Source organism: Streptomyces sp. NBC_00690, from assembly GCF_036226685.1.
In the GTDB taxonomy this organism is placed as follows: Bacteria; Actinomycetota; Actinomycetes; order Streptomycetales; family Streptomycetaceae; genus Streptomyces.
This window is the reverse complement of the sequence record NZ_CP109009.1, coordinates 6,018,518-6,133,860: the sequence shown is the minus strand read 5'-3', so window position 1 is coordinate 6,133,860 and position 115,343 is coordinate 6,018,518. Positions and strand designations below refer to the sequence as shown.

At 68.7% G+C, this 115,343-nt stretch carries 87 protein-coding genes and 1 riboswitch (2 of these 88 running past the window's edge); of the genes, 30 read left to right on the top strand and 57 right to left on the bottom strand.

Annotated elements, in window-relative coordinates:
• A protein-coding gene (locus OID54_RS26990; protein ID WP_329023608.1) for a PucR family transcriptional regulator crosses the window boundary here: on the top strand, positions 1 to 374 show its 3' portion. The gene continues 883 nt to the left of window position 1, outside the view; only the last 374 of its 1,257 coding nucleotides appear in the window; its start codon lies off the left edge, out of view; it ends in the stop codon at positions 372 to 374.
• Between the two features lie 68 nt (positions 375 to 442).
• On the opposite strand, the gene OID54_RS26985 is transcribed toward OID54_RS26990, so the two are convergent.
• The gene (locus OID54_RS26985) at positions 443 to 1,309 is read right to left on the bottom strand and encodes an alpha/beta fold hydrolase (protein ID WP_329023607.1); all 867 of its coding nucleotides are present in this window, start codon (positions 1,307 to 1,309) and stop codon (positions 443 to 445) included.
• An 83-nt stretch (positions 1,310 to 1,392) separates the two neighbouring features.
• Here OID54_RS26985 and OID54_RS26980 point away from each other — a divergent pair, with 83 nt between their 5' ends.
• Positions 1,393 to 2,013: a TetR/AcrR family transcriptional regulator gene (locus OID54_RS26980; RefSeq protein ID WP_329023605.1), complete on the top strand. Its 621-nt coding sequence runs from the start codon at positions 1,393 to 1,395 to the stop codon at positions 2,011 to 2,013.
• Positions 2,014 to 2,191: 178 nt separating this feature from the next.
• On the opposite strand, the gene serA is transcribed toward OID54_RS26980, so the two are convergent.
• The 6 genes from serA to OID54_RS26950 all read right to left on the bottom strand — a co-directional run bounded on the left by serA (position 2,192) and on the right by OID54_RS26950 (position 12,651).
• Positions 2,192 to 3,793, bottom strand: a complete 1,602-nt coding sequence (serA, locus tag OID54_RS26975) for a phosphoglycerate dehydrogenase (protein ID WP_329023603.1) — start codon at positions 3,791 to 3,793, stop codon at positions 2,192 to 2,194.
• 312 nt (positions 3,794 to 4,105) lie between these two features.
• Positions 4,106 to 5,107, bottom strand: a complete 1,002-nt coding sequence (ilvC, locus tag OID54_RS26970) for a ketol-acid reductoisomerase (RefSeq protein WP_329023601.1) — start codon at positions 5,105 to 5,107, stop codon at positions 4,106 to 4,108.
• A gap of 95 nt (positions 5,108 to 5,202) precedes the next feature.
• Complete coding sequence (ilvN, locus tag OID54_RS26965) at positions 5,203 to 5,727, bottom strand: acetolactate synthase small subunit (RefSeq protein WP_329023599.1); 525 nt, start codon at positions 5,725 to 5,727, stop codon at positions 5,203 to 5,205.
• A gap of 67 nt (positions 5,728 to 5,794) precedes the next feature.
• Positions 5,795 to 7,651 carry an acetolactate synthase large subunit gene (locus OID54_RS26960; RefSeq protein ID WP_329023597.1) on the bottom strand — a complete coding sequence of 619 codons (1,857 nt, stop codon included), beginning with the start codon at positions 7,649 to 7,651 and terminating at the stop codon, positions 5,795 to 5,797.
• Between the two features lie 459 nt (positions 7,652 to 8,110).
• Complete coding sequence (locus OID54_RS26955; RefSeq protein WP_443055681.1) at positions 8,111 to 10,915, bottom strand: putative bifunctional diguanylate cyclase/phosphodiesterase; 2,805 nt, start codon at positions 10,913 to 10,915, stop codon at positions 8,111 to 8,113.
• A gap of 788 nt (positions 10,916 to 11,703) precedes the next feature.
• Entirely contained in the window at positions 11,704 to 12,651 is a 948-nt protein-coding gene (locus tag OID54_RS26950) for a 2-hydroxyacid dehydrogenase (protein WP_329023595.1), read from the bottom strand.
• 89 nt (positions 12,652 to 12,740) lie between these two features.
• Here OID54_RS26950 and OID54_RS26945 point away from each other — a divergent pair, with 89 nt between their 5' ends.
• The 3 genes from OID54_RS26945 to OID54_RS26935 all read left to right on the top strand — a co-directional run bounded on the left by OID54_RS26945 (position 12,741) and on the right by OID54_RS26935 (position 15,708).
• Positions 12,741 to 14,000: an aldo/keto reductase gene (locus OID54_RS26945; protein ID WP_329023594.1), complete on the top strand. Its 1,260-nt coding sequence runs from the start codon at positions 12,741 to 12,743 to the stop codon at positions 13,998 to 14,000.
• Between the two features lie 188 nt (positions 14,001 to 14,188).
• A complete protein-coding gene (locus tag OID54_RS26940) occupies positions 14,189 to 15,364 on the top strand; it encodes a PQQ-dependent sugar dehydrogenase (RefSeq protein WP_443055680.1) in 1,176 nt (391 codons plus the stop codon).
• A gap of 17 nt (positions 15,365 to 15,381) precedes the next feature.
• Positions 15,382 to 15,708, top strand: coding sequence for a DUF6191 domain-containing protein (locus tag OID54_RS26935; RefSeq protein WP_329023593.1), 327 nt, complete (start codon positions 15,382 to 15,384; stop codon positions 15,706 to 15,708).
• 246 nt (positions 15,709 to 15,954) lie between these two features.
• Here OID54_RS26935 and OID54_RS26930 read toward each other — a convergent pair whose 3' ends face one another.
• The 6 genes from OID54_RS26930 to OID54_RS26905 form a co-directional block, all read right to left on the bottom strand.
• Entirely contained in the window at positions 15,955 to 19,050 is a 3,096-nt protein-coding gene (locus tag OID54_RS26930) for a helix-turn-helix transcriptional regulator (protein WP_329023591.1), read from the bottom strand.
• A gap of 83 nt (positions 19,051 to 19,133) precedes the next feature.
• Positions 19,134 to 19,304 (bottom strand): hypothetical protein, encoded by a 171-nt coding sequence (locus OID54_RS26925; RefSeq protein WP_329023590.1) that lies wholly within the window; start codon positions 19,302 to 19,304, stop codon positions 19,134 to 19,136.
• A gap of 155 nt (positions 19,305 to 19,459) precedes the next feature.
• Complete coding sequence (locus OID54_RS26920) at positions 19,460 to 20,239, bottom strand: GNAT family N-acetyltransferase (protein ID WP_329023588.1); 780 nt, start codon at positions 20,237 to 20,239, stop codon at positions 19,460 to 19,462.
• Between the two features lie 64 nt (positions 20,240 to 20,303).
• Positions 20,304 to 20,939, bottom strand: coding sequence for a hypothetical protein (locus tag OID54_RS26915; protein ID WP_329023586.1), 636 nt, complete (start codon positions 20,937 to 20,939; stop codon positions 20,304 to 20,306).
• Positions 20,940 to 21,018: 79 nt separating this feature from the next.
• Positions 21,019 to 21,603 (bottom strand): GNAT family N-acetyltransferase, encoded by a 585-nt coding sequence (locus OID54_RS26910; RefSeq protein WP_329023584.1) that lies wholly within the window; start codon positions 21,601 to 21,603, stop codon positions 21,019 to 21,021.
• Positions 21,604 to 21,656: 53 nt separating this feature from the next.
• Positions 21,657 to 23,885 carry an MMPL family transporter gene (locus OID54_RS26905; RefSeq protein WP_329023583.1) on the bottom strand — a complete coding sequence of 743 codons (2,229 nt, stop codon included), beginning with the start codon at positions 23,883 to 23,885 and terminating at the stop codon, positions 21,657 to 21,659.
• A 297-nt stretch (positions 23,886 to 24,182) separates the two neighbouring features.
• On the opposite strand from OID54_RS26905, the gene OID54_RS26900 reads away from it, so the two are divergent.
• The gene (locus OID54_RS26900; RefSeq protein WP_329023581.1) at positions 24,183 to 25,082 is read left to right on the top strand and encodes a hypothetical protein; all 900 of its coding nucleotides are present in this window, start codon (positions 24,183 to 24,185) and stop codon (positions 25,080 to 25,082) included.
• A 198-nt stretch (positions 25,083 to 25,280) separates the two neighbouring features.
• Positions 25,281 to 25,673, top strand: a complete 393-nt coding sequence (locus OID54_RS26895; protein WP_329023579.1) for a RidA family protein — start codon at positions 25,281 to 25,283, stop codon at positions 25,671 to 25,673.
• Positions 25,674 to 25,821: 148 nt separating this feature from the next.
• Here OID54_RS26895 and OID54_RS26890 read toward each other — a convergent pair whose 3' ends face one another.
• From OID54_RS26890 to OID54_RS26840, 11 genes are all read right to left on the bottom strand, one after another.
• Positions 25,822 to 26,073: a chaplin gene (locus tag OID54_RS26890; protein ID WP_329023577.1), complete on the bottom strand. Its 252-nt coding sequence runs from the start codon at positions 26,071 to 26,073 to the stop codon at positions 25,822 to 25,824.
• Positions 26,074 to 26,377: 304 nt separating this feature from the next.
• A complete protein-coding gene (gatB, locus tag OID54_RS26885) occupies positions 26,378 to 27,889 on the bottom strand; it encodes an Asp-tRNA(Asn)/Glu-tRNA(Gln) amidotransferase subunit GatB (RefSeq protein WP_329023575.1) in 1,512 nt (503 codons plus the stop codon).
• Positions 27,890 to 27,905: 16 nt separating this feature from the next.
• The gene (locus OID54_RS26880; RefSeq protein ID WP_329023573.1) at positions 27,906 to 28,145 is read right to left on the bottom strand and encodes a hypothetical protein; all 240 of its coding nucleotides are present in this window, start codon (positions 28,143 to 28,145) and stop codon (positions 27,906 to 27,908) included.
• Positions 28,142 to 29,635 carry an Asp-tRNA(Asn)/Glu-tRNA(Gln) amidotransferase subunit GatA gene (gatA, locus tag OID54_RS26875; protein ID WP_329023571.1) on the bottom strand — a complete coding sequence of 498 codons (1,494 nt, stop codon included), beginning with the start codon at positions 29,633 to 29,635 and terminating at the stop codon, positions 28,142 to 28,144. The genes OID54_RS26880 and gatA overlap by 4 nt, the downstream gene beginning before the upstream one ends.
• Positions 29,636 to 29,640: 5 nt before the next feature.
• The gene (gene gatC, locus OID54_RS26870) at positions 29,641 to 29,937 is read right to left on the bottom strand and encodes an Asp-tRNA(Asn)/Glu-tRNA(Gln) amidotransferase subunit GatC (protein ID WP_250918118.1); all 297 of its coding nucleotides are present in this window, start codon (positions 29,935 to 29,937) and stop codon (positions 29,641 to 29,643) included.
• 10 nt (positions 29,938 to 29,947) lie between these two features.
• Complete coding sequence (locus OID54_RS26865; RefSeq protein WP_329023570.1) at positions 29,948 to 30,112, bottom strand: hypothetical protein; 165 nt, start codon at positions 30,110 to 30,112, stop codon at positions 29,948 to 29,950.
• Positions 30,113 to 30,304: 192 nt separating this feature from the next.
• Complete coding sequence (locus OID54_RS26860; protein WP_329023568.1) at positions 30,305 to 32,500, bottom strand: putative bifunctional diguanylate cyclase/phosphodiesterase; 2,196 nt, start codon at positions 32,498 to 32,500, stop codon at positions 30,305 to 30,307.
• Positions 32,501 to 32,816: 316 nt separating this feature from the next.
• Entirely contained in the window at positions 32,817 to 35,030 is a 2,214-nt protein-coding gene (gene ligA / locus OID54_RS26855) for an NAD-dependent DNA ligase LigA (protein WP_329023566.1), read from the bottom strand.
• Between the two features lie 23 nt (positions 35,031 to 35,053).
• A complete protein-coding gene (locus OID54_RS26850; RefSeq protein WP_329023564.1) occupies positions 35,054 to 36,061 on the bottom strand; it encodes a methionine synthase in 1,008 nt (335 codons plus the stop codon).
• Between the two features lie 147 nt (positions 36,062 to 36,208).
• Positions 36,209 to 36,898 carry an SDR family oxidoreductase gene (locus OID54_RS26845; RefSeq protein ID WP_329023563.1) on the bottom strand — a complete coding sequence of 230 codons (690 nt, stop codon included), beginning with the start codon at positions 36,896 to 36,898 and terminating at the stop codon, positions 36,209 to 36,211.
• A 28-nt stretch (positions 36,899 to 36,926) separates the two neighbouring features.
• A complete protein-coding gene (locus OID54_RS26840) occupies positions 36,927 to 37,466 on the bottom strand; it encodes a TIGR00730 family Rossman fold protein (protein WP_329023562.1) in 540 nt (179 codons plus the stop codon).
• Between the two features lie 155 nt (positions 37,467 to 37,621).
• On the opposite strand from OID54_RS26840, the gene OID54_RS26835 reads away from it, so the two are divergent.
• Entirely contained in the window at positions 37,622 to 38,419 is a 798-nt protein-coding gene (locus tag OID54_RS26835) for an alpha/beta fold hydrolase (RefSeq protein ID WP_329023561.1), read from the top strand.
• A gap of 75 nt (positions 38,420 to 38,494) precedes the next feature.
• On the opposite strand, the gene mnmA is transcribed toward OID54_RS26835, so the two are convergent.
• Positions 38,495 to 39,619, bottom strand: a complete 1,125-nt coding sequence (gene mnmA / locus OID54_RS26830; protein WP_329023560.1) for a tRNA 2-thiouridine(34) synthase MnmA — start codon at positions 39,617 to 39,619, stop codon at positions 38,495 to 38,497.
• Positions 39,620 to 39,679: 60 nt separating this feature from the next.
• Between mnmA and OID54_RS26825 the strand changes: the two genes are divergently transcribed.
• Positions 39,680 to 40,375, top strand: a complete 696-nt coding sequence (locus OID54_RS26825; RefSeq protein WP_329023559.1) for an N-acetylmuramoyl-L-alanine amidase — start codon at positions 39,680 to 39,682, stop codon at positions 40,373 to 40,375.
• A 48-nt stretch (positions 40,376 to 40,423) separates the two neighbouring features.
• Here the strand turns inward: OID54_RS26825 and OID54_RS26820 are convergent, their stop codons facing one another.
• The 11 genes from OID54_RS26820 to OID54_RS26770 all read right to left on the bottom strand — a co-directional run bounded on the left by OID54_RS26820 (position 40,424) and on the right by OID54_RS26770 (position 53,517).
• Positions 40,424 to 41,587, bottom strand: coding sequence for a cysteine desulfurase family protein (locus OID54_RS26820; RefSeq protein ID WP_329023558.1), 1,164 nt, complete (start codon positions 41,585 to 41,587; stop codon positions 40,424 to 40,426).
• A 234-nt stretch (positions 41,588 to 41,821) separates the two neighbouring features.
• Entirely contained in the window at positions 41,822 to 42,667 is an 846-nt protein-coding gene (locus OID54_RS26815; protein WP_329023557.1) for a thioesterase family protein, read from the bottom strand.
• Positions 42,668 to 42,776: 109 nt separating this feature from the next.
• Positions 42,777 to 43,436, bottom strand: coding sequence for a trimeric intracellular cation channel family protein (locus tag OID54_RS26810; protein WP_329023556.1), 660 nt, complete (start codon positions 43,434 to 43,436; stop codon positions 42,777 to 42,779).
• 17 nt (positions 43,437 to 43,453) lie between these two features.
• Positions 43,454 to 44,668, bottom strand: a complete 1,215-nt coding sequence (locus OID54_RS26805) for an ABC transporter ATP-binding protein (RefSeq protein WP_329023555.1) — start codon at positions 44,666 to 44,668, stop codon at positions 43,454 to 43,456.
• Complete coding sequence (locus tag OID54_RS26800) at positions 44,665 to 45,780, bottom strand: ABC transporter ATP-binding protein (RefSeq protein WP_329023553.1); 1,116 nt, start codon at positions 45,778 to 45,780, stop codon at positions 44,665 to 44,667. Before OID54_RS26800 ends, OID54_RS26805 begins: the two co-directional genes overlap by 4 nt.
• Positions 45,777 to 46,775, bottom strand: a complete 999-nt coding sequence (locus OID54_RS26795; RefSeq protein ID WP_329023550.1) for an ABC transporter permease — start codon at positions 46,773 to 46,775, stop codon at positions 45,777 to 45,779. Before OID54_RS26795 ends, OID54_RS26800 begins: the two co-directional genes overlap by 4 nt.
• Positions 46,776 to 47,034: 259 nt before the next feature.
• Entirely contained in the window at positions 47,035 to 48,810 is a 1,776-nt protein-coding gene (locus tag OID54_RS26790) for an ABC transporter substrate-binding protein (protein ID WP_329023548.1), read from the bottom strand.
• 204 nt (positions 48,811 to 49,014) lie between these two features.
• Positions 49,015 to 50,016 carry an ABC transporter permease gene (locus OID54_RS26785; RefSeq protein ID WP_329023546.1) on the bottom strand — a complete coding sequence of 334 codons (1,002 nt, stop codon included), beginning with the start codon at positions 50,014 to 50,016 and terminating at the stop codon, positions 49,015 to 49,017.
• A gap of 799 nt (positions 50,017 to 50,815) precedes the next feature.
• A complete protein-coding gene (locus OID54_RS26780; RefSeq protein ID WP_329023544.1) occupies positions 50,816 to 51,601 on the bottom strand; it encodes an enhanced serine sensitivity protein SseB C-terminal domain-containing protein in 786 nt (261 codons plus the stop codon).
• A 116-nt stretch (positions 51,602 to 51,717) separates the two neighbouring features.
• A complete protein-coding gene (locus tag OID54_RS26775; RefSeq protein WP_329023542.1) occupies positions 51,718 to 52,497 on the bottom strand; it encodes an enhanced serine sensitivity protein SseB in 780 nt (259 codons plus the stop codon).
• 321 nt (positions 52,498 to 52,818) lie between these two features.
• A complete protein-coding gene (locus OID54_RS26770) occupies positions 52,819 to 53,517 on the bottom strand; it encodes an AAA family ATPase (RefSeq protein WP_329023540.1) in 699 nt (232 codons plus the stop codon).
• Positions 53,518 to 53,739: 222 nt separating this feature from the next.
• Positions 53,740 to 53,835, top strand: a riboswitch (glycine riboswitch).
• A gap of 147 nt (positions 53,836 to 53,982) precedes the next feature.
• On the opposite strand from OID54_RS26770, the gene gcvT reads away from it, so the two are divergent.
• From gcvT to OID54_RS26740, 6 genes are all read left to right on the top strand, one after another.
• Complete coding sequence (gene gcvT / locus OID54_RS26765; RefSeq protein ID WP_329023538.1) at positions 53,983 to 55,107, top strand: glycine cleavage system aminomethyltransferase GcvT; 1,125 nt, start codon at positions 53,983 to 53,985, stop codon at positions 55,105 to 55,107.
• A gap of 121 nt (positions 55,108 to 55,228) precedes the next feature.
• The gene (gene gcvH / locus OID54_RS26760) at positions 55,229 to 55,606 is read left to right on the top strand and encodes a glycine cleavage system protein GcvH (RefSeq protein WP_329023537.1); all 378 of its coding nucleotides are present in this window, start codon (positions 55,229 to 55,231) and stop codon (positions 55,604 to 55,606) included.
• Positions 55,607 to 55,680: 74 nt separating this feature from the next.
• On the top strand, positions 55,681 to 56,937 hold the full coding sequence (glyA, locus tag OID54_RS26755; protein WP_329023535.1) for a serine hydroxymethyltransferase: 1,257 nt from the start codon (positions 55,681 to 55,683) through the stop codon (positions 56,935 to 56,937).
• 131 nt (positions 56,938 to 57,068) lie between these two features.
• Positions 57,069 to 58,436 carry an L-serine ammonia-lyase gene (locus OID54_RS26750; RefSeq protein ID WP_329023533.1) on the top strand — a complete coding sequence of 456 codons (1,368 nt, stop codon included), beginning with the start codon at positions 57,069 to 57,071 and terminating at the stop codon, positions 58,434 to 58,436.
• Between the two features lie 144 nt (positions 58,437 to 58,580).
• Complete coding sequence (locus tag OID54_RS26745; RefSeq protein WP_329023532.1) at positions 58,581 to 58,853, top strand: hypothetical protein; 273 nt, start codon at positions 58,581 to 58,583, stop codon at positions 58,851 to 58,853.
• Positions 58,850 to 59,236, top strand: a complete 387-nt coding sequence (locus tag OID54_RS26740) for a type II toxin-antitoxin system VapC family toxin (RefSeq protein ID WP_329023530.1) — start codon at positions 58,850 to 58,852, stop codon at positions 59,234 to 59,236. The genes OID54_RS26745 and OID54_RS26740 overlap by 4 nt, the downstream gene beginning before the upstream one ends.
• A 60-nt stretch (positions 59,237 to 59,296) precedes the next feature.
• Here OID54_RS26740 and OID54_RS26735 read toward each other — a convergent pair whose 3' ends face one another.
• The 11 genes from OID54_RS26735 to OID54_RS26685 all read right to left on the bottom strand — a co-directional run bounded on the left by OID54_RS26735 (position 59,297) and on the right by OID54_RS26685 (position 73,351).
• Entirely contained in the window at positions 59,297 to 61,870 is a 2,574-nt protein-coding gene (locus OID54_RS26735; protein WP_329023528.1) for a DUF11 domain-containing protein, read from the bottom strand.
• Between the two features lie 288 nt (positions 61,871 to 62,158).
• Positions 62,159 to 63,376 carry a S8 family peptidase gene (locus OID54_RS26730; protein WP_329023526.1) on the bottom strand — a complete coding sequence of 406 codons (1,218 nt, stop codon included), beginning with the start codon at positions 63,374 to 63,376 and terminating at the stop codon, positions 62,159 to 62,161.
• Between the two features lie 182 nt (positions 63,377 to 63,558).
• Positions 63,559 to 64,506: a CopD family protein gene (locus OID54_RS26725; protein WP_329023525.1), complete on the bottom strand. Its 948-nt coding sequence runs from the start codon at positions 64,504 to 64,506 to the stop codon at positions 63,559 to 63,561.
• A gap of 117 nt (positions 64,507 to 64,623) precedes the next feature.
• Positions 64,624 to 64,863 carry an EF-hand domain-containing protein gene (locus tag OID54_RS26720; RefSeq protein WP_329023524.1) on the bottom strand — a complete coding sequence of 80 codons (240 nt, stop codon included), beginning with the start codon at positions 64,861 to 64,863 and terminating at the stop codon, positions 64,624 to 64,626.
• A 443-nt stretch (positions 64,864 to 65,306) separates the two neighbouring features.
• The gene (locus OID54_RS26715; RefSeq protein ID WP_329023522.1) at positions 65,307 to 65,960 is read right to left on the bottom strand and encodes an ADP-ribosyltransferase; all 654 of its coding nucleotides are present in this window, start codon (positions 65,958 to 65,960) and stop codon (positions 65,307 to 65,309) included.
• 230 nt (positions 65,961 to 66,190) lie between these two features.
• Positions 66,191 to 67,420: a YncE family protein gene (locus tag OID54_RS26710; RefSeq protein ID WP_329023520.1), complete on the bottom strand. Its 1,230-nt coding sequence runs from the start codon at positions 67,418 to 67,420 to the stop codon at positions 66,191 to 66,193.
• Entirely contained in the window at positions 67,420 to 68,226 is an 807-nt protein-coding gene (locus OID54_RS26705) for a polysaccharide deacetylase family protein (RefSeq protein WP_329023518.1), read from the bottom strand. Before OID54_RS26705 ends, OID54_RS26710 begins: the two co-directional genes overlap by 1 nt.
• A gap of 500 nt (positions 68,227 to 68,726) precedes the next feature.
• Complete coding sequence (locus OID54_RS26700) at positions 68,727 to 69,257, bottom strand: ATP-binding protein (RefSeq protein WP_329027804.1); 531 nt, start codon at positions 69,255 to 69,257, stop codon at positions 68,727 to 68,729.
• A 326-nt stretch (positions 69,258 to 69,583) separates the two neighbouring features.
• Positions 69,584 to 70,363 (bottom strand): enoyl-CoA hydratase/isomerase family protein, encoded by a 780-nt coding sequence (locus OID54_RS26695; RefSeq protein ID WP_329023517.1) that lies wholly within the window; start codon positions 70,361 to 70,363, stop codon positions 69,584 to 69,586.
• 91 nt (positions 70,364 to 70,454) lie between these two features.
• Entirely contained in the window at positions 70,455 to 71,696 is a 1,242-nt protein-coding gene (locus OID54_RS26690; RefSeq protein ID WP_329023515.1) for an Ig-like domain-containing protein, read from the bottom strand.
• Between the two features lie 443 nt (positions 71,697 to 72,139).
• A complete protein-coding gene (locus OID54_RS26685) occupies positions 72,140 to 73,351 on the bottom strand; it encodes a L,D-transpeptidase (protein ID WP_329023513.1) in 1,212 nt (403 codons plus the stop codon).
• Positions 73,352 to 73,610: 259 nt separating this feature from the next.
• Here OID54_RS26685 and OID54_RS26680 point away from each other — a divergent pair, with 259 nt between their 5' ends.
• The 4 genes from OID54_RS26680 (at position 73,611) to OID54_RS26665 (ending at position 78,136) form a co-directional block, all read left to right on the top strand.
• A complete protein-coding gene (locus tag OID54_RS26680; RefSeq protein ID WP_329023512.1) occupies positions 73,611 to 75,506 on the top strand; it encodes an ABC transporter ATP-binding protein in 1,896 nt (631 codons plus the stop codon).
• Between the two features lie 113 nt (positions 75,507 to 75,619).
• Positions 75,620 to 77,548: an ABC transporter ATP-binding protein gene (locus tag OID54_RS26675; RefSeq protein ID WP_443055796.1), complete on the top strand. Its 1,929-nt coding sequence runs from the start codon at positions 75,620 to 75,622 to the stop codon at positions 77,546 to 77,548.
• Complete coding sequence (locus OID54_RS26670; protein WP_329023508.1) at positions 77,545 to 77,994, top strand: hypothetical protein; 450 nt, start codon at positions 77,545 to 77,547, stop codon at positions 77,992 to 77,994. The genes OID54_RS26675 and OID54_RS26670 overlap by 4 nt, the downstream gene beginning before the upstream one ends.
• Positions 77,995 to 77,998: 4 nt before the next feature.
• Positions 77,999 to 78,136, top strand: a complete 138-nt coding sequence (locus OID54_RS26665) for a hypothetical protein (RefSeq protein ID WP_329023507.1) — start codon at positions 77,999 to 78,001, stop codon at positions 78,134 to 78,136.
• A gap of 48 nt (positions 78,137 to 78,184) precedes the next feature.
• On the opposite strand, the gene OID54_RS26660 is transcribed toward OID54_RS26665, so the two are convergent.
• On the bottom strand, positions 78,185 to 78,808 hold the full coding sequence (locus OID54_RS26660) for a TetR/AcrR family transcriptional regulator (RefSeq protein ID WP_329023506.1): 624 nt from the start codon (positions 78,806 to 78,808) through the stop codon (positions 78,185 to 78,187).
• Positions 78,805 to 79,908 carry a saccharopine dehydrogenase gene (locus OID54_RS26655; protein ID WP_329023504.1) on the bottom strand — a complete coding sequence of 368 codons (1,104 nt, stop codon included), beginning with the start codon at positions 79,906 to 79,908 and terminating at the stop codon, positions 78,805 to 78,807. The genes OID54_RS26660 and OID54_RS26655 overlap by 4 nt, the downstream gene beginning before the upstream one ends.
• Positions 79,909 to 80,431: 523 nt before the next feature.
• On the opposite strand from OID54_RS26655, the gene OID54_RS26650 reads away from it, so the two are divergent.
• Entirely contained in the window at positions 80,432 to 82,465 is a 2,034-nt protein-coding gene (locus OID54_RS26650; protein WP_329023503.1) for a M4 family metallopeptidase, read from the top strand.
• Positions 82,466 to 82,528: 63 nt separating this feature from the next.
• On the opposite strand, the gene OID54_RS26645 is transcribed toward OID54_RS26650, so the two are convergent.
• Positions 82,529 to 82,918: a hypothetical protein gene (locus OID54_RS26645; RefSeq protein ID WP_329023501.1), complete on the bottom strand. Its 390-nt coding sequence runs from the start codon at positions 82,916 to 82,918 to the stop codon at positions 82,529 to 82,531.
• 177 nt (positions 82,919 to 83,095) lie between these two features.
• Between OID54_RS26645 and OID54_RS26640 the strand changes: the two genes are divergently transcribed.
• Positions 83,096 to 84,355 (top strand): MFS transporter, encoded by a 1,260-nt coding sequence (locus tag OID54_RS26640; protein WP_329023500.1) that lies wholly within the window; start codon positions 83,096 to 83,098, stop codon positions 84,353 to 84,355.
• Positions 84,356 to 84,521: 166 nt separating this feature from the next.
• Here OID54_RS26640 and OID54_RS26635 read toward each other — a convergent pair whose 3' ends face one another.
• Entirely contained in the window at positions 84,522 to 85,865 is a 1,344-nt protein-coding gene (locus OID54_RS26635) for a hypothetical protein (RefSeq protein WP_329023499.1), read from the bottom strand.
• A gap of 281 nt (positions 85,866 to 86,146) precedes the next feature.
• On the opposite strand from OID54_RS26635, the gene OID54_RS26630 reads away from it, so the two are divergent.
• The 3 genes from OID54_RS26630 to OID54_RS26620 all read left to right on the top strand — a co-directional run bounded on the left by OID54_RS26630 (position 86,147) and on the right by OID54_RS26620 (position 93,361).
• Positions 86,147 to 86,887, top strand: coding sequence for an SMI1/KNR4 family protein (locus tag OID54_RS26630; RefSeq protein ID WP_329023498.1), 741 nt, complete (start codon positions 86,147 to 86,149; stop codon positions 86,885 to 86,887).
• A 228-nt stretch (positions 86,888 to 87,115) separates the two neighbouring features.
• Positions 87,116 to 91,822 (top strand): putative T7SS-secreted protein, encoded by a 4,707-nt coding sequence (locus tag OID54_RS26625; protein WP_329023496.1) that lies wholly within the window; start codon positions 87,116 to 87,118, stop codon positions 91,820 to 91,822.
• 777 nt (positions 91,823 to 92,599) lie between these two features.
• Entirely contained in the window at positions 92,600 to 93,361 is a 762-nt protein-coding gene (locus OID54_RS26620; RefSeq protein ID WP_329023494.1) for a hypothetical protein, read from the top strand.
• Between the two features lie 172 nt (positions 93,362 to 93,533).
• Here OID54_RS26620 and glgP read toward each other — a convergent pair whose 3' ends face one another.
• A complete protein-coding gene (glgP, locus tag OID54_RS26615) occupies positions 93,534 to 96,230 on the bottom strand; it encodes an alpha-glucan family phosphorylase (RefSeq protein WP_329023492.1) in 2,697 nt (898 codons plus the stop codon).
• Between the two features lie 561 nt (positions 96,231 to 96,791).
• Here glgP and OID54_RS26610 point away from each other — a divergent pair.
• From OID54_RS26610 to glgB, 4 genes are all read left to right on the top strand, one after another.
• Positions 96,792 to 98,780, top strand: coding sequence for an alpha-1,4-glucan--maltose-1-phosphate maltosyltransferase (locus OID54_RS26610; RefSeq protein WP_329023490.1), 1,989 nt, complete (start codon positions 96,792 to 96,794; stop codon positions 98,778 to 98,780).
• Entirely contained in the window at positions 98,777 to 100,516 is a 1,740-nt protein-coding gene (gene treS / locus OID54_RS26605) for a maltose alpha-D-glucosyltransferase (protein ID WP_329023488.1), read from the top strand. Before OID54_RS26610 ends, treS begins: the two co-directional genes overlap by 4 nt.
• Positions 100,517 to 101,002: 486 nt before the next feature.
• The gene (locus OID54_RS26600; protein ID WP_329023486.1) at positions 101,003 to 102,481 is read left to right on the top strand and encodes a maltokinase N-terminal cap-like domain-containing protein; all 1,479 of its coding nucleotides are present in this window, start codon (positions 101,003 to 101,005) and stop codon (positions 102,479 to 102,481) included.
• A 260-nt stretch (positions 102,482 to 102,741) separates the two neighbouring features.
• Positions 102,742 to 104,901, top strand: coding sequence for a 1,4-alpha-glucan branching enzyme (gene glgB, locus OID54_RS26595; RefSeq protein ID WP_329027802.1), 2,160 nt, complete (start codon positions 102,742 to 102,744; stop codon positions 104,899 to 104,901).
• Positions 104,902 to 104,965: 64 nt separating this feature from the next.
• On the opposite strand, the gene OID54_RS26590 is transcribed toward glgB, so the two are convergent.
• From OID54_RS26590 to OID54_RS26575, 4 genes are all read right to left on the bottom strand, one after another.
• A complete protein-coding gene (locus tag OID54_RS26590) occupies positions 104,966 to 107,215 on the bottom strand; it encodes a HelD family protein (protein ID WP_329023485.1) in 2,250 nt (749 codons plus the stop codon).
• 212 nt (positions 107,216 to 107,427) lie between these two features.
• On the bottom strand, positions 107,428 to 107,775 hold the full coding sequence (gene trxA / locus OID54_RS26585; protein WP_329027801.1) for a thioredoxin: 348 nt from the start codon (positions 107,773 to 107,775) through the stop codon (positions 107,428 to 107,430).
• Between the two features lie 2 nt (positions 107,776 to 107,777).
• Complete coding sequence (locus OID54_RS26580) at positions 107,778 to 108,170, bottom strand: MerR family transcriptional regulator (RefSeq protein ID WP_329023484.1); 393 nt, start codon at positions 108,168 to 108,170, stop codon at positions 107,778 to 107,780.
• A gap of 71 nt (positions 108,171 to 108,241) precedes the next feature.
• On the bottom strand, positions 108,242 to 109,141 hold the full coding sequence (locus OID54_RS26575) for an NAD(P)-dependent oxidoreductase (protein WP_329023483.1): 900 nt from the start codon (positions 109,139 to 109,141) through the stop codon (positions 108,242 to 108,244).
• Positions 109,142 to 109,548: 407 nt separating this feature from the next.
• On the opposite strand from OID54_RS26575, the gene OID54_RS26570 reads away from it, so the two are divergent.
• Positions 109,549 to 112,356, top strand: coding sequence for an ABC transporter substrate-binding protein (locus tag OID54_RS26570; RefSeq protein WP_329023481.1), 2,808 nt, complete (start codon positions 109,549 to 109,551; stop codon positions 112,354 to 112,356).
• A gap of 320 nt (positions 112,357 to 112,676) precedes the next feature.
• Here the strand turns inward: OID54_RS26570 and OID54_RS26565 are convergent, their stop codons facing one another.
• Entirely contained in the window at positions 112,677 to 114,101 is a 1,425-nt protein-coding gene (locus OID54_RS26565; protein WP_329023479.1) for a cation:dicarboxylate symporter family transporter, read from the bottom strand.
• A gap of 289 nt (positions 114,102 to 114,390) precedes the next feature.
• Between OID54_RS26565 and OID54_RS26560 the strand changes: the two genes are divergently transcribed.
• Positions 114,391 to 115,343: the 5' portion of a sensor histidine kinase gene (locus tag OID54_RS26560; RefSeq protein WP_329023478.1), read on the top strand. Its footprint extends 895 nt past the window's final position; only the first 953 of its 1,848 coding nucleotides appear in the window; its start codon is at positions 114,391 to 114,393; its stop codon lies beyond the right edge, outside the window.

The following is a 115,343-nucleotide window of genomic DNA, read 5'->3' as shown; positions in this document are numbered from 1 at the left end:
TTGCCGACCTGGGCGCAGCCTGGCGCCAGGCGTCCTCCGCGGCCCGCGCAGCCCGAGCAGCACCCCGGTTCGGGCCCGTCGCCCAGTGGGCCGACATCGGGCCGTACCGCATCCTCACCGCTCTCCCGGGCGACCTCCCCCAGGATCCCGCGGTGCTGCCGCTGTTCGACGGCTCCCATCCCGATCTCATCCATACCGCCGAGACCTATCTGGACTGCGGCGGCCAGGCCAGTCGTACCGCGTCTGCGCTGGGCATCCATCGGCAGACGCTCTACTACCGGCTCTCCCGGGTCGAACAGCTCACCGGGCTCGACCTCGCGGACGGCGAGGACCGGCTACTGCTCCACATGGCGCTGAAGACGGCCCGGCTCTGACGCATTGCCCGATGGATCGAGGTCTGATCGAGGTTCCCGTCCGATTGCGCGAAGCTCGGGGGCTGGGATCAGGCGGGGGTGACGTCCGCCGATGCAGCGCCCGCGGAGGTGCTGCGGATGAAGTCCCCGAAGAGCAGGGCCGTCAGATCGGGCTGGTCGCGCATCACCCAGGTCCGGCTGTCATCGATGGTCTCCAGCCGGGCACCGGGCACGATCGCGGCCAGTCGCTCGCCGTGCGCATACGGGAAGAGCCGGTCCTCACGGGCGAAGGCGAGCAGGGTGGGCCGGTCGAAGGAGGCGAGCTGTCGTGCCGGTTCGAGCAGGGCTGTGGGGACGATCCCGCGGGTGACCTTGACGCAGTCGCGACGGATGTCGGGGTCGGCGAAGAAGGCGCCCAGCCAGCCGTCGATCAGATCGTGGGGCAGTGCGCCCTTGGTCAGCAGGCCGAACCCGAAGGGCATCCGACGGATGGCGCGCAGCCGCAGGGCCTGGAAGACCAGGGTGAGCAGGCCGGGCACCCGGGAGGAGGGGCCGAGTGATCTGAACCAGGGTGACGGGCAGTTCTCGAAGCACTCGCCGTTGGTGAGGACGAGACGGCCGATCCGCTCGGGATGGTGAGCGGCGACGATCTGGGCGATGGCGGTGCCGAGGTCGTTGCCGACCAGGGTCACGCGCGGCAGATCGAGCGCGACGATCAGATCGGCGACCAGCCGGGCGATCCCCGCGAGGCTGAGGTCCGCGCCGGGGTTCATCGGGGTGCGGTGGGCGCCGAGGGGCAGGTCGGGGGTGATGCACCGGAAGTCCGGGGCGAGCCGGTCGACGATCGGCTCCCAGAGCTTGCTGTCCATGAGGTAGCCGTGCAGAAACAGCACGGGCTCGCCTTCTCCGGTGTCCCGGTAGTGGACGGTTCCCTGGTCGAGCGTGATCTGTGGCATGGCGGTCACCTCTCGCTGCAATTACATACAGACTGTATGCATGTAGAGTTGCATACAGACTGTACGGAACTCAAGGGGGCAGGATGGAATCGACCGACACCAAGCACACCCAGCGATCCCGGGCGACCCGGGCAGCTCTCATCGCCGCCGCTCGTTCGCTGTTCGCCGAGCGCGGCTACGCGGGGGTGGGGACCGAGGAGATCGTCCGGGCGGCGGGGGTGACCAGAGGCGCGCTCTACCACCAGTTCCGGGACAAGACCGATCTGTTCGACGCCACGGTGCAGACGGTCGAGGCAGAACTGACCGGGCGGATCGCCGAGCAGGTCATGACGACCGCAACGGATCCGGTGGAGGCGCTGAAGGCAGGCGCACGCGCGTTTCTCGACGCCTTCGCCGAGCCGGACGTGGAACGCATCCTGCTGCTGGACGCGCCAGGAGTGTTGGGCTGGCGGCGATGGCGGGAGATCGGGCAGGAGCACGGCCTCGGAGTGATCACAGGGGCCCTGGAGGCGGCGATGGCAGCCGGGGCGATCACCACCCGACCCGTACCGCCGCTGGCCCACATCCTTCTCGGCGCTCTGGACGAGGCGGCGCTGATGGTCGCGCACTCGGACGATCCCGGGGCAACCCGCACGGAGATGACGGAGGCGCTGGAGCACCTGGTGGAAGGGCTGCTGGTACGAAGCACCGACCGAGCGGACTGAGCCGGTGCCGTCCACCGGTCCGGTTCCACGGGTGCCCGATCCAGTGAGTAGCTGGCGTCTCTGGCGGCTCAACCGCTCGTTGCCGAAGGTTCAAGGGACCGGGTGGCGTCCGTAGACACGGTAGGGGCCCGACTCCGCACCAGGCGAGTCGGGCCCCTACCGGGATGAACGTATGAGATCAGTCCGTCAGATTCACCGAACGGGCGGACGCGGCGCCGATCTCCTCGGCGATCTCCGTGAGCACCGTCTGCGGCACATTGTCGTCGACGGTGAGGACGACCAGGGCCTCGCCACCCTCTTCGGCGCGCGAGACCTGCATGCCCGCGATGTTCAGTCCGGCCTCACCCAGGATGCGACCGACCGTACCGACGACACCGGGACGGTCCTCGTAGCGCAGCACCAGCATGTGGTCGGCGAGCGCCAGGTCGATGTCGTGCTCGCCGATCGCCACGATCTTCTGGAGGTGCTTGGGGCCGGCGAGGGTGCCGGAGACGGCGACCTCTTCGCCACCCGAGAGGGTGCCGCGCACGGTGACGACGTTCCGGTAGTCCGGGGACTCCGAACTGGTCGTCAGCCGGACCTCGACACCGCGCTCCTGGGCGAAGAGCGGAGCGTTGACATAGGAGACCGTCTCGTCGACGACATCCTCGAACACGCCCTTGAGTGCCGAAAGTTCCAGCACCTTGACGTCGTGCTGGGTGATCTCGCCGTACACCTCGACGTCGAGACGGACCGCGACCTCGCCCGCGAGTGCGGTGAAGATGCGACCGAGGCGCTCGGCGAGCGGCAGACCCGGCTTGACGTCCTCGGCGATCACGCCGCCCTGGACGTTCACCGCGTCCGGTACGAGCTCACCGGCGAGCGCGAGACGCACCGAACGCGCCACGGCGACACCGGCCTTCTCCTGCGCCTCGTCGGTCGACGCACCGAGGTGCGGCGTACAGACGACCTGGTCGAACTGGAACAGCGGCGAGTCGGTGCAGGGCTCCTTGGCGTACACATCGAGGCCGGCGCCGGCGACGCGCCCTTCCTTGAGCGCGGAGGCGAGCGCCTCCTCGTCCACGATCCCACCACGGGCGGCGTTGACGATGCGCACGGACGGCTTGACCTTGTGCAGCGCCTCGTCGCCGATGAGCCCGAGGGTCTCGGGCGTCTTGGGCAGGTGCACGGTGATGAAGTCGGACGTTTCGAGGAGCTCGTCGAGCGTCAGCAGCTTGACACCCATCTGCGCGGCCCGGGCGGGCTGCACATAGGGGTCGTACGCCACGATCTTCATGCCGAAGGCCGACATGCGCTGGGCGACGAGCACGCCGATGCGGCCGAGACCGACGACACCGAGCGTCTTCTCGCTCAACTCGACGCCGGTGTACTTGGAACGCTTCCACTCGCCATTCTTCAGGGCGGTGTTGGCCTGGGGGATGTTGCGCGCGGTGGCGACCAACAGACCGCAGGCCAGCTCGGCTGCGGTGACGATGTTGGAGGTGGGGGCGTTGACGACCATCACGCCGGCCTTGGTGGCGGCGGAGACGTCGACGTTGTCCAGACCGACACCGGCACGCGCGACGACGCGCAGCTTCTTGGCGGCTGCGATGGCTTCGGCATCGACCTTGGTGGCGGAACGCACAAGGATGGCGTCCACATCGGCGATGGCGGGGATCAACTCCGCGCGGTCCGCACCATTGCAGTGGCGGATCTCAAAGTCAGGGCCGAGCGCATCCACAGTGGCGGGCGACAGCTCTTCAGCGATGAGTACGACTGGTTTCCGAGACGCAGTGCTCACGTGAGTCCTCACTAGTCCAGTGCAGACGGCCGTCCCGACGGCCGCAGGCGGTGGAGGGGGCTAGCCGCGTGGAAGACGCACGACACTGTGGGCCTGACGCGAAGTGTTGTTGAGAAGTGTAGTGGTGGTTCAGGGTGTGTCTTGTGCCTTCTCGGCAGGATCACCCGTCCGTGGCTGGCCGAAGTGGAGAACCGCCCGGCAAGTACCGGGGTGTCCACGAGTGTCCGGGGCGCACGCCAAGTGCTCGCGCGCCGGGCAGGCGCACAACGGCGAAGGGCCGGGACACGGTCGTCCCGACCCTCGCCGTACGGCTTACGCGTCGTCGTTGTCGACCCAGCTCATGAGCTTGCGGAGCTCCTTGCCCGTGGTCTCCAGCAGGTGGTTCTCGTCCTGCGTCTTGTACTCGTTGTACTTCTTCAGACCGCCGTGGTACTCGTCCATCCAGTTGCGCGCGAACGTGCCGTCCTGGATCTCGGCGAGGATCTTCTTCATCTCGACCTTGGTCTGGTCGGTGATGATGCGGGGACCGGTGATGTAGTCGCCCCACTCGGCCGTCTCGGAGACCGACCAGCGCATCTTCTCCAGGCCGCCCTCGTACATCAGGTCCACGATCAGCTTCAGCTCGTGGAGGCACTCGAAGTACGCGATCTCCGGCTGGTAGCCGGCCTCGACCAGCGTCTCGAAGCCGGCCTTGACCAGCGCGGACGCACCGCCGCACAGGACGGCCTGCTCGCCGAAGAGGTCGGTCTCGGTCTCCTCGGTGAAGGTGGTCTTGATGACGCCGGCGCGGGTGCCGCCGATGCCCTTGGCGTAGGACAGGGCGAGCTCGAAGCCCTTGCCGGTGGCGTCCTGCTCCACGGCCGCGATACAAGGAACTCCGCGACCCTCCTCGTACTGGCGGCGCACGAGGTGGCCCGGGCCCTTGGGGGCGACCATGGCGACGTCGACGCCGGCCGGGGGCTTGATGAAGCCGAAGCGGATGTTGAGTCCGTGACCGAAGAACAGCGCGTCGCCGTCCTTCAGGTTCGGGGCGATGGACTCCTCGTAGACCTGTGCCTGAATCGGGTCCGGCACGAGGACCATGATGACGTCGGCCTCGGCGGACGCCTCGGCAGGGGTCACCACGCGCAGGCCCTGCTCCTCGGCCTTCGCCTTGGACTTGGAACCCTCGTGCAGACCGACGCGGACATCGACGCCGGAGTCACGGAGCGACAGGGCGTGCGCGTGACCCTGGCTGCCGTAGCCGATGACCGCGACCTTGCGGTTCTGAATGATGGACAGGTCGGCATCGTCGTCGTAGAACAGCTCGGCCACTGGAATGTCTCCTTGGTGTGCAGGTGTGCGTCCCACCGTACGGCGGGAGTGGGCGGGGAGGTTTTGGGGTCTCGCCATGCGAGCCGGTGCGCGGGTCAGGCGCTGCGGTCGAGCGCGCGCAGGGACCGGTCGGTGATGGACCGGGCGCCACGCCCTATGGCGATCGTGCCGGACTGGACCAGCTCCTTGATGCCGAACTGCTCCAGCATCTTGAGCATGGCCTCCAGCTTGTCACTCGAACCGGTGGCCTCGATGGTGACGGCCTCCGGGGAGACGTCCACTGTCTTGGCGCGGAACAGCTGGACGATCTCGACGATCTGGGAGCGGGTCTCGTTGTCGGCGCGGACCTTCACCAGCACCAACTCGCGCTGGATGGCGTTGGCCGGCTCCAGTTCGACGATCTTCAGGACGTTGACGAGCTTGTTGAGCTGCTTGGTCACCTGCTCCAACGGCAGTTCCGCGACATTGACCACGATCGTGATGCGGGAGATGTCGGGGTGCTCGGTGATACCGACGGCGAGGGAGTCGATGTTGAAGCCACGGCGGGAGAAGAGGGCGGCGATCCGCGCGAGGATGCCGGGGGTGTTCTCCACGAGGACGGAGAGCGTGTGCTTCGACATGTGGGAGGTGTGCGCCGGGTGGTGGTAGGAGGTCATCGGAGTCGATCTCTCTCTTCTGCTCGCTCGCTCAGTCGTCTTCGTTGTCGCCGAAGTCGGGGCGGACCCCGCGGGCGGCCATGACCTCGTCGTTGGAGGTGCCGGCGGCGACCATCGGCCAGACCATGGCGTCCTCGTGGACGATGAAGTCGACCACGACGGGACGGTCGTTGATGGAGTTGGCCTCGGCGATGACCTTGTCGAGGTCGTCGGGGGATTCACAACGGATCGCGTAACAACCCATCGCCTCGGACAGCTTGACGAAGTCGGGGACGCGGGTGCCACCGCTGGGCTCGCCGCCATCTCCACTGCCCGAGTGCAGCACGGTGTTGGAGTAGCGCTGGTTGTAGAAGAGGGTCTGCCACTGGCGGACCATCCCGAGCGCGCCGTTGTTGATGATGGCGACCTTGATCGGGATGTTGTTGAGCGCGCAGGTGGTGAGTTCCTGATTGGTCATCTGGAAGCAGCCGTCACCGTCGATCGCCCAGACCGTGCGGTCGGGTGCACCGGCCTTGGCGCCCATGGCGGCCGGGACCGCGTACCCCATCGTTCCGGCACCACCGGAGTTCAGCCAGGTGGCGGGCTTCTCGTACTCGATGAAGTGGGCGGCCCACATCTGGTGCTGTCCCACGCCTGCGGCGTAGATGGTGTTCTCGGGGGCGAGTTGGCCGATGCGCTGGATGACCTGCTGGGGGGAGAGGCTGCCGTCCCCGGGCTGGTCGTAGCCGAGGGGGTACGTCTCGCGCCAGCGGTTCAGGTCCTTCCACCACCCGGCGTAGTCGCCGGTGTGGCCCTCGCTGTGCTCGGCCTGGACCGCCTGGACCAGATCGGCGATCACCTCGCGGGCGTCCCCGACGATCGGCACGTCGGCGATGCGGTTCTTGCCGATCTCGGCGGGGTCGATGTCCGCGTGGACGATCTTGGCGTACGGCGCGAAGCTGTCCAGCTTGCCGGTCACGCGGTCGTCGAAGCGGGCACCGAGGGCGACGATCAGATCGGCCTTCTGGAGCGCGGTGACGGCGGTGACCGCGCCATGCATACCGGGCATTCCGACGTGCAGCGGGTGGCTGTCGGGGAAGGACCCCAGCGCCATCAGCGTGGTGGTGACGGGGGCGCCGGTCAGCTCCGCGAGGACCTTCAGCTCCGCGGTGGCGCGGGCCTTCATCACACCGCCGCCGACGTAGAGGACCGGCCGCTTGGCCTGGACGATCAGCTTGGCGGCCTCGCGGATCTGCTTGGCGTGCGGCTTGGTCACCGGGCGGTAGCCGGGCAGGTCCTGGGTGGGGGGCCAGCTGAAGGTGGTCTTGGCCTGGAGGGCGTCCTTGGCGATGTCGACGAGGACCGGTCCGGGGCGGCCGGTGGAGGCGATGTGGAACGCCTCGGCGATCGTCCGCGGGATGTCGTCGGCATTGGTGACCAGGAAGTTGTGCTTGGTGATCGGCATGGTGATGCCGACGATGTCCGCTTCCTGGAAGGCGTCGGTACCGATCGCCTTGGAGGAGACCTGACCGGTGATCGCGACCAGCGGGACGGAGTCCATGTGGGCGTCGGCGATCGGGGTGACCAGATTGGTGGCACCGGGTCCCGAGGTCGCCATGCAGACGCCGACCTTGCCGGTGGCCTGGGCGTATCCGGTGGCGGCGTGCCCCGCACCCTGCTCGTGGCGGACCAGGACGTGACGGACCTTGGTGGAATCCATCATCGGGTCGTAGGCGGGGAGGATGGCGCCGCCGGGGATGCCGAAGACGGTGTCCGCCCCCACTTCCTCAAGAGAGCGGATGAGGGACTTGGCACCCGTGACGTGCTCGACTGCGGGGGTGGAGCTTCCGACAGTACGGGCCCGCGGCTGCGGATGGTGGGCCCCGGTGGCCTGCTCGGTCATCGGCATTCTCTTCTCAAAGCTGAGGGCTGACGCTGAGGTTGGTGCTGAGGATCTGGCGGGTGCTGCGCTGGGTGGTGCGGGCGGGTGAGCGGATTCGTCGGTCCCGACGGGTGTGGCTCTGCCGCCCTGTTCGGGCGACGGTTGCGCCAGGAGTGCGGAACCGCTCGAACTCTTGGCCGTTGTGCTGCTGAATGCTTGTTTTCTGCTGTTTTGTTGTCTTGCTTCAGGATTTCATGAGTGGTGCGAAGGGTTCAGTCGGGGCCCGGTGAGGGGCTGTGCGGGGAGTTCTCACACCTGGAAACTGCATCGGTACAACAAAAAACCCCTCGTGCCGTGAGGCAAGCGAGGGGAGCGCGTCGGGGGGATTCAGCAGGGCCTTCAAGGCTCCGCTCAGCCGACGCGCTTTCCAAGTACGAGAATTCGGGTGCGCATGGCACAGACCCTCCACCTCAGCCCGTGGGGCTGTCAAGCGGGTGGGACGCGCGTCTCACTATTTGAGCCGGTGCGCGTCGTCAATGAGCCACCGGCAAGCAGCGGGAGTACCGCTCCGCCCGGCAGCGGGAAGTCGTCGCGGACCAGGGCCCTGCGCAGCCGGTACTCATCGAGGGGGCCCGCGAACGCCATGCCCTGACCATGCGTGCACCCCATGCTGCGCAGTGCGAGCACCTGCTCGGGGAGGTCCACCCCATCGGCGACGGACTGGAGGCCGAGGTCTCCGGAGATCCGCAGCAGTCCGCTAGTGATCTTGTGCAGTCGGGAGGACTCCACAATGCCCTCGATCAGCCCTCGATCCAGCTTCAGCAGGTCCACGGGGAGCCTGCGCAGGGCGTTGATCGCGGCATGACCGCTACCGAACCCGTCGAGCGCGATCCGGACACCGAGTCGGCGCAGCGCGACGAGCCGTTGTTCGAGGTCGTCGAAGGAGATCCGCGGATCGCTGTCGGCGAGTTCGATGATGAGCGCCCCGGGCGGGAGGCCGTGGCGGGTCAGCAGGGCCTCGACGGTGCCGCAGGGCAGTGACCGGTCCAGGAGTCTGCGGGCGGACAGTCGCACCGATACGGGCACCCGGTGGCCGAGCCGGTCCCGCTCCGCCGCCTGTTCCACGGCCTCCTCCACCAGCCAGCGTCCCAGCTCTGCGGTGCGGTCGCCATCGTCGGACGAGCGGAGGAACTCGGCGGGTGTGAACAGCATCCCCTGTGCGGAGCGCCAGCGGGCCTGCGCGGCCACGGCTTCGATGCGACCGGTGGCGAGGTTGACCACGGGCTGGTGGAGCAGTGCGAACTCTCCGTCGTGCAGGGCGCTGCGCAATCGGGCCGCCAACTCGGTACGTCGGACGACTTCGGCCTGCATCTGGGGCGCGTAGAGCTCGACGCGGTCCTTGCCACCGGCCTTGGCCCGGTACATGGCAAGGTCGGCGTTGCGCATGAGGTCGGTGGGGGTGATGCCCTCCTCGGCGAAGGCGACACCGATCGAGGCGGCGACCCGGACGTCGTGGCCGTCGATCCGGTAGGGCTGGGAGAGGGTGAGTCTGAGCCGGTCGGCGATCTCGGCGACCTGTGTCTCGCGGGCCGTCTCGTCCACCGTGCCGTCGCCGAGGATGAGTGCCGCGAACTCATCGCCCCCGAGTCGGGCTGCGGTGTCCCCCGCCCGTACGGAGTCGGCGAGCCGACCGGCGGCCTGGATCAGCAGGTCGTCACCCGCTTGATGGCCGAGGCGGTCATTGACGCCCTTGAAGCCGTCGAGGTCGATGAAGAGCACGGCCGTGCCCCGGTCCGAGGCCCGTCTACCGCTCAGCGCGCGGCGGACGCGATCGGTGAAGAGCGCCCGGTTGGGCAGGTCGGTGAGCGGATCGTGTTCGGCGCTGTGCTGGAGCTGGGCTTGCAGGCGCACGCGTTCGGTGACGTCGCGGCTGTTGAAGATGAGCCCGCCCTGATGACGGTTGACGGTGGACTCCACATTGAGCCAGTCACCACTGCCCGAGCGGAAGCGGCACTCGATGCGGGTGGTCGGCTCCTCGGCCGGTGAGGCCGCCAGGAAGCGGCGCACCTCCCGGATGACCCTGCCGAGGTCCTCCGGATGGATAAGGGTGGCCAGCTCGGAGCCGATCAGCTCGTCCGCCTCACGTCCGTAGACCCCGGACGCGGCGGGGCTGACGTACCGCAGCACTCCGGTGGGCGCAGCGATCATGATGACGTCGCTGGAGCCCTGCACGAGCGAGCGGAAGTGGTTCTCCTTCTGGGCCAGCTCATGGGTGAGGGCGATGTTGTCGACGAGCATGATGCCCTGTCGCACCACGAGCGCCAGGACGACCGTGCAGCCGGTGAGGACGACGACCCGGTCGACCGTTCGGCCCTCGACAACGTTGTAGAGAATGCCCAGGGTGCAGACCGCGGCGGCCAGATAGGGGGTCAGGGCGGCCAGCGACCCGGCAACGGGCCTGCTCGGGCGGGGCGGGCGCGGTGGCCGTACGGTCTCGGCCGAGCGTCTGGCGCCCCAGGGTGCGTACGCCAGCAGGAGCGAGCCGGCGAACCAGCCGGCGTCGAGGAGTTGGCCGGAGCGGTAGCTCTCCCGCAGCAGGGGGGAGGTGAACAGGGTGTCGCACAACACGGTCAGGGCGAGCGCGGCGATGGCGGTGTTGACGGCCGAGCGGTTGGTGGCCGAGCGCCGGAAGTGCAACGCCAGAACCATGCTGACCAGGACGATGTCGAGGAGCGGGTACGCGAGCGCGAGTGCGGCGGGGGCGACGCTCTCTCCCTGTACGCGGGTGGTGTGGGCGAGCGCGAGGCTCCAGGAGAGGGTCAACAGTGAACCGCCGATCAGCCAGGCGTCCAAGCCGAGGCAGACCCAGCCGGCCCTGCTCACCGGGCGCTTGGCGAGCACCAGCAGCCCGACGATGGCGGGCGGGGCGAAGCAGAGGAAGAAGAGGTCGGCGATGGAGGGGCTGGGCACCTCGCGGTGCAGGACCACCTCGTACCAGCCCCAGATGGCGTTGCCCGCGGAGGCCATCAGCGAGGAGAGCGCGAAGAGCAGCCAGGCGGGACGCAGTCGGGGTGGGCTCGTGCGTGCGTAGAGGAAGCAGGAGACGGCTGCGACGAGAGCGCCCGCGCTGAGGCCGAAATCCCCCATGATCAAAGCCAGTTCGGGTGAGCCCCAACCGAGCGCCGCGCCCACTCCGTAGCCGGCACAGATCAGGGCGAGGATGAGTTGGGCGACCAGGCCCTTGCCGCTGGGGGCGGGCTCACGGGCCGCCATCGCCCCCGGCGCGCTCACCGGGCCGCTCCTTGCGGTGTGCCCGGCACGGACGACCGGTGTGCGGCGGTGGGGGATCCAGCGGGTGCGTAGGGCGGGAAGGGCTGGACGGGCGGTCCGACCAGCGTGGTCGGCAGTGCCCGGGGAACAAGGCGCGGGGAAGTCCACGAGGTGCGTAATGGCGGAGTGGGCGCCGAGGGCTGGAAGGGCGCCACGAACGGCCTCGACACCACGGACACCAAAGAGGTGTCGGACACCTGTCGGGTTCCGGACGTCGGTCGACTGGGGGCTGTCCTTCGGGTGGGGGACGGCCGTCGGGTTGGAGACGACCGTCGGGTTGGGGCGCTCGGCCCGCGGGAAGCGATCACCGTTGTGATGGCCGGGCTCACCCGCGGCGGGCGAAGCGCCCGGCCGAGGACGTCAACCGCGCTGGTGCCCCTGCCGGGAAGGGGTGCGTGCACTGCCGTGGTGATGGCGCCGGGCTCTGGATCGTGCGAGGGTCGTCGTCGACGTCCCTGCCTCATGGGATCTTGGGTCCACTGGCCGTGCATCGCCCGTCGCCCCCCTCAAAAGTCTGATTGGCAGTCAGGTCGCGTCAGCGCACCGCCCCTTGCCGGTGCAGCCCCCAGGTCCGGACGATACACCAGAATCGTCACTCAGGGACATAGTTCCTCTACTCTGAGTGACCATCAATCGCCACCGCGGCGCGCAGAGCGATTGGTTGACTTCTTGTGGTTTAACCGGGGTGTCATGTGTTCCGGATGGCCGCGACGGGCGGGCGGCCGGACCTCCGCTGGGCTCACCAGCCATTACTCCGTGGTCAGTACGACATTGTGCACGGGCTCACCGGCGACGAAGGCGCCGACCTGAGCTGCGAGCAGCTTCTTGGCGCGCGGCAGGAAGGCCGAGGTGGAGCCGCCGACATGAGGGCTGATGAGCACTCCGGGGGCATGCCACAGGGGGTGGCCAGGCGGTAGCGGCTCCGGGTCGGTGACATCGAGTGCGGCGGTGATACGGCCGGTCCCCACCTCTGCCAGCAGGGCTTTCGTATCGACGACCGGGCCCCTGGCCACGTTGACCAGGAGTGCTCCGTCCTTCATCCGGGCCAGGAACTCGGCGTCCACCAGCCCCCTGGTGTCCTCCGTGAGCGGAGTCGACAGGATCACCACATCGGCGTCCGGGAGCAGAGAGTGCACTTCGGTGAATGGGCGCACTTCACCGCGCGCCGTAGTGCGGGCAGAGCGCGCGATGCGCGCCACCCGCGCGCACTCAAAGGGCGCAAGCCGGTCTTCGATCGCCGCGCCGATCGATCCGTAGCCGACGATCAGCACCGAGGAGTCGGCGAGCGCCGGATAGAAGCCCGACCGCCACTCCTCTGCATCCTGTCCGCGGACGAAGCCGGGGATGCCGCGCAGCGACGCCAGCAGCAGGGTCAGTGCAAGCTCGGCCGTCGACGCGTCGTGGACCCCCTTGGCGTTGCACAGCCGCACCCCGGGGTGTAGCGCGCTCAGACCCGGCTCGACATGGTCGATGCCCGCCGAGAGGGTCTGGATGACCTGTACGGACGTCATCGCCGGCAGGGGACGGAGCGCTACCCCCGGCTGGAGGTAGGGAACGGTGTAGAAGACGCAGTCCGCCGGATCGGCGGGGAACTCCGGACCTCCGTTCCAGAACCGGTAGCGAAACCCGGCGTCGTCCGTCGAGGGCAGACCCTCGATCTCGTCGGCCGGAAGGGAGAGCCATATGTCTGCGGTCATGGTCACGAGGCTAGTCGTCGGGAGCCTGGGCGGAGAGGGGTGATCCGCATTGGTTAGTTTGGGGGCGGTCGAGGGAGGGATACGGGCAGTTGGAGCGCAGGACGATCGGCGCAGCGGCGCTGGCGGTGGGCGCGGTCGGACTCGGGTGCATGCCGATGCACTGGGCCTACACCGCCTCCAGGCGGCACGGGGAACAGTCACTGCGCACGGTCCACGCCGCGCTCGACGCCGGCGCCACCCTGCTGGACACGGCCGACATGTACGGGCCGTTCACCAATGAACTCCTGTTGGGACGGGTGCTGCGGGAACGACGGCGGGACGCCTTCGTCTCCACCAAGGTCGGCCTCTTGGTGGGAGACCGGCACGTGGTCGCCCACGGGCGGCCCGGGTACGTCAGACGGGCGTGTGATGCATCGCTGCGACGCCTCCAGACGGACGTGATCGATCTGTACCAGTTGCACTGTGCGGACCCCGAGGTGCCGGTGGAGGAGACCTGGGGGGCGATGGCGGAGCTGGTGGGCGCGGGGAAGGTGCGTGCGCTCGGTGTCTGTGCGCTCGGCGCGCACGGGGCGGGGGCCGGATCGGCCTCGACGGACACAACGGCACGTGGCGGCCGGTGGCGCGGTACCGCCCGGTCGACGGGCCTGGGAGACGTGCCGTACCCGGGCCCGGGCTCCGGTGGCCAGGTCAGAGCACAAGCGGGGTCCGGGTCGGGCGGGGCGGGCCCGGGGTTCTCAATGGGCGCACAGGGGGATGGGACCGCGTTCCCGACGGGTGCCACCTTCTCGACGAGCGGCGCGTTCCCGGCGGGTTCGGCGGCGAGCGGCCCGACTGGCGGATCGTTCCCGCATGCGCATGCGGGAACGATCCGCCAGTTGGAGCGGATACAGCAGGTGTTCCCGGTGAGCACCGTCCAGGCCGAGCTGTCGGTGTGGGCTCCGGAGGCGCTGGAACGGTTGCTGCCGTGGTGCGAGGCGCGCGGTGTGGGCTTCCTCGCCGCGATGCCGCTGGGGAACGGGTTCCTGAGCGGAACGCTGACACCGGGGCAGGGGTTCGAACCGGATGACATCAGGGCCCGGCATCCACGGTTCACGGCGGAGATGATGGCGGCGAACCAGCCCGTGGTGGCCGGACTGCGACGGATAGCGGCGCGCCACGGCACGGGCACCACACCCGCTCAGGTGGCGCTGGCGTGGGTGTTGGCGCAGGGGCGGCACGTGGTGGCGGTGCCGGGAACCAAGCGGGTGGAGTGGGCGGTGGAGAACGCCGGAGCAGCGGGGCTCACCCTGTCGGCGCGGGATCTGGACGAGATCCACGAACTGCCGCCTGCCAAGGGGTCGTGGGACTGACCGGCTCGGAGCCGGGCGACGGCTAGAAGAGTGACGAGGGTGGAAGGGCGACAGCGGCAGCGGCGGAGCAGCGGCGTGCGGCTCGGGTGGCCCGGGCATTTCATGGGGCGGGATCGGGAACCTCGGGCGGGCGGGCGGTGTAAGAAGGGTAGTGAGGCAGCTCATCAGCCGTCGAAGGGATCGAAACTGTGCAACGTCGGCAACGACCTGGTGTCGCGACCGTGCTGGGAGCCCTGGTGGCGCTCGCGATCACGGGGTGCTCATCGGACGGCGATGGCCAGCTGTTCGAGCCCAAGCGGGAGGATTCCCCCTCTGCCTCTTCCGCGTCCCGTAGCCCGGGCGGAAGCCCCTCGACACCCGCGCCGCCCGCGAAGGGCTCGGTCAAGGTGGTCTCCACTCTCACCGAGAACCTGAAGTCCCCGTGGGGGGCCGCCGTCCTCCCCGGTGGTGACCTTCTGGTCGGCTCCCGGGACGAGGGGACGATCACCCGTGTCGACCTGGAGACAGGGAAGCAGAGCGCAGTCGGCTCGGTGACGGGAGTGGCGGCAGGTGGTGAGGGCGGGCTATTGGGTCTGGCGGTCTCACCGTCCTTCGCTTCGGACAGATCGGTGTACGCCTACTTCACCACCATGGGGGACAACCGCGTCGCCCGCATGCTCCTCGATGAACGCAAGCCCGCGGGGCAGCAGTTGGGCGCGCCGGACACCGTGCTGCGGGGCATCCCCAAGGGGGTCGTGCACAACGGCGGGCGCATCGCCTTCGGTCCGGACAAGATGCTCTACGCGGGCACGGGCGAGACCGGCGAGACCGGTATGTCGCAGGACAAGGAGTCGCTCGGCGGCAAGATTCTGCGGATGACCCCGGACGGCCAACCGGCCCCGGGGAATCCGGAAGAGGGCTCCCTGGTCTACTCCCTGGGGCATCGCAATGTGCAGGGTCTGGCCTGGGACGCGGACAAGCGGCTCTGGGCGGCCGAGTTCGGCCAGAACACCTGGGACGAGTTGAATCTGATCGAGCCGGGAAAGAACTACGGCTGGCCCCGAGCTGAGGGCAAGGCGGGTAAGCCGGGCCTGGTGGACCCGGTCGCCCAGTGGCCCACTGACCAAGCCTCCCCGAGCGGCATCGCCTATGCGGAGGGGTCGATCTGGATGGCTGGGCTCAGAGGCGAGCGGCTCTGGCGGATTCCCCTCGCGGGCAAGGAACCTTCGGCCGATCCCCAGGCGTTCTTGGAAGGGAAGTACGGGCGTTTGCGCACGGTGGTGGCGACCGGCAGTTCACAGCTCCTCCTGATCACCAGCGAGACGGACACCCGGGGCACGCCCGAGCCGGGTGACGACAAGGTCCTCCGGCTGGATGTGACATAGGAGGTGGCTCGTCCACGATGACTGGATTCTCTGGGCTCTCCGCGTGGGATGAGGTCTTCGCTCCGGGCAACAAGCACTTGGCCGAGGAGCGCAACCGGCTGGCACTGACCAGAACGCAGGTCGGTGACAGCGACCCGGCCCGCGGGCCGATCGATCTGGCTTCGGGCAAGGTGACCGTGCGTGGCACCGCAGGGCCGGTTGGCGCTGGAGCGGATGCCACGCCTGAGGAGGCCACCCCCGTCGACTGTCCGGTCCTGTCCTCCGCCTCACCGATGGCGGCAGTCCTTCCACCGGTCCCCCGGGTGCACCGCGGCCCGCTGGATCTGGAGGAGCAAGACCGCTAGGGAGTGTCTGCCCTGTTGTGGGGCGGGCCTGTCTGACCAGTAGCCCCGGGGGTGTCGGTGCGGCCATGGCTCGGGGGCCGAGCCGGGATCCAGCCGGAGCGCTGGACGGGGCTGCTGGACCGCTGGGCCAGGTTGCTGGGTCGGCGTGCTGGGCGGGGATCCAGCAGGAGTGGCGAGTCGACACTGCCCCGGGGATCGAGGCGAGGCCAGGAGTCGAGGATTCGAGGAGTCGGCGATGCCCTGGAGTCAGGCCGAGGATTGCCCCTCTTCAAGAGTCGGGAAGAGTCGCAGTCGGTGAGCGAGTGCCGCCGCCTCGACCCGACCGGAGACACCGAGCTTCGCCAGGATGTTGGAGACATGGACGCTCGCCGTCTTCGGCGAGATGTACAGCGCCTCCGCTATCTGCCGATTGCTGCGCCCCGCAGCGACCAGCGCAAGGACGTCCACCTCTCGGGGCGTGAGCCCCAACTCGGGGCCCGCCGGAGCCATCGGGGGCTCCGGAGCCGACAGAGCCGCAGATGGGGAAGGGGCCTCCAGCGAGATCCTCGCCCGTTGTGCCAGGAGCGCGATCTCCTGGCACAACGGCTCCGCAACGAGCGCCCTGGCCGTCTCGGCGGCGCGGTGCAAGAGCTCCGTGGCACAAGCGCGCTCAGCCGGCAGCAGAGCCTCCGCCGAGCGCAGCCTCACCCTGGCCAATTCATAGGGATAGTCCAGCAGCTCAAAGGCCGCCTGCGTCTGCGCCCAGTCCCGTGCGGTGTCGCGCCCCTCGGCACGCAGGAGTTCGACCCGGACCCAGCCGTCGTACGCCAGCCAGATGGGTGCTCCGGTGGTGGCGGTCCGGGCGGCCTTCCGAACCAGCGCAAGAGCAGCGGCACGGCCCGATTCGGCGATGGGCAGCCCGCGCGTATCGGCCTCCAGAGCGGCCATCGTGCGCAGCAGCGGCCAGGCATAGCGCTGGACGCCCGGGGGGAAGCCGCCCTCCTCGACCTGGCGGAAGCGCTCCCTCGCCTCCAGCACCCCTCCCCTGGCGACCTCGATGCCCAACTCGATCGCGTCCAGCCGCAGGGAGCTGTGCAGCAGGGGATCGTGTGTGCCGAAGTGCTCCCGGGCAGTTCGGAGGTACTCCGCCGCCTTGTCCGTCTCGCCCTGGCCGAGGGCGAGTTCGCTGAGCCGGGTCGCGGCATACCCGCGGGGCTTGGGGCTGAGCGCGATCCGCAGGGCCCGCTGCGCCGCGTCCCGCATCTCGTCCCACCGACCTAGCGAGTAGTAGGACTCGGCGAGGTTCCCAAGGACCCAGGACTCGTTGTCGCGCAGACGGTACTGACGGCAGAGCTCAAGCCCCTTGAGGAGCACGTCCACCGATTCCTGGGAGCGGCCCACTCCCTCCAGTGCGGACGGCAGATTGATGTGCGAGGCGGCGATCAGCGAAGGAAGCCCCAGTTCAACGGATCGTTCCGCCACCCGGTACATCTCGGCGAAGCCTCGCTGGAGGTCGCCCGCGTCGACGAGAAGTCCGCCGAGGGCGAGTCGGGCCAGGAGTTCGTTCTCCTCGCCCCCCACCATCTGGGCGTAGGCGACGGCCCGCTCGGCGTCTGCGAGGTCGTCCGGGCCCGACGGCCGCAGCCGACTCCAATTGACCGTGGCGGCCAGCACCTCGGCGTGCGCGGCGGACGGGGGCAACCCCCGTACCAGCTCCTTTGCTTCGTGGAGTTCGGCCAGGCCGTCACCCCTGCCAAGCGCCGAGATCAGTCGGGAGCGCTGGACGGCGAACCACGAGGCCCGCAAGGGGTCCTCCTCCGTCTGGGCGAGCCGTTGACCGCGCTTGGCGATCTTCAGTGCCCGTTCCCGCTCGCCGCAGAGCCGGCCGGCGACCGTCGCTTCCGCCATCAGGTCGAGAAAGGTCAGCGGGGTGCTCGCGAGGTCGCGGATGGTCGGCGCGCACTGTCCCACGCAGTCCAGGGGCGAGAGGGTCGCGCGCAGGGATTCGGCAACGCCGTCCCACAGCTCCATGGCACGCTCCAGGAGGCGCAACTGCTCGGCGTAGGCGTGGCGCCGCCATGCCTCGACCGATGCGTCCAGTACGGCGGGGAGAGCCTTGGCCGGATCGTGTGCTTGATACCAGTAGCTGCCGAGCCGCATGGCGCGCTCCTCGTCCCGGACGAGGAGCGGATCGGCCTCCAGCGCTTCGGCGTAGCGGCGGTTGAGGCGGGAACGCTCGCCGGGCAGGAGGTCGTCGCTGACCGCCTCACGGGCCAGTGAGTGACGAAAGCGGTAGCCGTCACCATCGGCGGTGGCCAGCAGGATGTTCGCACCGACAGCAGCCCTCAGCGCCTCGATCAGATCGTCCTCGGGAAGTCGGGCGACGGCGCACAGCAGCCCGTACTCCACGGTCGAGCCGCCTTCGGCGAGGATCCGCACGATGCGCTGTGAGTCCTCGGGAAGCGCCTCCACGCGGACGAGCAGGATGTCGCGCAGTGAACTGCTGAGACCCCCGGCGCAGTTGTCGGCGATGCTGCGGGCCAGTTCCTCGACGAAGAAGGCGTTTCCGTCGGAGCGCTCGTAGACCTGCTCGACCAGTTCGAGCTCCGGTTCGGAATCGAGGATTCCGGCGAGCTGGCAGTGGACCTCGTCACGGGTGAACCGGGTCAGCCCGATCCGTTGCACCGCCCGCAGCCGGTCCAGCTCGGCCAGCAGTGGGCGCAGCGGATGACGACGGTGCACATCGTCGGATCGGTAGGTGGCGATGATGACCAGCCGTCCGCGGCGCAGGGTGCGGAAGAGGTAGGCGAGCAGGTTGCGAGTGGAGGTGTCGGCCCAGTGCAGGTCTTCCAGGACGAGGACGACCGTACGGTCGGCGGCCAGCCGCTCCAGGAGCCGTGCGGTTAGCTCGAAGAGGCGGGCGAGGCCCTCGTCGTCCTGTCGGTCCCGGTCGCCCTCGGGTCGTTCGGCGAGCTCGGGCAGAAGTCGGGCGAGCTCCTGTTCCTGGCCTGCTGCCGCCGCGGCCAGCTCCTGTGGCAGCAGACGGTTGAGCGAGCGCAGGGCCGTGGAGAAGGGCGCGAACGGCAGTCCGTCCGCGCCGATCTCGACGCACCCGCCGATCGCGACGACGGCGTCCCGACGGCAGGCTTCGGTCGTCAGTTCCTCGATGAGGCGGGTCTTGCCGACCCCGGCCTCACCACCGACGAGCAGTGCTTGCGGCACGCCGGGGCCGGTGCCCGCCGCAGCCCCACCGGCACGCACCAGGGCGTCGGTCAGCTCGGACAGCTCCAGTGCGCGCCCGACGAACACGGGACTGATCGACCTGTTCTCCACGGGACCGAGCATCGCACAGGGTTCTGACATGGCGTTCTGGTGCATCCAGGGTTCTGACATGGCGTTCTGGTGCTCGTGTACTTCGATTGGATGGTGGCGGTCCATGCCAAGGGTCAGGCGACGCGTACGAATCGCTCTTCGGGGCCCGTCACCGGGCCCTTCCCTTCCGTTGTCGCTCGTCTTTCAGTGCGGCGGGCTCGGCGTGCGTCGCGGGCGAGCTGATGGGCCTCGGCCGCCTTGATCAGGTCGGCCCTGCGGATCTCCTGGAGTCGGTACTCGAACACGGTGTCCTCCGTGGGTTGGATCGGATGGTGTGTGCCACCAAATCTCTTCTCCCAGGGGGGTGCACCGCATCGGGCCGCTGCCTCATCTTGGGCGTGGAGGGGGCCTTAGAGGGTGCGATGAGGGGCCTTAGCCGGGGTGTCCCAACGGGCGGGTCCTACCGGGCTGTGGCGGGACGTACGTAAGGCGTGGTGCTGGTCAGCGCGGTGAATCCGAGGCGGAGCAGGATCGGACGGCTCTGCTCGGAGGCGTCCACCCGGAGGAAGCGGGCCCCGCGCCGCGCAGCGGCGGCAGCGCGATGGGCGACCAGTGCGCGGTAGATGCCTCGGCCCCGCCAGCCGGGCAGCGTGCCGCCGCCCCAGAGGCCGGCGAAGCCGGTGCCGGGTGAGACCTCAAGGCGGGCCGCGCTGACCGGCTGGCCGTCCACCACCGCGACGGTCATCAACACCGTGTCCAGGTCCAACTGTCGCAGCAACCGGGCGTGCAGGGCGCCGGGATCGGTGCCGAACGCCGCCCGGTGGACCTCGGTCAGCAGTGTCACGTCCCGGGCCGTGGTGATGTCGACCAGGGCGACCCCTTCGGGCATCTCGCTCCCGTAGGAGAGGTCGCTGACGTCCGCGACCATGACGGTCTCGGCGGGTTCCGGAACGAATCCGGCCGTACGCAGTCGCTCGCCGAGGTCGTCGGGCTCATCGTGCCCGTACAGCGTCCATTCGACGTCATGACCCAACGCGGTGAAATGGCGCACCTGCTCGGCGATGGCGGCATCGGCCGTCGCTCGGTCGAGGGAGGACCAGAGGACGCCGTTCCAATCGCTTGCCGCACCGGTCTGCCGTACGACCGCGCCGACGCGTTCGACCACCGCACCCGGGGCGTCCGGGCGCGCCTCCTCGCGCATCCGAAGGTCGAACAGGGCGAGGAGGTCGTCATGGTCCATCCGGGCAGTGAAGCAGCCGCCCCGGCGCCGCGCGACTGCATTCGGCGGGCGGCACGCGGGTCGGCTAGGAGCCGGCCGCCGGCAGGCTGAGGATGAGATCGAAGTACATGGCGATCGAGATCAGCAGGCCGAGTCCACCGAGCACCGCGCCGCCCAGACCGAAGGCCCGTACCCAGCCCGGCTTGCCCGGGCGGGTGAGCACGGTCAGGCCCACGATCAGGGCGACCAGGGCGAACATGCCGTTCACCAGGGCGGTGGCGTGCCAGGCGTCCCCGTAGAGAGCGGATATCCGTTCGGCGGTGCTGCCGCCCTCCGAGGTCTCGATCTGTCCGAGGAGCGTCTGCCGCTCGGCGGCGACCCGGCCGGTCCAACTGCCGGTGAGGCCGACGACGCCGAGGCCGGCTGCAACGATGCCGGCCGCGGCGGAGAGCAGCCCGGAGGAACGGGCACTGTTCGCCGCACCGGCCTCAGCATCTTCGATCTCGTCGTCAGCTGCGTCAGCCGCGTCAGTTTCGGCGGTGGGTGTGGCGGCTGCGGACACATCGTCGTCGGAGTGCGCCTCCCGCCCGTCCTGGGCGTCTGCACCGGTCTCGCGGTTCGACCCGTTGCTCTCCTCGGCGGAAGCAGCTGGAACGGCCTCTTCCACGGTCTGCCCGGTCGCCGTCGTACCGTCCGTCTTCTCGGTGTCCTTGGTGTTCATAGGGCGCACGCTAGGCGCCCTATCTGAGAGTCCCCTTAACGCGGCGGGACCGTCCCCGTCGCGGGAACGATTCGCCGGTTCAGACCGCCGCGTCCGATGCACCCGACCCGGCCCGTCGCCATTCGGGCGCCAGCACCGACCACACCTCCGTGTCATGGCGGACGCCGCGGTGCGGGTACGACTGTCGCAGCACGCCGTCCCGGGTCATGCCGAGGCGTCGTGCCACCTTGATGCTCGCGGCATTCCCCGCCGAGACCGCCCATTCGATCCGGTGCATCCCGCGCTCCTCGACCGCCCAGTCGACGATGGTGCGCACCGCCTGGGTGACCAGCCCGCGGCCCACGGCCGACGGTTCGAGCCAGCAACCGGCCTCACAGGTGCCCGTCGTCGCGTCGAAGATGCGGAACAGGACTCCGCCGACCAGCGTGCCGTTCCACCAGATCCCGTAGATCCGGCCGGTGTCGGCGGCCTGCTTGTCGGCATAGGAACGGAGAAAGGAACGGGCCGATTCCGCATCGGTGACGACGTCCGGGAGACCGATGTACGTGCCGATGTACTGTCTGCCGCGGTCCATGTGGGCGAGGAATTCCGACGCCTGCCAGGGTTCCAGGGGGCGCAGGTGAGCGCTCTCGTCTCCCGGGGTCTGAAGCGGCACGGCGAACATGATGGTCTTCCCCTTGCGTGTGGATGCGTACGGCGGTCGGTCTACGGCTACGGCTACGGGACGAGTTGTTCGTCATCGCTGGTACGCCGCTGGAGCACGGCCGGGGCCTCGCAGCTCCGCGGTTCGACGGTGATCTTCGGCAGCATGCGGTCCAGCCAGCCCGGCAGCCACCAGTTCGCCCGCCCGAGCATATGCATGAGGGCCGGCACCAGCAGCGTACGCAGGACGAAGGCGTCGAGGGCCACCGCTGCCGCGAGCGCGATCCCGAACATGGCGATGACCCGATCGCCGCTGAGGACGAAGGCGAGGAAGACCGAGATCATGATCACGGCCGCGGAGTTGATCACACGACTGGTCTCGGCCAGACCGACGCGTACCGCCCGACGGTTGTCGCCCGTCTCCAGCCACTCCTCGTACATCCGACTGACCAGGAAGACCTGGTAGTCCATAGAGAGACCGAAGAGGACGGAGACCATGATGACCGGGAGGAACGGTTCGATCGGGCCGCCAGGACCGAGTCCGAGCAGTTCGCTGCCCCAGCCCCACTGGAAGATCGCGACGACGACACCGAAGGAGGAGGCGACGGCCGCCACGTTCATCGCCGCCGCCTTCAGCGGGATGCCGACGGAGCGGAAGGCGACCAGCAGCAGCAGACAGCCGAGGCTGATGACCACACCGACGAACAGCGGCAGCTTGTCGACGATGATGGCCGCGAAGTCGTCGTAGCCCGCGGTCACCCCTCCGATGTGCACGGTGAGCGAGGTGCCGTCCACGGCCGCGGGCACCAGGTCGTCACGGAGTCGGTCGACGAGTTCGCTGGTGGCCTTCGACTGCGGTGACGAGGTGGGGACGACGGTGACCACGGCCGTGTCGCCGCCGGTGTTGTACGTGACCGGTCCAACCGAAGCGACGCCCTCCGCTCCACTGAGCGCCTCGGGCAGCCGTTGCACCGCGAGCCGCTCGGCACTGGTGTCGAGCCGGGAGACCAGAGTGAGGGGCCCGTTGACCCCGGGGCCGAATCCGCCGTCGCCGCCTTGGTCGGGACCGCCGTGCGCGAGGAGGTCATACGCCTTGCGGGTGGTGGACGTGGCCGGATTGTTGCCCTGGTCCGAGGTGCCGAGGTGCAGGGAGAGCGTCGGAAGTGCCAGGACCGCCATGACCGCCACCGCGACCACGGCCAACAGCTTGGGGTGACGTTCCACGTAGGCGGACCACCGGGCGGCGAACCCGGTCGGCAGTTCGGGGCGAGGGCCACGCTCGGCCAGCCGGCGGCGCTCCCGTCCGTTGAGGGCTCGCATGCCGATGAAGGACAGCAGGGCGGGCAGCAGGGTCACGGACGCAGCCACGGTCAGGACGACCGTCAGGCTGGCGGCGATGGCCACGCCGTTGAGGAAGTCGAGCCGCAGGATGAGCATGCCGAGAAGGGCGATGCAGACGGTGGCACCGGCGAAGACCACGGCACGACCGGTGGTGGCGACCGCCTCGCGGGCGGCGTCGGCGACCGAGAGCCCGGACTGGAGCCCCTTACGGTGTCGGGTGACGATGAACAGTGCGTAGTCGATGCCGACGCCGAGCCCGATCAGCAGTCCGAGCATGGGTGCGAAATCGGCCACGGTCATCACCTGGCTCAACAGGGCGATGCCCGCGTACGCGGTGCCCACGGAGACCAGGGCGGTGGCGATGGGCAGCAGGCTCGCCGCGAGCGAACCGAAGGCGAGGAAGAGCACGAGGGCGGCGACGGCGACCCCGACCGTCTCGGCGAGGTGCCCGGACGGCGCCTCCATCGGCCCGACCGCCGTACCGCCGAGTTCGACCTGGACGCCATCGCTGCGCGCGGCCTGGGCGGTGTCGATCACGCTCTGCACATGGGCGTCCGGGACGTCGCCGAGGCCCTGCTCGAAGGTGAGGGAGGCGTAGGCGGTGCGTCCGTCCGGACTGATCTGGGCGGCACCCGCGGGCTCATAGGGACCACTGACATCGGCGACGGAATGGAGTGCGGCCACCGAGTCGAGCATCCCCGACATCTTCTGCTGGACGTCCGCGTCCCGGACGCTGCCCTCGTTGGTGTGCCAGACGATGGTGCCGCCGTCGCCGCTCTGGTGGGGGAAGCCCTCGGCGAGGAGTTCGGCTGCCCGACCGGATTCCGTACCCGGGACCTCGTAGTTGTTCGAGTACGCCGTTCCCGTGGTACCCGCCGCAGCCGCGACACCCACACAAGCCAACGCCCAGAGCAATACGGTGACGAGTCGGTGCCTGATGCACCACCGGGCGATCGCTGCCAACGGAATGCTCCCTGGGTGGTTCCTGGATCTTTATCGGAAACGACCCGCAAAGAACACATGACCTACGCAGACACTCTGACAGTCAATGGTGATCCTTTGTCCGTTCGGCCACCATTCGTGGGCTTACTCACAGTGGCAGCTGAGCCAAGGTAGTTCAGAAGTGAACAATGGGGTCACCGAGGCGTGACTTACGCAGTGTTTACTTTGACCTCAACATGACAGGAATAGCCAACTACTGACCACAAAAGACCCTTTGTGCAACGGAGGTTGTCAGAGGCGGCTGGCACGATGGACGGCATGGAGACCACGGGGACCAATCAGCCGATCCTCCGTCCGAGCGAGGCAGCCGAGTTCGCCATGGCACTGCACGAAGCCCCCGGCGCATACCTCGGATACGGCCCCGTACCGGTGCTCGCCCACGCACCGCACACCACCCTGCGGATGCGCCGCGAATCATTTCGCGAGGTGTACGGGGCGATCGTCGCCCGGATCGGAGAGCCGACGCTCTACGGCGGTTCCGCTTCCGGCCCCCACATCCGCTGGCGCGACCCCGACCGCATCGTTCTGCTCGCCGGTCGCCCCCATGGTGCGGAGCTCTCGGTGCACCGCACCGACGCCCTGGAGGCCGAGGAGATGCGGATCTTCCAATGGGGCGGCGCCTGGTCAGCCGAGGAGCAGCACGATTTCGACCTCCTGCCCTACATCTGGCAGCTGGACCGCAGCGGCCCGGGGGAACCACCCGCCGAGCGCACCACCGGTCGTATGGCATCGAGCCTCAAGCACTTCGAGAGCGCGCTGACGCTACTGCTCACCGCCTGGGTGGAGCAGTTGGCGGTACAGGTCGGCGGGGACTGGGCGGGTTTCAGTCTGACCAGCGGCGCCGACCGAGGACGACAGATACACCTCTCCTACGCCCTGGCCGAAGGACTCCAGGTATCGGTGGACGACCGGGACGGAGCGGACGACGAGGAGCGTGCGCGCGTGATGCAGAACCGCGGCTGGCACTCGCGCGACCGGGGTTGGTGGCAGGCCGAATTCCCGGATCCGGAGCGGGCCGAGGCGGCGGAGGTCGCCCGACTCGCGATAGCGGAGCTGCACGCGCGGGGCACCCGGGAACCCAAGGAGCTGCGGGCCCGGGACGTCAGCTGCAAGGACCGTGGCGAACTGCTCCTGCCCGGGCTCGGAGTGCGGCACTGAAGGAGTTCGCCGAACAGGCCGTTCGTAGGACCGGCCGGGTTGTGGCTGCCCGGTCAGGAACGGAAGCACCAGCCGGACCGCTGGTTCGTGGCGGACGGGCAAGCAACCCGCATTCCTCTAGGAATCTGTATTCCTGTAGGGATCTGTATTCCTGTAGGGATCTGTTTCAACGCTGCTGTGTTCTGCCAGCATGGCCGGATGGACTCTGTTCGTCAGACGGCCGGCTCCGGCTCGCCGCTCGAAGCCGAGATCGGATTCTCCCGGGCGATCCGCAAAGGGGCACATGTCGCGGTCGCCGGCACCGCGCCCATCGGGGACGACGGTCGCACCGTGGGCAAGGGCGATGTCTACGCCCAGACCGTGAGGTGCCTGGACATTGCCGTGGTCGCGTTGAAAGCAGTCGGGGCAACACCGGGGGACGTCGTGCGGACCCGCATCATGCTCACGAACGTGACCCGTTGGAAGGACGCCGCACGGGCGCACGGAGAGCGGTTCGCGACGGTCCGGCCGGCCTGCACCTTCGTTGAGGTGTCCCGCTTCATCGATGCCGACTGGCTCGTCGAAATCGAACTCGACGCCGTGGTCGACTGAAGTGGTCGACTGAAGTGGTCGACTGAAGTGGTCGACTGGCGTCCTGAAGGGCTGGCCCTCGATGTCCGGGACGGGTGCTTCCGGCACCGGAGGCACCCACCCGTCGGTACGTCAGCAAGGCGCCGCCCCCGCGCAGCGAGCCTTCTCGTCAGTGCCCGTCGGACGAGTTGATGCACAGGCTGCCGCCAGAGGGGTTCAGCACCCCGAGGAGGACGTCGACAGTGTTCCCACAGATGTTGAGGGGAATCCGAACCGGAATCTGGATCGTGTTCCCGGACAGCACGCCCGGAGAGTCGACGGCAGCGCCGTCGGCGTCACTGTGTGCTGCGGCGGTTCCGGCCCCGCCCACGAGCGCGCTGATCACCAGCGCAAGGGCTGGGGCGGCGGTGCGGAGGTTCATCGGGGGCTCCCTTTGGTGGACGACAGAGGAGGCCATGCAACGGCGTGTTGCTGTCCGTTGTCGGCATTCATCCCTCGGTGGGCGGGTCACCCCCGCGGGCACACCCCATCCGACGGGCGGCGTCCAGGGCGCCCGGCCCCGGCGCCGGCCCCTGACCGAACCCCCACGCACCGAACCCCCACGCACAGCGCACTCCGATACACCGAACTCCGGCACACCGAACTCGGGCACACGGAAAGGGCCTTACCGCACTTTCGTGCGGCAAGGCCCTGGACCTGAGTGTGTTGGACGAGACCGCCGGGGCTCAGCCTTCGCTGACCCCGAGCCTCTCCAGGATCAGTTCCTTGACGCGTGCGGCGTCCGCCTGACCCCGCGTGGCCTTCATGACCGCACCCACCAGGGCGCCCACGGCAGCCACCTTCCCACCGCGGATCTTGTCCGCGACGGCTGCGTTCGAGGCGATCGCCTCGTCGACTGCGGTGCCCAGGGCGCCATCGTCGGAGACGACCTTCAGTCCGCGCTTCTCCACGACGGTGTCCGGACCGCCCTCACCTGCGAGGACGCCCTCGATGACCTGCCGGGCCAGCTTGTCGTTGAGATCGCCGGCGGCGACCAGCGCGGTCACCCGGGCGACCTGCTCCGGGGTGATCGGCAGTTCGTCCAGAGCCCGACCGGACTCATTGGCGTTCCGCGCGAGCTCGCCCATCCACCACTTGCGGGCCTGGTCGGACGGGGCACCGGCCTCGATGGTCGCGACGATCAGGTCCACCGCACCGGCGTTGAGGATCGACTGCATGTCGTGCTCGGAGACGCCCCAGTCCTCGCGCAGCCGCTTGCGGCGCAGACGCGGCAACTCGGGCAGACCCGCGCGCAACTCCTCCACCCACTCACGGGGCGGAGCAACGGGGACGAGGTCGGGCTCCGGGAAGTACCGGTAGTCCTCGGCGTTGTCCTTGATCCGTCCGGAGGTGGTGGAGCCGTCCTCCTCGTGGAAGTGACGGGTCTCCTGGACGATCGTCCCGCCGGCTCCCAGTACGGCGGCGTGCCGCTGGATCTCGAACCGGGCCGCGCGCTCCACGCTCCGGAGCGAGTTGACATTCTTCGTCTCGCTGCGGGTGCCGAACGTCTGGGTGCCGTTGGGGCGCAGGGAGAGGTTCACGTCGCAGCGCATCTGGCCCTTGTCCATCCGGGCCTCGGAAACTTCGAGCGCCCTGATGAGCTCGCGGAGCTCGGCGACGTACGCCTTGGCGACCTCGGGTGCCCGCTCGCCTGCGCCCTCGATGGGCTTGGTGACGATCTCGATGAGCGGGATGCCGGCCCGGTTGTAGTCGAGCAGCGAGTGGGACGCGCCGTGGATGCGGCCGGTGGCACCGCCGACGTGGGTCGACTTGCCGGTGTCCTCCTCCATATGGGCGCGCTCGATCTCCACCCGGAAGACCTCGCCGTCCTCCAGCTGGACGTCCAGATAGCCGTTGAAGGCGATCGGCTCGTCGTACTGGGAGGTCTGGAAGTTCTTCGGCATGTCAGGATAGAAGTAGTTCTTCCGGGCGAATCGGCACCATTCTGCGATCTCGCAGTGGAGCGCGAGGCCGATCTTGATGGCGGACTCGATGCCGATCGCATTGACGACCGGGAGCGAGCCAGGCAGGCCGAGGCAGGTGGGGCAGGTCTGCGAGTTGGGCTCGGCGCCCAACTCGGTGGAGCAGCCGCAGAACATCTTCGTCCGCGTACCCAGCTCGACATGGACCTCAAGGCCCATGACGGGGTCGTACTCGGCAAGAGCGGCCTCGTACGACACCAGTTCAGTGACGGTCACGGTGAAACTTTCCCTCTCAGCCGAACAGGACGTCGTCGTCGCCGATGCGCTTGAGCTCGCGCAGCAGCAGGGCGACGCCGGTGACGATGGCGGCGGCGGAGATCGCGGCGTCGAGCAGCCGGAGCGTGTCGTGCTCGCTGCGGGCCTTCTTCGCCTGCTTGAGCACGCTCACCGCACCGAATGCGGTGGTCCCGATCGACAGGTACGTCCCGGTCTTCGACTTCTTGAAGCCCTTGGCCTTGGTCAGTGCACTCACAGCGACGGTGCCTCCTCAAGCAGCGGATGCCCCCACCTTTCCACGAAGGCCGCTTCGACGGCGGCGCCGACCTTGTACAGCCGGTCGTCCTTCATGGCCGGGGCGATGATCTGTAGTCCGACCGGGAGGTTGTCCTCCGGCGCCAGCCCGCAGGGAAGCGACATTGCCGCGTTGCCGGCCAGGTTGGTCGGAATGGTGCACAGGTCGGCAAGGTACATCGCCATCGGGTCGTCCGCGCGCTCACCGATGGGGAACGCCGTGGTCGGAGTGGTCGGCGAGACGATCACGTCGACCTGCTCGAACGCCTGGTCGAACTCCTGCTTGATCAGCGTCCGGACCTTCTGGGCGCTGCCGTAGTACGCGTCGTAGTAGCCGGAGCTCAGCGCGTATGTACCGAGGATGATCCGGCGCTTGACCTCGTCGCCGAAACCGGCCTCGCGGGTCAGCGCGGTGACGTCCTCGGCCGACTTCGTACCGTCGTCACCCACGCGCAGGCCGTAGCGCATCGCGTCGAACCGGGCGAGGTTCGACGAACACTCGGACGGCGCGATGAGGTAGTAGGCGGAAAGCGCCAGGTCGAACGAGGGGCAGTCCAGCTCGACGATCTCCGCACCCAGCGACTTCAGCAGTTCGACCGACTCGTCGAACCGCTGCACCACGCCGGCCTGGTAGCCCTCGCCGCGGAACTGCTGGACCACGCCGACCCGCATCCCCGCCACGCTGCCGTTGCGCGCCGCTTCGACGACCGGCGGAACCGGAGCGTCGATGGAGGTGGAGTCCAGCGGGTCGTGCCCGGCGATGACCTCGTGCAGCAGAGCGGCGTCCAGCACCGTGCGGGCACAGGGACCACCCTGGTCGAGGGAGGAGGAGAAGGCCACCATGCCGTAGCGGGAGACTCCGCCGTAGGTGGGCTTGACGCCGACCGTGCCGGTGACGGCAGCGGGCTGGCGGATGGAGCCGCCAGTGTCCGTGCCGATGGCCAACGGTGCCTCGTAGGAGGCGAGGGCGGCGCTGGAGCCGCCCCCGGAGCCGCCGGGGATACGCGTCAGGTCCCAGGGGTTGCCGGTGGGGCCGTAGGCGCTGTTCTCGGTGGAGGACCCCATGGCGAACTCGTCCATGTTGGTCTTGCCGAGGATGACGACGTCGGCCTCCTTGAGCTTGCGCGTCAAGGTGGCGTCGTACGGAGGGATCCAGCCTTCGAGGATCTTGGATCCGACCGTCGTGGGGATGCCCTTGGTGGTGAAGATGTCCTTCAGTGCGAGCGGGACACCGGCGAGCGGGCCGAGTTCCTGACCGGCCGCCCGCTTGGCGTCGACGGCGCGCGCCTGGGCGAGGGCGCCCTCGCGATCCACATGGAGGAAGGCGTGCACCTTCTCGTCGATGGCGTCGATCCGAGCCAGATGGGCCTCGGTGACCTCGACGGCCGTGAGTTCGCCGGCGGCGATCTTCGCGGCGATCTCGGCCGCGGTGAGCTTGATGATGTCCGACATCGTGATTAGTCCTCCCCCAGGATCTGCGGCACCTTGAAACGCTGCTGCTCCTGGGCAGGAGCGCCGGAGAGCGCCTGCTCGGGGGTGAGCGAGGGACGGACCTCGTCCGCGCGCATGACGTTGGTCAGCGGCAATGGATGGGAGGTCGGGGGTACGTCTTGATCGGCGACCTCGGCGACGCGGGCGACCGCGCCGATGATGTCGCCGAGCTGACCGGCGAAGTGGTCGAGTTCCTCGCCGGAAAGCTCCAGACGCGCCAGCCGGGCGAGGTGGGCGACCTCCTCGCGCGTAATGCCAGGCATGCAGCGATCCTCAGGGGTGAGTGAGTGTGGTTTGGCCCAATCCTATGGGGCAGGGGCGGGTGACCACGAAACGGTTCTCCCGCTCGCCCCTCTCACCGCTGTCGTCAGTGTCGTCGTTGTCCTCGTTACGGCCCTCATAGCTGCTCTTGTCGCTGCTCTCGTTGCTGCTCGTCACCGGAAGCAGGCGGGGTCCGTACCCGCAGGGAGCTACCCATCAGCCCGCCGCCCCGCGCCTGCGGCCGGGACGGCGCCGTGGACGAGGGACCGGATCAAACGGCACGGGGGCTCGGCCACCGGTGGCGTACGCCCCGGACAGGGGGTACGGAAGGGGGCTTGCGCGAGCACGGCTACGGCTCGTGCCGCCGGTTCAGGGGACCACCTGGCCGGGGTTGTCGACGGGTGCCGGAAGGGGAGCCGTGGCGGCGGCGGGCGGCGCCGTGGGTGCCGAGGCAGCCGCGGTGGGAGCGGGCGGGATGGCCGGCAGTGCCGCGGCAGCGGATTCCACATGGCGCTGCCAACCCCGCTCGCCGCGGGCCCGCAACCAGGCGGTGGCCTCCTGCGGAGGCATGGCCGCGGCGACCAGCCAGCCCTGCACGGCGTCGCACCCCAGATCCCGCAGCCGCTCCCAGGTCTCGTCGTCCTCGACGCCTTCCGCGACGACCAGCAGTCCAAGGGAGTGCGCGAGGTCCACGGTGCAACGGACGATCTCTGCGTCCTCGTTGTCCACCGCCAGCCGGGCCACGAACGAGCGGTCGATCTTCAGCTCGCTGACGGGGAGGCGACGCAGGTGTACCAGGGACGAGTACCCGGTGCCGAAGTCGTCCAGGGACATCTTCACCCCGTGGTCGGTCAGCCCTGCGAGGGTGTCCGCGGCTCGCTGGGGGTCTTCCAGCAGGACGTGTTCGGTGATCTCCAGTTGGAGCGAGGCCGCGGGGACGCCGTGCCGGGCCAGTCGCGCGGCGACTGAGCCGGCGAACCCCGGAGTGTGCACGTCGCGCGGGGAGACATTGACCGCGACCGGCACGTCCAACCCCTGGGCACGCCATTCGGCGACCTGCGCCAAGGCGGTGTCAAGCACGTACTCGGTCAGGTGCGGCATCAGGCCGGAGGACTCGGCGATCGCGATGAATTCGTCGGGGGGCACCCTGCCGCGGTCCGGATGGACCCAGCGCACCAGGGCTTCCAAGCCGGCGACGTGTCCGTCGAACCGGACCTTGGGCTGGTAGTGCAGCTCCACCTCGCGCGCATCGAGGGCCCTGCGGAGATCACCCAGAAGGCCGAGCCGGTCGGGGGTGTTGCTGTCGCGCTTGGACTCGTACACCTCGACGCCCGTACGGTCACGCTTGGCCTGGTACATCGCCACGTCCGCACGGCGCAGCAGCCCCTCGGCGTCCAGGGCGTGCTCCGGGAAGACGGCGACGCCCGCGCTGGCCTCCAGGACGAGGGTGAGTCCGTCCAGGTCGAGCGGTGAGGACAGCTCGGTGGCCAGTTGGCGGGCGATGCGCTGGGCGCTGGTGATGGAGTCCGCGGTGGGCAGCAAAACGGCGAACTCGTCGCCGCCGAGCCGGGCCGCTTCCGCGCCGCGCGGCAGGGCGTGCCGCAGCCGCTGGGCTATTTGGAGCAGAAGACGATCGCCCGCCAGATGGCCGAGCGTGTCATTGACCGAGCGGAACCGATCGAGGTCGATCAGGACGAGCGCGGCGCGCGTCCCGCTGTTCTCCGCGTCCTCCAGGGCGTTCCAGGTCCGCTCCAGCAACCACTGCCGGTTGGGCAGTCCGGTGAGGGGGTCGCGCAGTTGCTCCTCGGCTCGGGCCCGGGCTATCCACAAGGTGGAGTCCAGCGCTATCAGCGGTACGGCGAACAGCGGCAGCAGCAGGGGCCGGGCGATGGCGACCACACAGATCAGTGGAGCGATCCCGAGCAGCGCCACCGCTATGAGCCCCTGCCTCAACAGGGCCGTTCGGGCGATGGTGGGCAGCCCACCGCGCTGGGGGGCGAGGACGAACCACAGCAGCAGTCGGGCGACCGCGAGGTAGACGGTGGCTGCGATGGCGACTTCATGAGCGGTGCCGATGCCCCAGTCGAGTGGTTCCCAGGGGTCCTTGACGCTCGGTGAGGCTCCGAACAGCTCCAGGACGAGCGCGGCTGCCCCCAGTCCCAGGATGTCGGCCGAGCCATGCACGATGCCGTGCCGCCAGCGGTTGCGGCGCGCGGCACCGACGAGGGTGACCACGGCCAGGCTGACCAGCCCGGCCGGCAGCCAGCCGTAGAGGAGGAGGACGGCGACGGTGAGCGCTGCTCCGGATCCGGTACCGCCCCACCAGCGGTCGCGACCGAGCGCCACCAGGTGCCCGACGATGATTCCGGTGAGGGCGGCGAAGGCCCAGCCCACCGTCGAGCCGGGGAACAGGGCGTGGCCGTGGCGCACGGCGTCGACTATCCCGGCGGTGAGCACCACCGCGGCGCAGGCGACCACCACGGCCGGCAGTTGAGGGGTCAGGCCAGCAAGGGCCGTGGATCCGCGCGGCCGTGAGACCGGGGCGGCGCTCTCGGTCGGTTCCATTCCCGTCCCTCTCACAGCCGGCGGTGCGGATGCTTCGCGATGGTTCCCGTTGTCATGCCACCACGACTGAAATCTCATCACGCGGCCGTGCACGACAGGCGCACGTCTCAACAGTAGGTGGCGGAACGCATTCACGGGCAGCGCTCTACAGCTCTTGCCCGAATGCGACCCGACCACCCTTATCCATCTGCTATGCGCTGAACGGGTGACCTGTACCCGTCGTTCCTCGGAAGGAAAAGACGGCTTGTTCCCGTCGGATAAGCCTCTTGCCATTTTTGGGGTGTGCCCATCGTTGACGCCGCGTACGCCCCCTGCGTCACTCCTCTTGCGGCACTGCGGCCTCACGCGCCTCTTCGGGCCCTTGTTCGAGCAGAATGACAAACCCGTCCTCGTCCAGAACCGGCACCTTCAGCTGCATGGCCTTGTCGTACTTAGAACCGGGGTTGTCACCCACCACAACGAACGCAGTTTTCTTAGAAACAGAACCAGTCACTTTTGCACCACGGCTCTGGAGGGCTTCTTTTGCGCCATCCCGCGTATACCGCTCCAACGTTCCGGTCACGACCACGGTGAGACCTTCGAGCGGGCGGGGGCCTTCGTCCTCTCCTGCGCCCTCCTCCTCCAGCCGTACTCCAGCGGCGGCCCACTTCCGCAGGATCTCCTCGTGCCACGGTTCGGCGAACCACTGCTTGAGGGAAGCCGCGATGATCGCCCCGACGCCATCGGTGGCGGCCAGTTGTTCTTCGGTCGCCTCCCTGATCCGGTCGATGGAACGGAACTCGCGGGCGAGTGCCTCGGCGGCCACCGGACCCACATGGCGGATGGACAGCCCCGTGAGCACCCGGGCGAGCGGACGCTCCTTGGCCGCCGCGATGTTCTCCAGCATCCCGACGGCGTTCTTCTTCAACTCGCCCTTCTGGTTGGCGAAGACCGTGACGACCTTCTCCTCACCCGTCTGCGGGTCCCGCTTGGGCAGGCCGCTGTCCTGGTCGAGGACGTACGCCTTGATGGGCAGCAGTTGATCGGCCTCCAAGGAGAAGAGGTCGCCCTCGTCCTGGAGCGGCGGGATACCCGGCTCCAGCGGCTTGGTCAGTGCGGCGGCGGCGACATAGCCGAAGTGTTCGATGTCGAGGCACTTGCGGCCGGCGAGGTAGAACAGCCGCTCGCGCAACTGGGCCGGGCAGGAGCGGGCGTTGGGACAGCGCAGATCGACATCGCCCTCCTTCATCGGCTTCAGGGCGGTGCCGCACTCGGGGCACTCTGCGGGCATGACGAACTCCCGCTCACTGCCGTCCCGCAGATCGACCACGGGGCCGAGGATCTCCGGAATGACATCGCCCGCCTTGCGCAGGACCACCGTGTCACCGATGAGGACGCCCTTGGCCTTGACCACTTCCTGGTTGTGCAAAGTGGCGAACTCCACCTCGGACCCGGCCACCTTGACCGGCTCCACCTGGGCGTACGGGGTGACCCGGCCCGTGCGACCGACGCCGACGCGGATGTTGACGAGCTTGGTGTTGACCTCTTCCGGCGCGTACTTCCAGGCGATGGCCCAACGCGGCGCCCGCGCGGTGGAGCCGAGCCGACCCTGAAGGGGGATCTCGTCGAGCTTGACGACCACGCCGTCGATCTCGTGCTCCATGGAGTGGCGGTTCTCGCCGAAGTGGGCGATGAACTCACGGACCCCGTCGAGGGAGTCCACGACCTTGTTGTGCCGGGCCGTGGGCAGACCCCACTCGCGCAGCAGGTCGTAGGCGTGGGAGAGGCAGTCGATGTCGAAGCCCTGTCGGGCACCGATGCCATGGACCACCATGTGCAGCGGAAGAGTCGCGGTGACCCTGGGGTCCTTCTGACGCAGCGATCCGGAGGCCGAGTTGCGCGGGTTGGCGTAGGGCTGTTCACCGGCTGCGACCCGGCGGGCGTTCAGCTCAAGGAACTCGTCCATCGGGAAGAAGACCTCGCCGCGGATCTCCACAAGATCGGGGATGCGCTCGCCCTGCAACCGCTCCGGAATGTCCGTGATGGTGCGGATGTTCGGTGTGATGTCCTCACCGGTGCGGCCGTCCCCACGGGTCGCCGCCCGGGTGAGTCTGCCCTTCTCGTACGTGAGGTTCACGGCGAGCCCGTCGATCTTGAGCTCGCAGAGGAAGTGGAAGTTCTTGCTCCCCACTTCCCGCTCCACCCGCTCGGCCCATGCGGCCAGCTCCGCCTCGTCGAAGGCGTTGTCCAGGGAGAGCATCCGCTCCCGGTGCTCGACCTTGGTCAGGTCCGTCTCGTAGTGCCCGGCGACCTTCTGGGTGGGCGAATCGGGCGTGCGCAGCGCCGGGTACTCCTCTTCGAGCGCCTCCAAGGAGCGCAACAAGGTGTCGAACTCGCCATCGCTGACGACGGGCTGGTCCTTCACGTAGTACCGGAAGCGGTGCTCCTCGATCTGCTCGGAGAGTTCGGCGTGCCGCTCGCGCGCCTGTACCGGCAGCTCCGCCGACGCCTCCGCCGGCAGTCCCGTCTGCTCTTCGCCAGCCACCGTCATGTCCTCCCGATTCCCAACACCCATTACTCAGGGTTATCTGCGAGTGATCTCGCGGCACGGACGCAGTGGGCGAGCGCCTCCCGTGCGTAAGCCGGGGATGCGCCGGCGAGACCGCATGCGGGAGTGACCACCAGGGACTGGGCTAGAGTCCCCGGGTTCAGCCCCAACCTGCGCCACAGTGTCCGAACACCCATGACGCTACCGCCCGGGTCTGACAATCCGGCGTCGGTGGGCGGTACGACTCCGACGAACAGCTTGGTGCCGCCTTCGACGGCCTCACCCAGTGGCTCCTCGTCACGCTCAGTCAAGAGCCCGAAGTCGAAGGAGAGGCCGGCGGCTCCAGCGCGCCGAAGCAGGGCGAAGGGGACGTCGGCGGCGCAGGAGTGCACGACCACCGTTTCGTCCGCGATCAGGTCGCGCAGGGTGGACTCGACGAGTTGGCGGTCGACGGCGCGATGGGTGCGGTAGCCGCTGGCGGACCGGACCTGCCCCCGCAGTACGGCGGTCAGCGACGGCTCGTCGAGTTGGAGCACCACATCGGCGCCCGGCACGCGGCGGCGCACCTCGGCGAGGTGGGTGCGCAGCCCCTCAGCGAGGGAGGCGGCGAGGTCCCGGCAGGCGCCGGGGTCGGAGAGCGTGGATTCGCCGTTGCGCAGCTCCAGTGCTGCGGCGAGCGTCCAGGGGCCCACCACCTGGACCTTCAGCGGTCCTTCGTACCCCTGGGTGTGCTCCTCCAGGGCATCGAGGTCCTCGCCGAGCCAGGAGCGGGCGCGCCGGGTTTCCCGTCCGGGCCGGTCGCTGATCCGCCAGCCGCTGGGCTCGACGTGCCCGTACAACTCGACGAGCAGTCCGATGGTGCGCCCGATCATGTCGGCGCCGGGCCCGCGGGCGGGCAGTTCGGGCAGGTGGGGGAAGGCTTCGAAGGAACCGGTGACGGTCTTCGCGGCCTCGCGGGCGTCCGTCCCGGGCATGGATCCGACACCCGTGGCAGGACCCCAGCTGAACTCGTGCTTCTCGCTCTTCTCGCTCACCCGGGAAGGGTACGTCCCAGGCGATGGGCACCGGTGCCCGCCCGGGTGGTCGAGCACCCCCTCCCATCGAGGGCCGCCCGCGGTGGAACGGACCTCGCTCGGGGTCTCAGCTCCCCGGGCGCACGCTCAAATCGGTGATCTCAGGTCTCAGCTCCCCGGGCGCACGCTCAGATCGGTGATCTCGGCGTCCCGCGGCAGGTCGATCGCCGTCACGACGGTCGTTGCGACCGACTCCGGGTCGATCCACTGGGACGGGTCGTACTCCTTGCCCTCCTGGGAGTGCACCTTGGCCTGCATGGGGCTGGCGGTGCGGCCCGGATAGACGGAGGTGACCCGTACTCCGTGTTCGTGCTCCTCCTGGCGCAGGGAGTCGGCGAGAGCCTTGAGCCCGTGCTTGGAGGCGGCGTACACGCCCCACTGGGCGTTCGCCCTCAGTCCGGCGCCGGAGTTGATGAAGACGACGTGCCCGCGGGACACGCGCAGCTGGGGCAGGAGGAGCCGGGTCAGCTCGGCGGGGGAGATCAGATTGGCGTTGAGCTGCTGGTGCCAGGTCTTCGGCCGCATCTCGGCGATCGGGCCGAGGTCGACGATGCCTGCGACGTGCACCAACGAGTCGAGCCGGTCCGGCATCGGCTGGTGGGAGAAGGCCCAGGAGATCCGGTCGGGGTCGGCCAGATCGGCGACGAGCGTGCGCGCTCCGGGGTGGGCGGCGGCGAGTTCCTTGGCGCGCCCGGCGTCGCGCGCCAGCAGGATGAGGTCGTCGCCGCGTGCGTGGAGCCTGCGGGTGACGGCCGCGCCGATGCCCGAGCCCGCGCCGGTGATCAGATGGGTAGCCATGCGGACATGCTCGCACCCTCCTCGCGGGCTACTGCACGCCGGCCGATTCCTCCAGGTAGGCGAGGGCGGACACCCCGTCCTCGGCGAAGAAGACGAGATCGGTGAGGGGCAGCGGGAGGAATCCCTCGGCGTCCATCCGCCGGAACTGGGCCTTAAGTCCGTCGTAGAAGCCGGCGGTGTTGAGCAGGACGACCGGTTTGGTGTGGTGGCCGTGCTTCTTCAGTTCCAGGATCTCGGTGGCCTCGTCGAGCGTCCCGGTGCCCCCCACCATGATCACGACGGCGTCGGCCTTGGCGAGGAGCAGCGCCTTGCGTTCGGCGAGGTCCTTGGCGATCACCATCTCGTCGACGTCGGCGCGGGCCAGGGTGTGCAGGAACTCGACCGAGATCCCGACCAGGCGTCCGCCCGTCTCCCGCACTCCGTCGGCGACGACCTTCATCAGCCCCGTCTCGGAGCCGCCCCAGACCAGGGTGTGGCCCCCTTTGCCGAGGAGTTCGGCGAACTCACGGGCCGGGCGCGTGTAGCGCTCGTCGAGGTCGGCGGCGGAGAGGAATACGCAGATGTCCATGGGCCCACCGTAGGGGGCGCGACGAAGGTGCCGGGAGTGCTTCAACTCCCCCTACTTAGGTGATGCGTAAACTTTTCATATTTCAATGGAATTTGCCGCAAGAAAATCTCGTACCCGAGCGATGAGTTGTCCCACGGCCGACGGTCAGACCTCTCATGAAGAAGACGAGCCCGACGCTGGGCAAGGTCCACTCCCGGGACGGCACCCCGATCGCCTACGAACAGCGCGGCGAGGGCCCGCCCCTGATCCTGGTCGGCGGCGCCCTGTGCACCGGAGCGACGGACGCCCCGCTCGCCGAACTCCTCGCTCCGCACTTCACCGTCGTCACCTACGACCGCCGCGGCAGGGGCGCGAGCGGCGCCGGTGGTCGGTACGCCGTGGAGCGCGAGGTCGAGGATCTCGCCGCGGTGATCGAGGAGTCGGGCACCGACGTCTGCGTCCACGGCACGTCGTCCGGCGGCGGACTGGCCTTGCGAGCCGCCGCGGCCGGGCTGCCCATCACCCAGCTCTCGGTGTACGAACCGCCGTACAGCCCGGCCGCCCGCGCGGACCAGAAACCGGCCCCCTATGTGGCGCTCCTGGACGAACTGCTGGCGAGGGACGAGCGGGGAGAGGCCCTCGCCGTCTTCCTCACCGAGGCGGGCATGCCGTCCGAGACCATCGCGAACATGCGTCGGGCCCCCCTGTGGTCCGGGTTGGAAGCGGTCGCCCACACCCTGCCCCACGACCATCAGGTGATGGGGAACGGCACGGTACCGACCGCCCTGCTGAAGGCCGTCGGCATCCGGGTGATGGTGGTGGACGGCGGCGCCAGCCCGCCCTGGATGCGGGAGGCAGCCGCCCTGGTCTCCCGGGCCCTGCCCCGGGGCAGACACCGCACGCTGACCGGCCAGACCCATGAGGTGGCCCCACATGTACTGGCCCCGGTGCTGGAGGACTTCTTCACGACCTGAGCGACCGGTGTTCCCCTCGCACGGCGGCGGGCCGTCCGCCGCCGCCCTGGGCCGTCGTGCCGCTGGGACCAGGGCTCAGGCCAGCGAGACCGACGCCTTCCGGGTCGAGGAGATCGTCGCCGAGCCGACCACGCGGGTGCCGTCGTACAGCACGATCGCCTGACCTGGCGCGACTCCGCGCACCGGCTCGGTGAAGTGGACCGTCAGCTCTTCGCCGTCGAGTGAGGCCGTCACCTCGGTCTCGCCGCCGTGGGCACGCAGCTGGGCGGTGTACGTACCCGGTCCGCTGGGAGCGGCTCCGCACCAGCGCGGCCTGATGGCCGTGAGCTCGGTGACGTCGAGGGCCTCGGCGGGCCCGACCGTCACGGTGTTGTTCACCGGGGAGATGTCCAGGACATAGCGCGGCTTGCCGTCGGGCGCGGGGTGCCCGATCCGCAGGCCCTTGCGCTGGCCGATCGTGAAGCCGAAGGCGCCGTCGTGGGTGCCGAGCTTGGCGCCGGACTCATCGAGGATGTCGCCCTCTGCCGTGCCGAGGCGTCCCGCGAGGAAGCCCTGCGTATCACCGTCGGCGATGAAGCAGATGTCATGGCTGTCCGGCTTCTTGGCGACCGCGAGACCGCGCCGCTCCGCCTCCGCCCGGATCTCGCCCTTGGTGGTGAGGGTGTCCCCCAGCGGGAACATCGCATGGGCGAGCTGGCGCTCGTCGAGCACACCGAGGACGTACGACTGGTCCTTGGCCATGTCGCTGGCCCGGTGCAGTTCGCGGCTGCCGTCCGCCGCCAGCACGACCGTCGCGTAGTGGCCGGTGCAGACCGCGTCGAAGCCGAGGGCGAGCGCCTTGTCCAGCAGCGCCGCGAACTTGATCTTCTCATTGCAGCGCAGACAGGGGTTCGGGGTGCGGCCGGCCTCGTACTCGGCGATGAAGTCCTCGACCACGTCCTCGCGGAAGCGTTCGGCGAGATCCCACACGTAGAAGGGGATGCCGATGATGTCCGCGGCGCGGCGGGCGTCGCGCGAGTCCTCGATGGTGCAACAGCCGCGCGCACCCGTACGGAAGGACTGCGGGTTCGCGGAGAGGGCCAGGTGCACTCCCGTCACATCGTGTCCGGCCTCGGCGGCGCGGGCGGCGGCAACGGCGGAGTCCACTCCGCCCGACATGGCGGCGAGGACACGAAGGGGGCGCTGGGATGTCTGAGTCATAGCCCTACCAGGGTACGGGCCCCGGGAACCGGGGAGTCGCGGATATACGTTGAACAGCTCATGGGGAGCGATGCACAACGTGGTAGACGCAAGGCGGCCCGGCCCAGGATCGGCAGACGGGGCATGCTCATCGGTGGTGTGGCCGCGGTGCTGGGCGGCGGCGGATGGCTGGCGCAGGACGAGCTGAGGCGGCTGTGGTGGCAGGTGCCGGGGATGACCAAGCCGCGCAAGGAGGGTGAGCTGGACCACCCCGGGGCGGAGTGGACGGCGGCGTCCCGGGCAAACTGGCGGCTGGCGGACCGCCCCGACGACTACCGCATCGACCGTGTGATCATCCATGTCGTCCAGGGGAGCTACCCCACCGCTCTACAGGTCTTCAAGAACCCGGGCCACGGCGCGGCCACGCACTACGTCGTGCGCAAGGACGGTCATGTCGCCCAGATGATCCGGGAGCTCGATGTGGCCTTCCACGCCGGCAACCGGGATTTCAACGAGCGGAGCATAGGCATCGAGCACGAAGGCTTCGTGGACCGCCCGCAGGACTTCACGGACGCGATGTACCGCAGTTCGGCGAAGCTGACGGCCGGCATCTGCGCGCGCTACGACCTGCCGGTGGACCGCGAGCACATCATCGGCCATGTGGAGGTGCCGGGCACGGACCACACGGACCCCGGGCCGCACTGGGACTGGGACCGGTACATCGACCTGGTCAAGCGCGCCCGGACGGCACCGAAGGCCGACGGCAAGGCCGTGTGACGGTCGCCGTCGAGGACGGCGGCGACCCTGGCCGCCCGAGCGTGAGGTTCAGCTGAGACCCGCCGTACGGGCCCGTTCCACCGCGGGCCCGATCGCCCGGGCGACCGCGTCCACATCGGCCCGGGTGGAGGTGTGCCCGAGGCTGAAGCGCAGGGTGCCCCGGGCGAGGTCCGGATCGGTGCCTGTGGCGAGCAGCACATGGCTCGGCTGTGCCACGCCCGCCGTACACGCCGACCCCGTCGAACACTCGATGCCCTGGGCGTCGAGCAGGAGCAGCAGGGAGTCGCCCTCGCAGCCGGGGAACGTGAAGTGGGCGTTGGCCGGGAGCCGGTCGTCCGGATCGCCGCCGAGGATCGCGTCCGGGACCGCCGTCCGTACGGCGTGCACCAGATCGTCGCGCAGGGCGCCGACCTCGCGGGCGAACTCCTTGTGGCGTTCGGCGGCGAGCCGGCCCGCGACGGCGAAGGAGGCGATCGCCGGGGCGTCCAGCGTCCCGGACCGCACATGCCGCTCCTGCCCGCCGCCGTGGAGCACGGGGACCGGGGTGTACTCCCGGCCGAGCAGCAGCGCACCGATGCCGTAGGGGCCGCCGATCTTGTGTGCGGAGACCGTCATCGCGGCGAGGCCCGAGTCGGCGAAGTCGACCTCGGTCTGCCCGAACGCCTGGACGGCGTCGGAGTGCAGGGGGACGCCGAACTCGGCGGCGACGGCCGCGAGCTCCTTGATCGGCATGATGGTGCCGATCTCGTTGTTCGCCCACATCACGGTGGCGAGGGCGACGGAGTCGGGGTCGCGGCCGATGGCTTCGCGCAGGGCATCGGGGTGCACCCGCCCGTAGGCGTCGACCGGGAGGTACTCGACGCTCGCCCCCTCGTGCTCGCCGAGCCACTCGACGGCGTCCAGCACCGCGTGGTGTTCGACCGGGCTGGCGAGGAGTCTGGTCCGGGCGGGGTCTGCGTCCCGGCGCTGCCAGTACAGGCCCTTGACCGCGAGATTGTCCGCTTCCGTACCGCCCGAGGTGAACACCACCTCACTGGGCCGGGCGCCGAGTGCCTCGGCGAGCGTCTCCCGGGCCTCTTCGACCGTACGGCGGGCACGGCGGCCCGCTCCGTGCAGGGCAGAGGCATTGCCGGTGACGGTGAGCTGCGCGGTCATCGCGTCGATGGCCTCCGGCAGCATCGGAGTCGTCGCAGCGTGATCGAGGTATGCCATGGTGGCCACGATTCTACGAGGCCGGGGTGGAGCCCTGGTGCGGCGCATACGTGTTCAAGCCGCACGGGACTCGCCGAACGCGGGCGATGACCCCGGTGACCGGCCCGCTAAGTGGTGCGCGGCCCTCGCGCCGGAGCGCCCTTCCCGGCGTGTGCCGACCGAATTCCGGCGTCCGGGCGAGGGGCGATCCGAGGGGCTGAGGGTCGGATGGGCTGAGGGTCGGATGGGCTGAGCTCAGCGGGAGGTCTTGGCCAGCTGCCGTGACTGGGCGACGAGGCGGTCCTCGCTGTCCCAGACCTCCGCGTCCTCCTCCAGGAAGCCGCCGGCGAGGTTGCGGGTGGTGATCGCCACCCGCAGCGGGCCGGGTGCCGGGCGGGCCCGGACGTGGGTGGTGAGTTCCACCGTGGGCGTCCATCCCTTGAGCCCGATTTCGAAGGCGGTGGGCGGCAGGGCGTCCACGGTCAGCAGCAGCGACAGCGGATCGGCGTCGCGGCCGTCCGCGAGCGAGAACCAGCCGCGCATCTCCCCCTTACCTGAGGGTGCGCCGACGGCCCAGCCCACGGTTGCCGGGTCGAGGCGGATGTTGAGGCGCTCCAGGATCTCCGAGCTGCCGGAGATGGCCGGCACCGGCCCGTCGGATGCGCCCAGACAGTGTTCGTAGGCGGGCATGGCCGGCGCGGTGGCGGACGTCCGCACCTCGTCGGAGAGTTCGTCCAGGTCGCCGTAGGTCGCCAGCACCCTGATGCGTTCGACCTCGGTGCCGTCCTCGTCCCGCTGGATCAGGGACGCCTGGCCGGTGGAGAGCGTCCGGCCGGTCCGCAGGGTCTCGGTGCGGATGGTGGCGGGCCCGGGTCGGGAAGCGCTCAGATAGTGGGCCGAGACGCTGAAGGGGTCGGGGTGGTCCAGCGCATCGCCCAGTGCCCGGCCGAGCAGGGCCAGTAGATAGCCGCCGTTGATGGCGCGGATGATCGTCCAGCCGGGCGAGAGGAAGGCGTCATAGACGCCGGGGGCGCGAAGGGTGACGGCGGTGTCCCGGTCGAACTCGCTGTCGCCGATGGATGCCTGTACTGCCTGTGCCATGACGGCACCGTACAACAATGAACTACTAAGCGGTAGCTTTTCTTTTGGTCCTGAGCGGCATCCAACGGCAAGCGACCGCGGGAGCCCGCCGCGGGTGCGATGTGCGGGTTCAGACCTCCTCCGCCGCGGACGAGCGCCGGTTCCAGGCCCGCGGGGCGCGCCAGTGGAAGCGCAGGGCCAGCAGCCGCAGCGAGAAGGCCGTCACCACGGCGAGCACGGTCGTGAGCGTGTTCAGCACCTCCCAGCGGATGCAGAGCACCACCATCGTGGCGCCGACGATGGCCGGAACGGCATAGAGATCGCGGTCCCAGCGCAGCAGGGACGGGACCTCGTTGGCCAGCACGTCCCGGAGCACTCCGCCGCCCACGGCCGTGGCGAGCCCGAGCACCGCGGACGAGGTCAGCCCCAGACCGTACTCGTACGCCTTGATCGTGCCGGTGACGCAGAACAGCCCCAGGCCCGCCGCGTCGAAGACGTTGACCCCCAGTTGGATGCTCTCGACCTCGGGGTGGAGGAAGAACACCAACGCCGTCGCGACCAGCGGCATCAGAAAGTAGCCGAGGTCGGTGAAGGCGGCCGGAGGCACCGCCCCGATCATCAGATCGCGAAACAGCCCTCCGCCCAGCGCGGTCACCTCGGCGAGCACGGCGATGCCGAAGACGTCGAAGTTCTTACGTACCGCGAGAAGCGCACCGGAGATCGCGAAGACGAAGATTCCGGCGAGGTCGAGCGCATGCTGGACGGAGGGGGAGAAGAGTTCATGGAGCACCGGACGATTGTGCCGGTCTACTCCGCGGCGGCGCCTCCCGACGGCTTCCGGGCCCTCCCCCGCGGCGCCCGCCCGGGATCCGATGGCTGCTCGCGCTCGGACGGAACGTCACTCTGCGTCTCGGCGGAATCGGAGCCGGCGGGTGCGAGCGAGACCACGTCGACCGCCTTCCGCGCCGACTCCAGCACCTCTTCGTCCGGCACCCGGTCCGGCGCGTTCTCCGGATGGTGGCACGCCACCGACTGCCCCGGTCGAAGCGCCACCAACGGCGGCTCGGTCCGGACGCACACATCGGTCGCCTTCCAGCACCGGGTGTGGAAGCGGCAACCCTGCGGTGGCGAGATCGGAGACGGTACGTCCCCCTTGAGCAGGATGCGTTCGCTCTTGGTCCCCCGGCGCCTGGGGTCGGGCACGGGAACCGCCGACAGCAGCGCCTTGGTGTACGGGTGCAGGGGCGTCTCGTAGAGCGAGGTGCGGTCCGCCAGCTCCACGATCTTGCCGAGGTACATGACGGCGATCCGGTCGGACACATGGCGGATCACCGAGAGGTCATGGGCGATGATCACATAGGTGAGACCCAGCTCGTCCTGGAGGTCATCGAGCAGATTGACCACCTGCGCCTGGATGGAGACGTCGAGCGCGGAGACCGGTTCGTCCGCCACCACCAGCTTGGGCTTGAGCGCCAGTGCCCGTGCGATGCCGATGCGCTGGCGCTGACCGCCGGAGAACTCGTGCGGATAGCGGTTGTAGTGCTCGGGGTTGAGACCCACCAGCTCCAGCAGCCGCTGCACCTCCTTCTTGATCCCGCCGTCCGGGGTGATGCCCTGGAGTTTGAAGGGCGCGGAGACGATCGTCCCGATCGTGTGGCGGGGATTGAGCGAGGAGTACGGATCCTGGAAGATCATCTGTACATCGCGCCGCAGGGGTCGCATCGCCCCCACTCCCAGGTGGGTGATGTCGTGCCCCTGGAAGGTGATCCTTCCCGCGGTCGGTTCCAACAGACGGGTGATCAGCCGGCCCATGGTCGACTTGCCGCAGCCGGACTCCCCCACCACTCCCAGGGTCTCTCCCGGCCGCACGTCGAAGGTCAGTCCGTCGACCGCCTGCACGGCCGCGGTCTGCCGCCTGAGCAGCCCCTCCCGAATGGGGAAGTGCTTGACCAGCCCCTCCACGCTCAACAGCGCATCGGAAGCGCTCTGCTGCTGCTGGGGAATCTTCACTTCGTCGCTCACAGCCGGGGCGCAATCTCTTCGGTCCAGATCCGGGTCCGCTGTTCCTGCGGCAGATGGCAGGCGGAGAAGTGCCCGTCGGACACCTGCTGGAGTTCGGGGCGTACGGTGCGCGTCACCTGGTCCTTCGGCAGGTCCGCGTAGGGGCACCGCGGGTGGAAGGCACAGCCTTGCGGAAGGTTGATCAGGCTGGGCGGAGATCCCTTCACGGGTACGAGCCGCTCGGCGTGGTCGCGGTCGATGCGTGGCATGGAACCCAACAGCCCCCAGGTATAGGGGTGTTGGGGCTCATAGAAGACCTGTTCCGCAGGTCCGCGCTCCACACAGCGCCCGCCGTACATGACCAGGATGTCGTCCGCGAGTTCGGCGACCACCCCCAGGTCGTGGGTGATGACGATGACCGCGGAGCCGAACTCCCGCTGGAGATCGCGGATCAGATCGAGGATCTGGGCCTGCACGGTCACGTCGAGCGCGGTGGTCGGCTCGTCGGCGATCAGCAGTTCGGGGTTGTTGACCAGCGCCATCGCGATCATCGCGCGCTGGCGCATCCCACCGGAGAACTCGTGCGGATAGCTGTCCACCCGCTGATCGGGCTGGGGGATGCCGACCCGGTCGAGGAGTTCGATCGCGCGCTTGCGGGCGGTCTTCTTGTCGGTGTCGTGGTGCACCCGGTACGCCTCCACGATCTGGCGACCGATCGTGAAGTAGGGGTGCAGCGCGGACAGCGGGTCCTGGAAGATCATCGCCATGTCCCGGCCGCGGAGCCTACGGACCTCGTCCGGGTCGGCCCCGAGCAGTTCCTTGCCGTCCAACCAGACCTCACCGGAGATCTGCGCCTTGCGGCGGCCGTACTGACCGGCGGTGTGCAGGCCCATGATGCCGAGCGAGGTCACGGACTTCCCGGAGCCGGACTCGCCGACGATGCCGAGCGTCTTGCCCTTCTCCAACCGGAAGCTGAGGCCGTCGACGGACTTCACCAGCCCATCGTCCGTGGGGAAGTGCACGCGCAGATCGCGCACTTCGAGGAAGGCCGTCGGTGCGGGCGAGCCCGCCGCCGCGACCTCGCCGGGGGCCTTGCCGAAAGAGGCGGGCCCTGTGGTGCGGGCGCTGTTCATCCGATCCTCACTCGTGGGTCGACGATGGCGTACAAGAGGTCCACCACGAGGTTCGCGACACAGATGAACAGGGCCGCGAAGAGGGTGACGCCGAGGATCAGCGGAAGGTCCTTGCCCTCGATGGAGTCGATGGCGAGCCGTCCGAGCCCGGGCAGGCTGTAGGTGGACTCGGTGAGCACCGCCCCGCCGAGCAGTGCCCCGAGGTCCAGGCCCAGGAGCGTGAGCACGGGAGTCCACGTGGAGCGCATCGCGTGCCGACCGATGACGACCCGCTCGGTCAGTCCCTTGGCCCGGGCGGTGCGGATGTAGTCCTCGCCCAGGATCTCCAGCATGGTGGCGCGGGTCAGCCTCGCGTACATGGCCGCGTACAGCAGGGCGAGGGTGATCCACGGCAGGATCAGGGTCTGGAACCACTGGGCCGGGTCCTCTTCGACCGGGGCGTACTCACCGCTGATCCAGTCGAGTTGGTAGCTGAAGATCGCGAGTGAGATCAGCCCGGTGAAGTAGATCGGCAGGGAGACACCGGCCAGGGCGACGGTCATGGCCGCCCGGTCCCACAGGGTGCCGCGGCGCAGCGCCGAGACGACGCCCGCCGCCACCCCTCCGACCACCCACAGGACACAGGCCCCGGCGGCGAGCGACAGGGTGACCGGGATGGCCTCGGTCAACTGCGGCCAGACCTCCTGCTCGGTGCGGAAGGAGTATCCGAAGCAGGGCGCCGGGCACTTGGTGACGTCCGAGCCGTTGGTGTACTCGCGCCCGGCGACCAGGCCCTGGAGGAAGTTCCAGAACTGTACGAGCACCGGATCGGACAGCCCGAGCTTCTGTCGGATGCCCTCGATGGCGGCGGGGTCCGTCTGCTTCCCGGCGAAGAGGTACGCCGGATCGGAACCCGCCCACTTCGGGAGTACGAAGAAGATGACGAAGGTCGTCAGGGTGACGACCATCAGCATCATGGCGACGGCGAACAAGCGCCGGATGACGTAAGCAAGCACTGTGCGCGGCCCGGCGACGACCCGGGGCGCCGGAGCAGGCTCCGGCCCTCCAGATCGCCGCCCGAGGCCATCACCTGCCCTTCGGGCTTGGCGGGTTGGGCGATGGTGGGGTGTGACGCTCTCGCGGGGTTGCCGGTGCGGACGGGAGGAGTTGGACGGCCCGTCCGCACCGATGGCGCCGGCGGCTGCCGGCGAGGACCCCTCGTACGGATCGCACGGGCTCACTGACGCCCCGGATCCGCACGAGGGATGCGGACTGCTACTTGACGACGCCCAGCGAGACGTAGTCGTAGCGACCGTTGTACGCGGCCGACGAGTAGGCGTTCGTCAGTCGCGAACTGCGCCAGGTGAAGTTCTTCTCGTAGATGAAGGGCATCTGGACGGCGAGGTCCGCCACCGCGTGGTTCATCTGCTGGTAGATGGTGGCCGCCTTGCCGGGGTCGGTCTCCTTCAGCGCGTCGTCGAAGAACTTGTTGATCTTCGGGTCATTGGTCTCGGAGACGTTGTAGTTGCCGTTCGGGGCGATGAACCGGCCGTCGACCAGCGGCTGGGAGAAGCCCTGCCCGGTCGGGAAGTCCGGGCCCCAGCCCGTCATGACCAGACCCAGTCCGCGCTGCTTCACCACGGCGGGCGAGCCGGTGATGCTGGAGGACTCGGCGCCGTCGATGGACTCCACCTCGGCCTTGATGCCGACGGCCTGGAGGGACTGCTGGAGCGCCTCGGCGGTCTGCACCTCGCCCGGGTTGTTGCTGCGGGCGCTGATGGCGGTGGAGAAGCCGTTCGGCTTGCCGCACGCCTTCAGCGCCGCCTTGGCCTTGGCCGTATCGGGCTTGCCCTTGCGGGCCAGAATGCCGTACGGGTCGTAGTCGTCCGAGCCCTTGATGGACTTCGGCAGCATGTTGGTGGCGATCTCGCCGCCCGCGTCGGGGCCACCGCGCACCGTCTGCATCGACTGGTAGTCGGCGGCGTAGATGACGGCCTTGCGGCACTCGATGTTGTCGAAGGGTGCGACCTTGGTGGCGATGTCGACGTAGCGGATGAAGCTGGTCTCGATGTTGTCGAGGTTGGCCTTGTGCTTGGTGAGCGCCTTGGTGCGGCCCGCCTGGCCCATGCCGGTGGCGTTCAGGTCGAGGTCGTACTCGCCCTTGATCAGCAGCTCGTCGATCGCCTCGATGTTGGAGTTGATCGTGACCGTGATCTTGTCGGGAAGTGCGGCCCTGATCTGGTCGGAGGCCCGCTGCCACTTGTCGTTGCGGACGAGCACCGCCCCCTTCTTGGGGGTGTACGACTCGAACTTGTACGGGCCCGAGGAGAACGGCTTCAACTGGTACTTGCCCGCCGTGTCCTTCTCCTTCTTCACCGGGGAGCCGGACGGCATGGCGAGCATCTGCTCGAAGTCACCGTTGGGGGCGGCCAGGTTGAAGACGATGGTCTTGTCGTCCGGCGTCTGGATCGCCTTCAGCCCCAGCTTGTCCGGGGTGGTGTCCTTGTAGGGGCCCTTGTACTCGCCCTTGGGGTCGAGCACCTGCCGCAGATAGCTGGGCCCGCCGGTGATGACGTCGGTCGCCCAGGTGCGCTGGATGCCGTACTTGATGTCCTTGGAGGTGATCGGCGTGCCGTCCTCCCAGGCGATCCCCTCGCGCAGTCGGTACGTGTACGTCTTGCCGTCGTTGGAGATCTCGCCCTTGGCCTGGGCCAGGTCCGGCACCAGTTCGGCGCTCGCCTGGCCGGGCTTGGGCGCGTAGGAGATCAACTGACGGGCGTAGAACCGGGAGAAGTCCCAGGCCATTCCGTAGTACTGGCGCTGTGGATCGGTGGAGTCGAAGTCCTGTTTGCCGATGAACTTCAGCGTGCCGCCCTGCTTGGTGGACGGATTGGCGATGCCCTTGGCACCGGTGTTGTAGCCGGCCGCCTTGCCGTCGCCCTCACCGTCCTTGGAGCCGCCTCCGCCGCAGGCCGCGGTGGCCGTGAGGGCGGCCACCACCAGCGCCGCTCCGGCAATGCGCTGGGTCCGCGACGAACGTAGGGGTGTCATAGTCCTGCAACCTCCGAGGTAGCGCGGCCCCCGCCGTCTGCCGGGGAACCGTGGGGAGCCGCCTGGCCGCTGTGGCAGGGGCAGTTCAGTTGTCCGCTCAGTTGTCCGCGGCCCGGGCCGGGCCGAAGGCCGCGGGGTGCGTCCTGCGACGCTCTCCCGCGCGGGGAGCCGGGACCGGGGGTGCCGGGCCCGTGGGGCGTGGGGTCAGCGGGACCCCTTGGGGTCGAGCGCGTCCCGTACGCCGTCCCCGAAGAGGTTGAAGGCGAGCACGGTGATGAAGATCGCCATCCCGGGGACGACCATGAACGTCGGATTGGACTCGTAGGTGTCCACCGCCTTGGAGAGCATCTGCCCCCAGGACGCGGTCGGCGGGCGCACACCCGCGCCGAGGTAGCTCAGCGCGGCCTCGGTGAGGATGTTGGTCGGGATCATCAGCGTCGTGTAGACGGTGATCGGAGCCACCAGATTCGGCAGCAACTCCTTGAAGAGCACGTACCGCCGGCCAGCGCCCAGGCTGCGGGCGGCCTCGACGTACTCCTTCTCCCGCAGCGAGAGCGTCTGGCCGCGGACGATGCGACCGATGTAGGGCCATCCGAAGAAGCCGATGACCGCGACCAGGATCGCGATGCGGACGGTGCTTCCGGTCATCCCGAGCAGGTCGTTGGGAAGCACCGAGACCAGACAGATGATGAACAGCAGCTGCGGAAAGGCGAGCAGCATGTCCATCACCCGGCTGATGAGCGAGTCCGCCCAGCCTCCGAAGTACCCCGCGACGATGCCCAGCACGGTACCGAGGAGCACGGCGACCACAGCGGAGAGGAACGCCACGAGCAGGGAGATCCGGGCGCCGTAGATGACGCGGCTGAAGACGTCGCGACCGTTGTTGGGTTCGACTCCCAGGAGATGTTCGGAGCTGATGCCGCCGAACGCGCCGTGCGGAGTGCCGAACAGCGGGTTGATCTTGTCCTGGTGGAACTCGTTTGGCGGGTGCCCGAACAGGCTCACGATCAGCGGCGCGAAGACCGCGGTGAGCACCAGGAGGATGACAACGATGCCGCCTGCCAGGGCGAGCCGATCGCGCTTCAGACGGGACCAGGCGATCTGCCCCAGGGACCGGCCCTGGACCCGGGGGGCGGCGACAGCCGTGACATCGGCGGGCGGGGTTTCCTCCGCTTGCGCACTGGTGCCGTGCAGTGGTGCCGTCATCGTGGTGGGGACCCCTCTCGACCGGCGCTGACCGGCCCGTACCCGCCGCGCTAGCGGCTTCGTTCACAACATCTGGTGCGTGGTGGAGCCGGGGCACGGAAGGCGCGGATGCGACGCTCCGTACGCGAGGGCGAATTTGCCCTTGGAGCGGGAGTCTTCAATGGTCGCGCGATCAGCCGCCAGCCCTCCCGGGGAATGTTTGCTCAAACGTGATGCGCTGGCGTAACCCGTTATCCGGACGTCGGCACCGACTGAGCGGTCCATCAAATCCCATGAATACGCGCATAGTTGGTAGAGATCCCGCCATGTGGACGGAGGGGAGCCATTGGGATGGAGCGGAAGGGAACACCCGAGAGAGCGCTTTCAGGGCAGGTTCGAGCAGCACACCAAGAAGAGGTGGATTGGCTTTGATTCCCCTTATGCCGAGAAAATCACGCCATCAAGGGAGGAAAGGTTTGCGGAAGCGACGATCTGTGAAGGTGTCGTGGACCTGCGGTTAAGCTCCCGCGAAGGTCAAAGCTGAACCGACCGGTCCCGGCCATCTGGTGCAACTCGTTGCGGTCGTGGCACATCGGGATTGGCTGGATCTACGAGGTGGCGAGACGCGCACCACGGGTTCCCCTGACACCGAAAACGTCAGACGTCGGACAGTCCCGGGGAGACCGCGAAAAGAGATCAGGCCAATGCGCTGCCGAGAGGCATGGACCGGCCAACACGCTTCATTCGGGGAAAAGTCCGGGAGCGGATCCGGGACAAAAGCGGCGCCGTGCGCACGCTCGTACGGGTTCCGGCAGACGGCTCAGCGGGCCTGCGGCGGATAGCCGTAGCCGGCGGGGGCGGACCCCGCGCCATGGGCGTCGCGGTCGTAGAAGGGCCGGGCATTGGCCCGCAGCCACATCGTCACCGGGTCGTACTCGTCGGACATGGCGACCGTCGACACCGGCAGGCCGTCGGGCACCGCCGCGATCGACTGCTGCATCATCGCCCGCACCGCGTCCACCGACTGCCTGCTGGTGTCGTACAGATCGAGACCGATGGCGAGGTAGGGAGCGCCCAGCGCGGGTTGCACCCACACCCGGCGCAACGAGCGGATGGGCGCCGTCCGGTGGGCGTTCTGGGAGAGCAGGGCGTAGAAGTGCGGGATCTCGACCGCGGGGTCGGAGAGCCGCAACGGGCCGGCGGGCATCCGGTCGAGACCGGTGGCGATCCGCCGAAGGTCCGGCCAGGGAATACCGACGCCCCCGCCGGGCGCATGGGGGTTGAGCCAGATTCCCGCGCGCCCCGGGTAGAGGGCACGGGCGATGTCGATCCCGCCGACGACCTCGTGGGAGCGGTTCCAGCCGGAGGCGGCCAATTCCTGGGCCGAGGTGACGCAGGGGGCGTAGCCGACGCCGTCGATCTCCATGGAGCCGTACTGCGCGTCGTGGGAGCCCGGGGTGCCCTGCCAGAGCAACATCCAGACCCGCCCCTGTGCAGGGTCGGCCAGTGCCTTCAGCAATCCCTCGTACGCATCGAAGCGTCCGGGGATCACCTGGCGCAGCATGTGCTCGACGTGTCCGGCCGCCGCGGTGCCTGACGCGCTCACCCTGGTCCCCGCCCCTCATCTTCGACTGACGATCCGGCACGGCCTCCGCATCGGCGGGAGGCGGGGCCAGACCTCCAGCTTAATCTGCCCCGCCGACACCGACTTGACCGCGGCGGCTAGTACTCGTCCCGTCGGTAGAACGGACGCACCTTGGTCAGCATCCAGTCGACGACGGGGTCCTGCGTCGCGTCCAGGAGTACGAGGTTGACCGGCCAGCCGACCTGGACCCGGCCCAGTGCCCGACCCAGCGCGTCCAGCGGGGCGCTGTCGGTGGCTTCGAGCACTCCCGGGACCGCGAGTTGGACTCCGATGAAGAGAGCGGGCGGGTCGCCCTCGACGGAGGCGAGCGCCCGTCGTGCGGACAGGACGTCGCCCAGCGCTTGGAACTCGGCGGCTGCCGCGGCCAGGAAGTCGACCGGATCCTCCTGCCAGTCCGGTTCAAACAGTCGCACCCGGCCGCCTGCGGCCGGCCCGTCGAGGTGGGTGCGGCCGGTGCGGCAGAGTTCGGCGACGGCGGGCGGCGGGAAGGGCGCGCCCACCGTGCCCCCGGGGTTGACGGCGATGCCCAACTGGGGGGCGAGCCCGCGGGCGAAGTCCCGGGCGGGGGCGACGGTGAAGGACATATGGCTGCCGACGCAACTGAGGAACTGCTCCTCGGAGCTGAAGACGGGCACGAACGCGGCGCCGTCCAACTCCATCGTGGGGAGGTCGAGGTCACGGCTGTCCGGTGAGCCGCCGTTCGGAAGGGGGACCCACAGGGAACTGCGGCCGAGCACCTCGACCAGCCTGGCGCCCGCGCCGGGGGTGTCCAGGGAGGCGGCGAGTGCCTCTTCCAACTCGTTCGCCGGCCAGCCGCTGGCGTAGGAGTGCGGGTGTACGTGCTCTGGAATGCTCATCTGGTGGCTCTCTCCCCGGCTCGGCCGGTCATCCCACGGCTTGCCCTCAGACCCTAATGCCGAGCGGGCGGTGCGCCGTCCCCATCAGGGAAGAAGCCGGACAGGAAGGCGAAGAAGGCGACCGGTCTCACACCGGCTCCGGCTCCGGCTCCGAGGCCGAACGCGCCCGGCCCCAGCCGTGATCCACGGAACGACGCGACAGCCGCCTGGCCCTAGCCACCGAACGCGGTCGCCCCGCAGCCGCGCTCGACACCCCGACAACGCAGGGGACGCGGCGGACGTGGGAGCCGCAGCGGACGCGGCGGACGGGTGCGACACCGCCTAGCCGGCCGCCTCCATCGCGGTGAACCGCACGCTGGCCAGGCCCGCAGCCGCCGAACGGTCGAGCAGGACGGCCGAGGTGCAGCCGCTCGGGAGCCTCCCGGACTCGGCGTCGGCGATCAACCGGGAGGTGGCGCGCCGATGCCGGGCGAACGCATAGCCGGAGACCCCCCGGCCACGCTCCATCTGCCCCTGCCGGGCCACCTGCGGAGGCACGTCGAGCAGCACCAGGTGGAGGTTGCTGCCGCGCCGGCGCGCCTCCCTGGCCAACCAGCGCCGCACCCACGCCTGTGTACCGCAGTCGTGCACCACCACGCTCTCCCCCGAGCGCAGGGCGCGCCTGAGCCCCGCATAGTGCGAGTAGCGGACGAAGGGGCGGTAGATCGCGTAGGGCAGGAAGCGCGGCATCCGCAGCGCCCAACGGTCCCGGGCGTCCTGCGAGTCGATGCGGCTGCCGCTGGCCGCCCGACGGATCAGGGTCGACTTCCCGCTGCCGGGAAGTCCGGAGACGACGACCACGTCCCCCGCGGCGAAAAGCAGGCTACGGGGACTGCGCCCGGCGCGGTCCCGCAGATCTCGCAGCACCGGCGCGGTCGCCCCCAGGCGTGGTCGGGCGGACGCCTGTGGTCGAGGGGGCACCTGTGGTCGAACGGGCACCCCCGCCGTAGTGGCGTAGGCACTGGAGTGCTGCAACGTCATTACACCCTCCCCCATGTCAGTCACCACACACTTGCCCATGAAGCGTAAAGAAATGGTAATGGGAGGCAAGTTATTTGCCGCTGAGCCGCGCCCCAAAACACGGTCGGGGATCGGACGATGGCCGAAGAACGCGCCTCGACCACGGAAGATCCACGAGCTCCCCGCCCCCCACCGGGCCGAGATGCGTGTAATGATGTGCCCGCCAACTCCATACCGGCCGTTCGAATCCACGCGGGAGAGTCCCGGGCACTATGTGCCGGGCGCCGAAGGAGCAAGTTCCTCCCTTGAATCTCTCAGGCCCCGTACCGCGTGTGATGAGGCAGATCTGAAAAGCGAGCCGCCCCGGCGGCTCCACCCAAGGTGCAAGTCATGACCACCTGAGTGCGTGGTCGTGACGAACCTCTCAGGTTCCGATGACAGATGGGGAGGACCGTCCTCATCGGCCATGCCCTGGGAGCCCCGTCCATGAGCAATACCCCCCGTCGTACTGCCCTCGATGCACTGCATCGTTCGCTGGGCGCGACCATGACCGACTTCGCGGGCTGGGACATGCCCCTGCGGTACGCGAGCGAGCGCGACGAGCACAACGCCGTCCGCACCCGCGCCGGCCTCTTCGACCTCTCGCACATGGGCGAGATCACGATCACGGGTCCCGGGGCCGCCGATCTGCTCGACCACGCGCTGGTGGGGAACATCGGCTCGGTCGCCGTCGGCCGCGCCCGCTACACCATGATCTGCCGCGAGGACGGCGGCATCCTGGACGACCTGATCGTCTACCGGCTCGGGGAGACCGAGTACCTGGTGGTCGCCAACGCCGGGAACGCCCAGGTCGTCCTGGACGCGATCACCGAGCGGGCCGCCGGCTTCGACGCTTCCGTCCGGGACGACCGGGACGCATACGCGCTGCTCGCCATCCAGGGACCGGAGTCCGCGGGCATCCTGAAGTCGGTCACGGACGCCGACCTCGACGGTCTGAAGTACTACGCGGGCCTGCCCGGTACGGTCGCCGGGCATCCCGCCCTGATCGCGCGCACCGGTTACACGGGCGAGGACGGTTTCGAGCTGTTCGTGGCGCCCGAGCACGCCGAGGACCTGTGGCGGGCGCTGACCGGGGCCGGGGAGGCCGCGGGCCTGGTGCCGTGCGGACTCTCCTGCCGCGACACCCTGCGCCTGGAGGCGGGGATGCCGCTGTACGGGCATGAGCTGACGGATGCACTCACCCCCTTCGACGCCGGTCTCGGCCGGGTGGTGAAGTTCGAGAAGACCTCCAACGAGGGGCGCTTCATCGGCCGTGAGGCCCTGGCCGCAGCCGCCGAACGCGCCGAGAGCGCTCCGCCGCGCAAGCTCGTCGGTCTGATCGCCGAGGGCCGCCGGGTCCCGCGCGCCGGCATGTCCGTGGTCGCGGACGGCCGCGTGATCGGCGAGGTGACCTCCGGAGCCCCCTCCCCCACCCTGGGCAAGCCCATCGCCATGGCGTACGTGGACGCGGCCCATGCCGCTGCCGGCACCGCGGGTGTGGGCGTCGACATCCGCGGCACGCACGAGCCGTACGAGGTCGTCGCGCTGCCCTTCTACAAGCGCCAGAAGTGAGCGACGGAAGTAGCGTCGACAACACCCCCCGGGAGCCACTGGGCACCCGGCACGTCCGCCGCCGTCTCGGCAGGTGGCCATCCGTTCACCAGCACGTTCCGCGTACAGGAGAATCCTCGTCATGAGCAACCCCCAGCAGCTGCGCTACAGCAAGGAACACGAGTGGCTGTCGGCCGCCGAGGACGGCGTGTCGACGATCGGCATCACCGAGTTCGCGGCCAATGCACTCGGTGACGTCGTCTTCGCCCAGCTCCCGGCGGTGGGCGACACGGTCACCGCCGGCGAGACCTGCGGCGAACTGGAGTCGACCAAGTCGGTCAGCGATCTGTACTCCCCGGTCACGGGTGAGGTCACGGAGATCAACCAGAACGTCGTGGACGACCCTTCGCTGGTGAACACCGCCCCCTTCGAGGGCGGCTGGCTCTTCAAGGTGCGCGTCAGCGGGGAGCAGGACGAACTGCTCTCGGCCGACGAGTACGCCGCCTTCTCCAGCAGCTGATGGGGCTCCGGCCGACCCGAGCGGTCGGCCGGCTCGCGCAAGTCACCGACCACGACCCCGACAGGGACTTCGAGATGTCGCTTCTCAACACCCCTCTCCACGAGCTGGACCCGGACGTCGCCGCAGCCGTCGACGCCGAGCTCCACCGCCAGCAGTCGACCCTGGAAATGATCGCCTCGGAGAACTTCGCTCCGATCGCGGTGATGGAGGCCCAGGGCTCGGTCCTCACCAACAAGTACGCCGAGGGCTACCCCGGTCGCCGCTACTACGGCGGCTGTGAGCACGTCGACGTCGTCGAGCAGATCGCGATCGACCGCATCAAGGAGCTCTTCGGCGCCGAGCACGCCAATGTGCAGCCCCACTCGGGCGCCCAGGCGAATGCGGCGGCGATGTTCGCGCTGCTCAAGCCGGGCGACACCATCATGGGTCTGAACCTCGCCCACGGCGGGCACCTGACCCACGGAATGAAGATCAACTTCTCCGGCAAGCTCTACAACGTGGTCGCGTACCACGTGGACGCCACCGGCCGGGTCGACATGGCCGAGGTCGAGAAGCTCGCCAAGGAGTCCCAGCCGAAGCTGATCGTCGCCGGCTGGTCGGCCTACCCGCGCCAGCTGGACTTCGCCGCCTTCCGCCGCATCGCGGACGAGGTCGGGGCGTATCTGATGGTCGACATGGCGCACTTCGCCGGTCTGGTCGCGGCCGGTCTGCACCCGAACCCGGTGCCGCACGCCCATGTCGTGACCACGACCACGCACAAGACCCTCGGCGGCCCCCGCGGTGGTGTGATCCTCTCCACCGCCGACCTGGCCAAGAAGATCAATTCCGCGGTCTTCCCCGGTCAGCAGGGCGGCCCGCTGGAGCATGTGATCGCCGCGAAGGCGGTCTCGTTCAAGGTGGCGGCCTCCGACGAGTTCAAGGAGCGCCAGCAGCGCACCTTGGACGGGGCCCGCATCCTCGCCGAGCGACTGATCCAGGACGACGTCACCGAGCACGGTGTCTCCGTGCTCTCCGGCGGTACCGACGTCCATCTGGTCCTGGTCGACCTGCGCAACTCCGAGCTGGACGGCCAGCAGGCCGAGGACCGCCTCCACGAGGTCGGGATCACGGTCAACCGCAACGCCATCCCGAACGACCCCCGGCCGCCGATGGTGACCTCGGGCCTGCGGATCGGCACCCCGGCGCTGGCCACCCGCGGTTTCCAGACGGACGACTTCCGCGAGGTGGCGGACATCATCGCCGCCGCGCTCAAGCCGACCTACGACACCGAGTCCCTGCGGGCCCGGGTGTCCGAGCTCGCCGCGAAGCACCCGCTGTACCCCGGGCTGTAAACAGCCCTGCCCGGAGTTCCGGGGGCACCACGCACACTGGACAGTGAGCGCGGTGCCCCCATCCGTTCCACCGCGTGATCTGCACCACCCCGGCAGACAACGGCGTCTACCAGTCGCACTAGGAGTCCAACGTGGCCATCTCGGTCTTCGACCTGTTCTCGATCGGCATCGGCCCCTCCAGCTCCCATACGGTCGGCCCGATGCGCGCGGCCCGTATGTTCGCGAGGCGACTGAAGAACGAAGGACTCCTCGACCGGACGACAGCCGTGCGCGCCGAGCTCTACGGCTCGCTGGGAGCGACCGGACACGGCCACGGCACCCCCAAGGCCGTACTCCTCGGACTGACCGGCAGCTCACCGCGCACGGTCGACGTGGAGAACGCCGACGAGCAGGTGGAGAAGATCAAGGCCGCCGGCCGGCTGGACCTCCTGGGCACCCACGAGATCCCCTTCGACTTCGACCGCGACCTGATACTCCACCGGCGCAAGACCCTGCCGTACCACGCGAACGGAATGACCGTCTTCGCGTACGACGCCGAGGGCGCGACCGTACTGGAGAAGACGTACTACTCGGTCGGCGGCGGGTTCGTCGTCGACGAGGACGCCGTGGGCCAAGACCGGATCGTGCTCGACGACACCGTATTGAAGTACCCCTTCCGTACCGGCGACGAGTTGCTGCGGCTCACCCAGGAGACGGGTCTGTCGATCTCCGCGCTGATGCTGGAGAACGAGAAGGCGTGGCGCACCGAGGAGGAGATCCGCGAAGGGCTGCTGGAGATCTGGGGCGTCATGCAGGCGTGCGTCTCCCGTGGCATGTCCCGCGAAGGCATCCTGCCCGGTGGACTGCGCGTCCGCCGTCGTGCGGCGAACTCGGCCCGGCAGCTGCGCGCCGAGGGCGACCCGCTCGCCCGGGCGATGGAGTGGATCACCCTCTACGCGATGGCCGTGAACGAGGAGAACGCCGCAGGCGGCCGAGTGGTCACCGCCCCCACGAACGGCGCGGCGGGCATCATCCCCGCGGTGCTGCACTACTACATGAACTTCGTCCCCGGCGCGGACGAAGAGGGCGTGGTCCGCTTTATGCTCTCGGCCGGCGCGATCGGCATGTTGTTCAAGGAGAACGCCTCCATCTCGGGCGCCGAGGTCGGCTGCCAGGGCGAGGTCGGCTCGGCGTGCTCCATGGCGGCGGGAGCCCTGGCGGAAGTGCTGGGCGGCACCCCGGAGCAGGTGGAGAACGCGGCGGAGATCGGCATGGAGCACAATCTCGGCCTGACCTGCGACCCGGTCGGCGGTCTGGTGCAGATCCCCTGCATCGAACGGAACGGCATGGCCGCGGTGAAGGCGGTCACGGCGGCCCGGATGGCGATGCGCGGCGACGGCAGCCACAAGGTCTCCCTGGACAAGGTCATCAAGACCATGAAGGAGACGGGCGCGGACATGTCGGTGAAGTACAAGGAGACGGCGCGGGGCGGGCTCGCGGTGAACATCATCGAGTGCTGAGGCCGTCGTGACGGGTGGGCCCTGACCAGCACTTTTGTGTCTTTCAGCGCTGTCAGGGCCCACCCTGCTTGCACGGTGGAGAGTCCCTGGATCGGCCCTGAGACAGACGTGAAAGTCTCTGAAAAGTCCCTGGGAAGTGGGTTCATGGCTACCCCTTCTGCTCCCGGCGAAGGCCCCGTCCGTCCGGTCTCCGTCTCCCTCCACGAAGGCACGATCGCCGCCCTCAAGGCACGTACCGGCAAGCGAGGCATGTCCGCCTACGTCGAAGCTCTCATCCAGCGCCAGCTTGAGCGGGACCTGCTGCGCGAACTCATCGAAGACGCCGAAGCCGAACACGGCCCGGTGGACCAGGTAGCGGTCGAGACCAAGCGAGCGATCCTCCGCGGTGACATGGCCGACTCGGCGGACGCACCGTGAGCGGGACGCTCGTCCTGAACTGTGAGGGATTGTCCAAACTCGTACGACGCTCCCCTGAAGTCACCGAGTGGCTGGCCGAGGACGAGGACATCCGCGTGGTCACCAGCTCCGTCACTCTGGTCGAAGCACGCGACCCCAAGGTCAACCAAGCCCGCTTCGACTACGCCGTCTCCCGCGTGAACATCGTCCCGCCCACCGAAGCCATCGCCCGCCATGCCAGCAAGCTCCTCGCCGCCGCCGGCCTGCACGGCCACCAGTACGCCCTCGACGCCATCGTGGCCGCCACCGCACTCGCCTCGCCCGCCCCCGTGACCGTACTGACGTCGGACCCCGAGGACCTCCTCGTGCTGTGCCGCCCCGGCGTCCGCATCATCAAGGTCTGACCCTGCGAGGCCGCGCCTCGGTCCATCCCCTTGTGCGGATCGGAGCGCGCGACCCCGAGGTCAACTAGGTCCGCTGCCAACCACCGTCGTCGTGGTCGAGTCCTCGTCGTTCTCCGGGTGGGGGTCCACATTGTCGCCGTCGACCGTCGCCGTGTGGGCGATGGTGGTCGCATCGGGCGCAGCCCTGCCGGTGAGGGCGATGTCGAAGTCGGCACCGTCCGCGAGCGGTCCGCCCGTGCACGTCAGCGTCGTACCAATGATCGTGCAACCCGCCGTCGTCGTGGCCGCATCAGCCAACCCCACCGGAATCGGATCCACCAACGACCAACCCGTCGCATCACTCGGACCATGGTTCGTAACCGTGATCGAGTACTCCACCACACCACCCGCCACCACCGTCGCAGGCCCCGACCGCTCCACCGACAGATCGACGCTCCGAGCCACTTCCGTCGTGGTGGTGTCCTCGTTGTTGCTGAGGTCCGGGTCAAGGTCCTGGCCGTCGACCGTCGCGGTGTTCACGATCGTGGTCGTCGCGTTCCCGGCCGCCCTGCCGGTGAGGGCGATGTCGAAGTCGGCACCATCCGCGAGCGGACCGCCCGTGCACGTCAGCGTCGTACCAATGATCATGCAACCCGCCGTCGTCGTGGCCGCATCAGCCAACCCCACCGGAATCGGATCCACCAACGACCAACCCGTCGCATCACTCGGACCATGATTCGTAACCGTGATCGAGTACTCCACCACACCACCCGCCACCACCGTCGCAGGCCCCGACCGCTCCACCGACAGATCGGCCTGAGGGGTGTGGGGGACGGTGTGGGTGCGGCTGGTTGCGGTGACGGATTCCCCACCGGGGCTGTTGCCGGTTGCCGTTGCGGTGCCGACGATCCCACCGGCGGTCACATCGGCCGCGCTGGTGGTGTGTGTGGCGAGGCAGTTCATGGAGGCGCGGGGGGCCAATACGGTCGGCGGGCAGGTCACGGAGGGTGTGCCCGGGCCGTCGTCCGTCACACCGATGCCGGTGAGTGGGGCCAGCCCGTTGTTGGTGACCCGGGTTGTGTAGTGGATCTCCTGGCCGGCCGTGTCGAACCCGCTCTCGGCTGCCGTCTTCACCACGGCGAGGGAGCGAAGGGGGATCACCACCCGGTCGCCCGTACCGGTGAGTTCGGCGCCGTCGGGTGTGGTTCCGGTGACGGAAGCGGTCGAGGTGATCGTGCCGGAGGCCGCATCGGCTGCGGTGGCGGTTCGGGTCGCCGTGCAGTCGAGCGAAGCGCCGGGCGCGAGGGTGGCCGCTGAGCAGGACACGGTCGATGTGCCGGGGCCGTCGTCGGTGATCGCTACCGCACTCAGGGATGCGGTGCTGTTGTTGGTGACGGTGTGGGTGTAGTGGATCTCCTGACCGACGACGAACGAGGGCTCGGCCGCACTCGTCCGGAGGGAGGGGCCGGGGGCGGTGACGGACAGGGTCGCCGGGGCAGGCGGGTTGAGCCCGGCCGGGGTCACGTATGTCGACGGATGGACGTACGCGGCCTCGCGGGCCGCGGTCACCTCCACAGCCACGGTGCAGAACGGCGCCCCCGTGGCGAGACTGCCGTTCACCAGGGCGATCGAGGCACCGCCTGCCTCTGTGGTGACCGTGCCAGCGCCGCACGTGGTGGCGGTGTTCGGCGTCGGCGCGACCACCACCCCGACAGGGAGCGCGTCCTGGAATCCGAAGCCGTTCTTGGCCGCCAGATCGGTGGTGTTGGTGATGGTGAACGTCAGACGCGAAGTGCCGTTCGCGGAGATCGTGGCCGGGTTGAACTCCATGTCCAACCGCGGTGTCGCATCGAGGATCCGGATGTTGTCGTACGAGTGGTCGTTGCCGAGCCCGCTGCCGTTGGCATTGACCATCTTGATGCCGAGCGAAGACCCCGAGAACAGGACGGAGCCGTTGCTCGGGAATGACCCGGCTCTGATGCGGTCACCGGCGGCGCCGGGGTGGGTCTGCGCCCTGGCGTCGGTGCAGGGATCGATCGGCGAGCTGAATACCGGAACGTCCCGCCCGTCACCGGTCAGATGGAACTCCAGCAACGGCGCGGACGCCGTGCAGCCGCTTGCCGCGACATCGACCGAGAAGGTGATGAAGCGGCCGGTGAGGGCGAGGGGAACAGGGGTTCGCGTCTGGAACTCGACCTTGTTCGCGCCCGGGTCGGTGGTGTCCGTGTACGCGGAGACCACATGGTTGAGCGAAGGGTCGGCCGCCCCGTCCACCTGGCCCAGTACCTTCGCCTGGCCCTTCAAGACCGTCATGCCCCTGGCGTTCCGGGCCTCGCAGGCGGGCTGGTTGCCACCCGCTTGATTGAGCACGATGCCGTTGCAGTCGGCCGGCTCCAGCCAGGCGGGATCAGCGGTGTACGTCTGGTTCAGCGGCGGCGCGCCCTGGTGCGAGGGCAGGAGGATCGGGGTCTTCCCCGTGTTCTTCTCGAAATCCTCGAAGTAGAGCACGGACGGCGGCTGAGGCACCCCGGGCGTAGGGGGAACCGTCGCATGAGCGGCCGGCACGGCGAGGTTCATCGCCACTGCCTGGGCACCCAGAACCACAGCGGAGACGGCCAGCACTTTCAGACGCAGACCACCGGAACATCCACGCATCGAAGGTGCGCTCCATTCGCTCGCATGACCACTTCACCGGAATGTGCGGTCAGTTTGCGCATGGTGTAGCGAAATGATTTACGGATGAATGCAAGTGCTCTCGGACATGCCGCAGAAGCACTCGGACGGCCCCCGTCCAAGCATCTGGAAGCCGTGACGCGGCAGCTGTGCACCGGAGGCGTCAGCGGTGGGTGCGTCAGCGGTGGGTGCGTCAGCGGTGGGTGCGTCAGCGGTGGGGCGGGCTCGGATCGAGGAGCCTGCCCCACCGGCCGTCGGACGATCCGGGGGTCACAGCCCGCCGGTGTGGAGCAGCCTGTTGGGCGAAGCCGCGCTGATGGGGCTGATCACGTCCTCCGTGGCGTTGTCGGTGAGCCAGAGGCTGACGTCCTGCGGCGCGGCTGCCGGGTAGTACTCCTTCAGCAGGGCCGCGACCCCGGCGACATGGGGGCTGGCCATGGACGTTCCGTTGAGCGCGACATAGCCGCCGCCGAGCTGAGCGGAGATGATGTCCACACCGGGGGCGTACGCCTCCAGGCAGGTGCCGTAGTTGCTGAAGCGGGCCTGCTGGTCCGAGCTGTTGGTCGCCCCCACCGTGAAGACGTCAGCTGCGCGGGCGGGTGAGACCCTGCAGGCGTCCTGTGCTTCATTGCCCGCGGCGACGACCGGCAGCACCCCCCGCGCGGCCACCTCGTTGGCGGCCTCGTCGAGCGCCGGGGAGGAACCGCCGCCGAGCGAGGCGTTGAGGACGGCCGGATGGCGGGCGTTCTCGGCGACCCAGTCGAAGCCTGCGATGACTCCGGCCAGGGTCCCGCCGTCCTCACAGCCCAGCACCCGGACCGCGACCAGGGAGACATCCGGGGCAACACCGTAGGTGGCGCCGCCGACCGTGCCCGCGACATGGGTGCCGTGGCCCGCGCAGTCCTGTCCGTCCTGCCCGTCCCCGATGGCGTCGAAGCCGACCGACGCCCGGCCCTCGAACTCCTCGTGTGCGGTCTCGATGCCGGTGTCGACGATGTACGCCGTCACTCCGCTACCGGTGGCAACGGCGTCGAACTGACCGTCGAGCGGCAGATTCCGCTGGTCGATCCGGTCCAACCCCCAACTCGCCGCCGGCACCATGCTTCGCCGGGGGCGGTGGTTGGCCAGTTGGGCTCCCGCCTTCGCCGACCCGATGGGCTGGACCAGGTTGATCTTCGCGTTCTCCTCGATGGCCCGCACGGCGGGCAGGGAGCGCGCGGCGGCGAGTTGGGTGGGAGAGAGCCGGGCGGCGAAGCCATGCAGGGCGGAGTCGTAGGTGAACATCGCCTTCACCCCGAGTCTGCGCAGCACACCGTCGGGGGCGTGATCGGGGTTCAGGCTCACGATGTACTGGCCCGGGATGGCCTGGGCGGAGCGCTCGATCGACACGGGACCGTCCTCCGTACCGGCCACGGCATCGGTCCCCCCGATGAGCAGGGGGGCGAGTAGCAAGAGGGCGATTGATGCCCGGCGTGCGCGCAGGCGCATGCGGTGCTCCTAGAGGTCTGGGACAAAACGGCTCGCATAGCGGCCGACCTGCGAGAGGCCAGCATGTTTGGTTTCGTCCGTGCCACACAGGACTTGAGGAACGTGCACCGAATGGACCAGCGCCCGTGCGAGGGGTGCGCCCTTGCGCGCCCTCGGCCGCCGGTCGAGTGAGCCGGCTCGGTTCAGCGCATGCTCAGCCACTGGGGGTCGGGGACGACCGTCAGCATCGCCGAGACAACGATGGCGATGGCGAGGACGGCGAGTTCCACCCGGGCGGGGAGCACGGCATCGGGGCGGGCGCGCACCATCCGGTGGCGAGCGACCAGTGCCAGCGCGCACGCCACCACCACCAGGGCCACCTTGGCCATGAGGACCTTGCCGTACGCCGTGTCGAAGACGACGTCGGGGGGCAGCCGCCGCAGGGTCGAGAGGGTGCCGGTGACGGCGAGGACGGCCAGGAGCCAGACGGCCAGACGTGCATAGCGGGCGAGGACGGCGGTGGTGTCCGCACGGTTGGGTCTGCGCAGTCTGAGTGCGCGGAGCACATGGAGCAGCCCCCCGACCCACAGGGATGCGGCCGTCAGATGACAGACGGTCAGGGCGGCACCGAATTCGGGGCTGTAGGGCTCGGGGTGGGCACGGATCGCCTCTGCGACGATCACCAGCGCCAGGGGCAGCGCGGCAAGGGCGGGGCGGCGCAGGGCGATACAGCCGGCAGCGGCGAGGAAACCATTCGCCATGATCAGCAGAAGCTGTCCCTCACGGGTGCCGTACGCCGTGGTCATGTCGATGTCGCTCACCAGCGCGAGCCGGACGATCTGGCCGGCGGCTCCTGCTGCTCCCGCCAGCGCGGCGGCCGTGGACCAGGAGCGCGGCTGCCCTCCTCGGCTGGCCAGACGTGCTCCGACCAACTCTCCGAGGTGGATCGCGAGGGCCACAAAGACGACGGCGCGCAGCAGCGTGGCCGTACCGGCCGCGGGGATGGGCAGTTCGCCGGTGCCGCGCATGGCGAAGCGGGTGCCGAAGTAGGCGATGGCCAGGGCGGTGAGGACGAGGGCCGCCGTCAGCACGGCGGTCCGGCCGCCCCGGTGGGGCAGTCCGTCGTCGGACACGGCAGCGGAGGAACTCACGTCTGGATCATTACGAGCGTGCGGATACATGGCGGACCGGCCGGTTCACAGCCCCCGGAGACGAGCGGGCCGGGGGCAGTCTCCCCGACCAACTCGCCGGGGAGCCGCTCCCCTACGTCAGGCCGGTTCCCCCGCGGGCTTGCTGCCCTTGTTCAGCGAGTCCCAGAACTCTTCCCAGGTCAGCTCGCCGTCACCGTTGGTGTCCTTGGTCTTGATGACCGCTTCGGCAACGGTCTCGGTGACGTTGAAGTCGCCCAGCTGCGCCATCACGCTCTTGTACTCCGACGCCGTGATCCGACCATCCCCGTTGATGTCGTACCGGTCGAACGCCCTGCGCGCCGCTTCGATGTCCGCCACTGCTTTGCCCCTCCTACACGTGCACGTTCGCACTACTGATGTAGATCAGATTATCCGCAGCCCGGAGCACGGCTCCCCGGGGCGGTCCGCGACGACGGGTCGATGAACGGTGGAACGTCCTGCGGGGCGTACGGAACGGGCCTGGCCGGACTCATTCCGCCGCGGCGCGAGAGGGCACCTGCGCGGACGGAAGGAGGGCGGAGGGAGGACGGAGGGAGGATGGTGATCGGGCAGCCGAACCCCAGGGACTGCGGTGTCCCGCGACCGCCGGGCGGGGGCTCGGTGTCGCCCTGGCACGGGCGGCCCGGCAGTGGGGCCGGGCGGTTCGGTATGAGCGCAGTTGGCGCCGGAGAACGCCCGCAGTGCACGGACGTTCCCACGGGAGGGCTTCGCACCGGTCGCCGTGGAAGCCCTCTACTCCTCCGGCTGAGGCGCCGAGCGGCTCAGAACGCCTTGCGCCAGGGCTCGTAGTGCGGGTTGTCCAGACACTCGTTCATGATCTCGGTCTTGGTCGTCAGATCGACCGGGCAGACCCCGACGATGAACTCCCGCGCCACACCACCGGGGAAGGCGACCTCGACCTGGCTCGCGTATTTGTGGGTGTCCCCGATCGTCTTGTTCACATCGACGCCTCCGGGTGCGTCGATGTAGTAGTTCCAGGGACTCTTCCACGACTTGTAGAGGTCATGGTTGTACGTCGTCGAGACATAGGGAGAGGGCTGGTTGGCCAGGACATAGCTCTCGATGTCGTACTGCCCGTCCAGGGGTGCCTTGGGGTGGAAGCCCTGGTCGAAGATGATCTCGGGGCCACGGCCGTCGGCGCGGTAGAGCTGGTTGCAGTTGACCCGCCAGGACGGGTCCGGGGTGATGCGGTCGATGTCCACCCGCAGGTCGGCTGCGGCGTAGAGCCGGTCCGCGACGACGGGACAGGAGCCCGCGGGCGCGGCCTTCACAGCGGTGGTCATGACGACCGGTACCGCGGCCGGCGCGGCGGCCGGGGCAGGGGAGGCCGCGGAGGTGCTCGCGGCGGGGATCAGTGCGGCCGACAGGGAGAGGACAAGGACGGCGGCGCGGCGCCGCAGACGAGTGGTGATCATGAGGGTCACCCTGTCGGCCGTATGACGTCGCGGCGGGGAACGTCACCCACAAGTGGGCGGGTCGGCATACGGGGGTGACGTCGTGGACGAGGGTGCCGTTGTGCGGCAGGGCGTTCGGCGGCTACTAGGGGCCCGCCCGGATGGGGTGCGGACTGGTGGGGTGGGAGCGGCTCGGGGGACGCCCCCACCCCACCAGCGAACCTGCCGATCAGCGGAGAGTCAGCGAAGGATCAGCGGAAGACTCCCGTATGGCCGAGGGAGTAGCGCCCCGGCTGGGGGTAGACGGCAAGGCCGTGCGGACCGCCGCCGACCGGGATGCGCGCGAGTTGCTTACCGGTCTTGGTGTCGATCGCATAGACCTCGGAGTCGTAGCGTCCCGACAGCCAGAGCACCTTTCCGTCGGCCGAGACCCCGCCCATGTCGGGACTGCCGCCGTCGGGGAGCCACCACTTCTTCGTCAGCTTGTTCTGTGCGAAGCCGAAGACGGAGACCGATCCCTCGCCCCGGTTGGGGATGTACATCTCGCGCGAGTCCCGGCTGACGTACAGCCCGTGTGCACCCTTCCCGGTGGCCATCAGCTCGGGGGTGGTGAACTTCTCGCCGTCGAGGACCCAGACTCCGTGGGCCATCATGTCGGCGATGTAGAAGGTCTTGCCGTCCGGCGAAATCTTCACGTCCTGGGGCATCGCGCCCTTGAACGGCAGCTTCTGCTGTCCGACGACCTCCATCTTCTCCGTGTCCACCTTGAGGAGTTCACCGGAGAACTCGCAGGAGACCACGAAGTACCGGCCGTCCGCGGAGAAGTCGGCGTGGTTGACCCCGTAGCAGGTCACCGGGACGGTCTTCTTACGATCCATGGTCTGGGGGTCGCGGAAGACGAGCTCTCGATCCAGCGAGGCCATGACGACGGCGTACTTGCCGTTGGGGGTGAAGTAGAGGTTGTAGGGGTCGTGCACCTCGACCGCCTTGCCCGCCTTCCCGGTCGCCGGGTCGATCGGGGTGAGCGTGTGGCCGCGGTTGTTGTTGACCCAGAGCGTCTTGAGGTCCCAGGAGGGGACGACGTGCTGCGGCTGCACTCCGACGGGGATGGTCTCGACGACCTTGTACGTGGTGGGGTCGATCACCGAGACGGTGTTGGAGTTGGTGTTGGGGACGTACACCCGGGAGGGGAACTTGCGCACCACCGGCGAGAGCTTGCCCGGGCGGTCGGCCGCGTAGATGTCCTTCGGGTCGAGGACAGGTGGCATGCCCGGCAGCCCGGCGGGGACGGCCTTCGTGGGTGCGACGGGAGGCGCGGCCTTGGTGCGGTTGGCCGCGGCCTTGGCCCTCTCCGCCTCGGTGCCGCTCGCCGCGGTCTCGGTGTGGTCGCTGCCGCATCCGGCGAGCAGGGCGATCAGCGCCCCGGCGACGAGGGTTGCGGTGCGTCGGGTGACTCTCAGGGGGGTGGTTGTCGGATGCATCAGCTCAGCAGCTCCGTGGTGGTCACCGCACGCAGTCCGCGGCGGTCGAGATCGTCGAGGAGGGCGGGCAGTGCGGCGACCGTGTCCGCGTAGCCGAAGTGGAGGCTCACCACCGATCCGCGCCGGATCTGCCCGGTGACGGTACGGGTCACGGCCGTGGCCCCGGGCGAGGTGGAGTCCAGGGAGTCGAGGTCGTACGAGAGGACGTGGGGGTATCCGGCCCGCTGGGCGAGTCGGGTGATGAGCGGGGTGGAGTGCTGGGTGCGCGAGGGTCGGAACCAGCTGCCGATGGAACCGGTCAGGGCGCGCAGCCTTCGGGCGCATCGGACGATCTCCGCCTGGGCATCTGCCTCGTCCATGTCGGTGATGGTGAGGTGGCTCTGGGTGTGGTTGCCCAGATCGTGGCCGCCGTCCAGGATCCGGCGAGCGAGGTCGGGGTGTTGGTCGAGCCAACTGCCCACGGCGAGAACGGTGATCCGGGCACCGGCCCGTTCGGCTTCGGCGAGCACCGCCCGCGCGGTGGCCGGATCGCCGTGGCCGTGGAAGGTGAGGGCGACCCGATCGCGATCGCGCGGGCCGTGGGTGATCTCAGCCGGTTGCCCGGGGAAGCGGCGGGCCGTGGGCGCGGTCCGGGCATGCGGGCCCCCGGAGGGAGCGGCCGGGCGGGGCGTCTCGGGGGGCGGGGCGGCAGGCTGCCGGGAGCCGGTCGACGCCGGCCCCGTACCGGCACAGCCGGTGGCGAGGGCGCCCGCGACGGCGGCCCCGGCTCCCGTGCGCAGGGCGCGGCGGCGGTCGATCGAGGTCACGGAAGAGCACAGTAGGGGCGAAGTGGGTAAAAAATGACGATTGCCCTAATTTGCCGCCACTGCGGGTCGCCTCGCCACGCAAGAGCAGATCAAGGAAACATCCCCCACAGGCCATACTTATCCGCTATTTACCAGGCAGCGGAACCACTTCACCTATAGATCCTGTGAGATATAGGCATTTTTACACCATATGGGCGATGCAAGATTTTGGCGTACCCGGCTCTTCTGTCATAGTCGAGGCACGACCCCCTTTTGACCCGGGCCAGGTCGTCATCAGCGGCCGTGGAGACACCCCCCATTCCGCGGCGCTTCACAGATGCCTCCGGCACACGCCGATACCCTCGGCCCGCCGGGGGCTTCTGTGTCCCCCCACCGCGAGCGTGCCGCCGCTGCGCAGCCCACGGGAGCAGACTCCAGGAAGCGGGCGACGAGCCCCACCGCACCTCGTTCGATCGCGGGGCATCGGCCCGACCCGACCCCGCTCCCCCGACGTCGACGCTTCAGATCGAGGAGGAGTGCCGCTCGGGCACCCGCATCTCGAACCAGGTGGTCTTGCCCCGCGGCAGCAGATCCACGCCCCAGCGGTCGGAGAGCTTGTCCACGAGGAAGAGGCCCCTTCCACTGAGGTCCATCGGCTGTACGGGCAGGAGGCAGGGAAGCCCGCGCGAGGGGTCGCGCACCTCGATCCTGATCCAGCCCCTGCGGCGCAGCAGCCGCAAGCCGAACACCCGTGCACCGGTGTGGCGCACGGCGTTGCCCACGAGTTCCGAGACCAGCAGCACTGCGTACTCGGCGGTCTGCGCGGACAGGCCCCATTGGCGCGCCACCACACCATGGGTGAGCCGACGGGCGGTGGCGGCGGATTCGGGGCGGGACGGCAGGCGGATCTCTTCATCGGTCGGATTGCCGAACAACTCCAGTGCCCGAAGGGCCTGTTCGTCCTCGACGGTGACTGCCGAACGGGTGGCGACAGCGCCACCTCGCTGTCGCGGCTGTTCCACACCCTCAAGGCCCGCCATGCCCCCCATCATGGCCGCTGGATTGGGCGCACGTGGTCGATCCCCTGGAATGCGGACTGCGGAGTTGACCGCTCCGGAGGCTCCCCAACCATGGCCCTGACATATGCCCATGGGCTCCGCAGCGACCTCGGCCCATGCCCGGATCGATGTTGACATGCAGTCAACAACACCCTCTCAACGCCCTGACCAAGGGCTTTTCATGACCCCCGACAGCCGAGAGGGCGCCCCGGCCGGTCCGAGCGCCCCATGAACCGGGCTCCCGGACCTGACGGAGGACATAGAGGCACCCCCCGTACGACAGATCGGACTAGTGAAAGGACCCTGCGAAAGAGGCCCGGTCAGCGAAAGACGGCCTTGCCCGGACCGTCCTGCACGAAACTACGCATACCGATCTCACGGTCCTCGGTCGCGAACAGCCCGGCGAACCAGTTCCGTTCGATGGTCAATCCGGTCTCCAGGTCGGTCTCCAGTCCGGAGTCGACGCACTCCTTGGCGGCACGCAACGCCAATGCCGGCCCCTTCGCCAACCTGGCCGCCCATGCGTACGCCTGCTCATAGACCTCGGCCGCCGGGACGACCCGGTCCACCAGACCGAGCGCTTGGGCCTCGTCAGCGCTCACCTGCCGGCCGGTGAAGATCAAGTCCTTGGCCCGGGAGGGTCCAATCAACCGGGCGAGCCGCTGGGTACCGCCCGCACCGGGGATCAGGCCCAGCAGGATCTCGGGCTGCCCCAACTTGGCGTTGTCCCCAGCGATCCGGAAGTCGGCGCAGAGTGCCAGTTCGCACCCGCCACCGAGGGCGTACCCCGTCACGGCGGCCACCACGGGCTTGGGGATGCGGGCGACGGCGGTGAAGGACTCCTGGAGCGCCCGGGCCCGGACCACCATTCCGGCGTGGTCCATGCGCTGCATCTCCTTGATGTCCGCACCCGCCGCGAACACCTTCTCCCCGCCGTACAGGACCACCGCCCGGATGTCGTCACGGCGGCCGACCTCCTCGGCCAACTCGCGCAAGCGGTCCTGGATCGCGATGTCGAGCGCGTTCATCGGCGGGCGGTCGAGGCGGATGGTGCCCACGCCGTCGAGGACGTCGAGGGTCACGGTCGTCGCAGTCGTCATGCAGGCAGGTTAACCGGCGCTAACGGAAGCGGGCCCGACGCTGTGAGATAAACAGCACCGGGCCCGGGGACGTGCGCGTCCCGCTCGACTTCTACTTGGTCCACTCCGCCCAGGACATGTTCCAGCCGTTCAGACCGTTGTCCGGGGTTATCTGCTTGTCCTCGGAGTTCTGCACGACCACCACATCGCCGATCAGGGAGTTCTCGAAGAACCATCGGGCGGGGGCATCGGGGTCGCCGCCGCCGCGGACGTCGCGCAGACTGACGCACCCATGGCTGACGTTCTGGGAGCCGAAGGTGCCCGAGGACGCCCAGTAGTTGCCGTGGATGAAGGTGCCGGACGTGGACAGCCGCATGGCGTGCGGCACGTCCTTGATGTCGTACTCGCCACCGAAGCCGACCGTGGCCCCGTCCATCCGCGTGACCTTGTACTTCTCGCTGATGACCATCTGACCGTTGTAGGTGGTGGAGGAGGGCGCTCCGGCGGTGATCGGAATGTCCTTGATCTGCACACCGTCCCGGACGACCTTCATCCGCTTGGAGGTGGCGTCCACGGTGGAGACCTGACTGCGGCCGATGGTGAACGAGACGGTCTTGGCCTGCTTGCCGTAGACGCCCGGACGCCCCTCGACGCCGTCGAGGTTGAGCGCGACCGTGACTTTGGTGCCCGGGGCCCAGTACTTCTCGGGCCGGAAGTCGAGCCGGTCGTTGCCGAACCAGTGGCCCTCGATCGGCACGGCGGGCACGGCCGTCACCTTGATGGCCTTCTGGACCACCTCCGGGTTGGTGATGCCGCGGGTGAACTTCAGGGAGACGGGCATGCCGACCCCGACCGTGGACTTGTCCTCAGGGGTGTAGTGCCCGATGAAGGTGTTCTTCGGTACGAGGGTGGTGAAGACGGCGTCCTTCGCCGACTGCCGTCCGTCCTTGTCCTTGGCCACGGCGTGCACCTTGTAGCGCGTGGAGGCGGCCAGATGGTGCAGCGGCTCCCAGGAGCCCCCGTCGGTGGAGATCTTGCCCGGGACGGTGACGCCCTTGTCGTCCTGGACCGTGACCGTGGTGAGTTTGCCCTGTGCGGCAGTGACCTTGAGCGCCCCACTGGTGGCGACGCCCGTGGCGCCGGTCTTCGGGGCGACGGTGACGACCGCCTGGGAGGCGGAGTTACCGACCCTCCCGCTGCCCGCGCCCTTGTTCTCGTCCTTCGCGCTGCCGCCTCCGCCACAGGCGGTGACCAGGACCAACATCGCCCCCACGGCCCCCGCGACCAGCGCGGAACGCCCGCGGCGTCGAGGACGGTCAACCGATGTCCCCGATATCGGATGCCCGTTCTTCATGGCCTCTCCCCTCGCACGGCCCGGCCCCGCCTAGGCCCTCACCCCCGTGCGGCTTCTCACACGCACATCGACCAGACAATCACACACGTGGTCGTGGATTGTTCGCATGTTTGTCACCGTTCAGTCCCAACGGGCGGGGGACTCAACGGTCGGACGGGGAGCGGGCGTCCGGGCCTTCGGCGCTCCTCGGGGAGGCTCGGGCACGGTTGCTGACCACGGGCTTCCCGGCCCCGGGGGTGCGGCGACACCCGGGCCGGGTGGGGTGGGCGTCGTCGGAACCGGGGGCCCACGACGGCGTCGGACGAGCGGCGCGCGGGGCGCAACGGGGACGGACGCAATGGTTCGACAGCAGCGGGGTCGACAGCGGCGGCAGGACTCGGCGGCGTCGACAGCGGCGGCAGGACAGAGCGGCGTCGAGGGCATCGACACCCGGGCGGCCCGGCTCAGCGCAGGGCGGAGCCCTGCTTCCACGCCGCCCACTGCATGTTCCATCCGCTCAGACCGTTCCCGGGAGCAACCTGCTTGTCCGGGGAGTTGATGACCTCGACGACATCGCCGACGATCGTGCGGTCGAAGAACCAACCGGCCGGGGTGTCCGCGCTGCCGCCCTTCACATCGCGCAGTCCGACACAGCCGTGGCTGACGTTGGTCTGCCCGAAGATCTCCGGGGCTGCCCAGTAGTTGCCGTGCAGGAAGGTCCCGGACTCAGTCAGCCGCATGGCGTGCGGCACGTCCTTGATGTCGTACTCACCGCCGAAGCCCACGGTCCTGCCGTTCATCCTCGTGACGTCGAACAACTCGCTGACCACCATCTTCCCGTTGTACGTGGTCGACTTGGGCGCACCCGCGGTGATCGGCACCGTCGCCAGGAGCTGCCCGTCCCTGCGGACCTGCATCGTCTTGGCCTCGGCATCCACCAGGGAGACCTGGGAGCGCCCGACGGTGAACGTGATCCGCTTGTTCTGGATGCCGTAGGCGCCGGGGGACGCCTCCACATCGCGCAGCCGCACATCGACGGTGACCTCGGTGCCCGGCTCCCAGTACTCCTCGGGGCGGAAGTCGAGCCGGTCCCGGTCGAACCAGTGGCCGGCGATCTCTACCGGGGGCTCCGAGGTGACCTTGATGGCACTCTCCACGGCGGCCCTGTCCGCGATCTTCTGGTTGAAGTCGAAGGAGACGATCATTCCGGTGCCCACGGTGGCCCGGTTCTCCGGCTTGAAGTAGCCGATGAACCTGTTCTCGGGAACAGCGGTGGTGAAGCTGGTGTGCCGCGCCGAGCGGCGGCCGTGGGCGTCGAGGGCGACCACGTCGACGCTGTACTTGGCGGCGAGATCCAGCCGGGTGCCCTCGGCGGGGTGCCAGCGCAGGCCATCGGCGGAGATGCTGCCGGCCACCGGAGCGGGGGCGTCGCTCTCGATGCGCATCACCTTCACGCGCTCCAGTCGCCCGCTGGGCAGCCGGACCTCGACCCGACCACCGGCGGTGATCCCCTTGGCGCCGTCCTCAGGCACGACCCGGATGGTGTCCGAGGGTGACGGCGGTTTGCCGAAGGCCCCGATGCCGCTCCCGCTGCAACCGGCGAGGGCTCCCAGTAGTCCTGCGCATGTCAGGGCGGCGACCACGCCCCGTCCGGCCCGCTTCAGTACATGTCTCACGCACCTCCCAACGACCACACCCCGACAGGGAAACGTATAGAAATGGGGCAATCCGCCACTTGTGTACACCTCGGGACAGAGGGGACTCGTAACGACGGCCGATCCGGATGGTGCCCGAGCGGAAGTGACGGACGCATACCGGGCTCCCCCTGAGGAGATGCGGAGCTCGCCACCGGGTGCGGGAGAGGCCGAGAAGTGACGTGGATCGCTCATAAATTAAGGTGAGTGATGTCAGGAATCAATCGTAGGCTCGCTCCTGATGTCCACTTCACATGTAGCCACCAAGGACCAATCCGTCGTGCGATCGCTGCTGCGTCTGTGGCCGTACGTGCGACCGGTCCGCGTACGGCTGTTCAGCGCGGCCGTCGTGGCGATCGTCGCCTCCTGCATGAGTCTGGTCATCCCCCTGGTCCTGAAGTGGATGGTCGACGGGCCGGTCTCCGACCGGGACACGGGCGGCATCTGGATCGGGGCGTTCGTCCTGCTGATCCTCGGCATCGCCGAGGCGATCCTGTTCGGCTTCCGGCGCTGGCTGGTCGCTCGACCGCTGGCGGGGGTCGAGGCCCGGATGCGCGCCGCGCTCTTCGCACACCTCCAGCGGCTGCCGATGGCCTTCCACGACCGGTGGGCATCGGGGCAGCTGCTGTCGCGCGGCACCACGGACCTGATGCTGGTCCGGATGTTCCTGGCGTTCCCGCTGACGTTCCTCCTGGTCAACGGCACCACGATCCTGGTTGGGTTCATCATCCTGCTCTGGCAGGAGTGGACCCTCGGTCTGGTGCTGCTGGCGCCGATCGTGCCGCTGTTCATCCTCTGCTCCTACTTCGAATCGCGGTACTCACTGGCCGCGCGACAGGCGCAGGACCAGGTCGGCGATCTGACGACCGTGGTCGAGGAGAGCGTGCTGGGCATCCGCATCGTCAAGGGCTTCGGACGCAACCGCAGCCAGGCCCGGGCGTTCCACGAGCTCGCACGGAAGCTGCGCGGTACGGAGTTGGTCAAGGCACGGCTGCTCGCGGGCATCTGGGCGGCCGTGACCGTACTGCCCGAGATAGCCGTCGGCGGCGCCCTGGTCCTCGGTACCGTGCAGGTCGCCGACGGCGCGCTCTCCGCAGGCACCCTGGTGGCCTTCCTCTCCACCGCACTGGCACTGCGTTGGCCGGTGGAGTCCATCGGCTTCCTGCTGGCGATGAGCCAGGAAGCCGCCACGGCCACCAACCGCTACTTCGAGGTGATGGACGTCGAAGTAGAGTCGGCGACCCCGGGCGGGCCCACCGGACAGGACGACCCCTCCCTCGCCGCGACGACGAAGCCGTCGCTGGACAAGGCGGCGACCAAGGGTGAGATGCGATTCGAAGGGGTCGAGTTCCGCTACCCCGATGCGGCGCCGGACAGCGTCCCCGTGCTCGCCCGGATCGACCTCGCCGTCCGCCCCGGCGAGACGATGGCCCTCGTCGGCGGCACCGGCAGCGGCAAGACCACCCTCACCGCACTGGTGCCCCGACTGCACGAGGTGACGGCCGGCCGGATCACCCTGGACGGCGAGGACATCGCACGACTGCCGCGGGAACGGCTGCGCTCCCTGGTCTCGGTGGCGTTCGAGGAGCCGACGCTCTTCTCGGCGACCGTCGCGGAGAACGTACTGATGGGTGCCGACGCCGCCGCACCCGGTGATCTGGAGCGCGCGCTCGACGTGGCGCAGGCGTCATTCGTGCACACACTGCCCCAGGGCGGGGACACCGAGGTCGGCGAGCAGGGGCTGAGCCTGTCGGGCGGGCAGCGCCAGCGGTTGGCACTGGCCCGCGCCGTCGTCGGCCGCCCCCGGTTCCTGGTGCTCGACGATCCCCTGTCCGCGCTGGACGTCCACACGGAGGCACTGGTGGAAGCCGCGCTTCGCCAGGTCCTCAAAGAGACCACCGCACTCGTCGTCGCCCATCGGCCCTCCACCGTGCTGCTCGCTGACCGGGTGGCCCTGCTGTCGGAGGGGCGGATCGCCGCCGTCGGCACGCATCAGGAACTGCTGCGGACGAACGCGGAGTACGCCTGGTTGATGTCGGGTGCGGAGACCACGACGGACCCGGAGCCTGCGTCCGGTGCCGGTTCGACCGTCCCGGCCCCAGCGATCGAGAGTCCCCTGGAAGGAAACGTACGATGACCGCCGCCAGCAAGCCCGCCGAAGCCGGCGGGGCCGGCAGTACGGACACCGGCCGGCATCCTGCGTCGGACGATCGACACCCCGGGCAGGGAGGGACGGCCCCGGAGTCGGCCATGACTCCCACCGACCGTACGGCCCCCGTCAACGCCACACCGGACGCACCTTCCCCCGACAGCGGATCGCGCCCGGCATCCGGTGCGGCGCCCGCCGTCCCGCCCGGGCCCGTCGAACCCCTCCGGGCCAGCAGGGTCGAAGACCCCTTCGACCAGGACGACCTGCCGTCCGAGAAGGGTGCGACCGGCCGGCTGCTGCGTTCGCTCCTGGCCCCTCATCGCGCCCGGGTTTTCCGCGTCGCGATGATCCTGCTGTTCCAGCAAGCGGCCATCCAGGCCGGTCCGCTCCTCGTCGCGTACGCCATCGACCGCGGAGTGCCGGCCTTCCGGGACCATGACTACGGGCCGCTGATCGCGGTGGCCGTCGGATACGCCGTCGCCTCAGTGAGCGCGGGAGCGCTCCAGTACCTCTTCATCATGGTGTCGGGTCGACTCAACCAGGACGTCCTGCTCGACCTCCGTGGACGGATCTTCCGTCATGCACAGGCACTGAGCGTGGACTTCCACGACCGCTACACCTCGGGCCGACTGATCTCCCGGTCCACGACGGACGTCGAGTCCCTGCGCGAACTCCTGGAGGAGGGCCTCCAGGAACTCATCAATGTGATCCTCGCGTTCGTCTACATCTCGATCATGCTGCTCTGGCTGGACCTGGGGCTCGGCGCGCTGGCCGTCGCCTCCTTCATCCCGCTCTATCTGCTCGTCCGGCTCTACCAGAAGCGCGCGGGGGTCATCTACAGCGAACGCTCCACCGCCATGGCCGGGGTGATCGTCAAGTTCGCGGAGACCATGAACGGCATCCGTCCGGTGCGGGCGTTCCGCCGCGAACAGGCCAACGACCGCGCGTTCGCCCAGGTCAACGAGCGCCACAGCCGCAGCAACGGCGATTCGCTGCTGGAGATGGCGCGCTATGTGTTGGGCTCGCGCCTGGTCGCCAACACCGCCGTCGCCGGCATCGTCCTGTGGGGCGCCTACCGGGTGGCGGACGGGGGGCTCGCACTCGGTGTGCTGGCCGCCTCCGTGCTCTATCTGCGACGGCTGTACGACCCGATCGACCGGCTGGGCATGTTCCTCAACTCGTACGAGTCCGCCGCTGCATCACTGCGGAAGATCGCCGGACTGCTCGCTCAGGAACCGACCGTACCGGAGACCAAGGACCCCACCGAGCTTCCTGCCCGGCGGGGCGAACAACCCGGCCGAGAGGTGGTCTTCGAGGACGTCAGCTTCGGCTACCGCACCGGTGGCGAAGTGCTGCCACCCTTTGAGCTGACCATCCCCGCAGGTCAGACGCTTGCGGTTGTCGGAGCCACCGGAGCGGGCAAGTCCACACTGGCGAAGCTGCTGGCCCGGTTCTACGATCCGTCCGCCGGGCGCATCCTCCTCGACGGCGTTGACCTGCGGAGCCTGGCCACGCCCGAACTGCGGCGCGGGGTGGTGATGGTGACCCAGGAGTCCTTCCTGTTCTCCGGAACGGTCGCCGAGAACATCGCCATCGGGCGTCCCGAGGCATCCCGCGAAGACATCGAACGGGCCGCGAAGGCGATGGGCGCCCATGACTTCATCGTCGCCCTGCCGGACGGCTACGACACGGACGTCCGCAAGCGCGGCGGAAGGATCTCCGCAGGTCAACGCCAGCTGGTGGCCTTCGCCCGGGCGCTGCTCGCGGACCCGTCCGTACTGATCCTGGACGAGGCGACCAGTTCGCTGGACATCCCCGGCGAACGCGCGGTGCAGCACGCCATGGACACGGTGCTGCGCGGACGCACGGCCGTGGTGATCGCACATCGGCTCTCCACGGTGGAGGTCGCCGATCGGGTCCTGGTGATGGACCAGGGCCGGATCGTGGAGGACGGCAGCCCGGCCGAACTCATCGGCGGCACGGGACGCTTCGCCCGACTGCACCGGGCGTGGCGGGACAGCCTGGTGTGAGCGGACGGCTGGAGGTCCGCGACTCCGGGACCGCCGTTGATGTTCGATGGTCGGTGTTCGGCGTTCGGCGTTCGGCGTTCGGCGGTGGCCATCCTGCCGCCGTGCTCTACCGGGTTGTCCAGGAGACTCCCGATCTATCGCTCGTCGACCACGAGTTACGCGGTCTGGTGGCAGCCTGTCTGGCCAAGGCACCGGGCGATCGCCCGTCGCTGGCCGAGATACTGGAGACGTTCACCGGCGAGGACGGCGGCGAGGACTGGCTGCCACAACCCATCACCACCATGATCGGTGAAGTGGAAATCGAAGACCCCGGGTTGGGTGGCGTCGCCCCCGCCGAAGGTGGGATCGGTGACATCGAGACGCCTGGGACCCGCAAGCAGCGCCGTGGCCTCTCACGGTTCTTCCCCAACCCTGGTGGCCTTCTACCCCGACGCGAAGGACCGTGAGCGAATGCCTATTGCGTTCCTGGAGACGCTGGGTGCGCCTGACGGATCAACGACGCAGTGGACGAAGGGCCAGATCGTGGTGGAGTTGAAGGTGGCGAGCGTGGTTGCCTGCGTCACGCATCTCGGGTTCAGCGCCCGCTGAGGAATCCGCAGGGCCACGCCCGACCGAGTGGTGTCCGTGCCGACCGGATCAATCGGGCGGCGCATTGAGCAGCGTGGTCGCCAAGGTGAGGAGTTCCGCGTCCGTCGCGGCGGTGCGATGGTCGGCGATCCCCGAGCGGAACAGTGACGCCCCCTCCATGAGCATGGTGAACACCGCGGCCCGCGAGTGGCACGTCCGCTCCGACAGATCGGGGCGATGGCAGCGCAGGAAAGCGCTGACCTGGTCCTGGTAGTTGCGGTAGAAGCCGCGGACGGCCGAGGCGACGGTGTCGTCGTGGGCGGCGAGCGCCCAGAGTTCGGTGAACAGCCGAACCAGTCGGGGGTCTTCCTGCTCGGCGAGGATGGTTCGCACCATCGCCGCGGAATCCGGGGGCTGTACCGGCGCTTCGGGGGCGAGCAGCGGCTCCAACCGGTCGAGCGAACGCTTCAGCACCCGGGCGAGGACCGCGCCGACCAGGTCGGCGCGGGTGGGGAAGTAGTACTGGAGGTGCCCGAGGCGGACCTTCGCCTCAGCGGCGACGGCCCGCATGGACAACTCCGCGTATCCCGCCGTGAACAGGACCGACTCGGCCGCGTCCAGGAGGGCCGCGCGTTTGAGCGCACCCTTCCCGGTGCCGGTCGGACGGCCGGTCGATGGGCTGGAGTCGCTCATCCCGCCCGCCCCGGTGCGGTCGCGGGCACGTCGGTACGGGTGTCGCTGTGGCTCACCGCGACACCGTGGGCGGCGAGCTGCTCCAGTGCCCGTACGGGGTCGGGGGCCTGCTCGGGGAAGACGACACCGGTCGGAGCGGGCGCGCCGTCCGCACCCAGGACCCGTCGGAGGGCGAGCAGCCCACCGAGCGCGGTGAGATGGGCTTGGCCCGCCGGGTCCTCGACGGTTGCGGTCCGGGTTCTGTCCCCGTGCCGGACGTCGATGCGCAGCCGGGCGGTGCCGCCGTCACCGGGTGAGTACAGCAGGGCCCGCCGGGTGGAGGTGAAGCGCTCTCCTCGGCCCCAGCGGAAGAAGCCGACCCGCTGGGCGGCCAACAGCGCCGAGGTGGAGGACGCGGAGCTGAAGCCGATGCGGGTGGTCGCGGTGGTGGTGCCGAGGGTGAGCGGCAGGGTGAACTGCTCGGGGGTGTCGATGCTGGCGACCTTGGTGTCGCTCGCGCCGATGCGTACGCGCCGGGCGTCGCTGAGCGGCATGATCGTCTGCCGTCGGCCGTCCCGGACGACTTCGAAGTCGAGTCCCAGGCGATCCATGAACTCCACGGAGTCAGCGCCGGCGCGATCGGCGAGGTCCCAGCGGATGGCGGTCTCCACCTGGTCGGCGCCGCCGAGTTCGACGGCGAGTGCGGCGGCGACCAGAGGCACGACACCACCCATCCAGGCGGACGAGAACAGTACCGGGGTGGAGGGGCGCAGCAGGGCTGCGACGGTTACCGCGCGCTGCATCCGTGCGGTCCACCGGGTGACGTCCGCGTAGGGCACCCGGCCGTGGATGGCGGCCTTCAGTACCCGGTCGTCCGGGTCGTTGACCACGCTGATCACGGCTCGGACGGCCTCGCGGAAGGGGGTGGGGTCGGCGAGGTCCCAGCGCACCAGCCGGGCGCCGGTCTCCTGGGCCACTGCCTCGCCGCGCGCCACGGTGCGGCCGGCGAGGAGGAGCGGCCAGTTGGGGGCGGCCAGCTTCGCGAGCTCGGCGCCGACGGTGCCGTAGCCCCCGACGAGGAGGACCGGGCCCTGGGGGTCGAGTGTGAGTTCATCGTCCATGGAGCCAATATAGGTCATGCGACCTATTAATGCGTCGACACTGGTCTCGGCACCGCTCGACATCCAGCCTTCAGTGCCCCGACGACCCGGCAGCCCCGGGCATACAGCCATAACCCACCGAGATCTGGCCGCTGGATTCTGGCCACGCGACGAGGGGGCCCGGACCGCCGGATCTCGCACTCGCTCCCCCGGGGCCGATGCCGCGATCACCACCAGAGAGATCGAGACCGCCGAGGCGTGAACCCCACCTTTGACCGGGGGAACCAGGGCGCACGCAGCCACTTTCCGGCGACACGGAGTACCCCTCCGGCTGGCGCGGCAACGGGCTCACCGCTCAACGAACATGACCGCACGGTCAACGGACGACTTCCAGCCAATTTCTTGACGCGGCCCTGACAGAAGTGACGCGCTCCTGCAACTCTTCCCCCGGTCCCCGCACCACGTACCACGCACCACACGCTCCGCATGCTCTGCCCGGACGACCCACCCCGCCGTCCGTCACCCCCTCGCAGAAGGAGTCCGCGTGAGACCCACGCATCGCCGGCGCGCCACCGCGACCGGAGCACTCATAGCCACCGCGGCACTGCTCGCCGTCGGCTTCCAATCCGGCGCGGCTGCCCAGCCCACCGCCGCCGCACCCGGCGCCACCCAGGCGGGCAAGCCCGATCCGGGCGCACTCCCCTTGAGCCTGAGCCCCGCTCAGCGTGCGGAGCTGATCCGTCAGCAGAGCGCGACCACGGCCGCCACCGCCAAGGATCTGGGACTCACCGCCCAGGAGAAGCTGGTCGTCCGCGATGTCACACAGGACCGCGACGGCACCACCCACACCCGCTACGAGCGCACCTTCGCGGGATTGCCGGTGCTCGGCGGCGACCTTGTGGTCGCCGAGACGAAGGCGGGAGCGACGGAGTCCGTCAGCAAGGCTTCGGCGGCGACGCTGAAGAACGTGAACACCGCCGCCGCTCTCGCCCCCGCCGCCGCGGAGAAGCAGGCGCTGGGCCGGGCGAAGGCCGAGGGGTCCACCAAGACCACCGCGGATCGTGCTCCGCGGAAGGTGGTCTGGCTGGCGCAGGGCGGAAAGCCGGTACTCGCCTACGAGACCGTCGTCGGCGGTCTCCAGCACGACGGCACCCCCAATGAGCTGCATGTGATCACCGATGCCAGCAGCGGGGCGAAGCTCTACGAGTGGCAGGCCGTGCAGAACGGCACCGGCCACACCCAGTACAGCGGCCAGGTCACGCTGGGCAGTTCCGGATCCGGGTCCTCGTTCAACCTGACCGATGCCGGACGCGGCAGCCACAAGACGTTCAACCTCAACCGGGCCACGTCCGGGACCGGGACGCTGTTCTCCGGGCCGGACGACGTCTGGGGCAACGGCCAGCCGGCCAACCTGGAGACCGCAGGCGCCGATGCCGCCTACGGCGCCGGCCTGACCTGGGACTACTTCAAGAATGTGCACGGTCGCAGCGGCATCCGCGGGGACGGGGTCGGCGCCTCCTCCCGCGTGCACTACGGCAACAACTACGTCAACGCGTTCTGGCAGGACTCCTGCTTCTGCATGACCTACGGCGATGGTGCGGCCAACGCCAAACCGCTGACCTCGATCGACGTGGCCGCCCACGAGATGGCCCACGGCATCACATCGGCCACCGCGAAGCTCGTCTACAGCGGAGAGTCCGGCGGTCTGAACGAGGCGACCTCCGACATCTTCGCCGCCGCCGTCGAGTTCTACGGGGCCAACGCCTCCGACCCCGGCGACTACCTGGTTGGCGAGAAGATCGACATCCGGGGCAACGGCACCCCGCTGCGCTACATGGACCAGCCCAGCAAGGACGGCGTGTCCAAGGACTACTGGTACGCCGGGATCGGCAGCGTCGACGTCCACTACTCGTCGGGCCCGGCGAACCACTGGTTCTTCCTCGCCTCCGAGGGCAGCGGAGCCCGGACCGTCAACGGCGTGAACTACAACTCGCCCACCAGCGACGGGCTGCCGGTCACCGGCGTCGGCCGTGAGAAGGCCGCACTGATCTGGTACAAGGCGCTCACCACGAAGTTCAACTCGACGACCAACTACGCCGGAGCGCGCGCCGGAACCCTGGCCGTCGCCACCGAGTTGTACGGGGCCACCAGCCCCGAGGTGAAGTCGATCACCGACGCATGGGCCGCGGTCAACGTCGGTGCCCGTCCCGGCGGGGGAAACCCCGACCCGGGCACGGTCTTCGAGAACAACACCGACGTCGCCATCCCCGACAACGGCGCCGCGATCACCTCCACGGTGACAGTCTCGGGTCGCACCGGCAACGCGCCGGCCGCCCTGCGTGTGGGCGTGGACATCATCCACACCTGGCGCGGTGACCTGGTGGTGGACCTCGTCGCACCCGATGGCACGGTCTTCCCGCTGAAGCCGTACAGCGGTTCGGACTCCGCGGACAACGTCCAGACGACCTACACCGTCAACGCCTCGGGCGAGGTGGCGAACGGAGCCTGGAAGCTGCGAGTCCAGGACCGGGCCGCTCAGGACACCGGATACATCAACAGCTTCAAGCTCACCTTCTGACAACCCGGTCCGGCCACCGGCCGGTTCGGATGAAGCCCGGGGGGACTCCGTTCCTCCCGGGCTTCACCCTTGCCCGTCCCCATGGCCGGGCCAGTGGTCGGGCCAGTGGTCGGGGAGCGACCCGCCGTCGTCCGTCACCGGGAGGACCCCCGGAACCAGGGTGCGCCAGTGGCCACCCCGTTCATCCCGTACGAGGAAGAGCACCGCCCGCCGCACCCCCACCAGCGGATCGACGGGGGCGCCGTCGGGACCGGGCGCGGGAGTGACCGCGACCCGGAGCCCGAGGTGGCCCGTCTCATCGCCCTTCAACACCGGAAGACCCACCGTGCTCACCGTGTGGACCGGCACACCGGCCACGGTGTCGACGGGCGGCCCGATCTCCGCGGTCACCACGTACTCGGCCCACTCCAGCGCCTCCCGCGGACCACCGGGCGGAGCGTGCTCAGAGCTCATGCGTACGCCTTCCGTCATCGACAACACGTCCCCCGGGTGGGACTGGGTAAGCCGCAGGCGGACCGGGCGACTGATCTCATTGCGGGGCCTGCCCCAGTTCTGGCGCTGCCGGCACAATGCTTTCCGTGTACCGGGCGGGGGCCGCCTGGGTCTTCATGACGGCGGAAAGGGCAGCGGATGGGTTGGGTCGGAGGACGGGTCTTACGCGACCGCAATGTGGTGTTCTACCTGAGTGGTGTCGTGGTCTCGGGCTTCGGAAGCTCCGCCATGGCCCTCGCAGCTGGTGTGTGGACCAAGTCGCTCACCGGGTCGGACAGTCTGGCTGCCCTGACCACCTTCTGTGTATGGGCTCCCACTCTGCTCGGCCCGCTCATCGGCACACTGGCCGACCGCGTACGCCGACGGCCGTTGCTGATCTGGACCAACCTCGGCATGGCCATGGTGCTGCTGCCGCTTCTCGCCGTTCGTTCCAGCGACGAAATCTGGATCTTGTTCGCCGTACTGATCGTGTACGGAAGCAGTTCGGTGCTGCTGGATGCGGCGGAGGCCGCACTGGTGGCGACCGTTGTGCCGGAGACACTGCGCGGCGACTTCAACGGTCTACGGATGACGGCCAACGAGGGCATGAAACTTGTAGCCCCGCTTCTGGGCGCATTGCTGTTCGTCCAGTTCGGTGGCACCGCAGTGGCCCTGCTGGACGCGACCACCTTCCTGCTCGCTGCCATGGCCTTCACCCTCATACGGGTTTCGGAACCCGCACCCCGCCGGATAGAAACCCAACGATGGAGCGCCCAAGTCGCCGAGGGCATCCGGTATCTGCGGCATCACCCGGTTCTACGACGGTTGCTGTGGGCCGGGGCCGTGACGATGGGCGTGGCCGGGTTGAACGGGGCGTCGATCTATGCCGTGGTCGATGCAGGTCTTGACCGTCCGCCCGCCTTTGCGGGGGTGCTCTACGCCGTGCAGGGCATCGGTTCCGTAGTCATCGGGTTGTTCGCCGGTGCTCTGTTGCGGCGGATGTCCGAACGAGTCTTCGCCGCAGCCGGAATCATGCTGTTCGCAGTGGGTGTCGCCCTGCGTACCATCCCCTCGGTGTCAGTGGTTCTGCTTGCCAGCGCGGTGATCGGCGCGGGACTGCCCTGCGTGCTGATCGCGGCCATGACGGCCGTCCAACGCGAGACGCCAAGCGAACTCCTGGGCAGAGTTGCGGCCACCGCAAACACCCTCCTCTTCGCCCCCAATGCCCTCGCCCTGGCTACCGGAGCGGGCCTACTTGCCCTCGTGGACCATCGAGTCCTGCTACTCGTCTCCGCATCCGCAGCGGCTATCGCTGCGGCCAGCTGCCTCCTTGGTCGTCGTGACAGGACTCATGCGGCAGCCCCCGAACAGCCCATCCGATCGGCGCGTGAGGCAGACATAGAAGTCCCCCGGGAGTGAGACCACGCGGCCAATGAGCAACCCGGACAGCAGCCTGCCGCCCATCGGTCAGGGAGCCTGCGTGGGCGGTTCAAGGATGGCCACGCCCTTCACCCGCTGCGTCATCGGCCAGCGGTCATGCCGCCCACCTCCGTGGCGGGCGGCACGACCGTGCTCCGCCCGCTGGTCAGGTGGCCAGACTTCCCATGTTGTACGTGGAGGTGTACCCGATCCAGCTGTAGTGCTTGGCGCCGCCGAAGGAGCCGGAGTGCACCCCGCGAGCGGTCGAACCGGTGGTACCGCTGGCGATCGCACCACCGCTGTCACCACCCGCGCTGGCGTACGAGGCCGCCGACTGCCCGTAGACCACACAGCTGCAAGTGCTGCTGGTGTGGCTGGCGTTGAGGGAGGAGATCGTGCCACAGCGGGCGCTCTCGGAGTTGCGTCCGAAGAGACAGGCGCTCGCCCCGATGGTGCCGAGCGCCGAACCGGTCACCACCCGCGCCTTGACCGCTGCGCTCTCGTACAGCCAGGGCTGGCCGCCGCTCGGGATGGAGATGTATCGCATATCGGCGTGAGTGCCGGCGGCGAGCGCATTGATGTTGGTGAGCGAGCCATAGGCGCCCGCACCCGAACTGACCGTGCCCGAGTTGGTGCCCCAGCCGCAGTGTCCCGCGGTCACGGCTCCGCGTACCCCGGCCCGATTCACCACCCAGCCGATGGAGCACAACACTCCGGCGAAGCTCACGCCCACGCCACCGCGGCGCGGCGAGTCACAGACGTTGCGGGAGGTGCACGCCTCCTCGATGCCTTCGCCCTCACTGAACTGCGCGGACACGCCGAGCCCTGCCAGGGTGGCGCGCAGGGGGCGGATCGTCGTGCCGGGGCTGACGGTCACCTTGAGCCTGTTGGCGATGACGTCCTCGGCGATGGCCACCACCGGGGAAGCGCCCCGCGTCGTACGCACCGATCCCCACAGGGCCTTCATCGCCCGTGTGAGCTGGGCGGACGAGTGCTTGACGACGCGGAACTCCACAGCGGACCTGGCACTGCCCGCGGCCCCGGCCCGATCGAGCAGTTGGTCCCTGGTCTGCTGGCCGGGCAGGGCTCCGGCGAACTGGACCACGAGACGCCCGCCGTTGCGGTTGTCGAGGAAGTGCCCGGCGAACTCCTTGCGTTGGGCGTAGGTACGGACGGTGGGCGCGACCGCGTCGACCAGTGCATCCCTACGCTTCATCTCGGCCGCCTCGTCGGCGGTGCCGATGAACCCCCAGGCGTTGACGAGCGGGCGCAGCCCGTCCGCGGTGCCGGACCGTTGCTCGACGAGGGAACGCACCGGGCCGGTGTGCGTCCCGAAGCCGAGTTCGCCGCGCAGGCGCAAGGACTCGCTGAGCACCGCACGGTCCGCGGGGGAGGCGGCGTTCCGGACCGTTGGGGAGGAGGTCGCCGTCTGAGCGGCGGCCGGGACCGCCAGGGGCACGAGCATCCCGACTGCCGCGAGGAACGGGACGACGAGGGATCGGAGCTTCACAGAACCTCCAGAAAAGGCATGGGCATGACAAATCAAGGCTTGTGGGATCGCGGGGTGGACCGTAGAACCGCGCCTGCACAGGGGTCAAGGGTGCCTACCGCGGAGCAGTCACCTTGGGTTGATGCCGAATGCCGACGGTTCGCCCCTGGCCAGCACTTCCCGAACGCCCCACACTCCACGTACACCACACAGGTTGACGCGAAGCGGACCACGGCCCTGGCGGGGAGCACCGACTTGACAGCCCCACCGTGGATCAGCAAACCGGCTGGCAGACTCATCCCATGGAGCCCGATCTCACCCTGCTGCGCCAGTTGATCGAAGGATCACCCGCCATCAGGGCCATGCCGACCCGAGGCGTCCCGGAGCCCGCGCTCCGCGCGGCGGAGACCATCGTGGGCACACTGCCCGGGTCCTACCGCTGGTGGCTCTCCACCTATGGGACGGGCACCCTCCACGGCTCGGAGATCGCAACGATCCCGCCCGCCGACCACGCTGACAGCCACGACTCCCTCACCGCCCCCGGCAGACTCCGGGGCGACCGCCTCTACTTCTACGACGAACCGGACGGCGGAGACAGCTACGCCTTCGCCCTCGACCGGCCGACGAAGCACGAGTACGCGGTGGTGCGCCGGGACCACCTCACGGGTGAGGAGGACGAGATCGCCGACACCTTCGCCGGCTTCCTCACCGTCCGGACGGCCCTGGCGAACGGTCTGCGCGACGGCCCCAACCCGACGGTGGCCAGGCTCTGGCGGACGACACCGGGGGTGCTGCTCCCCAACGGGGTCCACATCTACGGCCCGGACACGATCGCGGAGCGCAACACCACATACGAGGTGCGCGAGTACGCCCCGCACTGGGTGCTCATCGGCGACGACAGCGGCGGCTCGGGCTTCTTCATGCGCCACCACGGCAAGGACCGGACCTCGGTGTACCAACTGGACCTCGGAGCCCTCGACCCCGACCCGACCACGAGCGGCACTTGGGTGACGGACGATCTTCTGGATTGGTTGGGGAGCTGAATCGGAGCGCGCGGGGTGCCGGAATGAGCCTGGTCGGCGCCTGTCCTGCTTCCCCGTCAACCGAACTTGGGGAGCGAGCGCAGGCAACTGCCGAACACGACGTCCCGACCTCCCTCAATCGCACATCAACTGCTGGCCACGCCTCCCTACTGTGACTACCGTGCTGCAGGCGCACGCTCCGAGGCTGGGGCCGTGCCCTGATGATCAAGGGAATCGGGGGAGCTGACGGTGGGTTTTGGTGATTTTGTCAGTGACATCACGCCGGATGTGGTGGAGGACGCGGTTGAGGATGCTGCGGAGTGGGCTGGGGATGGGGTTGAGGCGGCGGGGGATTGGACCGCTGACCGGTTGCAGGATGTCGGTTGGGACTCGGGCGCGGATTGGGTGCGTGAGCAGTCTCGGTCGTTGGCGAATCGGATGGGTGCTGAGGTCGATGAGCTTGATTTGGGTCAGACCGAGGACAAGTCGAAGCTGATTTATGGGTCTGCGTCGAAGTTGCGGTCCACGGCGTCCCATCTGAAGGACTTTCAGAAGTCGTTCACTGCGGTGGGTGAGGGTTTGAAGGGCTTGGACTCGTCCGCGGTGAAGGGCGAGGGGGCGGACGCGTTTCGGGAGACGGTGGCGATCGAGCCCCCGAAGTGGTTCAAGGGTGCGGACGCCTATGGCAAGGCGTCGGACGCCCTGGACACGTTCGCCTCAACCGTCGAATGGGCCCAAGACCAGGCGCAGTCGGCGGTGGAGAAGTGGAAGGCGGGTACGAAGGCGTCTGCGGATGCTGCGGATGCGTTTAAGGCTAAGGCGGAGACGTATAACCAGGCCGTCGATAAGTACAACGCGCAGCCTGCGGAGAAGCAGGATGTGTCGTCGTTGCCGGCGAAGCCGGGGAAGTTTGTTGATCCGGGTGTGGCGTTGATGAAGGAGGCGCAGGAGATTCTGGCGGAGGCGCGTCGGCAGCGGAATTCTGCTGCGGAGACGGCGCGTGCTTCGGTGCGTGCGGCGCGGGATGCGGCTCCGCCGAAACCCTCCTACGCCGAGCAGGCGAAGAGTGGGCTGGATGAGCTTGAGGTGATGCAGTCCCATTTTGTTGGTGGGATCGTCAAGGGGACGGCGGGGCTGGTCAACTTTGTGCGTAGTGTGAATCCGTTGGATCCGTACAATCTGACGCATCCGGCTGAGTATGCGTTGGCGCTCAGTAGTACGGCTGCTGGGTTGGTGCAGGTGGCGAATGACCCGTGGGGTGCGGGTAAGCAGATGGTGACCGGGTTTATGAAGGACCCGGCTGAGGGTCTTGGTCGGTTGGTGCCGGATCTGTTGCTGACTGCGGCGACGGGTGGTGGTGGGGCTGCGGTCAAGGGTGCGCGGATCGCGAAGGAAGCTGCTGATCTGGCGGCGGATGCGTCACGGGCGCGCAAGGCTGTCGATGATGCCCCCGCGGGGACGCACAATCGGCCCGATGGTGAGCGCACCACGCAGAACACGGACCCCGTCGATCTGGCTTCAGGGCGTATGTTCTTGCCGCAGACGGATGTGGTGTTGCCGGGCACCTTGCCGTTGGTCTTCACCCGCCGGGTGGAATCCGGCTACCGTTCCGGTCGCTTCTTCGGCCCCTCATGGTCGTCCACTGTCGATGAACGGCTGGAGATCGACCCGATCGGTGTCATCCACATCACCGCCGACGGGCTGCTCCTCACCTATCCCCACCCCGTTCCCGGGCTGCCCACCGCGCCGGAGACCGGCAGGTCCCGTGCGCGGCTCGTGCGGTGGGAGTCCGGTGACTACACGATCACCGACCCCGACACCGGGCTGGTCCGCCACTTCACCGCCGCTCCCGGCGCCGAGCCCGGTACGGACGGTGACATCTGGCTGACCCAGATCACCGACCGCAACCACAACACCATCACCATCGACCGCACCGACACCGGTACCCCGTTGGCCCTGGTCCACTCCGGCGGTTACCACCTCACCCTCGCCACCGACGGAGACAACGGCCGGATCACCGCACTCACCCTTGCGGAAGGCGACACCAGCCACCCGATCAGGACCTACGGCTACACCGACGGCGACCTCACCACCGTCACCAAACCCTCCGGCGCCACCCTCACCTTCGAGTACGACGAACACCACCACGTCACCGCCTGGATCGACTCCAACAACAGCCGCTACGACTACGTCTACGACAACCGGCACCGCGTCATCGGCGAAGCCGGCCACTACCAACTCACCCTCACCTACAGCACCCCCGACCCCACAACCGGCCACCGCACCACCACCCTCACCACCGCCCAAGGCCACACCACCCACCACCTCATCGACCACAACTCCCGCACCCTCGCCACCACCAACCCCCACGGCCACACCACCCGCTACACCTACGACGCCAGAGGCAACCAACTCACCCACACCAACCCCCTAGGCCACACCACCACCTACACCTACGACCAACAGGACAGACTCACCACCGTCACCCTCGCCGACACGAGTGAAGCGCGTACGGAGTACAACTCCTCCGGCCTACCGACAAATCTCTTCGGCAGAGACGGAACCAGCAAACGCCAGGAGTACGACGAGAACGGCAATCTGGTCGTGGCCACCGATCAGTGCGGTTCCAGCACGCGCTGGACCTATGACGCCCAAGGGCGCCCCACTTCGGTCACCGACGCACAGGGTGGAGTCGCCCACGTGCTCTGCAATGGCGCGGGTCTCCCGTCAAGAACGGCCGACCCTGCTGGCGGGACCATCTGCATCGACCGTGACGGCTTCGGGCGCCCTATTCGCATCACGGACCCCTTGGGTGCGATCACACGCCTCGCATGGGGTTCTGATGGTGGGTTGACACAACGGACCGGGCCAGATGGTGCCAGCGAGGCTTGGGCTTACGACGGCGAGGGCAACTGCACCAGCCACACTGATGCAGCAGGTCGGACCACTCAGTTTGAGTACACGCACTTCGATCTCCTGTCGGCTCGAACCGACCCCGATGGAGCGCGGTATGAGTTTCGGCATGACAACGAGCTCCGACTCACTGAGGTGATCAACCCTCAGGGCATGACGTGGTCCTATACCTACGATCGCGGCGGCTTTCTGACGTCCGAGACCGACTTCGACGGCCGCACACTCACCTATTCGCTCGACCCGGCCGGACGGCTCCGCTCCCTGACGAATGCACTCGGTCAGGTGATCACCTACGAGCGGGACCAAGTCGGCCGAGTGGTCTGCAAGGACGTATTGGGCGAGGTCACCCACTACACCTACGACCGCGCGGGACGGTTGATCCGGGCAGCAGGCTCAAACTGTGAGCTGACCTACCAATACGACCGACGCGGACGGGTCAAAACGGAAGTGTCAGACGGCGACGCCACCACCTATGCGTATGACACGCTCGGCCGGCGCACTCGCCGCACCACGCCGACCGGCCGGGTCACCAGCTACAGCTACGATGCCGCGGGCCATCTCGCCCGCCTCACCAGCGGCAAACATCACGTCGCGTTTACCCGCGATGCCGCAGGTCACGAGCGCAAACGCACATACGGTGAAACACTCGCCTTTCTATCGACTTGGGATGCAGCAGGTCGCCTGTCCGCCGAACATTTCACGGCTGACGCCAGGGTCGTGAATCACCGCGCCTACACCTACCGCGCCGACGGTCAGCTAACGACACTGGACGACGCTTTGCGCGGCGCATCCAGTTTCGAGCTGGATACCGCAAACAGGGTTACGACGGTCACCGCAGCGGGGTGGACCGAGACGTACACCTACGATTCGGCCGGGAACCAAACCCATGCGTCTTGGCCCACCGTCCATCCGGGCCATGAGGCAGCAGGTACACGTGTCTACGAAGGCACGAACATTTCCCGTGCTGGAAGCATTCGCTATCGACACGACGCCCTCGGACGAGTCATCGTTCGCCAGAGAACTCGGATTTCCCGCAAACCCGATATTTGGCACTACTCATGGAATGCCGAAGACCTTCTCACCGGAATCACCACACCGGATGGCGTCCGATGGCGGTACCGCTACGACCCTCTCGGTCGTCGCACCGCCAAGCAACGACTCGCCGACGACGGCGAGACCGTTGTGGAGGAGACTCGCTTCACCTGGGACGGCACCACCCTATGCGAACAGACCAGCTCGTCCCGAGAACTTCCGAACTCGATAACCCTCACTTGGGATCATCACGGACGCCGGCCACTGGCTCAGACCGAACGCATCCACTCAGAAGCGGTTCCCCATGCGACAGTCGACGAACGCTTCTTCGCCATCGCCACCGACATCATCGGCACTCCCACCGAACTCATCACTGAGACAGGCGACATCGCTTGGCGGAGTCGCACTACCCTGTGGGGCATCACGGCTTGGAACACCGATGCATCCGGATACACGCCTCTGCGTTTCCCCGGTCAGTATTATGATCCCGAAACCGGCCTTCACTACAACTATTTACGCCACTACGACCCCGGGACCGCACGATATCTTTCGGTAGATCCCCTCGGGCTGGCGCCGAACCCCAATCCCGTTTCCTACGTCGGCAACCCCAAGGCACAGAGTGACTACTTGGGGCTCGCCCCGAACGATTACCCGCCGGACAAGGCGCCTGAGGACAAGGTCCCGTCCGGAGAGCACTACTCCACAGAGGACCTAGCACGCGTCGCCGAGCATCTCGGGACGCGCGTGGACCCGTGGGAGGTCAATGACGCCATGATCGAAAACATTCGCGCGCGCATGGAGGCAGGGCTACCACTTTCGGAGGGCCAGATTTACTTCATGCGACATGAACTGACCGAAGCCAAGTTGATGGACGAGGGGATGCCTTACGAAGAAGCACACGAAATCGCCCTGAAGACACATCCTCACCTCAAGAACTATAGCCCTGACGTGATCGCCCAATATCCAGGTTGGTTCAACAAAGCGTGGCGCAAAGCTTGGGGGATGGATTAATGACAGTCCACATCGAAGGCGCCCGCGCAATCGCCATGCGCAGGGACGAGCCGTCCGGTTTCTATACCGCTACAGAAAAGCATCTCCACCTTTCACCATCCTCATTCTACGCAGAACACACCGTTCATATGACGGTAGAAGTGCGTAGAAACTTCGGAGGCATGACAGCCAGAGCGCTCTTGGGCGGGTTTTTCACTCCCATTGTGAGACCTCAGGAGTTGGTCACCGCATTCGAAGTTCCATGTGGAGGAAATCTGCTGGAGATCCAAACCCCTCCGAGCTGCCGCAGCGAACTTGGTCAGCCTCTGGTTGCCGGACTCCCACGAGATTTTGCTGACGCCGCACTTGACGGTCTGATGGACGAATCGGCCGGAGCGCTTGCCGCTGGGGTTCTCAGAATTACTCGCGCTGGCTTCGATCCGGCAGGCTCGTCCGAAATCATGTTTACCACTGTGGGCCAACTGCTTCGAAGCGTAGTGAGTGCTGCACAGGAGAATCGGGATCCGGAGGCAGCAGCACTGGCAGCCATGCGGAGTTGGTAGCAGGAGCTCCCCGGCTAGCAGGCGCCGATCCCATGGCAGACCAGCCCCCAGAAGCCCTTACGTCCCAAACCGCCATACGTTCCGTTCAGCGCCGCCGTTGTGTGGAGGCTGGACGAGCGGATCGCCCGACGAGCCCGGTGCGCCGGTGACCCACGACGCCATCGTCAAGGGAGAGATCCCGAGCAGCAGAGGTGGCACCATGCCACCCGCCCAGCAGATTCGATAAGAGGCGTCCATGGTGCGGTTCTCAGTCAACAAGACCGCGAACATCGAAACAGCGGGAGACCCACTGACCTTCCCTCCTCGTTTCGACTTCTCAAGCCTTCAGGTGATCGTCGCGGACTATGCAAGTCCGGTCGAACGCGAGCGGCAGTTGGCGCGGACCTTCGGAAGCATGCAGTGGCTGGGGTCGGAGAACGAACATTTCCGGTTCGACCAGAAGAGCCAGGAGCTCTGTAGCGCCACGTTCTTCGTCCCCCCGGCATCCGCTGCTTCCAAGGTCTGTCGTCACGTTCCCCACCAGCCAGCGCCACTACGGAGCGGACTGCGCGCGACTCCTGCCGAGGACTTCGACCTGCCCCAAGCCGCGGTCTTCTGCTACGCGCCCGACACCGATGAACTGCGGTGCCTTCGGGACGTCGGTGCTTTCAGCGAACCAACGGACGCAAGGATCGGCATCGCCCCTGATGTGGATCTTCTCGTTCAGAAGAACACAGTCGCCGGGTGGAGCCTCGCCGACCCCGCTCGATATCTGACGGACGGCTTTGCCGAGCCTGAGAAAGGGCCGGCTTTCCCCGTCACGCGGCAACGGCTGGCCGAGTGCCTCGAACTGGTCTCCCTGCCACGTGTCGAAGAAGTCATGGACAAGGAGCCGGACGCCTGGCTCCGACTCAGGGCGACGGAAGGCGCCTTGAGAGAGCAGCGTGACGACCGGGGACGCGCGGACATCCTGCACCGGGTCATCAGCCGACTGATCGAGGACTACGAATCGTGGTGACCACGGGCGTACCGGACAGTGCGAACGCACTCCAACCCGTGCGAAAAGAGTCAGGGCGGCGCGGAGACCCCCCGACGGCCAGGGCACGCATCCGTACCCCAGCCGTCACGGCTGCTCCTTCGGGCTCGGTCGTCGCACCGGAGTGGAGCGGGCCGAACCGGAGCGGGCGGTGTCAGCGCAGGAGTACTCCCGCCTCCCCCACCGTCTCCATCGGCAACGCCACCAGCCCCAGGTCCGCGCTGGACGCCAGGAGGCGGTGGGCCGGCAGTACGCGGACGGTGTAGCCGAAGGAGCCCGTGTGGGCCAGGGTCAGAGGGCCTTCGTAGATCCAGCGGCCCTCCAGGTCGGGGCCGCCTCCGACCGGTTTGAGGGGCGAGGTGCGGGACTCTCCGATGGTGTCGTCCGCATCGACCCGGCCGGCCACCGCCTGGACCTCCACGTCCTCGGGGTGCAGTTCGCCCAGTGCCACCCGGGCGCGCAGCACCAGGGTGGCACCCAGTTCCACGTCCCGATCGTCGCCGCCCTGCTCCAGCGTCTCCACATGGTCGACCGCGACGCGTGACCACGCGCCCCGGATGCGGTGCTTCCAGTCGGCGAGTTCGCGGGCGGTGTCGGTGTCGAGCAGTCGGTGGGCGCGGGCGGCGGGCACGTAGAGCCGTTCCACGTACTCGCGGACCATGCGGCCCGCGAGGACCTTGGGGCCGAGGACGGCCAGGGTGCGGCGGACCATTTCGGTCCAGCGCCGCGGTACTCCCTCCGGACTCCGGTCGTAGAACAGCGGTGCCACACGGTTCTCGATGAGTTCGTAGAGCGCTGCGGACTCCAGGTCGTCGCGGCGCTCCTCGCCGGTGGCGGAGCCGTCGGCGGTGGGGATCGCCCAGCCGAAGTCGGAGTCGTACCACTCGTCCCACCAGCCGTCGAGGACGGACAGGTTGAGTCCGCCGTTGAGCGCGGCCTTCATTCCGCTGGTGCCGCAGGCTTCCAGGGGGCGCAGCGGGTTGTTGAGCCAGACGTCGCAGCCCGGGTAGAGCTTCTGCGCCATGCCCATGCCGTAGTCCGGCAGGAAGACGATGCGGTGCCGCACCCGTGGGTCGTCGGCGAACCGTACGAGTTCCTGGACCAGGCGCTTGCCGCCGTCGTCGGCCGGGTGGGCCTTGCCCGCGACGACGATCTGCACCGGTCGGGTGGGGTGCAGCAGGAGTTCGCGCAGCCTCTCGCGGTCGCGCAGCATGAGGGTGAGTCTCTTGTACGAGGGGACGCGCCGGGCGAAGCCGATGGTCAGCACCTCGGGGTCGAGCACGGAGTCCACCCAGCCCAGTTCGGCCGCGCCGGCGCCGCGTTGCCGCCAGGAGGCGCGCAGTCGTGCCCGGACCTCGCCGACGAGTTGTTCGCGCAGTTCACGGCGGAGTTCCCACACATCGGCGTCGGGGATGCCGGCGACGGAGTCCCATCGTTCGGATGCGCCCGAGGAGAGCGCATCCTCCGCTCGGCCGGTGCCGATGCGGCGGACTGCGAGCCTTAGCACCTGGGGGGCGATCCAGGTGGGTGCGTGGACCCCGTTGGTGATGGAGGTGATGGGGACTTCGTCGTCGTCGAAGCCGGGCCACAGTCCGGCGAACATCTGACGGCTGACGGCTCCGTGCAGTGTGGAGACCCCGTTGGCGCGCTGGGCGAGGCGCAGGCCCATGACGGCCATGTTGAACAGGCGCGGCTCGCCGCCGGGGTAGCTCTCCTGGCCGAGTTCGAGGATGCGGTCCAGGGGCACGGTGGGCAGTTCGGCGCGCTCGCCGAAGTGTCGGGCGATGAGTTCGGTGTCGAAGCGGTCGATTCCGGCGGGGACGGGGGTGTGGGTGGTGAAGACGGTTCCGGCGCGTACGGCTTCCAGGGCTGCGTCGAAGTCCAGTCCCTGGCCGGCCTTTTCGGCGGCCTGGCCGAGTTCGCGGATGCGTTCGAGGCCGAGGAACCCGGCGTGCCCCTCGTTGGTGTGGAAGACCTCGGGCGCGGGGTGTCCGGTGAGACGGCAGTACAGGCGGAGGGCCCGTACACCACCGATCCCCAACAGCATCTCCTGCAACAGGCGGTGTTCCCCGCCTCCGCCGTAGAGGCGGTCGGTGACATCCCGTTCGCCCGGTGCGTTCTCCTCCACGTCCGAGTCGAGCATCAGCAGGGGTACGCGGCCGACCTGGGCGACCCAGATGTGGGCGCGCAGGGCGCGTCCGCCGGGCAGGGCGAGGCAGATGTGAGCGGGATCGCCGTCGGGTTCGCGCAGCAGGGTGACGGGGAGTTCATTGGGGTCGAGCACGGGATAGTGCTCCAACTGCCAGCCGTCCCGTGACAGGGACTGGCGGAAGTACCCGTGGCGGTAGAGCAGCCCCACGCCGATGAGCGGTACGCCGAGGTCGCTGGCGGCCTTGAGGTGGTCCCCGGCGAGGATGCCGAGGCCGCCTGAGTACTGGGGAAGGGCCGCGGTGACGCCGAACTCGGGGGAGAAGTAGGCGACGGCTTGGGGGAACGGGGTCTCGGTGCGACCGGTGACCGGGTCGAGGCCGCCGCGGTAGGGGTCTTCGGGGCTCTGGGTCTGGTACCACCTGCGGCCGTGCAGATAGTCGTCCAGGTCGTCGGCGGTGGCGGTCAGCCGGCGCAGGAACCTCCGGTCCCCGGCGAGCTCGGCGAGTCTGGCTGCGGACACGGAGCCGAGGAGCCGCACGGGGTCGCCCCCGGCTGCCTGCCAGCCCTCGGGGTCGACTGCCTGGAAGAGGTCACGGGTCTCGGTGTGCCAGGACCAGCGCAGATTGCGTGCGAGGTCGCTGAGGGGGCGGAGGGGCTCGGGGAGGACTGGGCGGACGGTGAATCGACGAATGGCCTTCACGGGTCCCACCTTCGCAGGGGAGGTGGGCATCCCAGGGGACGCACGACGGTGTGGCCGTCGGTCCGTCACCGAACGACGGTAGGGGGACCGTTCGCCGTGGGGCGGGCGGTCCTGCTGGAGCGTCGCTCCGGGCGTGCGCCGCGGTGCTCCCGGTCGACGGGAAATGACCGGTTGCCCGCTCCGAACCCGGAAAGGCTCACCCTCTGTGCCCGTGCCGGCATCCGGCTACCAGAAGGGCGTGTGCGCGTGACGCACGCGGGTCGTCGTCCCATTCGGTTCCCGACCGGAGCCCGAGGAGGGGGTGCACGGGTGGCCGTCCGTCGAGAGCCGGCCGAAGGCTGAGGGAGGGGATGCCCACACCCTGCCGGTGGCACCGGGTTCTTCCGCCCACCGGGTGAACGCGGACGGGGGCGACCGGGCCCACGGCTCGCCGACGATCGCTCCAGGACTACAAATAGCGAGAAAGTTCATGCAAAGTCGCAAATCTGGTGAACTACATAGATTCAGCGCAATGTCCCGAGCTCTCATCCTGTCCAGCCCGCACAGCCCTCAGGTGAGCCCATGATCGGTCGTATCCCCGTCCTGGACGTGAGTCCCCAAGTCGATGGCGGCAGAAGGCCCGCGAAGGCCGTCGTCGGCGAGACCTTCCAGGTCAGCGCCACCGTGTTCCGCGAAGGGCACGAGGCAGTCGCCGCCAATGTCGTGCTGCGCGACCCCGGCGGCCGTCCCGGGCCGTGGACCCCGCTGCGGGAGTTGGCCCCCGGCACCGATCGTTGGGGCGCCGACGTCACCCCGCGGGCCGAAGGCCGTTGGAGCTTCTACGTCGAGGCGTGGAGCGATCCGGTCGCCAGTTGGCTGCGGGAGGCCCGGATCAAGATTCCGGCGGGCATCGACACCGCCCTCGTACTCGCCGAAGGCGCACAGCTGTACGAGCGGGCCGCCGGTGGAGTGCCCAAGAAGGACGGCAGGGAAGCGGTGCTCACCGCGGTGGACGGACTGCGCGACGGCCGGCGCTCCGCAGCCGCCCGACTCGCCGCGGCGCTCGCCCCGGACGCCGTCGCCGCCCTCGCCCGCCATCCGTTGCGGGAGTTGGTCAGCACGTCCGAGCCGCTGCCCCTGGTCGTCGAGCGGCGCAGGGCGCTGTACGGCTCCTGGTACGAGATGTTCCCCCGCTCCGAGGGCGCCAAGGTCACCCGGGGCAGAGCACCCAGGTCCGGCACCTTCAGGACTGCGGCCGAACGGCTGCCCGCCATCGCGGCCATGGGCTTCGACGTGGTCTACCTATCGCCCATCCACCCCATCGGCACGACCTTCCGCAAGGGCCGCAACAACAGCCTCTCCCCCAGCACCCATGATGTGGGCGTCCCCTGGGCGATCGGCTCCCCCGACGGCGGTCACGACGCCGTCCACCCCGATCTCGGCACCCTCCCCGACTTCGACCACTTCATGGTCGCGGCCCGGGCACTACGCCTCGAAGTGGCCCTGGACTTCGCCCTCCAGTGCTCGCCCGACCACCCCTGGGTGCGCGAGCACCCCGAGTGGTTCCGCCACCGCGCCGACGGCTCGATCGCCTACGCGGAGAACCCGCCGAAGAAGTACCAGGACATCTATCCCATCTCCTTCGACGCGGACATGCCCGGTCTGGTGGCCGAGTCGGTCCGGGTGCTGCGTTTCTGGATGGACCGCGGGGTGCGCATCTTCCGGGTGGACAACCCCCACACCAAACCGGTCGTCTTCTGGGAACAGGTGATCGCGGACATCAACGGCACCGACCCGGACGTGATCTTCCTCGCCGAGGCGTTCACCCGTCCGGCGATGATGCGGGCCCTGGCGTCCGTGGGCTTCCAGCAGTCGTACACGTACTTCACCTGGCGCACGTCCAAGCATGAGTTGACCGAGTACGTCACCGAGTTGGCCGGCGATTCCGCTTCGGTCATGCGCCCGAACTTCTTCGTCAACACCCCGGACATCCTCCCGGCCCACCTCCAGCACGGCGGCCGGCCGGCGTTCGAGGCGCGGGCGGTGCTGGCGGCGACCCTGTCCCCGTCGTGGGGGATGTACGCGGGCTACGAACTCTGCGAGAGCGCTCCGGTGCGAGAGGGGAGCGAGGAGTATCTGAACTCGGAGAAGTACCAGTTGCGCCCGCGCGACTGGGAGACCGCGGAACGGGAGGGCCTGACCATCACCCCCTTGATCACCGCGCTCAACCGGATCAGACGGCGCAATCCCGCACTCCAACAATTGCGGAACATTCACTTCCATCACACCGACAACGACGCGGTGATCGCCTACTCGAAACGTTCCGGCTCGAACACGGTGATCGTGATGGTCAACCTCGACCCCCACCACACCCAGGAGGCCACGGTCTCGTTGGACATGCCGCGACTCGGCCTCGCATGGCACGAGACCGCCCCGGTGCGCGACGAGCTCACCGGCGAGACCTATCACTGGGGCAGAGCCTCGTACGTGCGCCTAGAGCCGGGCCGCAGGCCCGCGCACCTCGCTGTTCTGCGACCGTCCCCGCCGATCGGAGGGTCACCCACATCATGATCGTCAACGAACCCGTCCACGACCTGTTCGAGGACACCCCCGCCAAGGACCGCGATCCCGACTGGTTCAAGCGGGCGGTCTTCTACGAAGTCCTCGTGCGTTCCTTCCAGGACAGCAACGGGGACGGAGTGGGCGACCTCAAGGGCCTCACCGCCAAACTCGACTACCTCCAGTGGCTGGGGGTCGACTGCCTCTGGCTGCCGCCGTTCTTCAAGTCACCGCTGCGGGACGGCGGTTACGACGTGGCCGACTACACCTCCGTACTGCCGGAGTTCGGTGATCTCGCCGACTTCGTGGAGTTCGTGGATGCGGCGCACCAACGCGGCATGCGCGTGATCATCGACTTCGTGATGAACCACACGAGCGACCAGCACGAGTGGTTCCTCCAGTCCCGCGCGGAACCGGACGGACCATACGGCGACTACTACGTGTGGGCCGACGACGACAAGCAGTTCGAGGACGCCCGGATCATCTTCGTCGACACCGAATCGTCGAACTGGACCTTCGACCCGGTGCGCAAGCAGTACTACTGGCACCGCTTCTTCTCCCACCAGCCGGATCTCAACTACGAGAACCCGGCGGTCCAGGAGGAGATCGTGTCGGCCCTGCGGTTCTGGCTGGACCTGGGCATCGACGGCTTCCGACTGGACGCGGTGCCCTACCTGTACCAGGAGGAGGGCACCAACTGCGAGAACCTCCCGGCCACCCACACCTTCCTCAAGCGGGTGCGCGAGGAGATCGACGCCTACTACCCCGACACGGTCCTGCTCGCCGAGGCCAACCAGTGGCCGGAGGACGTCGTCGACTACTTCGGCGACTACGCCAAGGGCGGCGACGAGTGCCACATGGCCTTCCACTTCCCGGTGATGCCGAGGATCTTCATGGCCGTGCGTCGCGAGTCCCGCTACCCGGTCTCGGAGATCCTCGCCAAGACCCCGGCCATCCCGGCCACCTGTCAGTGGGGGATCTTCCTGCGCAACCACGACGAGCTCACCCTCGAAATGGTGTCGGACGAAGAGCGCGACTACATGTACGCCGAGTACGCGAAGGACCCGCGGATGCGGGCCAACATCGGCATCCGCCGTCGGCTCGCCCCGCTGCTGGACAACGACCGCAACCAGATCGAACTGTTCACCGCCCTGCTGCTCTCCCTGCCCGGATCGCCGATCCTCTACTACGGCGACGAGATCGGCATGGGCGACAACATCTGGCTCGGCGACCGGGATGCGGTACGCACCCCCATGCAGTGGACACCCGACCGGAACGCCGGCTTCTCGTCCTGCGACCCGGGACGTCTGTACCTGCCCACCATCATGGACCCGGTCTACGGCTACCAGGTCACCAATGTCGAGGCGTCGATGAGCAGCCCGTCGTCGCTGCTGCACTGGACCCGACGGATGATCGAGATCCGCAAGCAGAACCCGGCCTTCGGTCTCGGCTCCTACACCGAACTGCCCTCGTCCAATCCGGCGGTACTGGCCTTCACCCGGGAGTACCAGGACGACCTGGTGATGTGCGTGCACAACTTCTCGCGGTTCGCCCAGCCGACGGAGCTGGATCTGCGGGAGTTCGAGGGACGGCATCCGGTCGAGCTGATCGGCGGGGTGCGCTTCCCCTCAGTCGGCCAGTGGCCCTATCTGCTGACCTTGGGCGGGCACGGGTTCTACTGGTTCCGGCTCAGAAAGGACACGGTCACCGCAGAACGGACGGTGACGGCGGCCCCGGCGGCCGTCTGACCCGAGGGGACGGTGGGTCCCCCACGGCCGAACGCCCACGGGCCTGGCCGACCTACCGTCCCTGGACTTTCCTGCCCCGAGCTCGGACGATCTTTGTGCCCCCGGGCCCTCGGCTCCGGCGTTCGGCCGTACGACCGCGTGTCCGACCAGGTTCGAGCCGCTGCAAGCAGCCGTACGCCGTCGGGCCTGCGCCGACACCCCCCGGTGTCCGAGGCGACGTCAGCCGTCGCACCACCGGTCCATCGCGCCCGGGGTCCGCGGCGCCCGCGCCTCCTCGCCACGCCACGCAGCATTGCGCAGCGCATCGGCTGCCGGGCCGGCTCTCATCCCGTACCGCCTGCCGAGCGGATTCCCCGGCCCTTGGTCGGGCACTCTGCCGCTCACCCCCGCGTGCCGCCGGACAGTCAACGCCATGATCCTGGACACTTTCCTCATTAAGTGCGAAAAGGGTGCGGACCGCACAAATCGGGGAAAGGACGCGATTCCATGGCGGAGGCTGCATCCACTCGTACTCCTGTGGCGCTCCTCCCCTCGCTCGTGCCGCTCCTGCTCGACTGGCTGCCGCGCCAGCGCTGGTTCGCCGGAAAGGGCCATCCCGTCACCGGTGTCTCACTCGTCTGCGCGACCGAGCTGCTTCCGCTGACCGGGCCCGGCGCGGGACTCGTGCACCTGCTCGTGGAGGTCGAACAGCCGGGGCTGCCGGCCGGCGGCGCCAAGGACTGCTACCAACTGCTGCTCGGTGTGCGGGACGTACTGCCGCCGCGTCTCGCCCCCGCCCTGATCGGCCGCCCGACGGATGGTCCGCTGGCCGGACGGACGGTCTACGAGGGGCTGCACGACCCCCGACTCGCCGAACTGGTCCTGGAGCGGCTGCGCACCCCCGGCACCCTCGGCACCCTGCGGTTCTCCCGATTCGACCGGGCCCCCGCCGTCCCCGGTGGCCTCACCGCACGGCCGCTGGACGCCGAGCAGTCCAACTCCTCGCTGATCTACGGGGACGACTACATCCTCAAGGTGTTCCGACGCGTCCAGACCGGCCCCAACCCCGATCTGGAGCTGCCCCTCGCCCTGGCCAGGGCGGGCTGTGGACGGGTCCCCGTACCGGTGGCCTGGTACGAGTCCACCGCGGCGCAACCCCACACCCTCGGGGTGCTCCAGCCCTATCTGCGCGGCTCCCACGACGGCTGGCGACTCGCGCTCGACGCGCTGGCCGCGGGACGACCGTTCACCGACGAGGCCCGGGCGCTCGGTCTGGTGACCGCCGAGGTGCACACCGCGCTCGCCGAAGCCCTGCCGACCGTGCTGCTGCGCCACGAACACACCGAGCACCTGGCCAGGGCGATGCGCCGACGTCTGAACGAGGCGGCCCGGGCGGTCCCCGCCCTGCTGCCCTACGCACCCCGCCTCGGCACGGCCTTCGACGCGGTCGCGGCACTCGGCAGGGGCGGTCGCACCTGGCGGGCGCAACGGGTGCACGGCGACCTCCATCTGGGCCAGGCCCTCTACCAGAGCGCGGAGCGCGGCGGCCGGGCCTCACCCGCCCTGGCGGGCGCGCCCCCGAGTGCACCGCTGGCCTCCACCGGGCAGTTGGCCCACCCGCAGACCGGTGCCGCCGCGGCCGGCCACTGGTCGGTGATCGACTTCGAAGGGGAGCCCGCCCGCCCGCTCGGCGAACGCCGCAGCCCCCAGCCCCCGGTCCGGGACATCGCCGGAATGCTGCGTTCCTTCGACTACGCGGCCCGCTCCCACAACCCCTGGAACCCCGCCTGGGCCGAGCAGTGCAGGGACGCCTACTGCGAGGGGTACGCCGCGGGCTCGGGCGACGACCCACGGGCCGAGCCTGAACTGCTGCGCGCCTATGAAACGGACAAGGCGGTGTACGAGGTGGTCTACGAGGCCCGACACCGACCGGGCTGGCTGCCGGTGCCGATGGCCGCGATCGAACGCCTCGCCGCCCTCGCCTGACCCCCTCCCGCCCTCCCCCCATCCGCACACAGATCTCCCTCTCCATCCGGCCAAGGAGGCCCATCCCCGTGACCGCCCGCCCCCCGTCGCGCAAGTCCCCGTCCCCGACCGAGCCGACCGCCGCAGCCACCGCCAGATCGGCCCGGGAGGCGAAGACCAAGGCCAGGAAGGGGAACGCGGCTCCGGGGGCACGGTCATCAGGTGCCAGCCGCGGTGTCGGGGCGGCCAGAGAACTCGCCCCCGAAGACCGGGAACGGCTCCTGAGCGGCGGCCACCACGACCCGCACGCACTCCTCGGGGCGCGGATCGGACGCTCAGGCGTCGAGTTGCGGGTGCTGCGGCCGTACGCGAAGACGGTGACCGTGATCGCCAAGGGGCTGCGGGCGAAGCTGTCCGCGGACGGGGACGGACTCTTCTCGGGGGTGCTCCCCATGCGGACGGCCCCCGACTACCGACTGCTCGTCACCTACGCCGCCGAGGGCGGGGAGCAAGAGGTCGAGGTCCACGACCCGTACCGGTTCCTGCCCGCGCTCGGAGATCTCGACCTCCATCTCATCGGGGAGGGCAGGCACGAGGAGTTGTGGCGGGCCCTGGGCGCCCATCCGATGGTCCACGAGGGGGTCAGCGGCACCCGGTTCACCGTCTGGGCCCCCAATGCCCGCGGGGTGCAGGTCCTCGGCGACTTCTCCTACTGGGACGGCACCGGGCACCCCATGCGATCGCTCGGTGCGACGGGAGTGTGGGAGCTCTTCGTACCAGGGGTCGGCGCGGGCGCGCTGTACAAGTTCCGGATCATGCGCCCCGACGGCTCCTCGACCGTACGGGCCGACCCGATGGCCCGACAGGCTGAGGTCCCACCGGCCACCGCGTCCGTGATCACCGAATCCCACCACGTGTGGCGGGACGAGGAGTGGATGGCCCACCGGGGCGATCGCCCCGTGCACGAGTCCCCGCTGTCGGTCTACGAGCTCCATCTGCCCTCCTGGCGTCCGGGGCTGACCTATCGTCAGCTGGCCGATCAGCTACCGCGCTATGTGAAGGACCTCGGCTTCACGCACGTGGAGTTCATGCCGGTGTCCGAGCACCCCTTCGGCGGATCGTGGGGCTATCAGGTCACCGGCTTCTACGCGCCCACCTCCCGCATGGGCTCCCCCGACGACTTCCGGCACCTCGTCGACGCACTGCATCGCGCCGGCATCGGCGTGATCATGGACTGGGTGCCCGCGCACTTCCCCCGGGACGACTGGGCGTTGGCCGATTTCGACGGCCGACCGCTCTACGAGCATCCCGACCCGGCCCGGGCCGCCCACCCCGACTGGGGCACGCTGGAGTTCGACTACGGGCGCAAGGAGGTCCGCAACTTCCTGGTCGCCAATGCCGTCTACTGGTGCGAACAGTTCCACATCGACGGCATCCGGGTGGACGCCGTCGCCTCGATGCTCTACCTCGACTACTCGCGCGGTCCTGGCCAGTGGTCACCCAACGAGCACGGCGGGCGGGAGAACCTCGACGCCGTCGCCTTCCTCCAGGAGATGAACGCCACCGTCTACCGGCGCTGCCCGGGCGTGGTGACGATCGCGGAGGAGTCCACCGCCTGGGACGGGGTGACCCGGGCGACCCACCATGTGGGGCCGGGCGGCTTCGGCGGGCTCGGCTTCGGACTGAAGTGGAACATGGGGTGGATGCACGATTCGCTGGGCTACGTGGGGCACGAGCCGGTGCACCGCAAGTTCCACCACCATGAGATGACGTTCTCGATGGTGTACGCATACAGCGAGAACTACGTCCTGCCGATCTCGCACGACGAGGTCGTGCACGGCAAGCGGTCGCTGGTGAGCAAGATGCCGGGCGACTGGTGGCAGCAGCGCGCCAACCACCGGGCCTACCTCGGCTTCATGTGGGCCCATCCCGGCAAGCAACTGCTCTTCATGGGGCAGGAGTTCGCACAGGGTGCGGAGTGGTCCGAGGGGCACGGACCGGACTGGTGGCTGCTGGACCCCTCCTACGCGGCCGAGGCCGACCACCGCGGGGTGCGGCTGCTGGTGCGCGATCTGAACGCCGTGTACGCGGCGCTTCCCGCGCTGTGGGCGCGGGACACCGACCCCGGCGGCTTCGCCTGGGTGGAGGGCAATGCGGCCGACGACAACGTGTTCGCGTTCCTCCGCTATGACACCGCGGGCGAACCCCTGCTCGCGGTCAGCAACTTCTCCCCCGTGGTGCGGCACGACTACCGGCTCGGGGTGCCGGAGGAGTTCGCCGCCTGGGTGGAGGTGCTGAACACGGACGCGGCTCTCTACGGCGGTGGCGGGGTGGTGAGCCCGGACCCCCGCAAGGCCCAGCCGATCGGCGCCCATGGCCGTCCGATGAGCCTCGAAGTGACCCTGCCACCGCTGGCGACGGTGTGGTTGCGCCCCGAGTGACCTCCGTGCCCCGAGTGCTCCCACGGCCCCGGATTCCGGGGCCGTGGACCGGCTGGCGGCCTCCTTAAACCAGACCCTCCGGGAGGTCGCGACTGTGGAGCACGCCCAGGCGCTGGGTCGCCCGGGTGAGGGCCACATACAGGTCGCTGTCGGTGAACAGCGCCGGCTCGACGACGATCACGGTGTCGAACTCCAGCCCCTTCGCCTGCCGTGGGTCCAGCAGGACGACCGAGCGGGTGAGGTCCACCGGACCGCCGATGGACTCCCATCGGCCGTGGAGCTGGCGCGGGGCGATCACCGCGAGGCGACCCTCCTCAGGTCGCTCCCGGGCCACGGCCGCCAGGACGGCAGCGGACAGTTCCCCGTCCGAGACCCGGCGGATCCACGGCGGCACTCCCGTGGAGCGGACCGAGCGGGGCGGCTCGAACTCGGGGTAGGAGGCGCGGCGGACCCTTGCGGCCAGCTCCATGATCTCGGCGGGCGTACGGTAGTTGACGCCCAGCCGGGCGTGCTGCCAGCGGTCGCCCACGTACGGCTCCAGGATGGCGCGCCACGAACCCACTCCCGCGATGTCGCCGGTCTGGGCCGGATCGCCCACGAGTGTCATCGAGCGGGCGGGGCAGCGACGCATCAGCAGTCGCCAGGCCATCGCGGACAGCTCCTGCGCCTCGTCGACGATGATGTGCCCGAACGCCCAGGTGCGATCGGCGGCGGCCCGTTCCGCGGCGCTGCGGTGGTCCTCCTCCTCATGGCGCTCGGCCATCCGTTCGGCGTCGATGATGTCGTGGGCGGCGAGGATCTCGGACTCCTCGTCCTCGAACTCGTACGTCTTGGAACCCGCGGAGAGGTCGAGCACGCCCTGCGCATAGGCGATCCGCTCCAGCCGCTCCGCCTCCGCAGTGGCCCGCTCGGCGCTGTCATCGACGCCGAGCAGTTCGGCGGCCTCGTCGAGCAGCGGCACATCGGCTGTGGTCCACTCCCCGCCCGTACGCCGAATCAACTCGGCTTCCTCGGCCGGTAGATGACCCTCAGGCTCGGCAAGGAAGTCGGCGACCAACTCATACGGACTCAGTGCCGGCCACAGCAGGTCGATGGCCCGGTGCACCTCGGCGCTGGTGGCGATCTCCTTGCCGAGTTGGGCAAGGTCGTCGGGCCCGAGCAGATTGGGCCCTCCGTAGGGGTCGGCGCCGAGCCGGTCGGCGAGTTGTTCGGTCAGGGCGTCGATGATGCGGAAGGCGAAGTGGGGGCGGGCCAGATTGTGCGGCAGTCCGGTGGCCCGGGCCCGGTCCCGGGCCTCGTACGCCATCTCCCGGCCCAGCAGCAGGATTCCGTACTCGCTGTGGTCGATCTCCAGGGCCGGTTCCGGCACCCGTCCCTCGGCCTCGAAGTCGACACCCGGCAGGGTCTCGGGGAGCGCCTGCCGCTCGCGCAGCACCTGTGCGAGCACCTCCGCCATGGCGATCCGCCCCTTGACCTCGGCGGCTGCGGGCGTATCCGTACCGGAGGCGCGGACGCCGGGGAACAGCTCTCCCGGAGTGGCCAACAGGACGCCCGTCTCGCCGAGCGAGGGCAGCACTTCGCCGATGTACCCGAGGAAGGCGGGGTTCGGTCCGACGATCAGGACGGCACGGCGGGCGAGTTGCTCGCGGTGGGCGTACAGGAGATAGGCGGCGCGATGGAGTGCGACCGCGGTCTTCCCGGTGCCGGGGCCGCCTTCGACGACGAGGATCTGTTGCCGGGGCGCGCGGATGATCCGGTCCTGTTCGGCCTGGATGGTCTGGACGATGTCCGCCATCCGTCCGGTGCGCGCCGCCCCGAGCGCCGCCAGGAGTACGGAGTCGCCGTCGTGGTCCTCGTACCCACTGCGGGTGGTGTCGGCGAGGTCGAGGATCTCGTCGTGGAGCGCGGTGACGGTGCTTCCCATGGTGGTGATGTGGCGTCGCCGACGCAGGCCCATGGGCTCATATCCGGTGGCGAGGTAGAAGGGGCGGGCCACGGGGGCGCGCCAGTCGATGAGGAGCGGAGTGCGTTCATGGTCGTCGCGGCGGATTCCGATGCGGCCGATGTGATGGCTGGAGCCGTCGCGAAGATCGATGCGACCGAAACAGAGACCGGATTCCACCGCATTGAGTGCGGCGAGGTCCGCCGATTGCTCGGCGATGCTCGCCTCGCGTTCGACTCTGGTCTGCACATGGGTGCTGAGCTGCCCGATCGTGGCTCGCAGCATGGCTTCGGCCTCCTGCCGGAGCGCGGTGACGCGCTCCTGCAAGAGATCGATGAATTGCTGTTCGCGCTGCAATTCCTCGGTTGACAATTCAGCTCCCGACGCGATATGCTGTGGTCATTGATTCACCTTCCCCGCGTTTACCATGGGCAAGGAACCACTCAATATACGTCGAGAATTACCCCGTCCGCCAATATCAACGGTCGGGGCTTTTTTATGCGCCGGATGTGTCGGTTTCTCGGCCCCGGCGGCACCTTTTGTCACCGCTTCCGGGCGGATGTCGCGCACCCGCCGTTCGACGGCTACCCCCGTTCGCCCGTCAGCGCATCGGCGAGCTCACGGCGTAGCTGCCGCCCCGACCGCGCACCCACCAGGGAAGTGATCACCTGGCCCCGGTGGAACAGCATCAGGGTCGGCATGGACAGCACGTTGTAGCGAACGGCGGTCTCCGGATTGGTGTCCACATCGATCTGCGCCACCGTGAGCCGCTCGGTCTCCTCCTTCGCGACCGCGCTAAGGACCGGCGCCAATTGGTGGCACGGGCCGCACCAGTCGGCGGTGAACTCCACCAGGACCGGGAGATCGGCTCCCAACACCCTGGTGTCAAAGTCCGCATCCGTCACCACATCGGTTCCCGCTGCTCGAATCATCGTCATCCTCCGAATTCACACCGTGGTTGCGTTTCGGTCATCAGTTGCGCCTCGGCCCCAGCGAGCTGCGCACCCACCTGGGCGCGGATGAAGCGGAGTTCCTCGATGAGGGTGTCCAGCTCACTGAGCTTGGCGCGGTAGACGGCGAGCGAGGCGGGGCAGGAGTCCCCGGCCGGATGACCGGCCCGCAGGCACTCGACGAACGGCCGTGTCTCCTCCAGATCGAATCCGAAGTCCTGGAGGGTTCGGATCTGTCGAAGGAGGCGCAGGTCGTCCTCGTCGTACGTGCGGTAGCCGTTCTCCGTACGTCGTGCGGGCAGCAGCCCGCGCGATTCGTAGTAGCGCAGAGTACGGGTGGTGGTCCCGGCGCGTTCCGCCAGCTCGCCGATTCGCATGCATCGACCGTATGCCTTGACGTCGAGGTCAAGGCAAGCGCCGGCCGGCACGGGGAGCCGGTTTCCACCACTCAGGGGTTGAGCACGGCCTCGATGGTGCTCGTCCAGTCATCCGCCCCGTGTCCGCGTTCGACCGCGCGGTCCGCCACCGCCTTGATCGCCTCCAGGTGCGAGACGTCCAGTCCCCGGGCCTGGGCCGCATGCAGGATGTGGTCGACCGACACGGCCATCATCGCCAGATTGGCCTCCTTGCCCGGGTAGCTCCCCGCATCGATCTCGGCGGCCGAACCCTCCGCCATCAACGGCAGGATGTGGGTGATGGTGTTGAGGTAGGGGGCCAGGTCAGCGGCCCGTACACCCTCGGACTTGGCCAGTGCGAACGCATGCACAAGACCCGTGATGCTGCCGTAGAAGAAGTCCAGCAGGGACAGGTCGTAGACGGCTGCGAGCCCGGGGTCGGTACCGACGAACGCGGCCCGCTCGCCCAGCGACTTCAGCACGGACTCATGGCGATCGAAGGACTCCCGCGACCCCGCGTAGAACAACAGTGCCTCGGGCGTGCCGACGAGGGAAGTCGGCACCAAGACCGAACCGTCCAGATAGTCGACGGAGTGCTCCTGCGCCCAGCGCGCCGCGGCCCGGGAGCGCGCCGGCAGATCCGAGGTGAGATTGACCAGCGTCCGCCCCTTGAGGACGTCGCCCAATGGGTCAAGGATGGCCTCCGCCGCGTCGTAGTCCACGACGCAGACGATGACCAACTCGCCGGCGAGGACCGCTTCCCGTGCCGTGGCGGCGAGGACCGCGCCCTGCGCGATCAGCTCATCCGACTTGCCCGGCGAACGGTTCCACACGGTGGTCGGATGACCGGCCTTGACCAGGGCGCCGGCGAGGGCCCGACCCATGGCGCCGAGTCCGATGACGGAGACGGGAGTAGAAGGGGCAGCAGTGGGGATGGAGGCTTGGGAAGGCATGTCCCCATCCTTGGTCGGCGATGTCCTACCGACAAGTACGGACTACAAAGTCAGATACTCACCAGAAGGTAAACATCCAGGTCAACGGGGTCCACTGAGCCCGGAATCGCCTGGCGGACTCCAACGCTCCGCAACTGGCAGCCGGCCTCGGGGACAGGGAATTCGACCGATGATCGGCATTTCCTTTTGTCGGTGTTTCTCACGATCCGACGATGGCCCGCGAAAGAGGGGCGGCCATACGCCGATACGGCTGGTGCCCGCCCGACGCATAGCGGATTGGAGGTCGATAAACCCTGCTCTGCGGGAAACAGCCCGCTAGCTTCATATTCGGCCCATACGAACGGGGGTAGGCCGTGCCGCAAGGAGATCGTGAACCACCGCCGAAGTGCCCTGGCGGGCACCTCGGCATGTCGACCGGTGCCGGCGTCGAGGTGCAGAAGAGACTGGAGGTCCTGATCCAGGACTTCCGCACCAGTGATCCACCCATGCCCGTCGTCGTGCTGCACGCGGAGGACAGCACCGACGACGATCAAGTAGTCAATCTGGTCGAGGAGTTGCACCGGGGGCAGGACGCCCACGGCACCCGGTGCGCCGTCGTCCCCACCACCCAGGAGGGACCGACCGAGGTACGCAAGGCCGCGGCCCTAGTCCGGGACCTCGCCGACCCCAAGCGATGGGACGGGCAGCGCTCGGTCTATCGACGCTACGCCTTCCCACGGCTGCGGTTGGTCCGCGCCATCGAGGACGCGGTGGGAGAGCTAGGTCCCGGCTGGCAGACGGCCACGGGGACGGGCCTCGGCCGGCCCAACCCGGCGCAGCGACTACTCGACCAACTCGCCAAACAGCGCTGGCGGCCCAAGAGCTCCCGGCGGTGGAACCCCGGGCCCGCCCAACTCGACATGGCCCACATCCTGCCGGCGAGCCTGGTCGCGGGCCTGGCGGCACTGCTCGCCCGCAGCCACTGGTCCGTGGCGCTGGCATCCGGAATCGGCTTCCTCGTCTTATTGGTGCTGCTCGACAATGTGCTTCCCGGCCGTGCGCCCATCTTCCTGTGGCTGCGCAGGGAGAGCCGATGGTTCATGACCACGACCTTCCTGCGGGCGGCATCCCGCGGTCGACCCACCGATGTCTCGCTCCTACGACCGGTCCAGTCCTGGAAGGCGATCGCCGCCCGCGCCCAGGACGTGGCCGAGGCGCTCCAGGACGGGGACGACTTCCAACTCCAGCTCTATGTGCTGGCCCTGTTCGAGGATCTGCGCGACAACCACCGCCGCTGGAGTTGGGATCTGCGCGGTCTCAAACGGCATCGACCGCCCATGCTGTTCCTGCCCGAGGCCAGCGCGGACAACGGCGGCATCGAGCTCATCAAGGCGGTGAGCGATGTCCGCAGCCGACGCAGCGAGCTCGACCCCCTGCTGATCGTCGCCGCTGTGCGGGGAGTCGAGGTGTCCCGCCTCCAACGCAGTGTGATCACCCAGCCCGGTGGGACGCTGTGGATCTGGTACCAGGAGTGGACGCGCAACCTCCGCGCCGGGCAGTCCCCCAGCCGGGAACTGGCCGAACTGCCCTGGGTGTTGAAGGTGCCCCTGCCCGGGGTGCGACTCGGACCGCTCGCCGATGGTCGACTTCCGTGCGTACGGGCGGACACCCGGCCCACGGCCGCCCGGGTCGTGTGGTCGCTGCACGCGCTCGTCCTGGTGCTCATGCTGGTCGCGGCAGGGCTGTGGGCCCGGGCGGACGACCTCCAGGACCGGTACTGCTCGGCCTCGGTGCTGACCGCCAACCGGGACACCGAACGCAAGAAGGTGGACGATGATCCGACGGAGTGCATAGGAGTCGCGACCGGCGATGTGCGGTTCACCGACTGGCTGCCGGACGGGAAGGCGTCCGAACACAAGGCCAGTGCGCCCTGGACCTTGCCGTGGCTGGAGAGTCGCATCGCCGAGCAGAACCGCAAGGTCCTCGACAAGCACGGCAAGGACTACCTCACCGTCATCTACGCAGGCCCTCTCAGCTATGACGAGGACGGTGGCTCGTCACCGGTGAAGGGCATCGAGGAACTGGCGGGCGTCCATCTGGCGCAGCAGGTCATCAATGACACGTACCCCGTGAAGCTACGGGTCCTGATCGCCAACGGCGGGGTGGATCTGCGCCATCAGAAGGACATGGCCAAGACCATCGCCGCCTATGCCGCCGAGGACCCGTCCGTGGTCGGGGTGATCGGCACCGGGCGTGATCTGAAGACCAGTACGGAGACCAACAAGACGCTGCGGGACGCGGGGCTGCCCGTGGTGTCGGGCACCAACTCGGCGACCTATCTGCCGCAGCAGTTCGCCAACTGGTTCAGTCTGGCCGCGACCGACGAGTGGCAGGTGCAGCAACTGGGCCTGGTGGCTGCACAGTTGCGTGACCCGAGCCAGATCCAGCATGCACTGGTGCTGGCCCGGGACACCAGCGACTCGGATGACCTCTACACCGATGAGCAGGCGAAGTACGGGGCGCAGATGCTGCGCCAGAAGGGCTTCACCATGCTCCCGGAGTTGCGGTACGAGTTGGACCAGGGCAAGCCGGTGATGCGGGGGCCCGTGGACGCGTTCTGCAAGGGTCCCGATGTGCCTTCGGTGATCTACTTCGCCGGCCGGGTGGAGGACATCGGGCCCATGATGGACCTGCTGGGGACCTCGCCGATCTGTGCCCAGCGCAACATCTCCATCCTCACCGGTGATGACCTGTCGAAGGCCAAGTTCACCCAGGGCACGGACGGGGTGGCCCCCAAGGTGACGCTCTACCACGCCGCCCTGGCCGAGTTGGAGAAGGCGGCATCGATGACGTCCTTCTACAAGGACGCGGGAAGGTATCTGCCGGGGCTGGGCAGCAAGCCGTCCTACAAGACCGCGGCCCTGTCCAGCGGACAGACCGCGCTGGCCCATGACGCGACCCGGGCCCTGTACTGGGCGGCCACCCGTGACGGAGACCCCAACCGCGCCGCGACCTGGGTGAACCTCCGCACGGTCAAGCTCAGCGGGATGGCCACCGGCACGATCGACTTCACCGGCGCTCCCCTGTACGGGGACCGCAGCGGGCACAGCGTCGCACTGAAGGAAGTGCGGAGCTCGGCCGACGGGACACCGCAGCTGAAGGTGCTGTGCAGCCGGGTCGCCGGTGATGCGACGCCGCTCACCCAAGGGGAGTGCACGATCAGCGGGCCCGAGTGAGGTCCGGCACCCGAGTGTGGTGAACGGCCCGCTGCCGTCCGGAACCCCGGACGGCAGCGGGCCCTTCCCTGCTGCGCCCGCGTGGGGGGACGGGGAGGCGGCACCCCGTGCGGTGTTCATCGCGGCGCCGGGCGCACCCACCGCTGCTAGGCGCGCACTCGTAGTCGTCTGAGAAATGGACCACGGCCCGCCCTTCGCCGTGGGGGAAGCGAAGGACGGGCCGAGCGGGGGGATCGGTACGCATGTGCCCCCGGGACCGCGGTTCAATCAGCCGTGCCCTGAGGGGACTTGGGACGGATCGGACCGCTGGGAAGCGTGCTTCACACCTTGGCGGCCGTGTCCTGTTCCGCCCGGGAGCGGGGCAGGTCGGAATCCTTGCCCAGATCCACCGCGGGTGCCGCGACGGGATCGCCGTGGCCTTCGTCGAGCAGGGTCTTCTCGTCGAAGGGAATGCGTCCGGCCAGTACGGCGTCCACCCGTTCCCGGTCGATCTCCTTGGTCCAGGTGCCGACCAGGACGGTCGCCACCGCATTGCCCGCGAAGTTGGTCAACGCACGGGCTTCGCTCATGAAGCGGTCGATCCCCACGATCAGGCCGACTCCGTCGACCAGTTCGGGCCGGTGCGACTGAAGGCCGCCGGCCAGCGTCGCCAGGCCGGCGCCCGTGACTCCCGCCGCTCCCTTCGACGCGATGATCATGAAGATCAACAGGGAGATCTGCTCGGAGGCGCTCAGCGGATCACCCATCGCGTGGGCGATGAAGAGGGAGGCCATCGTCAGATAGATCGCCGTGCCGTCGAGGTTGAAGGAGTAGCCCGTGGGGACGGTGATGCCGACCACGGGCTTGCTGACGCCCATGTGCTCCATCTTGGCGATCAGCCGCGGCAGCGCCGACTCCGACGACGAGGTGGAGAGGATCAGCAGGAACTCACGGCCGAGGTACTTCAGCAAGGAGAGCAGATTGACGCCCGAGACCAGTTTCAGCAGGCCGCCCAGGACGACGAAGACGAACAGCGCACAGGTGATGTAGAAACCGATCATGATCACGGCGAGTGACTTCAGCGCGTCCAAGCCGGTCTCACCGACCACGGCGGCGATCGCGCCGAACGCACCCACCGGAGCGGCCCACATGATCATGGCGAGGATGCGGAACACGAGCCGCTGGATGTGTCCGATGCCGCGCAGCACCGGCTCGCCCGCGGCGCCCATCGCCTGGAGCGCAAAGCCGGCGAGGAGTGCCACCAGGAGTGTCTGGAGCACCTCGCCCTCGGTGAAGGCGGAGACCAGGGTGGTCGGGATGATGCCGAGGAGGAAGTCCGCGGTGGACTCGCCCCCGGCGCCCTCCGCCTGCTTCTCCCCCGCCGCCCGCGTTGCCTCGGTCAACTGGAGTCCCGACCCGGGCTCCAGCACATTGCCGACGAGCAGACCGATGGCGAGCGCCACGGTCGACATAACGATGAAGTAGCCGAGCGCCAACCCGCCGACCGCACCCACCTTGGCCGCCTTGCGCACCGAGCCGATGCCCAGGACGATCGTGCAGAAGATGACCGGGGAGATCATCATCTTGATGAGGTTCACAAACCCCGTACCGATCGGCTTCAGCTCCACCGCGACGCCGGGGGCCACGAAGCCCAAGGTCACACCGAGGACGACCGCTGCGATGACGGCGATGTAGAGATAGTGCGTTCGGTCCCGCCTGCCGGCCGCCGCTGCTGCTGCTGGTGCTGGTGCTGGTGCTGGTGTCAAGGGTGCCTCCTTCGAGCCGTGGGCGCCCGTGCGCCCCGCACGGATCTCCGCGACTATCCAACAGACTGTGACCCGGGTCACCGTTGCGTGCTTTTCGTTCACACAGGCCCCCGCGCCCGCCCTCATGGGAAGTCGACCCCCTGTGCACCATCCACCCGCTGGGCGCGCGCTGTTGACCACCCACCGCACCGGGGCGTGTTCGCCCGCCCCCAGCCCGAAGGTCCGGTCCGTACGTCGATGCGCACCTGCGGCGTGCCGTCGCCGTTGCGCCGCCGGGCAGACTGACCCCATGCGTCTACCCCGCCCCCGCAGTCTCGCGGGACAGCTCTTCGCGATGCAGGTCGTCCTGGTCGCCGCCATCGTGGCGGGGTGCGCCCTGTTCGCCTACATCACCGATCTGCGGCAGGCGGAGGAGACGGCCCGGCTCCAGTCCAAGGCGACGGCGACGGCCGTGGCCCGCTCCCCCTGGGTGATCGCGGCGACCCGCACGGACGATCCGACGGCGACGCTCCAGCCGTACACGGAGGAACTGCGTCGGATCGCCGGGGTCAACTTCGTCGTCATCATGGCCCCCGACGGCACCCGTTGGACCCACCCGGAATCCGATCAGATCGGACGGAAGTATCTGGGCCACATCGATCGCTCGCTCCAGGGCGAGATCTTCAGCGAGAAGCACCTCGGCGTGCTCGGCCCCTCCGTACGCACCGTCGTCCCCGTCTATGACCAGGGCAGGATCACCGGGCTTGTCAGCGCTGGAATCACCATCCACCGGATCAGCGAGCAGGTGCGCGATCAGGTGACCGGGCTGCTGGCGGTGGCGGGCGGGGCGTTGGCGCTCGGCGGGGTGGGAACGTACGTCATCAACGCCCGGTTGCGGCGCCACACCCATGGGATGAACGCCGCCGAACTCAGCCGGCTGCACGACTACCACCAGGCCACCCTGCACGCGGTACGAGAGGGGCTGCTGATGCTGGATGGTCGGCGCCGGGTGGCCCTCGTCAACGACGGCGCGCGGGAGCTGTTGGGACTGCCGGCGGATGCGGTGGGGAGGTCGATCGCGGAGCTGGGCCTGCCGGTGGCGCTGACCGGCGCCCTGTTGGCCTCCGAGCCCAGGGTCGACGAAGTCCATCTCACCGACGAACGGATCATCGTGGTGAACACCAGCCCCGTGGTGGGGGGCGAGCAGCGCGGCACCGTGATCACCTTGCGCGACCACACCGAACTCCAGTCCCTGTCAGGCGA

What these genes read in the sequence shown, in the direction of transcription:
- gatC (WP_250918118.1), bottom strand. Translation starts at nt 29,937, where the DNA reads ATGCCTGGCATTACGCGCGAGGAGGTCGCCCACCTCGCCCGGCTGGCG.
- OID54_RS26710 (WP_329023520.1), bottom strand. Translation starts at nt 67,420, where the DNA reads ATGCATCCGACAACCACCCCCCTGAGAGTCACCCGACGCACCGCAACC.
- OID54_RS26690 (WP_329023515.1), bottom strand. Translation starts at nt 71,696, where the DNA reads ATGAAGAACGGGCATCCGATATCGGGGACATCGGTTGACCGTCCTCGA.
- OID54_RS26950 (WP_329023595.1), bottom strand. Translation starts at nt 12,651, where the DNA reads ATGACCGCAGACATATGGCTCTCCCTTCCGGCCGACGAGATCGAGGGT.
- OID54_RS26575 (WP_329023483.1), bottom strand. Translation starts at nt 109,141, where the DNA reads ATGCCTTCCCAAGCCTCCATCCCCACTGCTGCCCCTTCTACTCCCGTC.
- OID54_RS26610 (WP_329023490.1), top strand. Translation starts at nt 96,792, where the DNA reads ATGATCGGTCGTATCCCCGTCCTGGACGTGAGTCCCCAAGTCGATGGC.
- OID54_RS26570 (WP_329023481.1), top strand. Translation starts at nt 109,549, where the DNA reads ATGTCGACCGGTGCCGGCGTCGAGGTGCAGAAGAGACTGGAGGTCCTG.
- OID54_RS26745 (WP_329023532.1), top strand. Translation starts at nt 58,581, where the DNA reads ATGGCTACCCCTTCTGCTCCCGGCGAAGGCCCCGTCCGTCCGGTCTCC.
- OID54_RS26890 (WP_329023577.1), bottom strand. Translation starts at nt 26,073, where the DNA reads ATGAACCTCCGCACCGCCGCCCCAGCCCTTGCGCTGGTGATCAGCGCG.
- OID54_RS26895 (WP_329023579.1), top strand. Translation starts at nt 25,281, where the DNA reads ATGGACTCTGTTCGTCAGACGGCCGGCTCCGGCTCGCCGCTCGAAGCC.
- OID54_RS26630 (WP_329023498.1), top strand. Translation starts at nt 86,147, where the DNA reads ATGGAGCCCGATCTCACCCTGCTGCGCCAGTTGATCGAAGGATCACCC.
- OID54_RS26920 (WP_329023588.1), bottom strand. Translation starts at nt 20,239, where the DNA reads ATGGACCATGACGACCTCCTCGCCCTGTTCGACCTTCGGATGCGCGAG.
- treS (WP_329023488.1), top strand. Translation starts at nt 98,777, where the DNA reads ATGATCGTCAACGAACCCGTCCACGACCTGTTCGAGGACACCCCCGCC.
- OID54_RS26785 (WP_329023546.1), bottom strand. Translation starts at nt 50,016, where the DNA reads ATGACGGCACCACTGCACGGCACCAGTGCGCAAGCGGAGGAAACCCCG.
- OID54_RS26775 (WP_329023542.1), bottom strand. Translation starts at nt 52,497, where the DNA reads ATGAGCATTCCAGAGCACGTACACCCGCACTCCTACGCCAGCGGCTGG.
- OID54_RS26820 (WP_329023558.1), bottom strand. Translation starts at nt 41,587, where the DNA reads ATGGCATACCTCGATCACGCTGCGACGACTCCGATGCTGCCGGAGGCC.
- gatA (WP_329023571.1), bottom strand. Translation starts at nt 29,635, where the DNA reads ATGTCGGACATCATCAAGCTCACCGCGGCCGAGATCGCCGCGAAGATC.
- OID54_RS26985 (WP_329023607.1), bottom strand. Translation starts at nt 1,309, where the DNA reads ATGCCACAGATCACGCTCGACCAGGGAACCGTCCACTACCGGGACACC.
- OID54_RS26645 (WP_329023501.1), bottom strand. Translation starts at nt 82,918, where the DNA reads ATGAGCTCTGAGCACGCTCCGCCCGGTGGTCCGCGGGAGGCGCTGGAG.
- ilvN (WP_329023599.1), bottom strand. Translation starts at nt 5,727, where the DNA reads ATGTCGAAGCACACGCTCTCCGTCCTCGTGGAGAACACCCCCGGCATC.
- OID54_RS26675 (WP_443055796.1), top strand. Translation starts at nt 75,620, where the DNA reads ATGACTCCCACCGACCGTACGGCCCCCGTCAACGCCACACCGGACGCA.
- gcvH (WP_329023537.1), top strand. Translation starts at nt 55,229, where the DNA reads ATGAGCAACCCCCAGCAGCTGCGCTACAGCAAGGAACACGAGTGGCTG.
- gcvT (WP_329023538.1), top strand. Translation starts at nt 53,983, where the DNA reads ATGAGCAATACCCCCCGTCGTACTGCCCTCGATGCACTGCATCGTTCG.
- OID54_RS26700 (WP_329027804.1), bottom strand. Translation starts at nt 69,257, where the DNA reads ATGATGGGGGGCATGGCGGGCCTTGAGGGTGTGGAACAGCCGCGACAG.
- OID54_RS26935 (WP_329023593.1), top strand. Translation starts at nt 15,382, where the DNA reads ATGACTGGATTCTCTGGGCTCTCCGCGTGGGATGAGGTCTTCGCTCCG.
- glyA (WP_329023535.1), top strand. Translation starts at nt 55,681, where the DNA reads ATGTCGCTTCTCAACACCCCTCTCCACGAGCTGGACCCGGACGTCGCC.
- OID54_RS26960 (WP_329023597.1), bottom strand. Translation starts at nt 7,651, where the DNA reads ATGCCGATGACCGAGCAGGCCACCGGGGCCCACCATCCGCAGCCGCGG.
- OID54_RS26900 (WP_329023581.1), top strand. Translation starts at nt 24,183, where the DNA reads ATGGAGACCACGGGGACCAATCAGCCGATCCTCCGTCCGAGCGAGGCA.
- OID54_RS26770 (WP_329023540.1), bottom strand. Translation starts at nt 53,517, where the DNA reads ATGACGTTGCAGCACTCCAGTGCCTACGCCACTACGGCGGGGGTGCCC.
- OID54_RS26860 (WP_329023568.1), bottom strand. Translation starts at nt 32,500, where the DNA reads ATGGAACCGACCGAGAGCGCCGCCCCGGTCTCACGGCCGCGCGGATCC.
- OID54_RS26835 (WP_329023561.1), top strand. Translation starts at nt 37,622, where the DNA reads ATGAAGAAGACGAGCCCGACGCTGGGCAAGGTCCACTCCCGGGACGGC.
- OID54_RS26695 (WP_329023517.1), bottom strand. Translation starts at nt 70,363, where the DNA reads ATGACGACTGCGACGACCGTGACCCTCGACGTCCTCGACGGCGTGGGC.
- OID54_RS26580 (WP_329023484.1), bottom strand. Translation starts at nt 108,170, where the DNA reads ATGCGAATCGGCGAGCTGGCGGAACGCGCCGGGACCACCACCCGTACT.
- OID54_RS26665 (WP_329023507.1), top strand. Translation starts at nt 77,999, where the DNA reads ATGCCTATTGCGTTCCTGGAGACGCTGGGTGCGCCTGACGGATCAACG.
- OID54_RS26680 (WP_329023512.1), top strand. Translation starts at nt 73,611, where the DNA reads ATGTCCACTTCACATGTAGCCACCAAGGACCAATCCGTCGTGCGATCG.
- OID54_RS26730 (WP_329023526.1), bottom strand. Translation starts at nt 63,376, where the DNA reads ATGCGCCTGCGCGCACGCCGGGCATCAATCGCCCTCTTGCTACTCGCC.
- OID54_RS26845 (WP_329023563.1), bottom strand. Translation starts at nt 36,898, where the DNA reads ATGGCTACCCATCTGATCACCGGCGCGGGCTCGGGCATCGGCGCGGCC.
- trxA (WP_329027801.1), bottom strand. Translation starts at nt 107,775, where the DNA reads ATGATTCGAGCAGCGGGAACCGATGTGGTGACGGATGCGGACTTTGAC.
- OID54_RS26825 (WP_329023559.1), top strand. Translation starts at nt 39,680, where the DNA reads ATGGGGAGCGATGCACAACGTGGTAGACGCAAGGCGGCCCGGCCCAGG.
- OID54_RS26660 (WP_329023506.1), bottom strand. Translation starts at nt 78,808, where the DNA reads ATGAGCGACTCCAGCCCATCGACCGGCCGTCCGACCGGCACCGGGAAG.
- OID54_RS26910 (WP_329023584.1), bottom strand. Translation starts at nt 21,603, where the DNA reads ATGTTCGCCGTGCCGCTTCAGACCCCGGGAGACGAGAGCGCTCACCTG.
- OID54_RS26735 (WP_329023528.1), bottom strand. Translation starts at nt 61,870, where the DNA reads ATGCGTGGATGTTCCGGTGGTCTGCGTCTGAAAGTGCTGGCCGTCTCC.
- ligA (WP_329023566.1), bottom strand. Translation starts at nt 35,030, where the DNA reads ATGACGGTGGCTGGCGAAGAGCAGACGGGACTGCCGGCGGAGGCGTCG.
- OID54_RS26915 (WP_329023586.1), bottom strand. Translation starts at nt 20,939, where the DNA reads ATGAACACCAAGGACACCGAGAAGACGGACGGTACGACGGCGACCGGG.
- OID54_RS26930 (WP_329023591.1), bottom strand. Translation starts at nt 19,050, where the DNA reads ATGTCAGAACCCTGTGCGATGCTCGGTCCCGTGGAGAACAGGTCGATC.
- OID54_RS26840 (WP_329023562.1), bottom strand. Translation starts at nt 37,466, where the DNA reads ATGGACATCTGCGTATTCCTCTCCGCCGCCGACCTCGACGAGCGCTAC.
- OID54_RS26790 (WP_329023548.1), bottom strand. Translation starts at nt 48,810, where the DNA reads ATGACACCCCTACGTTCGTCGCGGACCCAGCGCATTGCCGGAGCGGCG.
- OID54_RS26980 (WP_329023605.1), top strand. Translation starts at nt 1,393, where the DNA reads ATGGAATCGACCGACACCAAGCACACCCAGCGATCCCGGGCGACCCGG.
- OID54_RS26600 (WP_329023486.1), top strand. Translation starts at nt 101,003, where the DNA reads ATGGCGGAGGCTGCATCCACTCGTACTCCTGTGGCGCTCCTCCCCTCG.
- OID54_RS26655 (WP_329023504.1), bottom strand. Translation starts at nt 79,908, where the DNA reads ATGGACGATGAACTCACACTCGACCCCCAGGGCCCGGTCCTCCTCGTC.
- OID54_RS26715 (WP_329023522.1), bottom strand. Translation starts at nt 65,960, where the DNA reads ATGATCACCACTCGTCTGCGGCGCCGCGCCGCCGTCCTTGTCCTCTCC.
- OID54_RS26620 (WP_329023494.1), top strand. Translation starts at nt 92,600, where the DNA reads ATGGTGCGGTTCTCAGTCAACAAGACCGCGAACATCGAAACAGCGGGA.
- mnmA (WP_329023560.1), bottom strand. Translation starts at nt 39,619, where the DNA reads ATGACTCAGACATCCCAGCGCCCCCTTCGTGTCCTCGCCGCCATGTCG.
- OID54_RS26800 (WP_329023553.1), bottom strand. Translation starts at nt 45,780, where the DNA reads ATGAACAGCGCCCGCACCACAGGGCCCGCCTCTTTCGGCAAGGCCCCC.
- OID54_RS26640 (WP_329023500.1), top strand. Translation starts at nt 83,096, where the DNA reads ATGGGTTGGGTCGGAGGACGGGTCTTACGCGACCGCAATGTGGTGTTC.
- OID54_RS26815 (WP_329023557.1), bottom strand. Translation starts at nt 42,667, where the DNA reads ATGGCACAGGCAGTACAGGCATCCATCGGCGACAGCGAGTTCGACCGG.